Source organism: Vogesella margarita (assembly GCF_028548475.1).
In the GTDB taxonomy this organism is placed as follows: Bacteria; Pseudomonadota; Gammaproteobacteria; order Burkholderiales; family Chromobacteriaceae; genus Vogesella; species Vogesella margarita.
Window position 1 is genome coordinate 1 of record NZ_JAQQLE010000015.1, and the last position, 111284, is coordinate 111284.

The 111284-nt window shown below is 65.7% G+C and carries 103 protein-coding genes, 1 other RNA gene and 1 pseudogene; 53 read left to right on the forward strand and 52 right to left on the reverse strand.

The annotated features are described in order from the left end of the window. The first annotated feature begins 294 nt into the window (after positions 1 to 294). On the forward strand, positions 295 to 1179 hold the full coding sequence (gene yghU / locus PQU96_RS14790; RefSeq protein ID WP_272773176.1) for a glutathione-dependent disulfide-bond oxidoreductase: 885 nt from the start codon (positions 295 to 297) through the stop codon (positions 1177 to 1179). Between the two features lie 59 nt (positions 1180 to 1238). On the opposite strand, the gene PQU96_RS14795 is transcribed toward yghU, so the two are convergent. Next, on the reverse strand, positions 1239 to 2198 hold the full coding sequence (locus PQU96_RS14795; RefSeq protein ID WP_272773177.1) for a LysR substrate-binding domain-containing protein: 960 nt from the start codon (positions 2196 to 2198) through the stop codon (positions 1239 to 1241). A gap of 212 nt (positions 2199 to 2410) precedes the next feature. Here PQU96_RS14795 and PQU96_RS14800 point away from each other — a divergent pair, with 212 nt between their 5' ends. Together PQU96_RS14800 and PQU96_RS14805 are read left to right on the forward strand one after the other, a co-directional pair. Next, positions 2411 to 4699 (forward strand): NADP-dependent malic enzyme, encoded by a 2289-nt coding sequence (locus PQU96_RS14800; RefSeq protein ID WP_272773178.1) that lies wholly within the window; start codon positions 2411 to 2413, stop codon positions 4697 to 4699. A gap of 188 nt (positions 4700 to 4887) precedes the next feature. Beyond that, positions 4888 to 5952: an RNA methyltransferase gene (locus PQU96_RS14805; RefSeq protein WP_272773179.1), complete on the forward strand. Its 1065-nt coding sequence runs from the start codon at positions 4888 to 4890 to the stop codon at positions 5950 to 5952. Positions 5953 to 5990: 38 nt separating this feature from the next. Here the strand turns inward: PQU96_RS14805 and PQU96_RS14810 are convergent, their stop codons facing one another. Continuing rightward, on the reverse strand, positions 5991 to 6932 hold the full coding sequence (locus PQU96_RS14810) for a LysR family transcriptional regulator (RefSeq protein ID WP_272773180.1): 942 nt from the start codon (positions 6930 to 6932) through the stop codon (positions 5991 to 5993). A 97-nt stretch (positions 6933 to 7029) separates the two neighbouring features. Between PQU96_RS14810 and nfsB the strand changes: the two genes are divergently transcribed. Continuing rightward, the gene (gene nfsB / locus PQU96_RS14815; protein WP_272773181.1) at positions 7030 to 7683 is read left to right on the forward strand and encodes an oxygen-insensitive NAD(P)H nitroreductase; all 654 of its coding nucleotides are present in this window, start codon (positions 7030 to 7032) and stop codon (positions 7681 to 7683) included. A gap of 41 nt (positions 7684 to 7724) precedes the next feature. On the opposite strand, the gene PQU96_RS14820 is transcribed toward nfsB, so the two are convergent. From PQU96_RS14820 to PQU96_RS14830, 3 genes are all read right to left on the reverse strand, one after another. Then, the gene (locus tag PQU96_RS14820) at positions 7725 to 11177 is read right to left on the reverse strand and encodes an SbcC/MukB-like Walker B domain-containing protein (RefSeq protein WP_272773182.1); all 3453 of its coding nucleotides are present in this window, start codon (positions 11175 to 11177) and stop codon (positions 7725 to 7727) included. After that, positions 11174 to 12394 carry an exonuclease subunit SbcD gene (gene sbcD / locus PQU96_RS14825; protein WP_272773183.1) on the reverse strand — a complete coding sequence of 407 codons (1221 nt, stop codon included), beginning with the start codon at positions 12392 to 12394 and terminating at the stop codon, positions 11174 to 11176. The genes PQU96_RS14820 and sbcD overlap by 4 nt, the downstream gene beginning before the upstream one ends. A gap of 118 nt (positions 12395 to 12512) precedes the next feature. After that, positions 12513 to 13409: a DMT family transporter gene (locus PQU96_RS14830; RefSeq protein WP_272773184.1), complete on the reverse strand. Its 897-nt coding sequence runs from the start codon at positions 13407 to 13409 to the stop codon at positions 12513 to 12515. A gap of 128 nt (positions 13410 to 13537) precedes the next feature. Between PQU96_RS14830 and PQU96_RS14835 the strand changes: the two genes are divergently transcribed. Continuing rightward, a complete protein-coding gene (locus PQU96_RS14835) occupies positions 13538 to 13978 on the forward strand; it encodes an Lrp/AsnC family transcriptional regulator (RefSeq protein ID WP_272773185.1) in 441 nt (146 codons plus the stop codon). A 40-nt stretch (positions 13979 to 14018) separates the two neighbouring features. Here the strand turns inward: PQU96_RS14835 and PQU96_RS14840 are convergent, their stop codons facing one another. Continuing rightward, on the reverse strand, positions 14019 to 14471 hold the full coding sequence (locus PQU96_RS14840) for an RrF2 family transcriptional regulator (RefSeq protein ID WP_272773186.1): 453 nt from the start codon (positions 14469 to 14471) through the stop codon (positions 14019 to 14021). 262 nt (positions 14472 to 14733) lie between these two features. Between PQU96_RS14840 and norV the strand changes: the two genes are divergently transcribed. From norV to PQU96_RS14855, 3 genes are all read left to right on the forward strand, one after another. Further along, positions 14734 to 16122 (forward strand): anaerobic nitric oxide reductase flavorubredoxin, encoded by a 1389-nt coding sequence (gene norV / locus PQU96_RS14845; RefSeq protein WP_272773187.1) that lies wholly within the window; start codon positions 14734 to 14736, stop codon positions 16120 to 16122. Positions 16123 to 16145: 23 nt separating this feature from the next. Then, positions 16146 to 17273: an FAD-dependent oxidoreductase gene (locus PQU96_RS14850; protein WP_272773188.1), complete on the forward strand. Its 1128-nt coding sequence runs from the start codon at positions 16146 to 16148 to the stop codon at positions 17271 to 17273. Positions 17274 to 17510: 237 nt separating this feature from the next. After that, positions 17511 to 18287, forward strand: coding sequence for a DUF5602 domain-containing protein (locus PQU96_RS14855; protein WP_272773189.1), 777 nt, complete (start codon positions 17511 to 17513; stop codon positions 18285 to 18287). A gap of 153 nt (positions 18288 to 18440) precedes the next feature. Here the strand turns inward: PQU96_RS14855 and PQU96_RS14860 are convergent, their stop codons facing one another. Then, on the reverse strand, positions 18441 to 19001 hold the full coding sequence (locus tag PQU96_RS14860) for a hypothetical protein (protein WP_272773190.1): 561 nt from the start codon (positions 18999 to 19001) through the stop codon (positions 18441 to 18443). A 394-nt stretch (positions 19002 to 19395) separates the two neighbouring features. On the opposite strand from PQU96_RS14860, the gene PQU96_RS14865 reads away from it, so the two are divergent. Further along, positions 19396 to 20589: a GGDEF domain-containing protein gene (locus PQU96_RS14865; RefSeq protein WP_272773191.1), complete on the forward strand. Its 1194-nt coding sequence runs from the start codon at positions 19396 to 19398 to the stop codon at positions 20587 to 20589. A gap of 152 nt (positions 20590 to 20741) precedes the next feature. On the opposite strand, the gene PQU96_RS14870 is transcribed toward PQU96_RS14865, so the two are convergent. Then, positions 20742 to 22079, reverse strand: a complete 1338-nt coding sequence (locus PQU96_RS14870) for a ferredoxin reductase family protein (RefSeq protein ID WP_272773192.1) — start codon at positions 22077 to 22079, stop codon at positions 20742 to 20744. A 129-nt stretch (positions 22080 to 22208) separates the two neighbouring features. On the opposite strand from PQU96_RS14870, the gene PQU96_RS14875 reads away from it, so the two are divergent. Together PQU96_RS14875 and PQU96_RS14880 are read left to right on the forward strand one after the other, a co-directional pair. Further along, positions 22209 to 22679, forward strand: coding sequence for a MarR family winged helix-turn-helix transcriptional regulator (locus PQU96_RS14875; protein WP_272773193.1), 471 nt, complete (start codon positions 22209 to 22211; stop codon positions 22677 to 22679). A gap of 105 nt (positions 22680 to 22784) precedes the next feature. Further along, the gene (locus tag PQU96_RS14880) at positions 22785 to 23123 is read left to right on the forward strand and encodes a TFIIB-type zinc ribbon-containing protein (protein ID WP_272773194.1); all 339 of its coding nucleotides are present in this window, start codon (positions 22785 to 22787) and stop codon (positions 23121 to 23123) included. 220 nt (positions 23124 to 23343) lie between these two features. Here the strand turns inward: PQU96_RS14880 and PQU96_RS14885 are convergent, their stop codons facing one another. The 6 genes from PQU96_RS14885 to kdpA form a co-directional block, all read right to left on the reverse strand. Beyond that, positions 23344 to 24408, reverse strand: a complete 1065-nt coding sequence (locus PQU96_RS14885; protein WP_272773195.1) for a PQQ-dependent sugar dehydrogenase — start codon at positions 24406 to 24408, stop codon at positions 23344 to 23346. Positions 24409 to 24448: 40 nt separating this feature from the next. Continuing rightward, positions 24449 to 25138, reverse strand: a complete 690-nt coding sequence (gene kdpE, locus PQU96_RS14890) for a two-component system response regulator KdpE (protein ID WP_272773196.1) — start codon at positions 25136 to 25138, stop codon at positions 24449 to 24451. Then, complete coding sequence (locus tag PQU96_RS14895; protein WP_308446630.1) at positions 25138 to 27786, reverse strand: DUF4118 domain-containing protein; 2649 nt, start codon at positions 27784 to 27786, stop codon at positions 25138 to 25140. The genes kdpE and PQU96_RS14895 overlap by 1 nt, the downstream gene beginning before the upstream one ends. Before the next feature lie 94 nt (positions 27787 to 27880). Further along, a complete protein-coding gene (gene kdpC, locus PQU96_RS14900; protein WP_272773197.1) occupies positions 27881 to 28507 on the reverse strand; it encodes a potassium-transporting ATPase subunit KdpC in 627 nt (208 codons plus the stop codon). Positions 28508 to 28559: 52 nt separating this feature from the next. Next, a complete protein-coding gene (kdpB, locus tag PQU96_RS14905; protein ID WP_272773198.1) occupies positions 28560 to 30686 on the reverse strand; it encodes a potassium-transporting ATPase subunit KdpB in 2127 nt (708 codons plus the stop codon). 9 nt (positions 30687 to 30695) lie between these two features. Then, positions 30696 to 32387: a potassium-transporting ATPase subunit KdpA gene (kdpA, locus tag PQU96_RS14910; RefSeq protein WP_272773199.1), complete on the reverse strand. Its 1692-nt coding sequence runs from the start codon at positions 32385 to 32387 to the stop codon at positions 30696 to 30698. Between the two features lie 463 nt (positions 32388 to 32850). Between kdpA and PQU96_RS14920 the strand changes: the two genes are divergently transcribed. Continuing rightward, positions 32851 to 33171: a cupin domain-containing protein gene (locus PQU96_RS14920; RefSeq protein WP_272764724.1), complete on the forward strand. Its 321-nt coding sequence runs from the start codon at positions 32851 to 32853 to the stop codon at positions 33169 to 33171. 117 nt (positions 33172 to 33288) lie between these two features. Here PQU96_RS14920 and PQU96_RS14925 read toward each other — a convergent pair whose 3' ends face one another. The 4 genes from PQU96_RS14925 to PQU96_RS14940 all read right to left on the reverse strand — a co-directional run bounded on the left by PQU96_RS14925 (position 33289) and on the right by PQU96_RS14940 (position 37749). Further along, a complete protein-coding gene (locus tag PQU96_RS14925; RefSeq protein WP_272773201.1) occupies positions 33289 to 33660 on the reverse strand; it encodes a group III truncated hemoglobin in 372 nt (123 codons plus the stop codon). Beyond that, positions 33657 to 34415, reverse strand: coding sequence for a ferredoxin--NADP reductase (locus PQU96_RS14930; protein WP_272773202.1), 759 nt, complete (start codon positions 34413 to 34415; stop codon positions 33657 to 33659). The genes PQU96_RS14925 and PQU96_RS14930 overlap by 4 nt, the downstream gene beginning before the upstream one ends. 162 nt (positions 34416 to 34577) lie before the next feature. Then, positions 34578 to 36584 (reverse strand): site-specific recombinase, encoded by a 2007-nt coding sequence (locus PQU96_RS14935; RefSeq protein ID WP_272773203.1) that lies wholly within the window; start codon positions 36582 to 36584, stop codon positions 34578 to 34580. 247 nt (positions 36585 to 36831) lie between these two features. Further along, positions 36832 to 37749: a LysR family transcriptional regulator gene (locus PQU96_RS14940; protein ID WP_272773204.1), complete on the reverse strand. Its 918-nt coding sequence runs from the start codon at positions 37747 to 37749 to the stop codon at positions 36832 to 36834. Positions 37750 to 38038: 289 nt separating this feature from the next. On the opposite strand from PQU96_RS14940, the gene lysA reads away from it, so the two are divergent. Continuing rightward, a complete protein-coding gene (lysA, locus tag PQU96_RS14945) occupies positions 38039 to 39277 on the forward strand; it encodes a diaminopimelate decarboxylase (protein ID WP_272773205.1) in 1239 nt (412 codons plus the stop codon). 73 nt (positions 39278 to 39350) lie between these two features. Here lysA and selD read toward each other — a convergent pair whose 3' ends face one another. After that, positions 39351 to 40391, reverse strand: a complete 1041-nt coding sequence (gene selD / locus PQU96_RS14950; RefSeq protein WP_272773206.1) for a selenide, water dikinase SelD — start codon at positions 40389 to 40391, stop codon at positions 39351 to 39353. Positions 40392 to 40410: 19 nt separating this feature from the next. On the opposite strand from selD, the gene mnmH reads away from it, so the two are divergent. Next, positions 40411 to 41445 carry a tRNA 2-selenouridine(34) synthase MnmH gene (gene mnmH / locus PQU96_RS14955; RefSeq protein WP_272773207.1) on the forward strand — a complete coding sequence of 345 codons (1035 nt, stop codon included), beginning with the start codon at positions 40411 to 40413 and terminating at the stop codon, positions 41443 to 41445. A gap of 136 nt (positions 41446 to 41581) precedes the next feature. Further along, entirely contained in the window at positions 41582 to 42730 is a 1149-nt protein-coding gene (locus tag PQU96_RS14960) for a GGDEF domain-containing protein (protein ID WP_272773208.1), read from the forward strand. Positions 42731 to 42769: 39 nt separating this feature from the next. Here the strand turns inward: PQU96_RS14960 and dmeF are convergent, their stop codons facing one another. Beyond that, positions 42770 to 43789: a CDF family Co(II)/Ni(II) efflux transporter DmeF gene (gene dmeF, locus PQU96_RS14965; RefSeq protein ID WP_272773209.1), complete on the reverse strand. Its 1020-nt coding sequence runs from the start codon at positions 43787 to 43789 to the stop codon at positions 42770 to 42772. Between the two features lie 89 nt (positions 43790 to 43878). On the opposite strand from dmeF, the gene PQU96_RS14970 reads away from it, so the two are divergent. Then, positions 43879 to 44154 carry a metal/formaldehyde-sensitive transcriptional repressor gene (locus tag PQU96_RS14970; RefSeq protein ID WP_272773210.1) on the forward strand — a complete coding sequence of 92 codons (276 nt, stop codon included), beginning with the start codon at positions 43879 to 43881 and terminating at the stop codon, positions 44152 to 44154. Between the two features lie 89 nt (positions 44155 to 44243). Here PQU96_RS14970 and PQU96_RS14975 read toward each other — a convergent pair whose 3' ends face one another. The 6 genes from PQU96_RS14975 to PQU96_RS15000 all read right to left on the reverse strand — a co-directional run bounded on the left by PQU96_RS14975 (position 44244) and on the right by PQU96_RS15000 (position 50159). Next, complete coding sequence (locus tag PQU96_RS14975; RefSeq protein ID WP_189375038.1) at positions 44244 to 44729, reverse strand: YajQ family cyclic di-GMP-binding protein; 486 nt, start codon at positions 44727 to 44729, stop codon at positions 44244 to 44246. A 53-nt stretch (positions 44730 to 44782) separates the two neighbouring features. Next, positions 44783 to 45403 carry a cold shock and DUF1294 domain-containing protein gene (locus PQU96_RS14980; RefSeq protein WP_272773211.1) on the reverse strand — a complete coding sequence of 207 codons (621 nt, stop codon included), beginning with the start codon at positions 45401 to 45403 and terminating at the stop codon, positions 44783 to 44785. After that, a complete protein-coding gene (locus PQU96_RS14985; protein WP_120810039.1) occupies positions 45400 to 45603 on the reverse strand; it encodes a DUF2788 domain-containing protein in 204 nt (67 codons plus the stop codon). Before PQU96_RS14985 ends, PQU96_RS14980 begins: the two co-directional genes overlap by 4 nt. A gap of 103 nt (positions 45604 to 45706) precedes the next feature. Further along, on the reverse strand, positions 45707 to 46927 hold the full coding sequence (locus PQU96_RS14990) for an argininosuccinate synthase (protein ID WP_272773212.1): 1221 nt from the start codon (positions 46925 to 46927) through the stop codon (positions 45707 to 45709). 37 nt (positions 46928 to 46964) lie between these two features. Further along, the gene (gene argF / locus PQU96_RS14995; protein ID WP_272773213.1) at positions 46965 to 47888 is read right to left on the reverse strand and encodes an ornithine carbamoyltransferase; all 924 of its coding nucleotides are present in this window, start codon (positions 47886 to 47888) and stop codon (positions 46965 to 46967) included. A 303-nt stretch (positions 47889 to 48191) separates the two neighbouring features. Continuing rightward, positions 48192 to 50159 carry an aminotransferase class I/II-fold pyridoxal phosphate-dependent enzyme gene (locus tag PQU96_RS15000; protein WP_272773214.1) on the reverse strand — a complete coding sequence of 656 codons (1968 nt, stop codon included), beginning with the start codon at positions 50157 to 50159 and terminating at the stop codon, positions 48192 to 48194. A 133-nt stretch (positions 50160 to 50292) separates the two neighbouring features. Between PQU96_RS15000 and dinG the strand changes: the two genes are divergently transcribed. The 3 genes and pseudogenes from dinG (at position 50293) to map (ending at position 53801) form a co-directional block, all read left to right on the forward strand. Next, positions 50293 to 52425 (forward strand): ATP-dependent DNA helicase DinG, encoded by a 2133-nt coding sequence (dinG, locus tag PQU96_RS15005; protein ID WP_272773215.1) that lies wholly within the window; start codon positions 50293 to 50295, stop codon positions 52423 to 52425. A gap of 172 nt (positions 52426 to 52597) precedes the next feature. After that, positions 52598 to 52885, forward strand: a pseudogene (locus PQU96_RS15010) (DUF3579 domain-containing protein); the annotation flags it as partial. A gap of 118 nt (positions 52886 to 53003) precedes the next feature. Continuing rightward, positions 53004 to 53801, forward strand: a complete 798-nt coding sequence (gene map / locus PQU96_RS15015; RefSeq protein WP_272773216.1) for a type I methionyl aminopeptidase — start codon at positions 53004 to 53006, stop codon at positions 53799 to 53801. Between the two features lie 120 nt (positions 53802 to 53921). On the opposite strand, the gene PQU96_RS15020 is transcribed toward map, so the two are convergent. Further along, entirely contained in the window at positions 53922 to 54287 is a 366-nt protein-coding gene (locus PQU96_RS15020; protein WP_272773217.1) for a hypothetical protein, read from the reverse strand. Between the two features lie 53 nt (positions 54288 to 54340). On the opposite strand from PQU96_RS15020, the gene PQU96_RS15025 reads away from it, so the two are divergent. Then, positions 54341 to 55432, forward strand: coding sequence for a cyclic-di-GMP receptor FimW-related protein (locus PQU96_RS15025; protein ID WP_506016906.1), 1092 nt, complete (start codon positions 54341 to 54343; stop codon positions 55430 to 55432). A 114-nt stretch (positions 55433 to 55546) separates the two neighbouring features. After that, positions 55547 to 57214 carry a SulP family inorganic anion transporter gene (locus tag PQU96_RS15030; RefSeq protein ID WP_272773219.1) on the forward strand — a complete coding sequence of 556 codons (1668 nt, stop codon included), beginning with the start codon at positions 55547 to 55549 and terminating at the stop codon, positions 57212 to 57214. Positions 57215 to 57315: 101 nt separating this feature from the next. On the opposite strand, the gene nagZ is transcribed toward PQU96_RS15030, so the two are convergent. The 16 genes from nagZ to rpoE all read right to left on the reverse strand — a co-directional run bounded on the left by nagZ (position 57316) and on the right by rpoE (position 69655). Further along, positions 57316 to 58404, reverse strand: a complete 1089-nt coding sequence (gene nagZ, locus PQU96_RS15035) for a beta-N-acetylhexosaminidase (RefSeq protein ID WP_272773220.1) — start codon at positions 58402 to 58404, stop codon at positions 57316 to 57318. Positions 58405 to 58417: 13 nt separating this feature from the next. After that, complete coding sequence (acpS, locus tag PQU96_RS15040) at positions 58418 to 58813, reverse strand: holo-ACP synthase (RefSeq protein WP_272773221.1); 396 nt, start codon at positions 58811 to 58813, stop codon at positions 58418 to 58420. Further along, positions 58813 to 59547, reverse strand: coding sequence for a pyridoxine 5'-phosphate synthase (pdxJ, locus tag PQU96_RS15045; protein ID WP_272773222.1), 735 nt, complete (start codon positions 59545 to 59547; stop codon positions 58813 to 58815). Before pdxJ ends, acpS begins: the two co-directional genes overlap by 1 nt. A 25-nt stretch (positions 59548 to 59572) precedes the next feature. Then, complete coding sequence (gene recO, locus PQU96_RS15050) at positions 59573 to 60301, reverse strand: DNA repair protein RecO (protein WP_272773223.1); 729 nt, start codon at positions 60299 to 60301, stop codon at positions 59573 to 59575. Then, positions 60282 to 60638 (reverse strand): antibiotic biosynthesis monooxygenase family protein, encoded by a 357-nt coding sequence (locus PQU96_RS15055; RefSeq protein WP_272773224.1) that lies wholly within the window; start codon positions 60636 to 60638, stop codon positions 60282 to 60284. The genes recO and PQU96_RS15055 overlap by 20 nt, the downstream gene beginning before the upstream one ends. A gap of 22 nt (positions 60639 to 60660) precedes the next feature. Next, positions 60661 to 61551, reverse strand: a complete 891-nt coding sequence (gene era, locus PQU96_RS15060) for a GTPase Era (RefSeq protein ID WP_272773225.1) — start codon at positions 61549 to 61551, stop codon at positions 60661 to 60663. 3 nt (positions 61552 to 61554) lie between these two features. After that, complete coding sequence (gene rnc / locus PQU96_RS15065; RefSeq protein WP_373316301.1) at positions 61555 to 62259, reverse strand: ribonuclease III; 705 nt, start codon at positions 62257 to 62259, stop codon at positions 61555 to 61557. Positions 62260 to 62264: 5 nt separating this feature from the next. Further along, on the reverse strand, positions 62265 to 62633 hold the full coding sequence (locus tag PQU96_RS15070; RefSeq protein ID WP_272773226.1) for a DUF4845 domain-containing protein: 369 nt from the start codon (positions 62631 to 62633) through the stop codon (positions 62265 to 62267). A gap of 20 nt (positions 62634 to 62653) precedes the next feature. Further along, positions 62654 to 63616 (reverse strand): signal peptidase I, encoded by a 963-nt coding sequence (gene lepB, locus PQU96_RS15075; RefSeq protein WP_272773227.1) that lies wholly within the window; start codon positions 63614 to 63616, stop codon positions 62654 to 62656. Then, on the reverse strand, positions 63617 to 65410 hold the full coding sequence (gene lepA, locus PQU96_RS15080; protein WP_272773228.1) for a translation elongation factor 4: 1794 nt from the start codon (positions 65408 to 65410) through the stop codon (positions 63617 to 63619). It lies immediately after the preceding gene. Between the two features lie 63 nt (positions 65411 to 65473). After that, on the reverse strand, positions 65474 to 65728 hold the full coding sequence (locus tag PQU96_RS15085; RefSeq protein WP_272773229.1) for a glutaredoxin family protein: 255 nt from the start codon (positions 65726 to 65728) through the stop codon (positions 65474 to 65476). Continuing rightward, positions 65725 to 67140: a DegQ family serine endoprotease gene (locus PQU96_RS15090; protein ID WP_272773230.1), complete on the reverse strand. Its 1416-nt coding sequence runs from the start codon at positions 67138 to 67140 to the stop codon at positions 65725 to 65727. The genes PQU96_RS15085 and PQU96_RS15090 overlap by 4 nt, the downstream gene beginning before the upstream one ends. Beyond that, entirely contained in the window at positions 67122 to 67595 is a 474-nt protein-coding gene (locus PQU96_RS15095; protein WP_272773231.1) for a SoxR reducing system RseC family protein, read from the reverse strand. Before PQU96_RS15095 ends, PQU96_RS15090 begins: the two co-directional genes overlap by 19 nt. A gap of 2 nt (positions 67596 to 67597) precedes the next feature. Then, complete coding sequence (locus tag PQU96_RS15100) at positions 67598 to 68545, reverse strand: MucB/RseB C-terminal domain-containing protein (RefSeq protein ID WP_272773232.1); 948 nt, start codon at positions 68543 to 68545, stop codon at positions 67598 to 67600. Continuing rightward, positions 68545 to 69048 carry a sigma-E factor negative regulatory protein gene (locus PQU96_RS15105; protein ID WP_272773233.1) on the reverse strand — a complete coding sequence of 168 codons (504 nt, stop codon included), beginning with the start codon at positions 69046 to 69048 and terminating at the stop codon, positions 68545 to 68547. Before PQU96_RS15105 ends, PQU96_RS15100 begins: the two co-directional genes overlap by 1 nt. A gap of 7 nt (positions 69049 to 69055) precedes the next feature. Continuing rightward, the gene (gene rpoE, locus PQU96_RS15110; RefSeq protein ID WP_047966280.1) at positions 69056 to 69655 is read right to left on the reverse strand and encodes an RNA polymerase sigma factor RpoE; all 600 of its coding nucleotides are present in this window, start codon (positions 69653 to 69655) and stop codon (positions 69056 to 69058) included. Positions 69656 to 69922: 267 nt separating this feature from the next. Here rpoE and prpB point away from each other — a divergent pair, with 267 nt between their 5' ends. The 8 genes from prpB to PQU96_RS15150 all read left to right on the forward strand — a co-directional run bounded on the left by prpB (position 69923) and on the right by PQU96_RS15150 (position 78035). Further along, positions 69923 to 70795 carry a methylisocitrate lyase gene (prpB, locus tag PQU96_RS15115; RefSeq protein ID WP_272773234.1) on the forward strand — a complete coding sequence of 291 codons (873 nt, stop codon included), beginning with the start codon at positions 69923 to 69925 and terminating at the stop codon, positions 70793 to 70795. Between the two features lie 32 nt (positions 70796 to 70827). Next, complete coding sequence (locus tag PQU96_RS15120; protein WP_272773235.1) at positions 70828 to 71163, forward strand: cupin domain-containing protein; 336 nt, start codon at positions 70828 to 70830, stop codon at positions 71161 to 71163. 40 nt (positions 71164 to 71203) lie between these two features. Next, positions 71204 to 72355 (forward strand): bifunctional 2-methylcitrate synthase/citrate synthase, encoded by a 1152-nt coding sequence (gene prpC / locus PQU96_RS15125; protein WP_272773236.1) that lies wholly within the window; start codon positions 71204 to 71206, stop codon positions 72353 to 72355. Positions 72356 to 72466: 111 nt separating this feature from the next. Further along, the gene (acnD, locus tag PQU96_RS15130; RefSeq protein ID WP_272773237.1) at positions 72467 to 75067 is read left to right on the forward strand and encodes a Fe/S-dependent 2-methylisocitrate dehydratase AcnD; all 2601 of its coding nucleotides are present in this window, start codon (positions 72467 to 72469) and stop codon (positions 75065 to 75067) included. Between the two features lie 106 nt (positions 75068 to 75173). Then, complete coding sequence (gene prpF / locus PQU96_RS15135) at positions 75174 to 76358, forward strand: 2-methylaconitate cis-trans isomerase PrpF (protein ID WP_272773238.1); 1185 nt, start codon at positions 75174 to 75176, stop codon at positions 76356 to 76358. A gap of 205 nt (positions 76359 to 76563) precedes the next feature. Further along, positions 76564 to 77286 carry a substrate-binding periplasmic protein gene (locus tag PQU96_RS15140; protein ID WP_272773239.1) on the forward strand — a complete coding sequence of 241 codons (723 nt, stop codon included), beginning with the start codon at positions 76564 to 76566 and terminating at the stop codon, positions 77284 to 77286. A gap of 120 nt (positions 77287 to 77406) precedes the next feature. Beyond that, an RNA gene (gene ffs / locus PQU96_RS15145) (signal recognition particle sRNA small type) lies at positions 77407 to 77505 on the forward strand. 203 nt (positions 77506 to 77708) lie between these two features. Further along, positions 77709 to 78035 carry a helix-turn-helix domain-containing protein gene (locus PQU96_RS15150; RefSeq protein WP_047968489.1) on the forward strand — a complete coding sequence of 109 codons (327 nt, stop codon included), beginning with the start codon at positions 77709 to 77711 and terminating at the stop codon, positions 78033 to 78035. A 101-nt stretch (positions 78036 to 78136) separates the two neighbouring features. On the opposite strand, the gene PQU96_RS15155 is transcribed toward PQU96_RS15150, so the two are convergent. Then, entirely contained in the window at positions 78137 to 78586 is a 450-nt protein-coding gene (locus PQU96_RS15155; protein ID WP_272773240.1) for a universal stress protein, read from the reverse strand. A 128-nt stretch (positions 78587 to 78714) separates the two neighbouring features. On the opposite strand from PQU96_RS15155, the gene PQU96_RS15160 reads away from it, so the two are divergent. The 5 genes from PQU96_RS15160 (at position 78715) to PQU96_RS15180 (ending at position 83051) form a co-directional block, all read left to right on the forward strand. Next, positions 78715 to 79161, forward strand: a complete 447-nt coding sequence (locus tag PQU96_RS15160) for an acyl-CoA thioesterase (RefSeq protein WP_272773241.1) — start codon at positions 78715 to 78717, stop codon at positions 79159 to 79161. Further along, on the forward strand, positions 79158 to 79574 hold the full coding sequence (locus tag PQU96_RS15165) for a hypothetical protein (RefSeq protein ID WP_272773242.1): 417 nt from the start codon (positions 79158 to 79160) through the stop codon (positions 79572 to 79574). The genes PQU96_RS15160 and PQU96_RS15165 overlap by 4 nt, the downstream gene beginning before the upstream one ends. Before the next feature lie 115 nt (positions 79575 to 79689). Further along, positions 79690 to 80535 carry an AAA family ATPase gene (locus tag PQU96_RS15170; RefSeq protein ID WP_272773243.1) on the forward strand — a complete coding sequence of 282 codons (846 nt, stop codon included), beginning with the start codon at positions 79690 to 79692 and terminating at the stop codon, positions 80533 to 80535. Further along, on the forward strand, positions 80532 to 81422 hold the full coding sequence (locus tag PQU96_RS15175) for a tyrosine-type recombinase/integrase (protein WP_272773244.1): 891 nt from the start codon (positions 80532 to 80534) through the stop codon (positions 81420 to 81422). Before PQU96_RS15170 ends, PQU96_RS15175 begins: the two co-directional genes overlap by 4 nt. 102 nt (positions 81423 to 81524) lie before the next feature. Continuing rightward, a complete protein-coding gene (locus PQU96_RS15180) occupies positions 81525 to 83051 on the forward strand; it encodes a cyclic-di-GMP receptor FimW-related protein (RefSeq protein WP_272773245.1) in 1527 nt (508 codons plus the stop codon). A 79-nt stretch (positions 83052 to 83130) separates the two neighbouring features. Here the strand turns inward: PQU96_RS15180 and PQU96_RS15185 are convergent, their stop codons facing one another. Beyond that, a complete protein-coding gene (locus PQU96_RS15185) occupies positions 83131 to 83961 on the reverse strand; it encodes an SDR family oxidoreductase (RefSeq protein ID WP_272773246.1) in 831 nt (276 codons plus the stop codon). Positions 83962 to 84132: 171 nt separating this feature from the next. Between PQU96_RS15185 and PQU96_RS15190 the strand changes: the two genes are divergently transcribed. The 4 genes from PQU96_RS15190 to PQU96_RS15205 are packed head-to-tail and all read left to right on the forward strand — an operon-like array spanning position 84133 to position 88450. Next, positions 84133 to 84366 (forward strand): exodeoxyribonuclease VII small subunit, encoded by a 234-nt coding sequence (locus PQU96_RS15190; protein ID WP_047968401.1) that lies wholly within the window; start codon positions 84133 to 84135, stop codon positions 84364 to 84366. Continuing rightward, positions 84356 to 85252 (forward strand): polyprenyl synthetase family protein, encoded by an 897-nt coding sequence (locus PQU96_RS15195; protein ID WP_272773247.1) that lies wholly within the window; start codon positions 84356 to 84358, stop codon positions 85250 to 85252. Before PQU96_RS15190 ends, PQU96_RS15195 begins: the two co-directional genes overlap by 11 nt. Before the next feature lie 24 nt (positions 85253 to 85276). Continuing rightward, positions 85277 to 87130, forward strand: a complete 1854-nt coding sequence (gene dxs, locus PQU96_RS15200) for a 1-deoxy-D-xylulose-5-phosphate synthase (RefSeq protein WP_272773248.1) — start codon at positions 85277 to 85279, stop codon at positions 87128 to 87130. A gap of 24 nt (positions 87131 to 87154) precedes the next feature. Further along, positions 87155 to 88450: an MgtC/SapB family protein gene (locus PQU96_RS15205; RefSeq protein ID WP_272773249.1), complete on the forward strand. Its 1296-nt coding sequence runs from the start codon at positions 87155 to 87157 to the stop codon at positions 88448 to 88450. 156 nt (positions 88451 to 88606) lie between these two features. Here the strand turns inward: PQU96_RS15205 and PQU96_RS15210 are convergent, their stop codons facing one another. Further along, positions 88607 to 89032, reverse strand: coding sequence for an acyl-CoA thioesterase (locus PQU96_RS15210; RefSeq protein ID WP_272773250.1), 426 nt, complete (start codon positions 89030 to 89032; stop codon positions 88607 to 88609). Positions 89033 to 89165: 133 nt separating this feature from the next. On the opposite strand from PQU96_RS15210, the gene PQU96_RS15215 reads away from it, so the two are divergent. Then, positions 89166 to 89717 carry a thymidine kinase gene (locus PQU96_RS15215; RefSeq protein ID WP_272773251.1) on the forward strand — a complete coding sequence of 184 codons (552 nt, stop codon included), beginning with the start codon at positions 89166 to 89168 and terminating at the stop codon, positions 89715 to 89717. A gap of 395 nt (positions 89718 to 90112) precedes the next feature. Continuing rightward, a complete protein-coding gene (locus PQU96_RS15220) occupies positions 90113 to 90937 on the forward strand; it encodes a formate/nitrite transporter family protein (RefSeq protein WP_272773252.1) in 825 nt (274 codons plus the stop codon). Positions 90938 to 91040: 103 nt separating this feature from the next. On the opposite strand, the gene tldD is transcribed toward PQU96_RS15220, so the two are convergent. The 3 genes from tldD to PQU96_RS15235 are packed head-to-tail and all read right to left on the reverse strand — an operon-like array spanning position 91041 to position 97174. Further along, complete coding sequence (gene tldD, locus PQU96_RS15225) at positions 91041 to 92480, reverse strand: metalloprotease TldD (RefSeq protein ID WP_272773253.1); 1440 nt, start codon at positions 92478 to 92480, stop codon at positions 91041 to 91043. An 11-nt stretch (positions 92481 to 92491) separates the two neighbouring features. Continuing rightward, positions 92492 to 93301: a carbon-nitrogen hydrolase family protein gene (locus PQU96_RS15230; RefSeq protein ID WP_272773254.1), complete on the reverse strand. Its 810-nt coding sequence runs from the start codon at positions 93299 to 93301 to the stop codon at positions 92492 to 92494. A gap of 9 nt (positions 93302 to 93310) precedes the next feature. After that, positions 93311 to 97174 carry a YhdP family protein gene (locus tag PQU96_RS15235; RefSeq protein WP_272773255.1) on the reverse strand — a complete coding sequence of 1288 codons (3864 nt, stop codon included), beginning with the start codon at positions 97172 to 97174 and terminating at the stop codon, positions 93311 to 93313. Positions 97175 to 97202: 28 nt separating this feature from the next. Between PQU96_RS15235 and glnE the strand changes: the two genes are divergently transcribed. The 7 genes from glnE (at position 97203) to PQU96_RS15270 (ending at position 103787) form a co-directional block, all read left to right on the forward strand. Further along, on the forward strand, positions 97203 to 99869 hold the full coding sequence (gene glnE / locus PQU96_RS15240) for a bifunctional [glutamate--ammonia ligase]-adenylyl-L-tyrosine phosphorylase/[glutamate--ammonia-ligase] adenylyltransferase (RefSeq protein WP_272773256.1): 2667 nt from the start codon (positions 97203 to 97205) through the stop codon (positions 99867 to 99869). A 70-nt stretch (positions 99870 to 99939) separates the two neighbouring features. Next, the gene (locus tag PQU96_RS15245; protein WP_272773257.1) at positions 99940 to 100863 is read left to right on the forward strand and encodes a branched-chain amino acid transaminase; all 924 of its coding nucleotides are present in this window, start codon (positions 99940 to 99942) and stop codon (positions 100861 to 100863) included. Positions 100864 to 100911: 48 nt separating this feature from the next. Then, positions 100912 to 101115 carry a zinc-finger domain-containing protein gene (locus PQU96_RS15250; RefSeq protein ID WP_189351934.1) on the forward strand — a complete coding sequence of 68 codons (204 nt, stop codon included), beginning with the start codon at positions 100912 to 100914 and terminating at the stop codon, positions 101113 to 101115. A 57-nt stretch (positions 101116 to 101172) separates the two neighbouring features. Further along, complete coding sequence (waaF, locus tag PQU96_RS15255) at positions 101173 to 102225, forward strand: lipopolysaccharide heptosyltransferase II (protein ID WP_272773258.1); 1053 nt, start codon at positions 101173 to 101175, stop codon at positions 102223 to 102225. Next, positions 102226 to 102807, forward strand: a complete 582-nt coding sequence (locus tag PQU96_RS15260; protein ID WP_272773259.1) for a TetR/AcrR family transcriptional regulator — start codon at positions 102226 to 102228, stop codon at positions 102805 to 102807. A 67-nt stretch (positions 102808 to 102874) separates the two neighbouring features. Further along, on the forward strand, positions 102875 to 103288 hold the full coding sequence (locus PQU96_RS15265; protein WP_272773260.1) for a YbaN family protein: 414 nt from the start codon (positions 102875 to 102877) through the stop codon (positions 103286 to 103288). Positions 103289 to 103313: 25 nt separating this feature from the next. After that, positions 103314 to 103787 carry a hypothetical protein gene (locus PQU96_RS15270; RefSeq protein ID WP_272773261.1) on the forward strand — a complete coding sequence of 158 codons (474 nt, stop codon included), beginning with the start codon at positions 103314 to 103316 and terminating at the stop codon, positions 103785 to 103787. A gap of 69 nt (positions 103788 to 103856) precedes the next feature. Here the strand turns inward: PQU96_RS15270 and PQU96_RS15275 are convergent, their stop codons facing one another. Further along, positions 103857 to 104042, reverse strand: a complete 186-nt coding sequence (locus PQU96_RS15275; RefSeq protein WP_272773262.1) for a YjfB family protein — start codon at positions 104040 to 104042, stop codon at positions 103857 to 103859. Positions 104043 to 104165: 123 nt separating this feature from the next. Between PQU96_RS15275 and trxB the strand changes: the two genes are divergently transcribed. The 5 genes from trxB (at position 104166) to PQU96_RS15300 (ending at position 108458) form a co-directional block, all read left to right on the forward strand. Beyond that, the gene (trxB, locus tag PQU96_RS15280; protein ID WP_272773263.1) at positions 104166 to 105113 is read left to right on the forward strand and encodes a thioredoxin-disulfide reductase; all 948 of its coding nucleotides are present in this window, start codon (positions 104166 to 104168) and stop codon (positions 105111 to 105113) included. A gap of 71 nt (positions 105114 to 105184) precedes the next feature. Further along, positions 105185 to 105742, forward strand: coding sequence for a Smr/MutS family protein (locus PQU96_RS15285; protein ID WP_272773264.1), 558 nt, complete (start codon positions 105185 to 105187; stop codon positions 105740 to 105742). Between the two features lie 16 nt (positions 105743 to 105758). After that, positions 105759 to 106205: a peroxiredoxin gene (locus tag PQU96_RS15290; RefSeq protein ID WP_272773265.1), complete on the forward strand. Its 447-nt coding sequence runs from the start codon at positions 105759 to 105761 to the stop codon at positions 106203 to 106205. Between the two features lie 52 nt (positions 106206 to 106257). Next, on the forward strand, positions 106258 to 107661 hold the full coding sequence (locus PQU96_RS15295; RefSeq protein ID WP_272773266.1) for a PhoH family protein: 1404 nt from the start codon (positions 106258 to 106260) through the stop codon (positions 107659 to 107661). Beyond that, positions 107658 to 108458 carry an alpha/beta hydrolase gene (locus tag PQU96_RS15300; protein ID WP_272773267.1) on the forward strand — a complete coding sequence of 267 codons (801 nt, stop codon included), beginning with the start codon at positions 107658 to 107660 and terminating at the stop codon, positions 108456 to 108458. Before PQU96_RS15295 ends, PQU96_RS15300 begins: the two co-directional genes overlap by 4 nt. A gap of 82 nt (positions 108459 to 108540) precedes the next feature. Here PQU96_RS15300 and PQU96_RS15305 read toward each other — a convergent pair whose 3' ends face one another. Both PQU96_RS15305 and PQU96_RS15310 read right to left on the reverse strand, forming a co-directional pair. Further along, positions 108541 to 109041, reverse strand: a complete 501-nt coding sequence (locus PQU96_RS15305) for a GNAT family N-acetyltransferase (protein WP_272773268.1) — start codon at positions 109039 to 109041, stop codon at positions 108541 to 108543. Beyond that, entirely contained in the window at positions 109035 to 110270 is a 1236-nt protein-coding gene (locus PQU96_RS15310; RefSeq protein WP_272773269.1) for a M24 family metallopeptidase, read from the reverse strand. Before PQU96_RS15310 ends, PQU96_RS15305 begins: the two co-directional genes overlap by 7 nt. Before the next feature lie 176 nt (positions 110271 to 110446). On the opposite strand from PQU96_RS15310, the gene PQU96_RS15315 reads away from it, so the two are divergent. Further along, a complete protein-coding gene (locus tag PQU96_RS15315) occupies positions 110447 to 111016 on the forward strand; it encodes a helix-turn-helix domain-containing protein (protein WP_272773270.1) in 570 nt (189 codons plus the stop codon). The last annotated feature ends 268 nt before the right edge of the window (positions 111017 to 111284 follow it).

Consider the following 111284-nt stretch of genomic DNA (forward strand, 5'->3'; position numbering starts at 1 on the left):
GACACCGATTCGGCTAACGTTCATGGTGGACTCCTTCCTTCTGTCTGACTGGTGGTGAACCCTTCCAGTCTGGCACCTGGATGCCGTTGCGGGAGGGAGGAGTCCATCTCATTGGGCTATGGTTTTGGAGACTGCCAACGTTGGCCGCAAGCCCTCCCCTGCACACACTGTTCTGCATCCCGCCGCTGGCGGCGCCTTTAATTGCCGCCACCGACCCCCATCTCATTCGCATGTGGCGGCCGTGGCCGCCTTTCCTTCCTTGCCCTTAGCGGCACACCGACAGGACTTCTGCTCATGAGCGAATCGCGCTACACCCCGCCCCGCGTCTGGACATGGGATCAGGCCAATGGCGGCCAGTTTGCCAACATCAACCGCCCCATCGCCGGGCCGACCCACGAGCAGGCCTTGCCGGTGGGCGAGCATCCGCTGCAGCTGTATTCGCTGGCCACGCCCAATGGCGTGAAGGTGACCATCATGCTGGAGGAGCTGCTGGCGCTGGGCCATCGCGGTGCCGAGTACGATGCATGGCTGATCCGCATCCACGAGGGCGAGCAGTTCGGCAGCGGCTTTGTCGCGCTGAACCCGAATTCCAAGATCCCGGTGCTGCAGGATCGCAGCGGCGCCGAGCCGCAGCGGGTGTTCGAATCCGGCGCCATCCTGCTGTATCTGGCGGAGAAGTTCGGCGCGCTGTTGCCGCAGGATCTGGCGGCGCGCACCGAGTGTCTGTCGTGGCTGTTCTGGCAGATGGGCAGCGCACCGTTCCTGGGCGGCGGTTTCGGCCATTTCTACGTCTACGCGCCGGAGAAGTTCGAATACGCGATCAACCGCTTCGCGATGGAAGCCAAGCGGCAGCTGGACGTGCTGGACCGCCGCCTGGCGGACAAGCGCTGGCTGGCGGGCGACGAGTACAGCATTGCCGATATCGCGGTGTGGCCGTGGTATGGCGAGCTGGTGCGCGGCAACCTGTATGGCGCGGCGGAGTTCCTGCAGGTGCAGGAGTACCCGCACGTGCAGCGCTGGGCAAACGAGATGGCGGCACGGCCGGCGGTACAGCGCGGGCGCATGGTCAACCGCCTGCGCGGCGAGCTATCGGAGCAGCTGCACGAGCGCCACGCCGCCAGCGATTTCGATACCCGCACCCAGGACAAGCTGCAGGCACAGGAAGCCACGCCGGCCTGATCGCAGCCTGATCCCGCTACGCTTGCGGCCAACGTTGGCCGCAAGCACCCCCTCCCCGATTACTGCCCACCCTGGCACTGCTGGCGCAGCGCGGCGGCGAACAGCTGCTCGATCGGGCGCGGCGGGCTGCCGGTGCGGCTGAACAGCGCGATCGGCGGCAGCGTCCATTCGAACGAGTACGGCACGATGGCGACGCCGGCGGTGCGCACCAGCTCTTCGGCGATGTCGGCCGGCACGATGGACACCGCGCGCTCGTTGCCGACGATCATCTCGCCGATCAGCTTCGACGAGTAGCTCTCCACCACCGGCGATGGTGGCGCGATGCCGGCGGCCAGGAACAGGTCGGCCACCTGCTCGCGCATCGGCGTATTGGGCGCGCCAAGAATCCAGTCCAGCCCCACCAGCGCACGCCAGTCCAGCTTGCTGCGCCCCAACTGCGCCGCCAGGCGGCGGCTGGCGATCATGCGCGCCTGCTGCCGGTACAGCACCTCGAACGCCACATCCTGCACGTCCACTGTCGCCGACGCGCGCCCGATCACCAGATCCAGCGTGTGGTCGCGCAATTGCGGCAGCAGCTGGTCGCTGGTGCCCTCGTGGATGGTGACGGTCAGCCTCCCGCCGTCCTGCGGCAGCGTGTGCTGGATGGCGGCCGACAACAGCCGGCCGGGCACGAACGGAATCACGCCGATGTGCAGGTGCGCCACGTGGCCGGCGGCGGCGGTTTCCATGTCCTGCACCAGATGGCCGAGGTCGTGGATCATCGCCTCGGCCCGCGCCAGCACCAGCTTGCCCAGCGCCGTCGGCGCCATGCCGCGCACCGAGCGGTCGAACAGGGTGCCGCCGAACAGGCTTTCCAGCTCGGCCAGCGCATTGGTGATCGCCGGCTGGCTGCTGGCCATCTGCTCGGCCACGCGCGTCAGCGAGCCGTGCTGGCGGATTTGCAGCAGCAGGATCAGGTGACGCATTTTCAGGCGCGCACTCAGTCGGCGCAGCAGTTCGGCGGAGGCATTGGCCGGCATGGCAGCTCACTTCATAAGGTAAATGTTATGGCTGCATAGTAATTCAAAATAATCTGCTTATGTTACGGCGCTAGACTGCTCGCAAGTCAGGTGCGTCGCGGCGAATTGCCCACCACCCGACCCGCATTTCAGGTGGCTGCCCGCCGCGGGCGGCAGGATTTTGATACGGTGCCGGCACCATGCCGCCGGCACCCCGGAACAAGGTACCGACCATGAACAGCACCGATCGCCAAGCCGCGCTGGATTACCACGAATTCCCGACCCCCGGCAAAATCGCCGTCAGCGCCAGCAAGCCGCTGGTCACGCAGCGCGACCTGGCACTGGCCTACACACCGGGCGTGGCCGCCGCCTGCGAGGAAATCGTCGCCGACCCGCTCAACGCCAGCCGCTTTACCGCGCGCTCCAATCTGGTGGGCGTGATCACCAACGGCACCGCGGTACTGGGGCTGGGCAATATCGGCGCGCTGGCCTCCAAGCCGGTGATGGAAGGCAAGGCGGTGCTGTTCAAGAAGTTCGCCGGCGTGGACGTGTTCGACATCGAGATCAACGAGACCGACCCGGACAAACTGGTGGAAATCATCGCCGGGCTGGAGCCGACCTTCGGCGGTATCAACCTGGAAGACATCAAGGCGCCGGAATGCTTTGAAGTCGAGCGCAAGCTGCGCGAACGCATGAAGATCCCGGTGTTCCACGACGACCAGCACGGCACCGCCATCACCGTCGCAGCCGCCTTCATCAACGGCCTGAAGGTGGTCGGCAAGGACATCCGCGAGGTGAAGGTGGTCACCTCCGGCGCCGGCGCCGCCGCGCTGACCTGTCTCGACCTGATGGTGCACCTGGGTCTGCCGCTGGAAAACATCTGGGTCACCGACATCGAGGGCGTGGTCTACCGTGGCCGCCAGGCGCTGATGGACCCGACCAAGGAGCGCTTCGCGCAGCCGACCGACGCCCGCACCCTGGCCGAGGTCATCCGCGGTGCCGACGTGTTCCTCGGTCTGTCAGCCGGCGGCGTGCTGAAGCCGGAGATGGTGGCTGCGATGGCGGCGCGGCCGCTGATCCTGGCGCTGGCCAACCCGGCGCCGGAAATCCTGCCGGAAGAGGCACACGCGGTGCGCGACGACGTGGTGATGGCCACCGGCCGCTCCGACTACCCCAACCAGGTCAACAACGTGCTGTGCTTCCCGTACATCTTCCGCGGCGCGCTGGATGTCGGCGCCACCACCATCAACCGCGAAATGGAAGTGGCGGCGGTGTACGCCATCGCCGGCCTGGCCGAAGAAGAGCAAAACGAAGTAGTAGCCGCCGCCTACGGCAGCTACGACCTGTCCTTCGGCCCGCAGTACCTGATTCCGAAGCCGTTCGACCCGCGCCTGATCGTGCGCATCGCCCCGGCGGTGGCCAAGGCGGCGATGGACAGCGGCGTCGCCACCCGCCCGGTAGCCAATCTGGACGCCTACACCGAACAGCTGCAGCAGTTCGTGTACCACTCCGGCAGCTTCATGAAGCCGCTGTTTGCTGCCGCCAAGAAACAGGTGCGCGAAGGCGGCAAGACCCGCATCGTGTTTACCGAGGGCGAGGACGAGCGCGTGCTGCGCGCGGTGCAGGTGATCGTGGACGAGAAACTGGCGCGGCCGATTCTGGTCGGCCGTCCGGAAGTGCTGCTGGCGCGCATCGAGAAGTTCGGCCTGCGCCTGCGCCTGGGCGAGGACGTGGAAGTCACCAACCCGGAATACGACGAGCGCTTCCACCAGTACTGGACCAGCTACTGGGAGCTGATGTGCCGCGACGGCATCACCAAGGAAATGGCGCGCGTGGAAATGCGCCGCCGCCTGACGCTGATCGGCGCGATGATGGTCAAGCTGGGCGACGCCGACGGCATGATCTGCGGCACGGTGGGCGGCTATAACGACCACCTGCACTACATCGACCAGGTCATCGGCAAGAAGCCGGGCGCGGCCACCTATGCCGCGATGAACATCCTGCTGCTGGACAAGCAGACCGTGGCGCTGGTGGACACCCACGTCAACGACAACCCGAGCGCCGAGCAGATCGCCGAATTCACCGTCGCCGCCGCCGAGGAAATGTCGCTGCTGCACCTGGTGCCGAAAGTGGCGCTGCTGTCACGCTCCAACTTCGGCTCCGGCAGCTCGGCCTCCGGCAGCAAGATGCGCGAGGCACTGCAACGCGTGCGCCAGCTGGCGCCGGACCTGGAGATCGACGGCGAGATGCACGGCGACTGCGCGCTGGACGAGGCGCTGCGCCTGAAGATCCTGCCGATGTCCACGCTCAAGGGCGCGGCCAACCTGCTGGTCTGCCCCAACGTGGACGCCGGCAACATCGCCTACAACCTGCTGAAAACCGCAGCCGGCAGCAATGTGGCGGTCGGCCCCTTCCTGCTGGGCGCCAACGCACCGGTCAACATCCTGACCTCCAGCGCCACCGTGCGCCGCATCATCAACATGGCGGCGCTGACGGTGATGGAAGCCAACCGCCAGGGTTGATCCACGCCCCGCGCCACCGCAACGGCTGTCCCCACAACGGGGGCAGCCGTTTTTGCGTGTGCCTTGTGCGCCCTGCACCTTGCGGCCAACGTTGGCCGCAACGCCGTTTCGTCGCCCGCCCGCTTGCTGTACCCTGTGCGCCTTGCGATCAACCCGGCGGCCCGCGCCGCCCTGCCTGCCCTTTTGCCATGCGTATTCCGGATTTCCACCAAGCCCTCGCCGATCTCGGCGCCCGTCCCTGCCATATCGGCCGCATCAATCGCGCCTGGCTGAAAGGCCAGCCGCTGGACGCCGGCACCCGCCACCAGAAGGGCGAGCACTACTTCCCGCTGGCGGTGCGTAACGGCCTGCCGCCGCTGGCGGCGCAGCTGGACGCGCTGGCGCGCATCGAATCGCAGCACCCGGCTGAGGACGGCTCGCTGCGGCTCTTGGTTCGGCTTAACGACGGCCAGATGGTGGAAAGCGTGCTACTGCCGCGCGACGGGCTGTGCGTATCCAGCCAGGTCGGCTGCGCGGTGGGCTGCACCTTCTGCATGACCGGCAAGAGCGGGCTGCTGCGCCAGCTGGGCAGCGCCGAGATCGTGGCGCAGGTGGCGCTGGCGCGGCGCATCCGTCCGGTGAAGAAGGTGGTGTTCATGGGCATGGGCGAGCCGGCGCACAATATCGACAACGTGCTGGACGCCATCAACCTGCTGGGCACCGACGGCAATATCGGCCACAAGAATCTGGTGTTTTCCACCGTCGGTGATCCGCGCGTGTTCGAGCGCCTGCCACAGCTGCAGGTCAAGCCGGCGCTGGCGCTGTCGCTGCACACTACCGATGCCGGGCTGCGCGCGCAATTGCTGCCGCGCGCACCGCGTTATGAGCCGGCCGAGCTGGTGGCGCTGGGCGAGGACTACGCCCGTCGCGTCGGCTACCCGATCCAGTACCAGTGGACGCTGCTGGCCGGCATCAACGACACGCAGGCAGAAATGGACGCCGCCGTGCAGCTGCTGCGCGGCAAGTACGGCGTGCTCAACCTCATCCCGTACAACAGCGTGGAAGGCGATCACTACCAGCGCCCGTCCGCCGAGCGCATCCAGCAGTTCAAGCGTTACCTGCACGATAACGGCGTGCTGACCAAGGTGCGCGACTCCGCCGGCCAGGACATCGACGGCGGTTGCGGCCAACTGCGCGCCCGCGCCGCCGACGTCATCGACCACAGCCGACTGCTGCGCCGCCAGCAAAGCGCAGCGGGCAACGCCACAGACTGACAGCACGCTGCCGCTCGCAGGTTGGGTGCCGGAGTGCCTTAGGTGGCCTGCCGCTGCGCCGCATCGTCGAGCAGGGCTTGCACCTGCTGCGCCCGCTGTGCCAGCCGCGGCTGCAGGAACGCCCGCAACGTCTGCGCCAGCGTGCCGGAGGCGCGACGGTCGGCACAGATCAGCCATAGCGGCGCCGCCTCGCCCTGCCAGTGGGGACACAGCGGCAACAGCCGGCCGGCAAGCAGGTCGTCGGCCACGTCCAGCATCGACTTGTAGGCGATGCCCGCCCCGGCCAGTGCCCAGCGCCGCACCGCGTCGCCGTCGTCGGCCATGCGCCGGCTGTCCAGCGTCACGCTGTGCAGCAAGCCGTCGCGAACAAACGACCACTGCTGATGCAGGCTGTCGCCCAGCATGTAGCTGAGACAGACATGGCCGTTCAGGTCGGCCGGCGTGCGGGGCGTACCGTGGCGCGCAAGGTAGTCAGGAGCCGCACACAGCACGCGGCGGTTGTCCGGCAGCAGGGGCAAGGCCACCAGCGAGGAATCGGCCGGCGTGCCGTAGCGGATGGCCAGATCCACCGGCTGGCGGTACACGTCGGCCAGCCGGTCACCCATCTGCAGGCGCAGCGACAGTTGCGGATGCTGCGCCAGGAAATCGTCCAGCCACGGCAACAGCACGTTGCGGCCCAGGTCGGAGGGCAGCGACAACTGCAGCAGGCCGCGCAGCGCCGCCTGACCTTGTGCCGCCTGCTGTGCTGACGCCCACAGCGCCAGCATCTGCTGCGCCTGCGGCAGAAACTGTTCGCCCTGCGGGGTGAGCCGCAGATGGCGGGTGGAGCGCACGAACAGGCGCGCGCCCAGCTCCGCCTCCAGCCGTTTCAATGCGGCACTGGCCGCCGCCGGCGTCAGCCCCAGCGCGTGCGCGGCGGCGGTCAGACTGCCGGTTTCGGCGGTACGCACCATGATGTCGAGAGGATGCAGTGCTTTCATATTCAAATTTTATTTGATAGTTATGCAAATATTACGCTGTTTATCAAATATATTTTCACAAGCATGATTGCACGCACACTGACAGCAAGGAGTCATCATGCACATCGCCGATCTGGTCCAAACCCGTTACACCACCAAATCCTTTGATCCGTCATTCCGCCTGACTGCCACGCAGGCCGCCGACATCGAGAGCCTGCTGCGCTTCAGCCCGTCGTCCACCAATGCCCAGCCGTGGCACTTCGTGCTGGCCGACAGCGCCGAGGGCAAGGCGCGTGTCGCCCAGGCGACGCAAGGTTTCTACAGCTTCAATGAAGGCAAGATCCTGAACGCGGCGCGGGTGGTGGTGTTCTGCACCCGTGCCCAGCTGGACGACGCCCATCTGGCCGCCCTGCTGGAGCAGGAGGACCGCGACGGCCGCTTTGCCAATGCCGACATCCGCGCCGGCCAGCACCGCGGCCGCAGCCACTTCGTCAACCTGCACCGCTACGAGCTGCGGGACGCCGCGCACTGGATGGAAAAACAGACCTATCTCGCCGCCGGCACCCTGCTGCTGGGCGCCGCCGCCATGGGGCTGGATGCCTGCCCGATCGAGGGTTTCGATCAAGAGGCGCTGTCCGGGGCGCTGGATCTGCGGGCGCAAGGGCTGGTGCCGTCGCTGATCGTCGCGCTGGGGCGCCGCGCTGCCGACGACTTCAACGCCACGCTGCCCAAGTCGCGGCTGCCGGCAGCGCAGACCATCACCCGCCTGTAAGGCTTTGCGGCCAACCTTGCCGCAAGGTTGGCCGCATTGCCCTAGCCCACCACCTGCAGGCTGGATTGCCCCAACCCGCCGCCCTTCTTCACCACGATCTGCACCGCGATGCGCTCCTGCATGCCCGTCACGTGGCTGATCACGCCGATGGACTTGCCGCTGGCGTTGATGCTGTCCAGCGCGTCCAGCGCCACTTCCAGCGTGTCGCCGTCCAGTGTGCCGAAGCCTTCGTCGAGGAACAGCGAGTCGATGGAGGTCTTGTGGCTGACCAGGTCGGACAGCGCCAGCGCCAGCGCGAGGCTCACCAGAAAACTCTCGCCGCCAGACAGGGTGCGGGTGTCGCGCGCCGCGTCGGCCTGCCAGGTATCGACGATCGCCAGCTCCAGCTCGCCGCCGGCCTTGCGCTGCAGCAGGTAGCGGCCATGCAGGCGCGCCAGATGGCGGTTGGCGAGGTGCATCAGGTGGTCCAGCGTCAGCCCCTGCGCGAACTTGCGGTACTTGTCGCCCTCTTTCGAGCCGATCAGGCTGTTGAGCCGTTGCCAGATGTCGGCATCGGCGGCCTGTTGTTCGATCTGCAAGAACAGCGCCTGCTGCTTGTCGCGGCGCTGCGCGTCGTCGTGCAACAGCGCCTGCAGCGCACCCTGCTGGCCGGACAGCGCATGGCGCTGCGCGTCCAGTGTCACCAGCACCGCATCCAGCTCGGCCAGTGACAGCGGGCTGAGCGCCTGTTGCTGCAGCGATTTCAGCGCGGAGAGCGCGGTCTGCCGCACCGCCAGGCTGCGTTGCAACGCCTGCTCCAGCTGTTGCTGCCGCACCTGTAGCCGCTGGCGCTCCTCCTCCGGCAACAGCGCCTGCAAGAATGCTTCCCGATCGACAAACGGGCTGGCGGCCAGTGCGGCCAACCATGCCTGCTCGGTCTGCTCGTGCTGCCGCTGTTGCGCCTGCAGATCGGCCGCCAGCTGCGCCTGCTGGCCCTGCAGGCCGGCGATCTGCCGCGTCAGCACCTCCACCTGCTCGGCGCAGTGCACCAGTGCCTGCGCGTCGATCGTCAGCTCGTCGATGGCCAGCTCATCACCAGCCGGCTCGTGCCCGACCGCCAGCGCCGCCCAGCGCGCCTGCCACGTCTCTGCCACGCTGGCCGCCTGCTCGCAGCGCGCCTGCTGTTGCAACAGCGCAGCCTGTTGCTGCTGTTGCGCCTGCTGCTGCGCCTGCCAGTGTTGCCAGTCTTGCTGGCGCGCGGCCAGCCAGTCCGCCATGTCATCGTCGCGGCCCAGGCCGGTGGCGTCAAAACCGGCGGCGGCGATGGCCGCGGCCAACGTTTGCCCGGCCTGTTCGATGGCTTGCGCGGTGGCGGCCAGCTGGCGCTGCAGCTCGGCGATGCCGTGCTGCAGGTGCGCGTGCTCCTGCTGCAACAGCGCGCCCTGCTGGGCGAGCTGCTGCAACTGCGCGGCCTGCGCGGCTTCCTGCCTCTGCGCTGCGGCCAACGTTTGCTCGGCGGCTTCGGCCTGCTGCAGGCCGTGTTTCAGGCCGGCCTCCTGCGCCTCGGCCGCCGCCAGATGCTGTTGCAGCATCACCGTCTGCTGCCAGTCGCCGTCATCCAGCGGCAGCTGGCCAGCCAGCTTGCGCCAGTCGGCCACGGCCTGCACGCAGGTCTCGCGCACCGTGTGCAGCGCCTGCTGCTGTTGCTCGCGCGTGGCGGTCAGCGCGGCCAGCCGGTTCCTGGCCTGGTTGCCAGTGTCCTCCAGCTGTTGCAGCGCGGCTTCCTTCTGCTGCAGCGCCTGCGCGGTGGAGGAGACATCGAGCGCCCGGTAGGCCTGTATCGCCGGATGCTGCTGCGAGCCGCACAGCGGGCAGGCCTCGCCCGGCTGCAAGGCGGCGCGGTGCGCGTCCAGGCTCTGGATGCGCTGCTCCTGCGCCAGCAGCTGGCGCTTGTCGGCCACCTGCTCTTTCAGCTGTTTGTAGTCGTGGCGCAGCGTGGCCAGCACGCCGTGCTGGGCTTCCAGCTGCGCATCGCTGTCGGCCAGCGCCTGTTCCAGTTGTGCCTGCTGTGCCGACTGCTGGCGCAGCTGCGCGGCGTGCTGCTGCAGTTGCCGCCACAGCTGCACCCTTTCCTGGCTGTGCAGCCATTGCGTCCGCAGCGCCGGCAGGCTGTGGCCCTGCAGCAGCGCCGCCAGCATGGTGGCGGCCTGTTCGCTGGCGGCGCTGGCCTGCTGCTGCGCGGCCTGTGCCGTTTGCAGCTGCTGTTGCTGCTGTGCCAGCCGGCTGGCAACTGCCGCCAGCGCCTCGGTCTGGCTGAGCGCCTGCGCCTGCTGCTGCCGCTGCGTGTCGTGCAGCTGGCGGATCTGCTGGCAGGTGCCGTGCCAGCCGCTGAGCTGTTCGCCCAGTGCGGCAAAGTGGTCGTGCCGGGCGAGCCAGTGCTGCAACTGCTGCTGCGCGGCCTGTTGCTGCTGCCACTGTTGCCGTTCGCGCTCGGCCAGGGCGGCGGCGATGCGGCGCGCCTGCCAGTGCGCGGCGACCGACTGCTGCCGACTGTCGGCAAGCTGCGTCTGCACCCTGTCCGTGGCGGCGCGGGTCTGTTGCAGCCGCTCCGCCGCCTGCTGCCACGCCTGCTGCAGCGGACGGATCGCCTCCGCCGGCGCGCTCTGTTGCAGGCGCTGCAAGTCTGGCCGCGCCTGTTCGATGGCCTGCTGCGCCGCCTGCTCGGCCAGGGCGGCGGCTTGCTCGGCCTGTTCGGCCTGGCCCAGCTCGTGTCGCCACTGGCGCAGTGCCTGCGTCTGCTGATGTTGCTGCTGCAATGCGGCCAACCGTGGCGTCAGCTCCGCCACCTGCTGCTGCATGGTCAGGCGCTCGGCTTCCGGCAACAGCTCCACGCCGTCGGCGCGCGCCTGCAGCTGTTCCAGCGCCTGGCGGGCGTCGCGCGCCCGTTCGAACACGCGCTGCGAGATCTGGCCGTAGATGTCGCTGCCGGTCAGCTCTTCCAGCAGCTCGGCACGCTCGTTGGCACTGGCATTGAGGAAGGCGGCAAAACCGCCCTGCGCCAGCAGCATCGACTTGGTAAAGCGCGCGAAATCCAGCCCGGTGATCGCCTCGATGCGCTTGAGCTTGTCGTTGATATGGGTGGTGAGGATGGTGCCGGCCGCGTCGGCCAACTCCACCTTCGGCGCCTGCAGCTGGCCGTCTGCCTTGTCGCGGGCGCGGCGCTGGCTCCAGAACGCGCGGTACAGCTGGCCCTTCACCTCGAATTCCACCTCGGCCAGGCAATCGGCAGTATGGCGGCTCATGATCTCGTTGCTGCTGGCGGAGATGGTCTTCAGCCGCGGTGTTTCGTGATACAGCGCGAGGCAGATGGCGTCCAGCAGCGTGGACTTGCCGGCGCCGGTGGGGCCGGTGATGGCGAACAGGCCGTTGTCCTTGAACGGCGGCCGGGTGAAGTCGATCTTCCACTCGCCTTGCAGCGAGTTGAGGTTCTTCAGGCGCAGGGTCAGGATTTTCATGCCTCGCCCTCCTGCAGGCTGGCGACGATGTCGCGGTAGCGCGCCTGCAGCTGCGCGGCCAAGGTTTCGTCCAGCGTTTCCTGCTGCAGCCGCTTGTCGAACACGTCGAACGGCGTCAGTTCGTCCAGTGTCTCGCGCGCTTCTGCCTGTAGCGTGGCGGCGGCATTGCCGCGTTCGCGGCGGATGCGCAGCACCTCGACCGGAAGGTCGGTGGTGATGGCCTGGATGCGCGCCTGCAGATCGGACAGGTAGTCGTCACCCTGCACCAATACCTCCAGCCACACCGGCTGCGCGTCGCTGGCGAGCTTGGCGGCGTCAGCAATGGCTGCGGCCAACGTTGCCAGATCCCCCTTCACCGACACCAGCTGCTGGAAGCGTGGCACCGGCAGCGGCGTCACCCCCAGCAGGCCGATGGCGTCGACATCCACCAGCAGCACCTGTTTCTGCTGGCCGGCCTCGTCGAAGCTCAGCGGGATCGGTGAGCCGCTGTAGCGGACGTGTTCCAGTCCGCCCACCTGCTGCGGGCGGTGGATGTGGCCCAGCGCGATGTAGTCGGCCGGCGGAAAAGCGCTGGTCGGAAACGCCTCCAGCGCGCCGACATAGATTTCGCGCACCGATTCGCTGGCGCTGGCGCCGACGGTGGTGAGGTGGCCGGTGGCGATGATGGGCAGCGGCAGATTCAGCGCGTCGCGCCGGGCGCAGGCCAGCCGGTACAGCGCCTGGTAGTGCTGGTGGATGGCCTCCTGCAGCGTGAGCTGCTTTTCCTCGGCACTCTGTCCGGCCTGACTTTGCATCACATCGCGCGGGCGGATGAATGGGATCGCGCAGACGATGGCGCCGGGCGTGCCGTCGCGCTGCGGCAACACCAGCACCTGCTGCTCAAGGTCGGCCTCCACCGCCGGGATGACACTGGTGCCCAGGCAGCTCAGCAGCGGCCGGCTCTCGCCCAACGTGGCCACCGAGTCGTGGTTGCCACCCAGCACCAGCAGTACCACGTTGGCCGCATGCAGCGCCACCACCAGCCGGTTGTACAGCTCGCGCGCGTAGCTGGGCGGCGCGCCGGTATCGAAGATGTCGCCGGCGATGAGCACCGCGTCTACCGCCTGTTGCTGCACTTGCTGCAGCAGCCAGTCGATGAAGGCCTGGTGCTCGGCCTGGCGGGGCTTGCCCATGAAGTGCTGGCCGAGGTGCCAGTCGGAGGTGTGGAGGATGCGCATGGAGGATACGGGGGCGTTGGCAATGGCGCCGATTGTAGCAAGCCCGCCGTGCCGGCCGCATGGCGGCGGACGGATTGCCCGCCCGCCGCCTATTTATCCAGAATCAGGTTATCCAGACTCAGGCGCCGGCCTTTGCCGCTTGCGGGGCAGCCACGACCGGCACTCGCTGCAGCCCCCACACGTTGGCCGCAACAATCAGTAGCACACCCAGCAGCTGCCAGCCGTCCAGCAGCCGGCCATAGGCGAGATAATCCACCAGCAGCGCCACCACCGGGTAGCTGAACCCCAGCAGGCCGATCCAGTGGGTGGGCAGCTGGCGGAAGGCGGCGTACATGATGATGTACATCAGCGTGGTGTGTACCAGCCCCAGCGTGGCGAGATAACCCCAGTGGCTGCCGGCCACCCACAGGCTGGCGTTGTCCAGCAGCGGCCACAGCAGCAGCACGCCGGTCAGCGTCTGCACGCAGGCAATGTGGGTGGGTGCCAGCGTTTTGGGCAGCTGCTTGCTGATCAGCGTCACCACCGCGTACAGCATGGCGGCGCCCAGCGCCAGCAGGATGCCCAGCAGCGCCCCGCCGCCGCCCTGCCCCGGCTGCACGATCAGCAGCATGCCGGCAAACGCCACCGCCACCGCGGCCAACTTGCGCAGCGTCAGCGCCTCGCCCAGCAGCAGCCGGCTCAGCAGCAGCAGCCAGAACGGCTGGGTGTGATACACCACGGTGGCGATGCCGATCGAGCTGTAGTGATAGGCGTTGAACAGCAGCAGCCAGTTGCCCACCAGCGCCACGCCACCGGCGATGCACCACAGCAGGCTGCTACGGGTAAACGGCCACGTCTGCCACTGTCCGCGCCACCAGGCGTACAGCCCCAGCCCCAGCGAGCCCAGCACGCAGCGCACGAACACCACGTTCCATACCGATTGGCCGGATTGCAGCACGAACCAGCCGATGGTGCCGGACAGCGCCATGGCGGCCAGCATCTGCCATACGCCGGTGCGTAAATTTTGTTGTGTCATGATCAAGCTCTCCTTGCAGGCTAGTGTGCAACAGCATAAGCAAGTCGCACAGCTGGCTGAATGGGCTTTGCAAGGCAAAAGCCAGTTGCTACCTTGCAAATATCGCCAAATCGACAGGATTGCCTGCAATGAAAGACTGGATCGACGTACAGCTGGTGGGGCTGCTGCAACAGGACGCGCGGCAGAGCATTGCCGAGCTGGCACGAAAGCTGAAAATGTCCGGCCCCAGCGTGTCAGAACGGCTGAAGCGGCTGGAGGAACACGGCACCATTCGCGGCTACACGCCGGAGCTGGACTGGCCGCAGTGGGGCTACACCCTGCAGGCCATCGTGCGGCTGCGCCCGCTGCCAGGCCAGCTCAAGACGCTGGAGGCGCGCCTCGTCGCCACACCGCAGTTCACCGAATGTGACAAGGTCACCGGCGAGGATTGCTACATCGCGCGCCTGCTGCTGCGCGACATCGGCCAGCTGGACGAGATACTGGACGGTTTTGCCGAGCTGGCCACCACCGCCACCAGCATCGTCAAGGCCAGCCCGGTGTTGCGCCGGCTGCCGCCGCTGTTGCCCTAGCAGCAAAGCAGCCACGCAAGGTTGGCCGCAGACGTATTGCTCAGTCGGTGACGGGATGGATCTCGATGCCGAGCGCGCGTCCCAGCCCAGCCGGCTGAACCAGCAGATCGGCCAGGGTGTGCTGTGACAGTTCGCCGTAGAAGGCCTCCTGCGCCGCATGCAGCACCCGGTACAGGCGGCAGCAGGCGGCGATGCGGCAGTGCGAGTGCTGCGCGTCAAAACACTCGACCAGCACGTTGTCGGCCTCCGCCGCCCGCACCAGCTGGCCAAGGTTGACCTGCTGCGGCGCGTGCGTCAGGCGCATGCCGCCGCCCTTGCCGCGCACCGTGGTCAGATAGCCCTGCTGCCCCAGAAAATGCACCACCTTGGTCAGGTGGCTGGCGGAAATGTCGTAGGCGTGGGCGATCTCGCCGATGGTCACCAGGCGCTCGCCCGCCAGCGCGCTGTACATCATTACCCGCAGGCAGTAGTCGGTAAAGGCGGTCAATCGCACGGTCGGGGCATCCCATAGAGTTGTTCAACCCGGCAGCTTATGCATCCGGGCTCGGGCCGTCATTCTACCCTGCCGGCCGGCACCCGGTAGCGGCGGTTTGCGCCACGCGGGCCTGCCGTTGCGGTAAAAACCGGCCGGAAACGCCTGTTCTTGATGCGCCTCAAGCGAATGCACTTTGCTTCATAACATTCATTTTTTATGAATGTTATCCGGTATAAGATTCATCTCAGACGAATCTTATACCCCCTCAAGGAGCATCACCATGGCTTTCACCGTCAAGAACAACATCCACTGGGTCGGCAAACAGGACTGGGAGCTGCGCGAATTCCACGGCAGCGAGTACAGCACCCACCGCGGCTCCAGCTACAACAGCTATCTGATCAAGGAAGAGAAGATCGCGCTGATCGACACCGTATGGGCGCCGTACGCCGAAGAGTTCGTCGCCAACCTGGCGAAAGAAGTCGACCTTGGCGCCATCGACTACATCATCGCCAACCACGGCGAGATCGACCACAGCGGCGCTCTGCCGGCGCTGATGGCGCGCATCCCGGACACCCCGATCTACTGCACCGCCAACGGCGCCAAGTCGCTGCGCGGCCACTATCACCAGGACTGGAACTTCAAGATCGTCAAGACCGGCGACAGCCTCGACCTTGGCAACGGCAAGCAACTGGTGTTCGTCGAGATGCCGATGTTGCACTGGCCGGACAGCATGGCCACCTACATGACCGGCGACGCCGTGCTGTTCAGCAACGACGCCTTCGGCCAGCACTACGCCAGCGCGCAGATGTTCAATGACCAGTGCGACCCGGTCGAGCTGCACGAGGAGTGCATCAAGTACTACGCCAACATCCTGACCCCGTTCAGCCCGCTGGTGACCCAGAAGATCCACGAGGTGCTGGCGCTCAACCTGCCGATCGACATGATCGCCACCAGCCACGGCATCATCTGGCGCGACAAGCCGACCCAGATCGTCGAGCAATACCTGAAATGGGCGGACGACTACCAGGAAAACCAGATCACCCTGGTCTACGACACCATGTGGAACGGCACCCGCATGATGGCCGAGGCGATCGCCGAGGGCATCCGCAAGGCCGACAGCGAGGTGGTGATCAAGCTGTTCAACCTGTCTAACAGCGACAAGAACGACGTGCTCACCCACGTATTCAAGTCCAAAGCCATCCTGGTCGGCAGCCCGACCGTCAACAACGTGATGCTGCCGCACGTCGCCGCCCTGCTGGAAGAAATGACCGGCCTGCGCTTCAGGAACAAGGCGGCGGCGGCCTTCGGCACCCACGGCTGGAGCGGCGGCGCGGTGGAACGCATCGCCAAACGCCTGGACGATGCCGGCTTCCGCGTCCTTAACCAGGGCATGGCCGCGGAATGGCGACCGACTGACGACGCGCTCTCGCAGGCGGTGCGCTTTGGCGAGTCCTTCATCGAGCAACTGGGCAAGACCGATACGCCCACCGCCGAGGCGACAAGCAGCTGTAGCGGCAAGATGCGCTGCAAGACTTGCTCGTGGGCCTACGACCCGGAACAGGGTGAAGCGTCGCAAGGCGTGGCCGCCGGCACCGCCTGGCCGGATGTCGCGGAGAGCTTCCTGTGCCCGGTGTGCTTCATGGGCAAGAGTGACTTTGTTCCCGCGTAAACGACCGATCCCGGAGATTCCTGATGAAAAAACCTCTCGTCATCATCGGTAGCGGCCACGCCGGCTACACCCTGGCGCGGGCGTTCCGCCAGCTTGATACCAGCACCCCCGTCATCATCCTGACCCAGGACGGCGGCGAGCAGTATCCCAAGCCGCAGCTCAGCCACGGCTTCGGCCGGCAAATGGCGGCCGAACAGCTGGTGCAGCAGCACGCCACCGCCGTCGCCGCCGAGCTGAAAATCATGGTGCGGCCCAATACGCTCGTCACCGCGATCGACTTCGACGCCAAACTCGTCCACGCCGGCGACGCGCGCATCCCCTACAGCGACCTGGTGCTGGCGGTGGGTGCCGAGCCCTTCGTGCCGGCCATCCGCGGCGACGCGGTGCAGGACATCCTGACCCTGAACAACCTGGAGCAGTACCGCCGCTACTTTACGCAGCTTGAACGCAGCGAACGCGTGCTGGTCATCGGCGGCGGCCTGATCGGCACCGAGATCGCTCACGACATCGCCCGCCACAAGCAGGTAACGCTGGTGGACATCGGCAGCCGGCTGCTGGAGCGGCTGGTGCCCGAGGTGGTCAGCCAGCGCCTGCACCATGCCATGGCGCCAGTGACGATGCGTTTCGGCACCGCGGTGGACCGCATCGACCGTGCGACGACCGGTTACCACGTGAAGCTCAGCAATGGCGAAATCCTTAACGTGGACGCCGTGATCTGCGCGGCGGGGCTGAAGCCGCGGCTGGAACTGGCCGCAGGACTGGCGACTGGATTGGCAACCGGGCGCGGCATCAGCGTCGACCGCTATCTGCGCACCTCGCAGCCCAATGTCTACGCGCTGGGCGACTGCGCCGAGATCGAGGGCCAGATCCTGCCCTACCTGCAGCCGATCACGCTGTCTGCACGGGCGCTGGCCAGCACGCTGGCCGGCAAGCCGGAGCCGGTGCGCTTCGGCCCGCTACCGGTGGCGGTGAAAACGCCGCACTATCCGATCCAGCTGGCGGGCGTCACCCACGGGCAGGCGCTGGACTGGCAGATCAGCGAGGGCGACGACGGCCTCACCGCGCTCGCCCATCGCGACAGCAAGCTGGTCGGCTACGTGACCACCGGCAGTCGCAACGGCTTCAGCCTGCTGCCAGGCCTGGCCTGCTGAAACGGGCGCGCCAGCATCCCTCTCTGCACCGGCTGGCATGCAGCAGCCGGCCTAACCCTCCCCCGGCCAGCGACAAAAGGTTGGCCGCAACGGCGCAACGGCCCGCCGCCACTGTCGCGCGGCGCACGCTCTACACCCGGCACTGGCAAAAGCAGACCCATTCACTAAGATGCAAACACACCAGCTTCTGGTGACACGCTCCGCATTCCTCTCACCCACCAGCAAGAGGCACGCACTATGAAAACACTGCAAGCATCCGCCAGGCCGGCCACGCGGGCCTGGCTGGCCGTCGTGGCGATGGCCGCCAGCCCGCTACTGGCCAGCGCCGGCGACCTGTCCGCCACCTATCGTGGCAAGCCGGTTACCTTCGGCCAAGGCCAGGCGCATACCGAAGTACGCACCGACAACGCAGGCAAAGTGGCCGCCATCAGCATCGTGCTGAGCGAGCAGGCACTCACCGGGCTTCCGGCCGCCAAAATGGCGCCGGCCTACCTGCTGCGCATGCCGGCCAAGGGACCGCGCACGGTGGTGGACCACGTGGTCATCAACTGGGAAGCGGCCGGCCATCCGCCACCCAAGATCTACGACGTGCCGCATTTCGACTTTCACTTCTATATGGTGAAACGGGCGGAGACGATGAAGGTGCGCTTCAACAGCGACGCCGAATCGGCCGACCCGGGCCAGCAGCCACCGGCCGAGCTGCTGCCCGCCGGCTACATCCTGCCTCCGGGCACCGCCGTTCCGAAAATGGGCGTGCACGCCATCAACACCAAGGCGCCGGAATTCCAGCAGCAGCCGTTCACCGCCACCCTGATCTACGGCTACTACAACAAGCGGCAGACCTTTATCGAACCGATGGTGGCGCTGTCTTTCCTGCAGTCCAAACCGGCCTTCAGCGCGCCAATGGAGCGTCCGGCCAGCTACAGCAAGGCGGGCAGCTACCCGTCCAGCTACAGCGTGAGCTACCACCCGGACAGCAAATCCTACGAGATAGCCCTGAACGGCTTTCAATGAGTGAGCCGCCGCCCGTCACTTGCAACGGCGCGGGCGGTTTCAACGCAAATGCGGCCAACCCTGGCCGCATTTTTCATGCACGAGCGCAGTACATCGCGCACACAAACACGCGACCGCCGGCTTAGGCACGGCGGTCGCGGCATGACGGGTGGACTACTTCACCGGGATCATCAGGTGCTGGTAGGGTGTGCCCGGCCACATCACGTACGGCACCGCGGTGTTGGGCGTCGCATCCTTGGGATACATGTCGTAGAACGCCGGCTCCGCGCCGACGATCATCACGTGCGCCCCGGTCTTCACCCAGTGGTTGCCGGGCTCCGGCTTCGCCGCGTACGGATCGGTATTGCTGGCGTCGGTGCCACCCTCCAGCATGTACATGAAGCCGATCTGGCCGACAACCGGTGTGGTGTGGCCGATCCAGGCCATCGCCCACGCCATCGCCGCCTTGTCCATGCACATCGGGTCCGGCCCAGGGGTGGCCGGGTTGTCAGGCATGCAGGTGAAGCCGTTGCTGCCCTCGCGCAGGGTGCGCATCGTGCCGTCGGCGGTCATGGTGACGATGCTTGCCTTGGCCGCGACTTTTTTCGGGGCGGCACTCATCGCGCTCTTGATCATCTGCGCATCGCTGGCGGCCATTACGGCCGGCGCATGGCCGATGGTGGCAAACGCCATGACGACAAGCAGCCAGCGGGGTATCAGGGTCGAAGTCGACATGATTACTCCTTCTTGCATTTCAACGGGTGCATACCCGACTGCCGCAACCACGACGCATGACCCCTGAATTGTCCGAAGAACAGGCGCTGATGCCGCCGTTACCCGCTGGCAGTCTGAAACGGGCAAACGCAAAACGCGGCAGCACGGCCGGTGTGCCCTAAGTGTAGGAAACGGCCCGGCAAGCGCAACCGCCAGCCAGCCGGCTGCCCGCACCCACTGCGCTGGCACAATCATTGCACCGCAGCATGGATCGCGCCTTGCAGTACCACATATGCAAATCGTATTGTTTGACCCAAACCAAAATGACGTTGATTAAGGCCGTGCCAGCACAATGCCGATGCTATGCTAGGTGGCTGTTTGTTCGCCCTCACCGCTTTGCCAGGAACCCCCGCACGTGCACAGTCCCACGCTAGTCGCCATTGCCGCAATCCTCATGGTCGTGATGACCCTGATGCTGGCCGCTGCCTGGCGCTTCAACCCGCGCATTGCCGGGCTGGGCGCCTGGACGCTGTCCTATTTCTTCGGGCTGCTGGTCTGCGTCAACCTGCTGCTGCGCGCGGTGGCGCCGGAGCTATTGCTGGTGCTGCTGACGCAGCTGTCGGCCTTCCTGATGGCGTGGCTGAACTGGGTGGGCACCCGTGCCTATGTCGGCGCCGCGCCGGTGCCACGGCGCTACGGCGTACTGGGCGCCGTCTTGCTGCTGGCAACCGCGGCCTGGTTTACCGTGGTGCAACCGGAGCAGACGATACGCTTCACGCTGATGAGCCTGGTGGTGGGCACGTTGTTCCTGCTGTGCGCGCGCACCATCGCCCAGGGCCGGCTGCAGGATCACCCGGCCCGCTACCTGTATGCGCTGGCCAGCGGCGGGCACGGGCTGTTCCTGCTGCTGCGACCGTGGCTGTTCCGCGTCGGCAACCACGGCCTGTTCGACGCGCAGCACGCCATCGTGGTATCGCATCTGGTGGTGGTGGAATCCATCGCCGCCATCGTGCTGATGGCGTTCGGCATCGTGATGCTGGCCAACGAGCAGGTGACGCTGGAGTTGCGCCGCATCGCCGACCGCGACCCGCTGACCGGCGTGTTCAACCGCCGCGCCTTCCTCGCCCTGCTGGACAAGGGCAGCCACTACGCCGAGCGCATGGCGTTTCCGCTGTCGGTGCTGCTGGTCGATCTGGACCACTTCAAGAAGGTCAACGACAACTGGGGTCACCAGCTCGGCGACCGCGCGCTGCACCATTTCGTGACGGTGGCGCAAGCCTGCCTGCGCGATGGCGACGTGATCGGCCGCCTCGGCGGCGAGGAGTTTGCGATCTTCCTGCCCAACGCCCGGCTGGCACAGGCCGAAGCCATCGCCAGCCGCCTGCGCGGCGCACTGGAGATGCAGCCGCTGCGCCACGGTGAGGCGGCCATCGCGCTGACAGCCAGCATCGGCGTGGCACAACGCCAGCCACAGGAAGCACCGCAAGCGCTGCTGCATCGCGCGGACGAGGCGATGTATCTGGCCAAACACAATGGCCGCAACCGCATCGAACTGGCGGCGAGCAGCCCGTCACCTGCCGACGGCACCGCGACACCGGCACTGCCGTGAACCCTTGCCGCCTGCGGCCAACGTTGGCCGCAAGCCCGCCCCACCATCGGACAAGACCCTGCTGTTGCAGGGCCTTTTTGTTGTTACCAGTCGCCGGCTGGCCGGCATCCCGCGTCCGCCAGAACACAGGACAGGGGTTGGGCTAGCGACGCTTAGCGCATGTCGAACAGTTCCTGGTGAAAGCGCGCCGCCGGCAGGCCGAGGGCGAGCAGGCGTTCGCGCAGCTGGCGGCCAAATGCGGCCGGTCCGCAGAACCAGATGTCGGCATCGCGCCACTCCGGCACGCTGCGGGTCAACCGCTCTGCATCCAGATAACCGTCGCGCGGCTGCCACAGCAGGTGCAGATCCACCCCGGCGGCAGCGGCGTCCTGGCTCAGCCGCTGCATCACGCTGGCGTCGTAGTCGCTGGTGGCGTGGAAGAAGTCGATGGTCTGCCCCGCCGGCGCGGCGGCCAGTGCCTGCATCCGCGCCACGAACGGCGTCACGCCGATGCCGCCACTGATCCAGATCTGGTGCGGCCGCGCGCTGTCGAAGGTAAAGCAGCCGTACGGGCCTTCCAGCTGGATGCGGTCACCCGTTTTTAGCCGCGCCGGCAGCGCGGCGGTGTAGTCGCCCAGCGCCTTGATCAGCAGCCGCACGCGGCCGTCGCCCTGCCACGCGGAGGCCAGCGTGAACGGATGCGCGCCCTCGCCGGGGTGAAAGGTGACAAAGGCGAACTGGCCGGCCTTGTGCCCCGGCCACGCCGGGTCCAGCTGCACGTCCACCGCCAGCACCTTCAGCGCCGGCTGGTAGTCCAGTGCCACGATGCGGCCATCTGTGCGCGGCTGACCGCCATGGCGGCGGCACAGCGACAGGATGGCGGCGACGCTGCCACCGGCCATCAGCAGCGCCAGCAACCAGCCGCCAGGCGTGGCCCAGTTGTCGAACTTGAGCAGCAGCACCGAGTGGAAGACCAGCGCCAGATAGGCCAGCGGCAACAGGCGATGCAGCTGGACAAAGCGGCGGTACGGCAGCCGCTTCAACAGCGCCAGCACCATCAGCACGGCGGCGACGTAGAACGCCCACTCGCCGACCCCTTCCGCGGTATGGCGCAGGCTGATGAAGGTTTGCTGCAGGCTGCCCTCCGGCAGCGGCAACGGCGCGCGACGCGGGCGGCCGCCGCTGAGCAGGCCCAGCGCCGACAGCCATTTCGGCGCCTGCGCCAGCAGCCAGTGGCTGAGCGACAGCACCAGCGCGGCGATGCCCAGCCATTTGTGCAGCCGGTACATCTTGTCCAGCCCGCCCAGCGGGCGTTCTGCCGGGGTTGGCCGCATCGCCAGCAGCATGGCCACACTCATCACCGCCATGCCCAGCACGCCACTGTACTGGGTCAGCACATTGCGCCAGGCAATGAAATTGGGCTGCCCGGCCAGCACCGCCGGGTTGCTGGCCAGCCACAGCAACGACAACAAGGCGAGGCCGCTCCAGAAGTACCACGTAATCTTGCGCATCGGTGTCACCTTGCGAGTTCGGATTCAGATACAACCAGCGTAAACGGCACATATCTTTCTCGCAAGATAACTACACATCCGTTAACATCTTGCCGTAATCGTTAACAACTCGTCGCCAGAAAGCCCGCCATGCGCATCAAGAACCGGATGGACAGCCATCAATGGGACAGCAGCTTCGACCCGCAAACGGTGCAGCTGTTTTTGCAGCTGCAGTGGGCACAGGCGCAGTCGCTGCACACCATGCGCCCGATGCTGGAAAAATTCGCGCTCAGCGCGGTGGAGTTCGACGTGCTGGCCACGCTGCGCAACGCGCCGGCGCCGCACCAGATGACGCCGTCGATGATTCAGGACGCGGTGGTGATCAGCTCCGGCGGGCTGACCAAGGTGCTGCTGCAGCTGGAAACGCGCGCCCTGGTGACGCGCCGCCAGCTGGCCGACGACCTGCGCATCAAGCCGGTGTGCCTCACCGCCGCCGGCGCGGCGCTGGTGGAACAGGCGATGGCCGAAACGGTGGCCGATACCGGGCACTGGCTGCGCCAGCGGCTGGATGCCGTGGAAATCGGTCAGCTCACCGTGCTGCTGACCAAGCTGGCGCAGTAGTACGGCGGCCAAGGTTGGCCGCAGCGGAACCATGAGCCGCCGGCAGCGGTCTGTGACACACCGGCACCGAGGTGGTGGCCGGCACCATCGACAAGGAGAACAGTCATGCAGTGCCCGGTTTGCAAGGATACGACGCTGGTGATGAGCGAACGCCAGGGGATCGAGATCGACTACTGCCCGCAGTGCCGCGGGGTGTGGCTGGACCGTGGCGAGCTGGACAAGATCATCCAGCATTCGCTGGGTCACATGGCCGCCGCCAATGCCGAGCCGCAAGCTGCCGCACCGCAGGCCGCACAGCCCGGCTACCCGCCACGCCAGCCGCAGCAACAGCCCTACCCGCAACAGCAGCCTTACCAGCAGCAGCCGTATCCGCAGCACGACAAGTACGGCGACAACCGCCACTACAAGCGCAAGAAGAGCTTCTGGGAAGACCTGTTCGATTAAGCGCAGCTCCCCCCTGATCCTGCGTTGCGCCGCCTTGCCGTACGATTTGTACTGCCTGCGTCGGCGCGCCCTGGCTCCGGTGCGCTGCGCGGTTTTGTTCGCGGCGCTAAAAGCGGACACGGAAAACGATGGCGGCCAACCTTTGCAGGTTGGCCGCCTTGTTTTGAGGGCCTGCCTCAGCCCGGCAACAGCCGCAGCAGCTGGCCGTCGTCCTCGTCGGTCAGCAGGTAGACGAACCGTCCGGCCCTTCGCGCACGTCGCGCACGCGCTGGCCAAGGCCGGTGAGCAGTATTTCCTCACGCACCACGCGCGTGCCGTCCAGCTCCAGCCGCATCAGGTGACGGAATTTCAGCGAGCCCAGCAGCAGGCTGCCCTGCCACGCCTTGCCGTAGCGCGTACCGCGCACGAAGGCCATGCCGGACGGCGCGATCGACGGCGTCCACTGCCACAGCGGCTGCTCCATCCCCGCCTTGCGGGTGAGGCCGGCGCCGACCGGGCCGCCGCCGTAGTTCTCGCCGTAGGTGATCACCGGCCAGCCGTAGTTCTTGCCGGCCTCCAGGCGGTTCAGCTCGTCGCCGCCCTGCGGCCCGTGCTCGTGCGTCCACAACCGGCCGTCCGGCCCCAGCGCGGCGCCCTGCACATTGCGGTGACCGAGGCTCCAGATTTCCGGCCGCGCGCCGGCGCGGCCGACGAAGGGGTTGTCCGCTGGAATGCCGCCATCCTTGCGCACGCGCACCACCTTGCCGTGGTGGTTGTCCAGCGTCTGCGCGTCGGCCATGCGCTGAAAACGGTCGCCCAGCGTCAGGAACAGCGTGCCACCGGCCTCGACGATGCGGCAGCCGAAGTGGGCGCGGCTGCTGAACTTCGGCTGCTGGCTGAACAGCACCTTCACCTGCTCCAGTCGGCTGGCGTCGTCCGACAGCCGCGCGCTGGCCAGCGCGGTGGAGTTGCCGTAGCCGCTGGCCGCCGGCTCGGCGTAGCAGAAGTACAGCGTGCGGTTGCGGGCGAAACCGCTATCCGTGACCAGGTCCAGCAGGCCGCCCTGCCCGCCGGCGTCGATGCGCGGCAGCCCGGCCAGCGGCTTGCCCAGCTGGCCGTTGGCGCTGACCAGGCGCAGGCGGCCGGGGCGCTCGGTGACCAGCATGCGCCCGCCGTCGATGAAGGCCACCGCCCACGGGTGCTCCAGTCCGCGGGCGACCACCTCCGTTCGCGGCGCGGCCTGCGCCGGGCTGGCCAGCACCAGCAGCGCCAGCGGCCACGCCAGCCATCGTGTCTGCTTGTCCATATTCGTCCCCTCCACGTTGGCCGCGCGCTGCGGTGGCCAGTTACAGCAGGCGGTAGCCGACGCCGGTTTCGGTGCGCAAAAAGCGCGGCTGCGCCGGATCAGCCTCCAGCTTTTGCCGCAGGTGGGCCATATAGATGCGCAGATAGTGGCTGTGTTCCACGTAGCCCGGCCCCCACACCTCCTGCAGCAGCTGGCGGTGGGTCAGCACCTTGCCGCGATGGGCCAGCAGCGTGGCCAGCAGCCGGTATTCCAGCTGCGTCAGGTGCAGCGGCTCGCCGTCGCGGCTCACGCTGCGGTTGGCCAGATCCACCGTCACCGTATCGCCGAGGCGGACGAGGCTGCCGTTGCCCTCGCCGGCGTCGCCGCCGCGCCGCCGCTGCAGCGCGCGCACCCGCGCCTGCAGCTCGCCGACGCCGAACGGCTTGGTCAGGTAGTCGTCGGCGCCGGCGTCCAGCGCCGCGATCTTGTCGACCTCGTCCACCCGTGCCGACAGCACGATCACCGGCACCTTGCTCCAGCTGCGCAGGTCCGGCAACAGGCTGAGACCGTCGCCATCGGGCAGGCCGAGGTCCAGCACCACGATGTCCGGCTTGCGGGTGCCGGCCTCGATCAGGCCGCGCGCCACGGTGTCGGCCTCGAATACGCGGTAGCCCTCGTCTTCCAGCGCGCTTTTGACGAAGCGGCGGATGGCGGCTTCGTCCTCGATGATCAGTGCCGTCAGGGCGTGCATCAGGGCAGGTTCTCCGGGTCAAAATCCAGTGCCGGCGGCGGGCGCAGCGGCAGGGACAGGGTGAAACAGGCGCCACCGTCATGGCGGTTGGCCGCGCTCAGGCGCGCGCCGTGGACATCGGCAATGGTACGGCAAATCGCCAGCCCCAGCCCGACGCCGCTGATCGCCGACTCGCGCTCGCCGCGGCTGAAGGCGTCGAACAGCCGCGCCGGATCGCCCGGCGGCAGGCCGGGGCCGCGGTCGGCGACGCGCAGCAGGATGCGGCCGTCCTCGGCGGCGGCGCTGACGCGGATAGGGCTGCCGGGCGGGCTGTACTTGGCCGCGTTCTCCAGCAGGTTGACCAGCAGCCGCTCCAGCAGGATGGCGTCGCCATACAGCATCGGGCAGGCCGGATCGACGTCCAGCTGCAGCGGATGCGCGTCCAGCATGCTGCCCAGCGCCGCGATGGCGCTGCCGATCACCTCGTCCGCCGGCAGCCAGTCCTGGTGCAGGGTGACGCCGCCGGCCTGCAGCCGCGCCATCTCCAGCAGATTGGTCACCAGCCGCGTGATCCGCTGCGACTGCGCCAGCAGCAGCGCCGCCTGCTCCTGCTCGGCGCGGCCCGCGCGCTGCAGGGCCAGCAGCAGGGTCTCGGCATTGCCGGACAGCGCGGTCAGCGGCGTGCGCAGGTCGTGCGACAGCGCCGCCAGGAGCGAATGGCGCAGCCGTTCCGACTCCATCGACAGCAGCGTCTGCTGCGCCACCTCAATATAGTGCAGCCGCTCCAGCGTCTGCGCCGCCAGCGCCGCCACCGCCTCGCACAGGCGGCGGTTGTCCGGGTCGGCCAGCGCCAGCGCGTCCGGCACCGCCACCACCAGCACGCCACGGGTGCGCATCGGCGCCTGCAGCGGCAGGTACAGCTGCGCCGCGTCCGGCAGCGTGTGCGTGCCCTGCCCGGCCGCCTGCTGGTGGTCGAAGCTCCAGCGCACCAGCGCCGCGTCCACCGTGAGCGGCGTGTCCGGCAGCGCCTCCAGCTGTTCCTCGGCGTCCGGCAGCCACAGGCTGATCTGCGCGTTGAGGCTGGCCTGCAGGAAGCGGCCGGTGATCTCGCCGACCTGCTCCGGCATCAGCGCGCTGCCCAGCTCGCGCGCCATCTCGTACAGGTAGCGGGTGTGCGCCTCGCGCCGGCCGGCCTGCGCCGCCGACTGCCGCTGGCTGGCCACCAGCTGGCCGGCGACCAGGCCCACGGTCAGCATCACGGCGAAGGTGATCAGGTACTGGATGTCCGACACCGCGAACGACCAGTGCGGCGCAACAAAGAAGAAATCGAACAGCGCCACCGACAGCACCGCCGCCCACGCCGCCGGCGCGCGGCCGTAGCGCACCGCCGCCAGCAGCACCAGCAGCAGGTACAGCATCACCAGGTTGGCCGCATCCAGCACGCCGCGCAGCGGCAGCATGGCCGCGGTGAGCGCGAGGCTGGCCAGCGTGGTTTGCCACCAGCCGCCGGCCTCTGCCCGCGGCCAGCGCCAGCCGGCGGTGCCCCCCTTGGCGCGCTCGCCGGCAGCCAGGATCAGGCAGTTCAGCTCCGGCGCGCGTTGTGCCAGCTGCTGCTGCAGGCTGGCGCCCAGCCAGCGCGGCCGGTTGCCGCGCTGGCTCAGTGCCAGCAGCGACAGGTTGTGGCGCCGCGCGTAGTCGGCGATCAGGCTGGCCGGTGCCGGCCCGGCCAGCACCAGCGTGTGCGCGCCCTGTTCCGCCGCCTGCGCCAGCGCCGTCAGCACGCTACTGCGCGCTGCCGCGCCGGCATGGCCGCGATCGACCCACACCGCGTGCCACGGTGCCGACAGCGCGCGCGCCAGCCGCGCCGCCTGGCGCACCGCGCTGTCCTCGTCGCCGTGGCCCAGCACCAGCAGCACGCCAAGCGAGGTCGCCCACACCGGCGCGCGGCTTTGCACCTCGCGCTGCGCGCGCATCTGGCCATCCACGCGGTCGGCCAGCCGGCGCAGCGCCAGCTCGCGCAGCGCGATCAGGTTGCCCTTGCGGAAAAAATGGCCGGCGGCGCGCTCCGCCACTTCCGGCAGGTAGACCTTGCCGGCGGCCAGGCGCAGCAGCAGGTCGTCCGGCGGCAGGTCCACCAGCCGCACTTCGCTGGCGCGGTCGAACACGTGGTCCGGCACCGTCTCCGCCACCGCCACGCCGGTCACGCCGCTGACCACGTCGTTGAGGCTGTCCAGGTGCTGCACGTTCATCGCGCTGTACACGTCGATGCCGGCACTGAGCAGCTCGTCCACGTCCTGCCAGCGCTTGGGGTGGCGGCTGCCCGGCGCGTTGCTGTGCGGCAGCTCGTCCACCACCACCAGCGCCGGCCGCCGCGCCAGCACCGCGTCGAGGTCGAATTCCGCCACCTGCTTGCCGCGGTAGGCGATCTGCTTGCGCGGCAGCACCTCCAGCCCGACCAGCAGCGCCTCGGTTTCGGCGCGGCCGTGGGTATCGACCCAGCCCACCACCACGTCCAGCCCGGCGGCGCGCTTTTCCTGCGCCTCGGCCAGCATCGCGTAGGTCTTGCCCACCCCCGGCGCGGCGCCGAAGAACAGCTTCAGCTTGCCGCGCGGCGCCGGCAGCGCCGCCAGCAGTGCGTCCGGATCGGGCCGCAAATCGTCATCCATCATTCATCGTCCACCGTGCCACAAGGTTGGCCGCAACGATTGCGGCCAACCTTGTGGCTGTCAATAGGATTATGGCCGCCAGCCAGCGGCCACGGCATCAGCCTGCCGCCAGCCGGCGCAGCGCCAGATTCAGCTGTAGCACATTGACGCGCGCCTGCTGCGCGTTGCCGAACCAGCCCTGCTCGCGCTGCGCGGCGATCAGGGCCTCGACCTGAGGCAGCGGACGCTTCAGTTCACGCGCCACGCGCGGGGCCTGGTACAGCGCGGCCGCCAGGCTGATGTGCGGATCCAGCCCGCTGGCCGAGGCGGTGACCAGATCCAGCGGCACCGGGCCGCGCTGTTCGGGGTGGGCGGCGCGCAGCGCGGCGATGCGCTCAGCCACCACCTTGGTCAGCGCAGGATTCGACGGCCCCAGGTTGCTGCCGCCGGAAGCGCCACCGTTGTAGGCGCTGCCGGCGGTGGCCGACGGCCGGCTCCAGAACTCACCGCGGCTGTGGAAGGCCTGGCCGATCAGCGCCGAGCCGATCACCCGGCCGTGATTGTCGCGCAGCAGCGAACCGTTGGCCTGCGCCGGCAGCAGTAGCTGCGCAAGGCCGGTGACCGCCAGCGGATAGAGCAGCCCCAGCACGAGGATGAGAAACAGCAGCAGAGTCAGCGCCGGGCGCAGCACCGCCGCGCGCGGCAGGCTGAGCGCGCTTGCCGGATGATAGGTAGTCATGGCCATGATGGCACTCCTTGTTTGGTGCGCCGGGCGCGGCGGGCGCCCGGCGGCGGGGTCAGACCAGTCCCAGCAGGGACAACAGCATGTCGATCAGCTTGATGCCGGCGAACGGCAGCAACAGACCGCCGACGCCGTACAGCAGCAGGTTGCGGCGCAGCAGCTCGGCCGCGCCCAGCGCGCGGTAGCGCACGCCCTTCAGCGCCAGCGGGATCAGCGCGATGATGATCAGCGCGTTGAAGATCACCGCCGACAGCAGCGCCGAGGCCGGGCTGGCCAGCTGCATCACGTTAAGCAGCCCCAGCTGCGGATAGGTGACGGCGAACGCGGCCGGGATGATGGCGAAGTACTTGGCCACGTCGTTGGCCAGGCTGAAGGTGGTCAGCGCGCCGCGCGTCATCAGCATCTGCTTGCCGATCTCCACCACCTCGATCAGCTTGGTGGGGCTGGAGTCGAGGTCGACCATATTGGCCGCCTCGCGCGCCGCCTGGGTGCCGCTGTTCATCGCCACCGCCACGTCGGCCTGCGCCAGCGCCGGTGCGTCGTTGGTGCCGTCGCCGGTCATCGCCACCAACTGGCCGCGCGACTGGTAGTCGCGGATCATCGCCAGCTTGTTCTCCGGCGTCGCCTCGGCCAGGAAGTCGTCCACCCCGGCCTCGGCGGCGATGGCGGCGGCGGTCAGGCGGTTGTCGCCGGTGATCATCACCGTCTTGATGCCCATCTGCCGCAGCTGGGCAAAGCGCTGGCGGATGCCGGGCTTGACCACGTCCTTCAGCTCGATCACCCCCAGCACCTGCGCGCCCTCGGCCACCACCAGCGGCGTGCTGCCGCGACTGGAGATGGTGTCGACCTGTTGCAGCAGGCTGCGCGGCAGGCTGCCGCCCAGCGCCTCGACGTGGCGGCGGATCGCGTCGGCGGCGCCCTTGCGGATCTGGCGGCCGTCGAGGTTGATGCCGGACATGCGCGATTGCGCGGTGAACGGCACGAAGCTCGCACCGGCAGGGGTCAGCCCGGCGTGCAGGTCGGCCAGCGCCGTGCGGCCAACCTTGCCGTCATCGAGATGCCCGCCGGCGCCCTCGGTCAGCCGCTGCGCCAGCACCACGATGCTCTTGCCTTCCGGCGTGTCGTCGGCCAGCGAGGCCAGCCACGCCGCCTCGGCAAGCTGCGCCTGGCTGACGCCGCTGGCAGGAACCAGCGTGCTGGCCTGGCGGTTGCCGAAGGTGATGGTGCCGGTCTTGTCCAGCAGCAGCACGTCCACGTCGCCGGCGGCCTCCACCGCGCGGCCGGAGGTGGCGATCACGTTGGCCGCCATCAGCCGGCTCATGCCGGCGACACCGATGGCCGACAGCAGGCCGCCGATGGTGGTCGGGATCAGGCACACCAGGAGCGCGATCAGCACCGGCAGCGATACCACTTCGCCGCTGCCGGCCGCGTTCACGCTGTAGGCGGAAAACGGTAGCAGGGTGACGGTCACCAGCAGGAAGATCAGCGTCAGTGCCAAGAGCAGGATGGTCAGCGCGATCTCGTTCGGCGTCTTGCGGCGCTTGGCACCCTCCACCATCGCGATCATGCGGTCGATGAAGGTTTCGCCGGGGTTGACGGTGATGCGCACCACGATCCAGTCCGACAGCACGCGGGTGCCGCCGGTGACCGAGCTGAAATCGCCGCCGGATTCGCGGATCACAGGCGCCGATTCGCCGGTGATCGCCGACTCGTCCACGCTGGCGATGCCCTCGATCACCTCGCCGTCGCAGGGGATCACGTCGCCGTGCTGCACCAGCACCACGTCGTCGCGACGCAGGTCGAAGGACTCCACCATGGCGAATTCGGCACCGTAGCGCTGCGGCGCGGCCAGTTTCTTCGCCCACGTCGACTTCTGCAGGCCCTTGAGGCTGGCCGCCTGCGCCTTGCTGCGGCCCTCCGCCAGCGCCTCGGCAAAGTTGGCGAACAGCACGGTGAACCACAGCCACACCGCGATGCTGCCGGCCAGCCACGCCGGCGCCTGGCCCTGCCCCAGCAGCGCCTGCACCCACAGCACGCTGCACAGGATGCTGCCGAGGTAGACCACGAACATCACCGGGTTTTTCAGCTGCGCACGCAGCCCGAGCTTGAGAAAGGTGTCGCGCAGCGCCGGGCGCAGCAGTGCGGCGTCCAGCAGCGGCAAGACCATTTTTTTATGGGACATATTGTTCTCCTAGTGGGTCGCCCAGATCGCCAGATGCTCGACCACCGGCCCCAGCGCCAGCGCCGGCAGGTAGGTCAGTGCACCGACCAGCAGCACGCTGCCGATCAAGAGGCCGATGAACAGCCCGTCGTGGGTCGGCATCGAGCCCAGGGTCGGGGTGAGGCGTTTTTTCGCCGCCAGCGAGCCGGCCAGCGCCAGCACCGGCACGATTACCGCGAAGCGGCCAAACCACATCGCGATGCCCAGCATGGCGTTATAGAACGGGGTATTGGCCGACAGCCCGGCGAAGGCGCTGCCATTGTTGTTGGCCGCCGACGAAAACGCGTACAGCACCTCGGAAAAACCGTGCGCGCCCGGATTGGCGAGGCCAGCCAGCCCCGGTGCCACCACCACCGCCACGGCGGTACCGGCCAGCACCAGCAGCGGGGTGACCAGGATGGTCAGCGCTACCATTTTCATGTCGAACGGTTCGATCTTCTTGCCCAGGTATTCCGGGGTGCGGCCAACCATCAGCCCGGCGACGAACACCGCCAGCACCGCGAACACCAGCATGCCGTACAGGCCGGAGCCGACACCGCCGAACACCACCTCGCCCAGCTGCATCAGCAGCATCGGCACCAGGCCGCCCAGCGCGGTGAAGGAATCGTGCATCGCGTTGACCGCGCCGCAGCTGGCGGCGGTGGTAACGGCGGCAAACAGGCTGCTGCCGGCGATACCGAAGCGCATGTCCTTGCCTTCCAGGTTGCCGCTGCCACCGTCGGCGCCCAGTGCGCTCAGCAGCGGATTGCCCTGCGCCTCGAACCAGGCGATGGCACTGGCGGCGACGACGAACAGCACGCTCATCGCGATATAGATCGCCCAGCCCTGGCGGCGGTCGCCGACCACGCGGCCGAAGGCATGGCACAGCCCGGCCGGGATCAGGAAGATGGCCAGCATCTGCAGCAGGTTGGACAGCTCGGTCGGGTTCTCGAACGGGTGCGAGGAGTTGGCATTGAAGAAGCCGCCACCGTTGGTGCCCAGCATCTTGATCGCCTCCTGCGACGCCACCGGCCCCATCGCCAGCGTCTGCCCGTGGCCGGCCAGCGCGGTGTAGCCCAGATAGCCGGACAGGTTCTGCAGCACGCCCTGGCTGACCAGCAGCAGCGCCAGCACGACGGACAGCGGCAGCAGCAAATACAGCGCGATGCGCAGCACGTCGGCCCAGAAGTTGCCGATATCGCCGCTCTCGCGCCGCGCAAAGCCGCGTATCAGCGCAAACGCCACCGCGATGCCGGTGGCTGCGGACAGGAAGTTCTGTACCGCGAGGCCGGCCATCTGCGTGAGATAGCTCATGGTCGTTTCGCCGGCATAGCCCTGCCAGTTGGTATTGCTGACAAAGCTCACCGCGGTATTGAACGCCGAACCGGCCTCCACCGCGCCCAGCGCCGCCGGATTCAGCGGCAAGTCACCCTGCAGCCGCTGCAGCGCGTACAGCAGCACCGCGCCCAGCACGTTGAACACCAGCAGCGCCAGCGTGTAGTCGCGCCAGCCCATACCTGCATCGTTCAGCCCCAGCCGGCGCAACAAGGCGGCGTCGAACGCGCGCCAGCGGCCGGGCAGCGTACCGCTGGCCAGCGGCGCCAGCCAGGCGCCCATCGGCCGCACGCTCAGCGTCAGCAGCAGCATGAACAGCGCCAGCATCCAGAAAAAAGCGGTCATCATCACATCTCCTCCGCGTGCAACAGCGCGTACAGCAGCCACAGCGCCAGCAGCAACGCCACCAGCCCACACAAACCGGACAGCACGTTCATCGCGCCCCTCCTTGCGACTTGGTCGCATACAGCAGCAGCAGGCCGCGCACTGCCAGATACAGTGCGGCCAACCCTGCCAGCCAGATCAGGTCTTGCATCACATTCCCCTTGTCAGTAACAGACACTGCCACTGTAGGTTTTACGGTGCAAAAAAGCGGTTAAAAGGCCGGGCGGCGGTATAAACGGGATATAAAAATGTGATGCTTCTGGCGTAGAAGGCGTCGTGACGGGGGGAGAGATGGCCAGCGCGCGGCGAGGACCTGTGGCAATTCATCTCGGCCGGATCGGTCCGCATCCTGTCGCAGCCAGCCAGTGGCAAGCGCCATGACCGCGCGGACAATGGCGGCATTCGTCAGCCAGCACAGGAGAGCACCATGAACACGCAGCACATCCGCCCCGCCAGCTTTACCGCCGAGCGCGCTTGGGGCGCGCGCACCATCGCCTGCATGAACGGCATCAGCACCCGCCTGCACTGGACCGACCAGCCCTACCGCTGGCATGTCAACGACGGCGAGGAAGTGTTCGTGCTGCTGGACGGTGCGGTGGACATGCACGTGCGCGACGCGGACGGCAGCGTGCGGGTGATCGCGCTGCAGTGCGGCGACATCTTCTACGCCGGCGCCGGCTGCGAGCACGTCGCCCATCCGCACGGCGAGGCACGCATGCTGGTGATCGAACAGGAAGGCAGTATCTAGACGTGGCGGTGTGGCGGGCGCAGGGTTTGACACCCGGCCGCCATGCTCACACGGCGAACGGGCTTGCGGCCAAGGTTGGCCGCAAGCCCGTTTCAGTCACCGGTTTCGGTCACCAGTTCAGTCCAGCGGCGTGTTCATCAGCGCGATCGATTGCCCGATCATGCGCGCCTTGCGCAGCCACTCGTCGGCGTCCGGCGAGGCGACATGGCGGCGCACGATGGGCTCGAACAGCGCCAGCCATTCGTCGACCAGCGCCGGGGTGACGCCGATGTCGAGGTGCTTGCGCGCCACGTTGTACTGGGTGTCGAGGTAGGCGTCGCCGCCGAGCATCGTCCACCAGAAGTGGCTGATGTGCGCCTCGTGCTGCGGCCAGTCGTGCACCACGGCGAAGATCGGCGCCAGCCGCGGGTGGACGCGGATCTGCGCGTAAAACTGGCGGCTGACGGTGTCGATCAGCTCGCGGCCGAGGCGCTGGGCGATGCTGCTCATGGCGTCGCCTTCTGCCAGTAGTTTTCGAACAGCATGTTGCCGCTCAGGCCGCGCCGGCACGGGGTGAAGCCGCGCTCGTTGAGCAGCGCGCGCATGTCGGCGGTGAAATCCGGGTTGCCGCACACCATCACCCGGTCGCGTTGCGGATCGAGCGGCGTCATCGCCAGATGCTGTTCCAGCGCGGCGCTGCGCAACAGTGTCGGGATACGCTCGTGCAGGCCGCCCGCCACCTCGCCGCGCGTCACCACCGGCACGTAGTGGCAGTGCGGGTGCGCTGCCGCCCAGGCGCGGCATTCGGCGTCGTAGGCCAGATCCGCCGCCTCGCGCACGCTGCACACCAGGTTGACGCGGGCAAAACGCTGCAGAACCGTCTGCTGGCGCAGCATCGACAGGTAGGGGCCGATGCCGGTGCCGGTGGCCAGCAGCCACAGCACCTCGCCGTCAGCCAGGCTATCGGGCAGGAAAAAGCCCATCGCCGCCTTGGCCATCAGCACCGTGTCGCCCTGCTGCAGCGCGCCCAGATGCGGCGACAGCGCGCCGCCGGGGATCACGGTAAAGAAGTATTCCAGCCACGGCTCGTGCGGCGCCGAGACGATGGAATAGGCGCGCCACACCGGCTCGGCCAGTGCCGGCACCGACAGCCGCGCATAGTGCCCGGCCTGGAAGGCAAAGCCCTCCGGCTTGCTGGTCAGCAGGGTGACGCCGCGCGCGGAGCAGTGCTGCACGCGGATCACTTCCGTTTCTACGATGTTCATCTTGATTTCCCGTCACGGCCGGCTAATTGAAGATGTTTAAAATATACACTTTAACCATCACAATAAAAACGCTGACACGAGCAGGGACAAGCAGCCACCGGCAGCAAAACGCCCCGCGCAAGGCGGGGCGTAATGGCAAACGTGGCATCAACCGGCAAAGGCTCAGGCCGGTGGTGCGGCCTCCTCCACCTCCTCCACCCGCTCCCGCGGCGGAATGAAGAACGCCTTCGGCCCGCGCAGGAAGCGCTTGAGCACCGCCGGCAGCAGCGGCAAGGCGTCGCTGCCGCGCAGCTTGCGCGAACGCAGCGCCACCCACAGCGCCAGGCTGAAACTGACCAGCAGGTTGGTCATGCCGATCAGCGCCACCCCGGCCACCGACCACAGCACCGTCGAGAGCGGCAGCGCGTAATCGTAGGTGACCGCCGCGTAGGACAGGTAGGCCGACGAGAAGGTGATGTGGCGGATGTCCAGCGGCAGGCCCAGCAGGAAGCCGATGGTGCCGGTGACGCCGAGGAACATGCCGAAGTAGAAATTGCCGGCCAGGCCGCCGAGGTTGTGCTCGACATAGTGGGCAAAGCGGCGGGTGCGCGCCTCGCCCAGCAGCCGGTTCAGCCACGGCACCGCGGCCAGCCGCTGCGGGATCTGGCGGTAGATCGCCTTGTTGTCGTAGTAGCCGGCGATCAGGCCGGACAGGAACAGGTAGACGCCAGCGATGGCGGCGTGGAACAGCGCCAGGCTGCCGACCGGATCGAGATCGTGCAGCAGGTGCGCTGCCTTGGCCTCGTCGATCACCGGCGTGCCGGCCAGCCACAGCCAGGCCTCGGCGATCGCCCATGCCACCGGAATCGCCAGCAGCACGTTGCCGAGAATGGCCACGAACTGGGTGCGCATCACCTTCACCACCAGCTCGGCCAGCTGCGCCATGTCGGCCTTGCCGCCGGCCTCGTGGATGGCGGCGGCGATGCGCGCCGCCGTCATCGCCGGCTGCTTGGTGGCGATGGTGTAGTGCAGCACGTGTACCAGCATGAAGCCCAGCGAGTAGTTGAGGCCGAAGGCCAGCGCCTCCCAGATCAGCGGCAGGTGCAGCGTGGCGATCAGTAGCTTGAACAGCGCCATGAAGCCGACGATGACGCCGGCGCCCATCGCCGCCTTGCCCATCGCCAGCCACTGGCTGCGGTTTTCCGCGATGTAGTGCTCGCCGTGACGGCCGGCGTGTTCGGTGACCTGTCGCGCCAGCAGCTCGGTATTGCTGGCAAACACGTCGCGCAGGCTGTACTTGCGGTTTTCCGCGCGCACCAGCTCGGCCAACAGGTGAAACAGCGTGGCATCGCGCGCCGGGCTGCGCTCCGGGTCCAGCAATGCCAGCAGCGTGCGCAGGCGCTGGATGTGCTGGCGCAGGCGGGTGACGTGGTAGGTCAGGCTCACCGACACGCCACGGTTGGCTGCCGCCTTGCGCAGGCGGGCGATCACGTCCTCGCACTGCTCCAGCAGCACCAGCATCTGGCGGTCGTCCTCGTCCGGGCAGGTCTCGTCCACCATCGCCGCACGCGCCGATTCGACGTAGCGCTGCGCCTCGGCGGACAGGTGCAGGAACGGCGACTCGAAGCGCTCGATGTCGGGATAGGTCTTCACCAGCTCCGGCTCCAGCCCGATGGCGGTGATGCGCGCGGTCAGCACCTGTACCGCCTCCAGCAGCTGCAGCCGGGTCGGGTTGGCTACCATCTGCCGCTCCTCGTCCCACGCCAGCGCCTGCCACAGCTCCTGCCACACTTCCTGCGACAGCGCGGCCACCCAGCGGTAGTCCTCGCGCTGGCAGAAGATCACGCCGAACTGGTCGGACAGGTGGCTGGCGGAGCGTGCCGGCGGCAGCAGGCGCTCGCCGATGCGACGGCGCAGCGCCTGGGAAAAGGTCTCGTTGGACAGGGTGCCGGTGTCGGTATACAGCTGCACCTGGCGGGTGGAGCCGAGCAGGTCGATCAGCGCCTGGCGCAGGCCGGCGCGGTAGCGGGCGTGGCGCGACAGCAGATAGGTCAGCGCGCGCAGATTGCTGGTGGCCTGCACGAAATCGCCGGCGTCGTCGGGGCGGACCTGCGCCACCAGCCGCGCCAGGTACGGCACCGGCGGCGCGTCACTGTGGCGGTCGGCCAGTTGGGAAAGTATTTGATCCATAAGTCATCCGTTGGACAGTTTGCGTCACGTTTGACACGTTGCGATGGGAGCGTGCCGCGGCAGGTAATGGCGGCACGAACAGCAGATATAACAGCGTCTGACCGTGCCTTGTGCCAAAAAATTCCGGCTGGATAGCGGACGGGTGGCTGGCCGCCGTGACCATAATTTCTGTTTTTTCTTTTTAATCAGTAAGATACGGAGAAAAGTCGTTTTTTGCGATGCAGCAAAATTGCCGCACCCGGCAGGGTCAAGCCAGCGCCTGCTCCAGCGCGACGGTGGCGTGCGCCAGCTCGGCGACCACCGCGTCGGCAAAGGCGCCGGTCAACGGCGTCGACGGGCGGAACTCCGGCAGCACCAGGCTGACGCGGAACGGCACCGACACCGCGAAGCGGCGCAGCTGCACCCCCTGCCCGGCCAGCGACAAGGCGGTCAGCGGGTTGACGATGGCCACCCCCAGCCCGGCGGCCACCATCGCGCACACCGCCACCGCGCTGTGCGTCTCCAGCAGCATCTGCCGCGCCACGCCGGCATCGGCAAACACGCGGTCCAGCTGCACGCGGTAGGGGTCGTCCGGCGACAGGCTGACAAAGTCCTGTCCGGCAAAGTCCTGCGGCACCAGCACCGTGCGTGCCAGCAGCGGATGGCCGTCGGGCAGCACGCACACCTCGTCGGCCAGCCATTGCGCCTGCAGCCGGGTGCCCGGCGGCGCGGCCTCGCGCTCGGTGAGGCCAAGATCGTAGCGCTGCGCCGACAGCCACTCTTCCAGCAGCGGCGACTCCTGCGGCGTGATGGCGATGCCGACGCCGTGGTGGCCGGCGGCAAAGCGGCGGCACACCGCCGGCAGCAGCGCGTGCGCGAACGCCGGCAGGCACAGCAGCGACAGCTGCCCGCGATCCTGCCTCCCAAGGTTGGCCGCAACGTCGGCGATGCGCTCCAGCCCGATATAGGAGCGCTGCACCTCGTCGAACAGCGCCAGCGCCGGCGCCGTCGGCTGCAACCGGCCACGCTGGCGCTCGAACAGCGCAAAGCCCAGCAGCTGCTCCAGCCGCGCCAGCTCGCGGCTGACCGTCGGCTGCGAGGTGTACAGCAGGCTGGCGGCGCCGGTGACACTGCCGCTGGTCATCACCGCGCGGAACACTTCGATGTGACGGTGGCTGATACTCACGGCGCACTCCATATCAAAAATGAATTACCAGCCAAAATATTAGCATTTTACTGAATCACCCACCAAGGGCATGATGCCGGCTACGGCGGAGCACGCAGCGCGGCACAGACCGCAACCGCGCTCCCTTGCGGCCAACCCTGGCGCAAGCGAACAGGCCGCAAAACGCCGACGAGACAGAAGGCACCCTCAGCCTGGCGGGGCGCACCCATAGTTTGTCCCCGCCAGGCACCCGACACCGCCGCCCCGCACCGCACGGGCCGGCCACCATGACGACCAAGGACTCACCGAGATGCAGACCCCCGACACCGCCCGCCTCGCCGCCCTCGCCCAGCACTACGGCACCCCGCTGTGGGTGTACGACGCCGACACCATCCGCCAGCGCATCGCCGCGCTGCGCCGGTTCGACACCATCCGTTTTGCGCAGAAGGCGTGCAGCAACACCCACATCCTGCGCCTGATGCGCGAACAGGGCGTGAAGGTGGACGCGGTGTCGCGCGGCGAGATCCTGCGCGCGCTGGCCGCCGGCTATGACGCCGCCGGCGAGCCGTCCGGCATCGTATTCACCGCCGACCTGATCGACCGCGACACGCTGGCGACGGTGACCGAGCACCGCATCCCGGTCAACGCCGGCTCCATCGACATGCTGCACCAGCTGGGCCAGGCCTCGCCCGGCCACCGCGTGTGGCTGCGCATCAACCCCGGCTTTGGCCACGGCCACAGCAACAAGACCAATACCGGCGGCGAGCACAGCAAGCACGGCATCTGGCACAGCGACCTGCCGGCGGCGCTGGACGCGATCCGCCAGCACGGCCTCAGCCTGGTCGGCCTGCACATGCACATCGGCTCCGGCGTCGACTACAGCCACCTGCAGCAGGTGTGCGGCACCATGGTCGAGCTGGTGCAGCAGGTGAAAGCCCACGGTCACGACCTGCACGCGATCTCCGCCGGCGGCGGGTTGTCCATCCCTTACCGCGAAGGCGACGCCAGCATCGACACCGAGCACTACTTCACACTGTGGGATGCCGCGCGCCAGCAAGCCGCGGCCGTGATCGGCCATCCGCTGGCGCTGGAGATCGAGCCGGGCCGCTACCTGGTGGCCGAATCCGGCAACCTGCTGGCCGAGGTGCGCGCCGCCAAGGACGCCGGCAGCAACCACTTCGTGCTGGTCGACGCCGGCTTCAACGAGCTGATGCGCCCGTCGATGTACGGCAGCTACCACCACATCACCGTGGTGCCGCAGGACGGCGTGCAGAAGCCCGAAAAAGACACCGTGGTCGGCGGCCCGCTGTGCGAATCCGGCGACGTGTTCACCCAGGGTGACGGTGGCGTGGTGCTGCCGCGCCCGCTGCCGGCAGCACGGGTGGGTGACCTGCTGGTGTTCCACGACACCGGCGCCTACGGCGCGTCGATGTCCAGCAACTACAACACCCGCCCGCTGATCGCCGAGGTGCTGGTGGACGGCGAGTCCGACCGCCTGATCCGCCGCCGCCAGACGGTGGAGGAACTGCTGGCGCTGGAACAGCTGTAAGCCCGACAGAAGCAAAATAAAAAGGTTGGCCGCAGATATGCGGCCAACCTTTTTTCATTCCGGACACTGTCGCTCAGCGCACGTGGATCTTCGCCTCGCCCTGCTCTAGCGTGCCGATGATGCTGGCGTAGCCGAAGCCCGCGGCATGGAACTGCGCCAGCACGCTGTCGGCCGCCTCCGGCGCGACCGCCACCAGCAGGCCGCCGCTGGTCTGCGCATCGGCCAGCACCCGTAGCTGCCAGTCGGCCACGCAGTCGGCGCAGTGTACGTCCTCGCCAAAGCTCGCCAGGTTGCGCTCGATGGCGCCGGGGCCGTAGCCCTTCTCCGCCCACGCCTGCGCCTCGCGGATCACCGGCACCTGCGCCATGTCCAGATGCGCGGCCAGTTGCGAGCCGCGGCAGATTTCCAGCAGGTGGCCGAGCAGGCCGAAGCCGGTGACGTCGGTCAGCGCGTGCACCTCGGGCATGGCCGCCAGCTGGCTGCCGACCTTGTTCAGCTGCGTGGTGGAGGCGATCAGCGCCTGATAGCCGGCGACGTCCAGCTCGCCCTTCTTCATCGCCTGCGCCAGGATGCCGACGCCCAGACCCTTGCCGAGGATCAGCACGTCGCCGTCTTTTGCGTCACAGTTGCGCTTGATCTGCTCCGGATGCATCAGCCCCATCACCACCAGGCCGTAGATCGGCTCCGGCGCGTCGATGGAATGGCCGCCGGCAATCGGGATACCGGCCTCGCGGCACACCGATTCGCCACCCTGCAGGATGTCGCGGATGGTTTCCACCGGCAGCGTGTTCACCGGCATGCCGACGATGGCTAGCGCCATGATGGGCGTGGCACCCATCGCGTAGATGTCGGAGATGGCGTTGGTGGCGGCGATGCGGCCGAAGTCGCGCGCGTCATCGACGATGGGCAGGAAGAAGTCGGTGGTCGCCACCAGCGCCTGGCTGTCGTTGAGACGGTACACCGCCGCGTCGTCGCTGGTTTCGGCGCCGACCAGCAGTTCGGGGTACGGCAGTTTGTCGCGGGCGCCGGACAGGATCGCCTGCAATACCGACGGTGCAATTTTGCAGCCACATCCGCCACCGTGCGACAATTGCGTCAATCTGATTCCTGTCATGGCCCACGCCTTCCTATCTATGTTTTTCAAGCTCGCGACCGTAGCACAGCGCCACCAATTTGACGAGATCATCGACGTGCGCACCCCGGCAGAATTTGCCGAAGACCACATACCCGGCGCCATCAACTGCCCGGTAATGAGCGACGAGGAGCGCGTGCGCGTCGGCACCCTGTACAAGCAGGTGTCGCCGTTCGAGGCGCGCAAGGTCGGCGCCGCCATCGCCGCTCGCAATATCGCGCGCCACCTCGACGAGCAGTTCGCGCGCCACCCCAAGTCGTGGCGACCGCTGGTGTACTGCTGGCGCGGCGGCCAGCGCTCCGGCTCGATGGCCATTATCCTGGCCCAGATCGGCTGGGCGGCACACCAGTTGGAAGGCGGCTACAAGGCCTATCGCCACCAGGTGCTGGCAGACCTCGCCACCCTGCCGCAGCAGTTCCGTTTCCGCGTGATCAGCGGCCCCACCGGCAGCGGCAAGAGCCGGCTGCTGGCGGCGCTGGCGGCACAGGGCGCACAGGTGCTGGATCTGGAAGGCCTCGCCGCGCACCGCGGCTCGGTGCTGGGGCGGCTGCCGGACGTGACACAGCCGTCGCAAAAGCGCTTCGACAGCCTGCTCGATGTCGCGCTGCAGGCTTTCGACCCGACGCGGCCGGTGTTCGTGGAAGCGGAAAGCAAGAAAATCGGCTTCGTGTCGCTGCCGGACGCGCTGTACAGCCGCATGCACGACAGCGAGTGCCTGCAGCTGGAGGTGCCGCTGGCGGCGCGGGTGGAGTTCCTCAAGCGCGACTACGACTTCTACCTCAGCGAGCCGGAACGGCTGGTGACCCAGCTGGGCTTCCTGCGCAATGTGCACGGCAAGGCGCAACTGGAGGCGTGGGCGGCGCTGGCGCGCGGCGGCGATTTCGACACCCTGGTCGGCGAGCTGCTGACCGGCCACTACGATCCGCTCTACCTGCGCTCGCAGGGCAAGCACTACACGCAGGCAGTGCAGCCGCTGGCGGTACCGGCACTGGACGACGCCACGCTGCAGCAGGTGGCAAGCCAGCTGGCCGGCTGAGGCCGCCCCCAACCACAAGGTTGGCCGCATCGCATCAAGCCTGCGGCCAACCTTGGCAAGCTGCCGGCCATGAGCACCCACTGCTCGCCGGCGCCCTCCCTGACCACCACCCGACCCCGCCCTGGCAAACGGCCACATGAAACTCGATCTTTACACCCTGTACGTCGGACACGTCACCACTTTTGTACTGATGACCACCATCCTGCTGCTGATCGGCCTGCGCTACCGTCAGGAGCAGGCGCTGCGCATCTGGGGCGTGGCCGGCGTGCTGGCCTGCGCCGGCATCGCGCTGATCGCGTTGCGGCCCTACCTGCCGCTGTGGCTGGGTGTCGGCCTCGCCAACTGCCTGCTGTTTTTCTCGCTGATGCTGACCTGGGTTGGCGGCGTGGCGCTGGATCACGCGCGTCTGCCGTGGCGGCCGGGGCTGCTGCTGGCGGGTGCGGTCAGCGGCGTGTTCCTGCTGCTGCCGTTCGGGCCCGAGGCGTTCGCCTGGCGCATCCTGCTGTTCAGCGCCGCCTACCTGCTGTTTCACGCGCTGTTGTGGCGCAGCCTGCGCCGCAGCCCGCACCAGGCGCGGCTGGGCTACCGCCTCGGCCGGCTGATCGTGCTGCTGCTGATGCTGACCTACAGCGTGCGCCTGCTGTATTCCAGCGCCGTCAGTAGCGGCTGGCTGGCCAATTCGGCGCTGTTCGCCTACCTCGACTACCAGGCGATGTGGCTGGAGTACGCCAAGCTGCTGTGCTTCATCTTCATCTGCTTCGAGCGGCTGGAAATCCGCCTCTACCAACAGGCGATGCTGGACAGCCTGACCGGGCTCGCCAACCGGCGCGCCTTTCACGAGCAGGCCGAACAGCGGCTGGCGGCCAACCCCGATGCGCCCGTGGCACTGCTGGTGATGGATCTGGACTGGTTCAAACGTGTCAACGACAGCCACGGCCACCTCGCCGGCGACGAGGTGCTGGTGCACTTTGCCACGCTGCTGGACCGCCACTTCGGCCACTTCGACGCGGTGTACGGCCGCAACGGCGGCGAGGAGTTCTCGGTGCTGCTCAGCGGCAGCGCGGTGCCGCACGCGCCGGCACTGGCGGAAACGCTGCGCCACACCCTGGCCGCCGAGCCGATCGCCACCAGCGACGGCAACACGCTGCAGCAGACGGTAAGCACCGGACTGGTGGTCGCGCCCCGCGGCCACACTCCGCTACGCGAGCTGTTCCGGCAGGCCGACCTGCAGCTGTACGCGGCCAAGGAACAGGGCCGCAACCGGGTCTGCGTCGGCGCGTTGTGACCACGCCAGCCTGGCCGCAAGGCAAGCCAGCCCGCGCGCCTAGCGCAGCGACCGGGCTGGCGCGGCGACGCGCCGGAAACGGTTGTAACGCGGCGGCGGATTGACCTCTACCGTGACATGCACCAGCTGCGGGCAGGCGGCCAGCAGGCGGCGGAAGTCATCCGCCGTCGCCTTGCCCTCGCAATCCAGCGCCACGATGCAGGCGTAGCGCCCCTTGCCCACCCGCCACAGGTGCAGGTCGGTGATGCTGACCGGCCACGGCCCGGCGTCTAGCAGCGCGCGCACCTGCGCCGGCAGCGGGGTATCCATATCCGCGTCCAGCAGTACGCGCCCGGTCTGTTGCAGCAGTCCCTTGGCCCACACCGCCACCAGCACCGCGCCGATCACGCCCATCAGCGGGTCCAGCCACACCGCGCCCCACAGCTTGCCGGCAAACAGCGCGATGATGGCCAGCACCGACGTGGCGGCATCGGCCAGCACGTGCAGGTAGGCCGAGCGAAGGTTGAGGTCGGCATGCGCCGCGTGATCATGATGATGATGACCGTGGTGGTGATGGTGGCCGTGATCGTGGTGATGATGGCCATGGTGATGCGCCGCGCCATGGTGATGACTGTCGTTCAGCAACCAGGCGCACACCAGGTTGACCAGCAGGCCGAGCAAGGCGACCACGATGGCCTGGTCGTAGTGGATGGGCATCGGCGACAGCAGGCGTTCCACCGACTGGAACAGCATCAGCGCCGCCACCGCCAGCAGCAGCAAGGCACTGCTGAAACCGCCGAGGATCTCGATCTTCCAGGTGCCGAAGCTGAAGCGCGGATCGTGCGCGTAGCGCCGCGCGGCGGCGTAGGCCAGCACCGCCAGCCCCAGGGCCAGCGCGTGCGAGCTCATGTGCCAGCCATCGGCCAGCAACGCCATCGAGTTGAACCACCAGCCGCCGACGATTTCCGCAACCATCATGCTGGCGGTCAGCAGCACCGTCCAGCGGGTGTTGCGCTCCGCCAGCGGATTGCCTTCGTCAAAAACATGGTGGTGCTGGCGCGGGTGAGGCTGGGGTGGCATGGTGGCATTCCGTGGTCTGGTTTATACTCCCCCATAGTATATTCATGACTATAAATATACTACCCCCTAGTACCAACAAAGGATTGCGCATGTCCCACCTGCTCCGCAACAACAAGCCGCTGCTCAGCCGCGTGCGCCGCATCAAGGGCCAGGCCGAGGCGCTGGAACGGGCTCTGGAGGGCGATGCCGACTGCAGTGCCGTGCTGCAACAGATTGCCGCCATCCGCGGTGCGGTCAACGGTCTGATGGCCGGCGTGCTGGAAGACCATATCCGCGAGCACATCGGCGCCGCCGACATCAGCGCCGAGGCCCGCAACGCCGAGATCGACCAGCTGGTCGGCATCCTGCGCTCCTACCTCAAGTAAGCGCGCAAGGTTGGCCGCAAGCGGCAGGCACGTACCATGAAAAAAGGCTGCCCGTATCTGGCAGCCTTTTTGGAGACAACGCGCGGCAATCAGTCGCGGAAGTTATTGAATTGCAGCGGGAAGTCGGTGACTTCCTTGCGCAGCAGCGCCATCACCGCCTGCAGGTCGTCGCGCTTGGCGCCGGTCACGCGCACTGCTTCGCCCTGGATGCTGGCCTGCACCTTGAGCTTGGCATCCTTGATCAGCTTGACGATCTTCTTCGCCAGTTCGGTCTCGATGCCTTCCTTGACGGTCACGGTCTGGGTGGCCTTGTTGCCGCCGACCTGCTTCACGTCGCCGTACTCCAGGCAACGCACGTCGATGCCACGCTTGGCCAGCTTGCCCAGCAGGATGTCCAGAATCTGCTGGATCTGGAATTCGGCGTCACCGTGCAGGGTAATCACTTTTTCCTTCAGCTCCAGGCTGGCGCTGGTGCCCTTGAAATCGTAGCGGGTCGCCACTTCCTTGCTGGTCTGGTCGACCGCGTTGCGAACTTCAACGGTATCCACTTCGGAAACGGTATCAAATGACGGCATCACATCTTCCTTATCAAAATTGCCGCTTATTCTAGCGCCGCGCCCGGCAATTGTCAGCGCAGCAACGCCAGCAGCCGCTCGCCCTGGTACAGGCCGTAGCCCAGCAGCGCGCCATTGCCCAGCACCGTCACCCAGAACCAGCGGCGGAAGGCCGGCTTGGTCGACTTGTGACGGAACCAGTACTGCGCCAGCATCGCGCCCGGCCAGCCGCCCAGCAGCGCCAGCCAGTGCAGCGTGCGCTCCGACGTACGCCAGCGATTGCGCAGCGCCGCCGCCTTGTCGCGGTGGTAGACCAGCACCGTCAGCACGCTGATCAGCGCGTACAGCATCAGCACGTCGCGCGGCAGCAGTCCGCGCACGTACAGCGCACACAGCGCGATCACGAACAGCACCGCCAGCCACGGCCGCGGCGTGTTGTCCGGTAGCGCCCGCGCCGTCACCGCCTGCTGTGGCACGGTGGCGAACGCGGCCCAGCTGGCGCGCGGCTTGCCCTTGCCGTCCCGCGCGCGCAGGAAGTACACCGCGTCCCCCACCGCCGGCCGCCGTGGCGTGGCGGCAAAGGCGCTGACGTGCACGAACAGCGTCGCTCCCTGCTCCGGCTGGATGAAGCCGAAGCCGCGCACGTCCTGCCAGCGGCTGATGACGCCCTTTTCCTGGCGCGCGCCGCCGCTCACTTCATCACCAGGAACTCGACCAGGATATTCTTGAACACGAAACCCATCACGCCGAAGCCCAGCACCACGAACAGCGCGATCATGCCGGTCTTGCCGGCACCGGATTTCTTGCCCAGATCCCAGATGATGAAGCCCATGAAAATGATCAGACCGGTGAGCAGGATGCCCATCGACCAGTTGGTGAATTCTTCTTCGCTCATGATTTCCTGCAAACGGATCGGTAAGGTTGGCCGCCGATTATAAGAGCGGCAATAAAAAACCGCACCCGATGAGGTGCGGTTTCATGAGCCAGATCAGTCCGGCTTACTTGTTCAGGCGACCGGCGATGCGCATGCGCAGCGCGTTCAGCTTGATGAAGCCACCGGCATCGACCTGGTTGTAGGCACCACCGTCGTCGTCGAAGGTCGCGATGTTCATGTCGAACAGCGAGTCGGTCTTCGAGTCGCGGCTGACCACGATCACATTGCCCTTGTACAGCTTCAGGCGTACCCAGCCGTTCACGGTCTGCTGGGTGTAGTCGATCAGGGTCTGCAGCGCCTTGCGCTCCGGCGCCCACCAGTAGCCGTTGTAGATCATGCTTGCGTAGCGGGCCATCAGGTCGTCCTTCAGGTGCGCCACTTCGCGGTCCAGGGTGATGGACTCGATCGCGCGGTGCGCCTTCAGGATGATGGTGCCGCCCGGAGTTTCGTAGCAGCCGCGGGACTTCATGCCCACGTAGCGGTTTTCCACCAGGTCCAGACGACCGATGCCGTGCTTGCCGCCGAGCTCGTTCAGCTTGGCCAGCACCTCATGCGCCTTCAGACGCACTCCGTTCAGTGCCACGATATCGCCGCCCTCGAACTCGACATCCAGGTATTCCGGCGCATCCGGTGCCGCTTCCGGCGACACGGTCCAGCGCCACATGGCTTCCTCGGCTTCAGCCGACGGATTCTCCAGGTGACGGCCTTCGTAGGAGATGTGCAGCAGGTTGGCGTCCATGGAGTACGGTGCGCCACCGCCCTTGTGCTTGGCTTCGACCGGGATGCCGTGCTTCTCGGCATAGGCCAAAAGCTTCTCGCGGGACAGCAGGTCCCACTCGCGCCACGGGGCGATCACTTTCACATCCGGCTTCAGACCGTAGTAGCCGAGCTCGAAGCGCACTTGGTCGTTACCCTTGCCAGTCGCACCGTGCGATACCGCGTCGGCACCGGTCAGGTTGGCGATCTCGATCTGGCGCTTGGCGATCAGCGGACGGGCGATGGAGGTACCCAGCAGGTACTCGCCTTCGTACACGGTGTTGGCGCGGAACATCGGGAACACGAAGTCGCGCACGAACTCTTCGCGCAGGTCGTCGATGAAGATGTTTTCCGGCTTGATGCCGAACTGCAGCGCCTTCTGGCGTGCCGGTTCCAGTTCTTCGCCCTGGCCCAGGTCGGCGGTGAAGGTCACCACTTCGCACTGGTAGGTGTCTTGCAGCCACTTCAGGATCACCGAAGTATCGAGGCCGCCGGAATAGGCAAGTACGACTTTGTTGATATCAGACATCGTTTTCTCTTTCAGATACGCTTGGGTTGGCGCCGGATCAGTCGTCAATACGACCCAGCATCAAGTATTCAATCAGGGCTTTTTGTGCGTGCATGCGGTTTTCCGCCTCATCCCATACTACGCTTTGCGGGCCGTCAATGACAGCAGCAGCCACTTCTTCGCCACGGTGCGCCGGCAGGCAGTGCATGAACAGCGCGTCAGGGTTGGCCGCAGCCATCAGCTCGCTGGTGACCATGAAACCGTCGAAGGCCTGACGGCGCGCCTCGGCTTCTCCCTCGTAGCCCATGCTGGTGAACACGTCGGTGGTCACCAGATCGGCGCCGTGCGCGGCGGCCATCGGGTCGTTCGACGCGGCAAAGCAGTCCGCGCCGTAGTTCTGGCCGTCCAGCACCGTCAGCTCGTAGCCGACCGGGGTGGCGATCTGCAGCTTGAAGCCCAGCAGCTTGGCCGCCTGCAGCCAGGTACGGCTCATATTGTTGCCATCGCCGATCCAGGCCACGGTCTTGCCGCGGATGTCACCGCGGTGTTCGATATAGGTCAGGATGTCGGCCAGAATCTGGCACGGATGGTATTCGTTGGTCAGGCCGTTGATCACCGGCACGCGCGAGTTGGCGGCCAGCGTTTCCACCATGCTCTGCTCGAAGGTGCGGATCATGATGATGTCGCTCATGCGCGACAGCACGCGCGCGGTGTCTTCCACCGGCTCGCCACGGCCGATCTGCGAGCTCTTGCCGTCCAGGAACATGGCGTGGCCGCCCAGCTGCGACATGCCGGCCTCGAACGACACGCGGGTGCGCGTGGAGTTCTTCTCGAAAATCATGGTCATGACCTTGCCCAGCAGCGGACGGTACAGCTCGCCAGAGACATGTCGTCGCTTCAGAACCTGCGCTCGGTGGAAGATGTGCTGGCACTCTTCGGCTGTCAGGTCACTGAATTGTAAAAAATGTCTGGTTTTGGTCATGTTGAATTCCGGAAAAAATGAATGCCACGGCAGCGTGAAAACGTGGCGTTTTCATGCGCGGTGGCACATTACTACACGCAAACTGGCGTTGCCTGGCTCGGATTGTCGCAACATCTGCCCATGTCTATTTCATGTTTTACAGAATTGCGACATGGTTATATGTATCCGAAATCCAATCTGGTGACAAGTCCGCGTGGCGTTTACGCACCAGCGTTCGCGCGCCACCTCTCAAAAAAACCGATACGAATCAGCAAGCTAGGCGAATTTCAGTGTTTAGCATAATCAACACCGACGCGCCGGCACTCATTCCTGCGTCACCACGTCGGGCTGCCCCGGCAACGCCGCCAGTTCCGCCACCGTCAGCACCCGCACCCGGTACTCGCCGCCCTCCTCGTCCAGGCCGTGCATCTCGATACGCTTCTGCGTTTTCAGCAGCCGCGCCAGGTAGGCGATGATGCCGTCGTCTATCACCTGCCCCGGCACCAGCACCGGAATGCCTGGCGGATAGGGCACGATCTGGTCGCAGCAGACGCGGCCGCTCAGCTGCGGGTTGGCGCGCCCCTCGTCGTCGAACAACGGCAGGCGCTCGCCCGTTTCGTAGAAGGCATCGCGCGGCAGGCAAGCCAGGCGGGTAAAACCTGGGATCTCCGGCATCCGCCCCAGCAGCCGCGGTGGGCGCTGCTCCTTGGCCAGCCGCAGCAGCGCATCGAACAGCCGCGACACCTTGCTGCGCGTGGTGCCCACCGTCAGCAGCAGGGTGATGGTATTGAAGGTGGACTTCTCGAACTGGATGTTGAAGCGCTCGAACAGTGCGCGCTGCAATTCGTCGGCGCTGTAGCCGGCTTGCGAGATGTCCACCGTCAGCTTGGTCGGGTCGAGGCGGACGCCGTCATCGCGCACGCTGTCCGGCAGCAGGTCGCCCAGCTCGAGCACGCGAAAGGCGCCGGTGGCGTCGATCTTCTGCCGCAATTCCTGCGCCAGCTTCAGCGCGCGGTCGAGCAGGCGAAAACCTTCGGTCACCGCCTGCTTGCGCGCCACGTCGAGGCTGGCGATCAGGTTGTACTGCGGGCTGGTGGAGGCGTGCATGTTGAAGTTTTCGCGGAACAGGTGCTCGTCGAAGGCCGGGTCGTTGACGTGGATCATGCTGGCCTGCGAGAACGCCGACAGCACCTTGTGCGTGCTTTGCGTGACGTAGTCCGCGCCGGATTCCAGCGCCGTTGGCCGCAACGCATGGTGGAAACGGGCGTGGCCGTACCAGGCCTCGTCGACCACCACCTTGATGCCGGCGGCGTGGGCGGCGGCGATGATGGGCGGCAGGTCGTAGCGTAGGCCGTCGTAGGTGCAGGAGGTCAGGATCAGCGCCCGTGCGTCGGGGTTGGCCGCAATGGCGTCGAAGATCACCGCCTTGGGCACCGGCCCGAAGATGCCGTAGTGACGGTTGACCGAGGAATCCAAGTACACCGGCAGCGCGCCGGACAGGATCACGCCGTGGTGCACCGACTTGTGACAGTTGCGGTCCAGCAGCAGCTTGTCGCCCGGCGCCAGCAGCGTCTGGAAGATCACCTTGTTGGAGGTGGAGGTGCCGTTGGTGGCGAAATAGGTCTTGCGCGCGCCGAACGCCTTTGCGGCCAACGTTTGCGCGTCGGCGATCACCCCGGTCGGGTGCAGCAGCGAGTCCAGCATCGGCACCGACACCGACAGGTCGGCGCGCAGCATTTCCTCGCCGACGAAATCGTAGAAATCGCCCACCCACGGGCTGTTCTTGAACGAGTCGCCGCCGGAATGACCGGGGGTGTGCCACGAGTCCTTGGCCATGCTGACGTACAGCTTGAGGCGGTCGTAGAACGGCGTCGCCGACTTCTCCGCCAGCTCGGCGGCGAGGATGCGGAACCAGCCGTGAAAATCCTGCTCATCGCGATAGAAATAGCCATCCACCGCGTGGCTGGCCAGCGTTTCCATCAGCACCTTCTCGTCGTCGTCCTGCAGCAGGATGTACAGCGACAGCTCCGGCCGCAGCGCGGAGATCTGGTTGGCCAGCTCCACCGCCGGCTGCGTCTGCCCCTGCTCCTTCATTCCCTTGTCCAGCAGCACGAACTGCAGCTCACCGTCGTGCGCCACCTGCCCCAGCGCGTCGCGGCTGCTGGCGACGCCGGCAAAACACAGACCCAGCGGATTGTGCAGCTTGGCGGCGGCCGCATTCAGTCCCGCCAGCACGCTGGCCTGCCAGCGTGCGTCGTTGCTGACGATCAAGACCCGGCTTACTGGTGTCATGCTTGCCTCCTGCGGCGCCGGCCGTGTTCCCAGTCTAGCCGCCCCGATGACAGGCTGCTAAGCGGCGTTGCGAGACGAACCCGGCCGGCGACGCGGCAAAGCAGGCGGACGGTCAATCCGCTACAATGCGCGGATGCTGACCGACGCCGAAAAAGATTCCCTGCGCGAGTACTATCGCGCCATTGCCGACAACCTGCCGGGCTTCCGCCCGCGCGCCGCGCAACGCCAGATGCTGGCCACCGTCGCCAACGCCTTCGGCAACACCCTGAGCAAGGCCGAGGACAGCGACGAGGCGCCGGAGCGCAACGGCGAGAGCATCGCCGTGATAGAAGGCCCGACCGGCGTCGGCAAGAGTCTGGCCTACCTGCTGGCCGGCGGCGTGATGGCCAAGTCGCGCGGCAAGAAGCTGGTGGTCACCAGCGCCACCATCGCGCTGCAGGAACAGCTGGTCAACCGCGACCTGCCGTTCGCCATCGAAAAAAGCGGCTTGCCGGCCACCTTCGCGCTGGCCAAGGGCCGCGGTCGTTACCTGTGCCCGTACCGCCTGTACCAGCTCACCGCCGACAACGCGCAGGGCGAGCTGATCGCGCAGGACCCGGCACTGGCGCTGTGGGAGCGCAAGCCGGAACAGGGCGAGATCGAGGCGCTGCGCCAGCTAGCCGACGCGTTTTACTATCGCAAGTGGAATGGCGACCGCGACAGCTGGCCGGAAATGATCAACGACGAACTGTGGCGCCGCGTCACCAACGACCGCCACGGCTGCCTGAAAGCCGGCTGCCCCAACCGTCCCGAGTGCCCGTTCTACCTGGCGCGCGAAACGCTGGAAACCGTCGACATCGTGGTCGCCAACCACGACCTGATGCTGGCCGACGTGGCGATGGGCGGCGGCGTGATCCTGCCGGCGCCGGAGAACAGCTTCTACTGCATCGACGAGGCGCATCACCTGGCCAAGAAGGCGGTCAACCAGTTCGCCGCCGAACACAGCCTCGCGCAGGCGATGGCGTGGCTGGACAAGGTCACGCCGCTGGCCACCCGCGTCGAAAGCCTGATCGACAAGCCGGAGCTGGCCAGCAACGCCTGCGAGGCGGCGGCGGCCTGCATGGAAAGCCTCACCGAGTGGCTGTGGCTGCTGCAGACCGAGCCGTCGCTGGAAGCCAGCAGCGACAATCTGGAGCCGTCGTGGCTGGTCGAGGACGGCGTGCTGCCGGAGTCGATGAAGATCCCTGCGGCCAACATGGCGCTGTCGGCGCGCATGCTGTACAAAAACCTGACCGGCATGAGCGACGGCCTGGCCCAGCTGCGCAAGGACAAGCAGCAGGAGACGCTGCTGATCGACAAGACCAGCTCCGATGTCGGCTTCATGGTCGGCAAGTGCGAACAGCTGATGGCGCTGTGGGATCTGTTCGAGAAGGAGCCGGAAGAAAACGCGCCGCCGATCGCCAAGTGGGTGACCCGCCGCGCCGACGGCAAGGGCGACTACCTGTTCTCCGCCTCGCCGGTGAGCGCCGCCGGCAGCCTCGCCGCCACGCTGTGGCGCCGTGCCGCCGGTGCGGTGCTGACCTCGGCCACGCTGCGCTCGCTGGGCAGCTTCGAGTTGCTGCTGTCTCAGACCGGCCTCAAGTGGCTGGAGCAGGTACAGACGGTGGCGCTGGATTCGCCGTTCAACTTCAGCGAACAGGGCGAGCTGTACGTGCCGCCGCTGCTCAGCACCCCGAAAGACCCGGCCGGCCACACCCGCGAAATCATCGACTGGCTGCCCAAGCTGGTCGACCTCAACGAGGCGGTCGGCACGCTGGTGCTGTTCACCTCGCGCAAGCAGATGCAGGAGGTGGCGGAAGGGCTTGCGGCCAACCTGCGCGAACGGGTGCAGATGCAGGGCGAGCTACCCAAGGCGGTGCTGCTGCAGAACCACCGCGACGCGCTGCAGGCCGGCCTTGCCAGCGTACTGTTCGGGCTGGACTCGTTCTCCGAGGGGCTGGACCTGCCGGGCGAAGCCTGCGTGCACGTGATCATCGCCAAGCTGCCGTTCGCGATGCCGGACGACCCGGTCGGCCGCACCCTTTCACGCTGGATCGAGAAACGCGGCGGCAACCCGTTCGTGGAGCTGACGGTGCCGGAGGCGTCGATCAAGCTGATCCAGGCCGTCGGCCGCCTGATCCGCACCGAACAGGACTATGGCCGCGTCACCATTCTGGACACCCGCATCGTGCGCCAGAACTATGGGAAACGCATGCTGGCCGCACTGCCACCATTCCGCCGGATTTGATATTGGGGAAAGCCGTCATCCTGCCACCTCCGCGCAGGATGATGCCCACCCGGATTTACGGTAGAATGCAGGGTAAACCCGAAAACCGTGACCGAGCATCGCGGAGCAGTTAGCCCTGCCAAATAACTATCCAGCACAGGGCAAGAGACCTCACCCACTCAAGAACGCGCCCATGATCTGTAATCCATACGAAATCGTTATCCAAGGCCTGACCTCCGAAGGCCGCACTTTCCGTCCCAGCGACTGGGCCGAACGCCTTGCCGGCATCCTGTCGTCGTTTGGCGACGACCAGAAACTCGCCTATCACCAGTTTGTCCGCCCGATGATGCTGGACAACGTCCGCTGCGTCGCGGTGGACAAGAAGCTGGAAAAAAACCAGCCGCAGGTATTCCGCTTCCTGATGGACTTTGCCAAGGATAACGATCTGCGCATCGTGGATTGCCGCACCCTGATCGACGAAATCTACCCGAACCAGTTTCTGGCCTGACATGCTGGCGGCACGCAGGCAGACGGCGCGGGTCGTCCGCTAACGTGATGTTTGCTATCATGGCGGCTTGAACCCATCAAGCGATGAACGCATGTCCACACTGATCAAAAGCCAGCAAGATATCGAAAAAATGCGCGTTGCCGGACGGCTCGCTGCGGAAGTGCTCGACTACATCACGCCCTTCGTCAAACCCGGCGTTACCACCAACGAACTGAACCAGCTCTGCCACGACTACATGGTCAATGTGCAGGGCACCATCCCGGCGCCGCTGAACTACGCACCGGATGGCGGCATTCCGTATCCGAAATCGATCTGCACCTCGATCAACCACGTGATCTGCCACGGCATCCCCGACGACAAACCGCTGAAAAGCGGCGACATCCTCAACATGGACATCACCGTGATCAAAGACGGCTACCACGGCGACAACAGCCGCATGTACTACGTCGGCCAGGTCAGCGATTTTGCCCGCCGCCTGTGCAAGGTCACCTACGAGTGCATGTGGAAAGGCATCGAGAAGGTCAAGCCGGGCGCCCGCCTCGGTGACATCGGCAACGCCATCCAGCGCCATGCGGAGGCCGCCGGCTACAGCGTGGTGCAGGAATTCTGCGGCCACGGCATCGGCACCAAGTTCCACGAAGAGCCGCAGGTGCTGCACTACGGCCAGCCGGGCACCGGCATGGAGCTGAAGGCCGGCATGATCTTCACCATCGAGCCGATGATCAACCAGGGCAAGCGCCACCTGCGCCTGCTGGCGGACGGCTGGACCGTGGTCACCAAGGATCGCAGCCTGTCGGCGCAGTGGGAACACACCGTGCTGGTGACCGAAACCGGCTACGAAATCATGACCACCTCCGACGGCACCCCGCCGAAACCAGTGTGGAAATAAGCCGCAGCAGCGTTGACGAGGCCGGACTGAATGTCCGGCCTTTTGCGTGAATATGCACACTCCGGCCAAAAAGCGGCCAACACCCCTTTTCTTCCGCCACTAAGCAGGCACAATGCCCTGCTACCGGCGCGCGCTGAGCCCGCCATCTTCCTCATTTTCCAAGCTGGCGTCTTGAATGTGCTGACCCTCGTCATGGCCATCGATCTGGCCGAAGCAGTCGAATTTGCCGACCTGATGCGCGCGAGCGGCGAACAGGCAGGCGAGCACGGTGCGCGCCAGACCCTTTCCGCTGCCGAGACCCTGTTGCGCGAGCTGCACGCCGCATTGAGCGGCAGCAACACCCCCCTTCTGCCGGCACAACGCGCCCAGGCCGACCGTCTGCTGCCGACATTGCTGGAACTGGCCCGCCGCTTGGACACCTCGCAGCCGCAGCAGGCGCTGTTCGCCATGGTGCTGGCCCAGGCGCTGGCCGCCGGCCGACTGCACCAGGCAAAACAGGCCTTGGCCGCAACGGCTTTTTCAGCAGCAACAAAGGCAAGATCGAGGCCTGCGCCGACTGTCTGGCCTGCGCCATCGAGGTGTTACGCACCCATGCCCTCGGCTACAGCAACCTGCCATCCGGCTTCTGGCTCGATTGCCACCGCCTGTACCGCTACGTGCAGGATGGCGGCTGGGATGGCAAAACCGCCACCGGCAAGAACGACACCCTCGGCGCGCTGTACCGCCAGCTGCTGCTGCTCGGCGTCGCCGCTGGCAACCGGCTGGACCCGGCGCGCATCGAGTGCCTGGTACGACTGGTGCGGGAAGGCGGCAAGCACGCGCAGCTGCTACCACTGGCATCGGCCGTGGTCGACAACGGTTTCATCGTCAACCTGGAGCGTGATGCCGCCCCGCGACACAGCAGCATCCGTGGCAAACCGGGGGCGGAACATGCCCAGCTGCTACTGGGCGTACACCGCGTGCTGCAGAGCTGGGAAGAAAAAAGCCAGGCCACCGCGCAGCTGGATGCCGCGGCACAGCTGGAGCAGCAGCTGATCCTGAAACTGCGCCAAGAGCTGGTCTACCCGCCACAGCGGCGCTACCTGCGCCTGCACAGCAAGCACGAAGAGTTCGTACAGCTGCATGTCACCCTCGATCACTGCTGGCAAGCCCTGCAAACCACCGAAGACGACAAGTCGCCACCTGCGGCCAACATGCGGGTGTGCAATATGAGTGCCACTGGCTACCTGCTGCGCGGCCAACTGCCGCTCATGCCGCTGCGCAGCGGCGAGCTGGTGCTGATCCGCCGCCCCGGACGTGATCATTTCCTTGGCGTGGTGCGCTGGATCAACCGCTACAGCCCGTGCGGCGATACCGAGTGTGGTATCGAGATCATCGGCAAGAACCCCGAGGCCACCCGGGTAACGCCGGTGGTGACCCACGCCACCGAGCCGGCGCAAAACGCGATCCGGCTGGCCGCCAATGCCCGCCTCAACCCGCAGGACGTGCTGGTGATGTACGGCAAGCCGTACCAGGCGCTGCGCCAATTCGAGGTCCACCAATCGCAGGGCGTGCTGCCGGTCAAGGCTACCCGCCTGCTGCTGCAGACCGCCTACTACCAGCTGATCAACGTCCGTGCCGAGCGCCACTGAGTCATTCCACTGGCAAGCTCTTGTCACTTCCGGTGCCGCACCTGCATAAAACCCTTGAGCGGCAATGGGGATTTTACTAGTCTGTAGCTCTCCAACTGCCGTCCAGAGCGCCCCATGGCCACCGCCCGCTTTCACCCCGCCCTGCTGCACACCCTGCGCCACTACGACAAGGCCACCCTGCGCCAGGACCTGATGGCCGGCATCACCGTCGGCATCGTCGCGCTACCGCTGGCGATGGCGTTTGCCATTGCCAGCGGCGTGCCGCCACAGGCCGGCATCTTTACCGCCGTCATCGCGGGCTTCCTGACCTCGTTGCTCGGCGGCAGCAAGACCTCGGTCAGCGGCCCGACCGGCGCCTTCATCGTCATCATCTACGGCATCGTGGTCAAATACGGCCTCGCCAACCTGATCATCTGCACCTTCATGGCCGACGCGATGCTGGTGCTGATGGGACTGCTGCGCCTGGGACAGGTGATCAAGTTTTTCCCGATGCCACTGATTACCGGCTTCACCAACGGCATTGCGGTACTGATCCTGCTCACCCAGCTGAAGGATTTCTTCGGTCTGCCCATCGGCAGCATGCCCAGCGGCTTCTTCGCCGTTGTCGACCTCCTGCGCCACACCCTTCACCAGTTCGACCCGCTGACGCTGGCCGTCTCCGCCGCCTCGCTGCTGCTGATCTTGCTGTGGCCGAAGACACTGAACCGGAAGCTGCCGGGGCCGTTTGTGGCGCTGGTGCTGGCCACGCTGACCACCAGCCTGCTCTCGCTACCACTGGCCACCATCGGCAGCAAGTTCGGCGGCATCCCGCAAGGCCTGCCCGAGCTGCACGGCCTGGCCTTCGATCCGGAACACCTGTCCGACCTGCTGGCCCCGGCCTTTACCATCGCGCTGCTCGGCGCCATCGAATCGCTGCTCTGCGCCGTGGTCGCCGACAAGCTTACCGGCGACAAGCACGACGCCAACCAGGAGCTGATCGCTCAGGGCATCGCCAACATGGTGGTGCCGTTCTTCGGTGGCATCCCGGCGACCGGCGCCATCGCCCGCACCGCCACCAACATCAACAACGGCGGCAAGACACCGGTCTCCGGCATCGCGCACGCGCTGTTCCTGCTGCTGGTGATCCTGATCGCGGCACCGCTGGCCGCCTACATCCCGCTGGCGGTGCTGGCCGCCATCCTGATCGCGGTCGCCATCAAGATGGGCGACTGGGACATCCGCAAGGCGGCGCAGTTTCCCAAGCGCGACACACTGGTACTGGTGGTGACCTTCGCGCTGACGGTCATCTTCGACCTCACCATCGCGGTGCAGATCGGGCTGATGATGGCGGCGGTGTTCTTCATCCAGCGCATGGCCGGCAGCACCAGCGTGCAGGAGCTGAAAGCCGAACATCAGCAGCTGTACGAACGCCACTCCATCGCCGGCAAGCACATCCCCGACGGCTGCATCGCCTACCGCATCGAGGGCGCGCTGTTCTTCGGCGCCACCGACCGCATTGAGGCCATCGCCAACGCCCATCCCGAGGCGCGGGTCATCATCCTGCAACTGCACCGGCTGGTGATGCTGGACACCACCGGCCTGCTGGCGCTGTCGGCGCTGAACCGGCACCTGAAGGCGCAGGGGCGCACCCTGATCCTGTGCGGCGCCGGCACCGAGGTGATGCAGATGCTGAAACAGGCACGCCTCGCCCGCGAGATGGGCAACCGCAACATCCAGCCCGACCTGACCACCGCGCTGCAGCACGCAGAAGAAGTCCTCACCGCCGGCGTGGTATGGGCCTGAGGCCGCGACGGCCGTGAGTCTTGCGGTACGAACATGAAAAAGGGCAGCCAGCCGGCTGCCCTTTTTTCTTGCTGCGGACGTGCTGAGCACGTCCACACCTTTTAGCAGGCCTCGCCCACCGCGGGCCCAGCCAGCGCATCCTTGGGCATGCTCAGCTGCTGCACCGCCGCGCGCGCCTGCGCGAAGCTGTCGGTGGCCAGCAGTGCCTGCCAGTCCGCCTGCGCACCCCGCCCGGCCATCTTCTGCAGCCGTGCGGCCAACCCTGGCAGTTGTGGATCGGCCAGTTCGGCCAGCAACTGGTCGGCCAGATCCGGGCGATTGCACACCAGCGCCATGTCACAGCCGGCGTCGAAGGCGGCACGGGCACGCTCGACGATATTGCCGACACCGGCGGCGCCTTCCATGGTCAGGTCGTCGGAGAAGATCACGCCGTCAAAGCCCAGCTCGCCGCGCAGGATGTCCTGCAACCAAACCTTGGAAAAGCCGGCCGGTTGCGCGTCCACCGCCGGATACACCACGTGCGCGGGCATCACAGAGGCCATGCCGGCCGCCGCCAGCTGCGCAAACGGCTGCAGGTCGTCGGCCTGCAATTGTGCCAGCGTTCGCTCATCGACCGGGATCACGTGATGGCTGTCGCCCTCGACAAAACCGTGACCGGGGAAGTGCTTGCCGCAGGTGGCCATGCCGCCACCGGCCAAGCCCTGCTGCAGCGCCAGCGCCAGCGCGGACACCGCTTGCGGATCGCGGTGGAAGCTGCGGTTGCCGATCACCGCGCACTGCCCCCAATCCAGATCCAGCACCGGTGTGAAGCTGAGGTCGATGCCGCAGGCACGCAGCTCGGCGGCCAGCACGTAGCCGACCTGGCGCGTCAGTTCCGCCGCCTTGTCGGCGTTGACATCCCACGCCTCGCCCAGCACCTGCATCGGCGGCAGGCGGGTGAAGCCATCAATGAAGCGCTGCACGCGGCCGCCTTCGTGATCGACGGCGATCAGCAACTGCGGCTCGCGCAGAGCGCGAATCTCGGCGGTCAGCGCCTGCAGTTGTTCGATGTTCTGGAAATTGCGGCGGAACAGGATCACGCCGCCGACCAGCGGGTGGGACAGTCGCTCGCGCTCGGCATCGGTCAGGGTAAAGACCGCGACGTCGATCATCACCGGGCCACGCGGCAGTTGCAGGGGAAGCTTGTTCATGGAGTTAACGCTATCAAGGGTTGGCCGCAAGCGCGCTCTCGCAGACCACGAAAGCGAACGCGTGTTGTTGTTCATCGCTGATCGACAAGTGTACCGCGCAGATGCCGCGCTGGTGCAGGAAGTCCTGCAGCGGATCGGAAAAGGCAAACATCGGCTTGCCCAGCGCATCGTGCACCACGGCAATCGCGGTCAGCAGCACCGGCGCACGCACGCCGGTACCCAGCGCCTTGCCCAGCGCCTCCTTGGCGGCGAAGCGCTTGGCGAGAAAGCGCGCCGGCTGTTTCGCCAGCGCCAGCTCAGCCCGCTCAGATTCGGCCAGCAAACGTTGGCCGCAACGCAGACCGTGACGTGCCAGCAACGCGTCGAAGCGCTCGATGCGCGCCATGTCGGTGCCGATGCCGTAAATCATTACAGCCCCTGACGACCTTCGATCATCAGCGCCTTCATCTGCCGCACCGCCTCGGCAAAGCCGACAAACAGCGCGTGGCTGACCAGCGCGTGACCGATGTTCAGCTCGGCGATCTCCGCAATCGCGGCGATCGGTTTCACGTTGTGGTAGTTGAGGCCGTGACCGGCGTTGACCACCATGCCGAGATGGCTGCCGAACACCGCCGCCTCGCGGATGCGCGCAAGCTCGACCTGCTGCTCGTCATGCTTGAAATCGGCGTGGGCGTAGGCGCCGGTGTGCAGCTCGATCACGCGGGCGCCGGCGTCGAACGCGGCCTGGATCTGCTCACGATCCGGGTCGATGAAGATCGACACCCGGCTGCCCGCCGCCGTCAGCTGGCGGGTGAAGTCGCGCACCTGGTCGAAGTAGCGGATCACGTCGAGGCCACCCTCGGTGGTCACTTCCTCGCGTTTTTCCGGCACCAGGCACACGTCTTCCGGCTGCACGCGCAGCGCGTTGGCCAGCATCTCGTCGGTCAGCGCCATTTCCAGGTTCATGCGCGTCTTGATCACGCGGCGCATGGTGTCGACATCGTGGTCCTGGATATGGCGGCGGTCTTCACGCAGATGCAGCGTGATCAGGTCGGCGCCGCTGGATTCGGCCACCAGTGCCGCCTCGATCGGGCTGGGGAAACGGGTACCGCGCGCCTGGCGCAGCGTCGCCACATGATCGATGTTTACACCTAGCAATATCATTCTGTATCTCCGGCAAGGCGCGCCGTCAGTCGGACAGCGCGTAGAGGGTAGTCAGCAGTTCGCGCGAAGCCAGCGGCTCCGGCCCCAGCAACTCGTCCAGCAACAGCCGCAACAGCAGGCGCGCTTCGCGCCGGGTCTGCGGCTGCTCGAAATCGGCGGCGGCCAGCGCCAGCAAGGTGGCGCCACTGACGTTGGCCGTGCCGCGCGGTGCCTGCTCGCTGTCGGTCGGCTCTGGCGCGGCGCCGAAGCGGCACAGGTAGCGTGCCTGCGGCACGATGGGCTGCGCCAGGTGATCCTGTGTCAGCGCTGGCGCATAACCCAGCTCTTCCAGTAGCGCCAGCTCAAAGCGGCGCAGCACGGTGGCAGTCAGCGCATGGTCGACCAGGCTGCGCACCGCGCGATCGTACAGCTTGAACAGCGATGGCGACGGGTCGTCGCGGGCCGCCAGGCGCAGCACCAGTTCGTTGAGATAGAAACCGGTCACCAGCCGCGCACCGGCAAACTGCGGCACGCCGCCGCGCCAGTCGGCGCTGTGCAGGGTGCGCAATTCGCCCTTGCCGAACCAGGCCAGCTGCAAGGGCTGGAACGGCAGCAACAGCCCGCGCAGGTCGGAACGCGGCCGCCGTGCGCCGCGCGCCACCAGCGTGAAACGCCCGTGGTCGCGGGTCAGCACTTCCACCAGCAGGCTGGTCTCGCGGTAGGGCTGGGTGTGCAGCACGTAGGCCGGCTGGCGATCAACCTTGCCCTGCTGCATCCGTCCCTGCCTGCGGCTTGCGCCAGCCGTGTACGCGGCCAACCTCTGCCACGCGCAGCTCGAAGCCTGCATACCACTGCGCAAAGCCCTGCCGCTGCGCCAGCTGGTGCTCGCTATTGGCCTTCCACGCCGCGATGGCCGCTTCGCTGTCCCAGTACGACACGGTGATGCCGAAACCGTCGGCATCGCGCACGCTTTCCACACCGAGAAAACCGGGCTGCCCGGCCGCCAGCTCGACCATGCGCTGACCCATGTCGGCGTAGCCCTCATCGACAACGCTGCGCTGGCTGCTGAAAATCACCGCCCAGTACGGCGGCTCGGGAGTGTTCGCAAACATGCGGCCAACCTTTTGTTCAGGCTCAGTTGAGGCCGAAATCGCGCAGGAAGCGTACGTCGTCGGCCCAGCCGGACTTCACCTTCACCCACACCTCGAGGAACACCTTGCAGTCGAACAGCTGCTCCATATCGAGACGGGCTTCGGTGGAAATCTTTTTCAGTTTCTCGCCGCCACGGCCGATCACGATCGGCTTCTGCCCTTCCTTGTCCACCAAGATGGCGACGTGGATGCGGAACATGTGGCCATCGACCTCGAAAGCCTCGACCTCCACGTTCATCTCGTACGGCAGCTCTTCACCCAGGTAGCGGAACAGCTTCTCGCGCACGATCTCGGCAGCGAGGAAACGCTGGCTCTTGTCAGTGATCATGTCTTCCGGGTACAGCGGCATCGAGACTGGCAGGTGCGGGCGCACCTTGTCCAGCAGCTCGCCCAGACGCTGGCCGTGCTTGGCGCTGACCACTTCGGCGTCGGTGAACTCGAACTCGGCGCGGACCTGGTCGATGAACATGCTCAGCATCAGGCTGTCCTTGGCCTTGTCGACCTTGTTCAGCACCAGGATCACCGGCGTATTCTTCGGCAGCAGCGCCATCACTTCGCGGTCGGCGTTGGACAGACGCATCGCTTCCAGCACGAACAGCACGCAATCGACGCTACCCAGGGTGTCCTTCACCGACTGGTTCAGCGTGGCATTGAGCGCGCCCTTGTGGAAGGTCTGGAAGCCCGGGGTATCGACGAACACGAACTGCGCGTTCGGCTCGGTATGGATGCCGTTGACGCGGTGGCGCGTGGTCTGCGCCTTTTTCGAGGTAATGCTGATTTTCTGGCCGATGAGATGGTTCATCAGCGTGGATTTGCCCACATTGGGGCGGCCAACGATGGCGACAAAGCCACAGCGGAAATCGGTATCGGTCATGGCTTATTTCTTGCCTGCGGCAAAGTGTTGTTCAAGCAGCAGCAGCGCGGCGTCGGCCGCCTGCTGCTCTGCCCCGCGACGGCTGACGCCGTCGCCGGTGGTGATGATGCCCAGCTCGGCCAGATCGCACTGCACGCGGAAGCTCTGCTCGTGCGCTTCGCCGCTCTGCGACAGGATGCTGTAACGCGGCAGGGACAGCCGGCGCGCCTGCAATGCCTCCTGCAGCCGGGTCTTGGCGTCCTTGGCGTGCTTGCTGGGGTCGATGGCGACCACGCGCTCCTGGTACAGGCGGCGCACCACACGCTCCGCCGCCATGAAGTCGCTATCGAAGCTGATGGCGGCAAAGATGGCCTCCACCGCATCGGCCAGGATCGACGGCCGGTTGAAACCGCCGCTCTTCAGCTCGCCCTCGCCCAAGTACAGGTAATCGCCCAGCTTCAGCTGCTGCGCGATCTCGGCCAGCGTGCTCTGGTTCACCAGGTTGGCGCGCAGGCGCGACAGCTCGCCTTCCGACAGTTTCGGAAAGTGATCGAACAGCATCCTGGCGACGGTGTAGTTGAGAATGCTGTCGCCAACGAACTCGAAACGTTCGTTGTTCGGCGCGCCAAAGCTGCGATGGGTTACTGCCTGGCGCAGCAATTCGAAGCGGCTAAAAGAATAATCCAGCGCCGTGCACAGGCGCCGGAAACGTTGATCAGGCTGATTCACTATGTTTAGGGATTCGATTCCAGGACAGGGGTACCTGCCTCATGTTCAAAAGAAAGGATCAGGCCGATATGGTCGACCAGGGGCACTTCGCGGCGATAGCGCACGCCGATGCCGACCGTATTCGGCGTCGTCAGGATGTGCAGGTCTTCCGGCTTGATCGAGACGATGCCGTGCACCGTGGTGCGGTCCCTGAATTCGCGACGCAACTCGCCATCAGTTTTCCCTGGGGTCGCCGCCATTTCGTCGATGGTCTTCTTGATCGCGAAATACTCGGTGTACACCGGCAAGAGCTTGAAGAAGCCCAGCAACACGACCGACAACACGATGGCCAGTGCCAGCACCACCAACAGGGAAAAACCACGTTGCTGCTTCATATCATGCTCCTGCACCCGGATTAATGGATGGATTTGCCAATACGCGAGAAGTCACCCAGGTTCAGCCAGATCAGGAACGCCTTGCCTACCAGCAGACGATCCTCGACAAAGCCCCAGTAGCGGCTGTCTTCGCTGTTGTCGCGATTGTCACCCATCATGAAATAGTGTCCCTGCGGCACCTTGCAGCTGAAGCCGTCGTCGCGGTATTCGCAGTTTTCACGCAACGCAAAGGAGCGCACACCGGCCGGGTTGTAAACCGGCGCCTCCGGAATCACCAGCGTATCGTAGCTGACCTTGCCCAAGGTTTCGGTATAGCGCTGGTTCTGCACCAGCATCAAGCCCTGTTCCAGGTAGCTGTGCTCGCCGGCGCTCAGGCGCGGCAGCAGCTTGCCGTTTACCGACAGCTGCTTGTTGCGGTATTCCACCGTGTCCCCCGGCAGGCCGATGGCACGCTTGATGAAGCTGACCTTCTCGTTTTCCGGATAGGCAAACACCACCACGTCGCCATGCTCGACCTTGCCGACCGGCACAAACACCTTGTTCAGCACCGGCACGCGCAGGCCGTAGCCGAACTTGTTGACCAGAATGAAGTCGCCGACCACCAGTCCCGGGCGCATCGAGCTGGAAGGAATCTGGAACGGCTCCACCACGAAGGCGCGTAGCAGGAACACCACCGCAATCACAGGGAAGAAGCCGCGCGGGAAGTCGATATAGTGCGGCACCACCACGCCCGGTTGCCGGCGCTTGGCCAGCACCAGCTTGTCGAACAGCCAGACGCCACCGGTCACCACCACCACGAGCAGCATCACCGCGGTGAAGCTCATGTGGTCGGACAGCAGGCCGAAGGCCCCGCCCAGAACCGCCAGATAGCCCCACTCGATGGATGCAGCGTGGGTACCGTCTTCCCGCTTGCCGCCAAACGCGATCAGCATCACGCCGACCGCCAGCAGCACCATCCACGCCCAGAACAGGTTTGCCCCCATTTACTTGTCCCCAACTTGCAAGATCGCGAGGAAGGCTTCCTGTGGAATCTCCACGTTGCCTACCTGCTTCATTCGCTTCTTACCGGCCTTCTGCTTTTCCAGCAGCTTTTTCTTACGGGTGATGTCGCCACCGTAGCACTTGGCCAGCACGTTCTTGCGCAGCGCCTTCACCGTTTCACGGGCGATGATGTGGCCGCCGATCGCTGCCTGCACCGCGATGTCGAACATCTGGCGCGGAATCAGCTCGCGCATCTTCGACACCAGCTCGCGACCGCGATACACGCTGGTGGCGCGGTGCACGATCAGGCTCAGCGCATCGACCTTCTCGCTGTTGACCAGCACGTCCAGCTTCACCAGATCGGCGGACTGGAATTCCTTGAACTCGTAGTCCAGCGACGCATAACCGCGACTGGTGGACTTGAGTCGATCGAAGAAGTCCATCACCACTTCGTTCATCGGCAGATCGTAGGTCAGCATCACTTGGCGACCCATGTACTGCATATTGCGCTGCACGCCGCGCTTGTTATTGCACAGCGTCATCACCGAACCGACGTAGTCCTGCGGCACCAGAATGGTGGCGGTAATGATGGGTTCGCGCAGCTCTTCGTACTTGCCCGCTTCCGGCATCTTCGACGGGTTGGACACCACTTCCACCGTGCCGTCCTTCATCACCACTTCGTAGTTCACCGTCGGTGCAGTGGTGATCAGGTCCATGTCGAACTCGCGCTCGAGACGTTCCTGCACGATTTCCAGGTGCAAGAGGCCGAGGAAACCGCAGCGGAAGCCGAAGCCCAGCGCCTGCGACACTTCCGGCTCGTACTTGAGCGAGGCGTCGTTCAGCTGCAGCTTTTCCAGCGCATCGCGCAGCGCTTCGTAGTCATGGCTTTCCACCGGGTACAGGCCGGCAAACACCTGCGACTGCACCTCCTTGAAGCCTGGCAACGGCTCGGTCGCTGGTTTGCTCATCAGGGTGATGGTGTCGCCGACCTTGGCCGATTTCAATTCCTTGATACCGGCGATGACAAAACCCACCTCACCGGCGTTCAGACTCTGACGCTGTACCGACTTCGGCGTGAACACGCCGACCTGTTCGCACAGGTGCTCGGCCTGGGTGGCCATGAACTTGATCTTGTCCTTCGGCTTCAGCTGACCGTCGATCACGCGCACCAGCATCACCACACCGACGTAGTTGTCGAACCACGAGTCAATGATCAGCGCCTTCAGCGGACCGTCCGGATTACCTTCCGGCGGCGGAATCTTGCTGACCACGGTTTCGAGGATGTCCTCGATGCCGATGCCGGACTTGGCCGAGGCACGCACGGCGTCCACCGCCTCGATGCCGATGATGTCCTCGATTTCCTGTGCGATGCGGTCGGGATCGGCCGCCGGCAGGTCGATCTTGTTCAGTACCGGCACCACTTCCACACCCAGTTCGATGGCGGTGTAGCAGTTGGCCACGGTCTGCGCCTCGACACCCTGCGAGGCATCCACCACCAGCAGTGCACCTTCGCAGGCGGACAGCGAGCGCGACACTTCGTAGGAGAAGTCGACGTGCCCCGGGGTGTCGATCAGGTTCAGGTTGTAGACCTGACCGTCACGGGCCTTGTAGGTCAGCGCAGCGGTCTGCGCCTTGATGGTGATGCCGCGCTCTTTTTCGATGTCCATCGAATCGAGCACTTGCGCGCTCATTTCGCGCATTTCCAGGCCACCGCAGAACTGGATAAAACGGTCAGCCAGGGTCGATTTGCCATGGTCAATATGGGCAATGATCGAGAAATTTCGGATATTTTTCATCAGAATCCAGCAAAAATTAAGGGCACTGGTTTGTGCCCCTGATAACTCACACTGGCGCGGATTTTAGCCGATTTCGCCTGGCTGTGCAGCCAATCGTGCAAGCAGCCGCGGCAGGTCGAGATGCCAGTGGCAGATTTCGGTCGCCCCTTCCATCAACACCGGCACCAGCTCGTTGTATTTTTCTTCCAGCAACGGGTCGGCATCGACATCGACGATGTCCAGCGCAAAGCCGTACTGCTGCTGCAGCGGCTGCAGCTGTGCCAGCATGTCGTGGCACAGGCTGCAGTATTCGCGGAAATAGAGTGTCAGCTGCCTCATTGCGCTTTTTTCTCCGGCACCAGCGCCACAAACAGCGGATTACCCTGTCGCAACAGGCGCATCGGCAGAGCCTGCCCCGCCGGCGTCGCCGCGATGGCATCCTGCAGCTGCTTGACGCTGGTCAGCTCGGCACTGGCAACACCGATGATCACGTCACCGACCACGATGCCGGCCCGTTGCGCCGGCCCATCCACCCCGCGCACCTGCAGCCCGAATTTGACACCCAGCTGCTGCGCCAGCTGCGGCGCCAGCAACTGCACCGACAGGCCGGAGCGGTTCATCGCATCGCCGTCCTGCTGCTGGTGACCGTGATAGGCACGATCGGCCGTACTCGGATCCTCTTCCTGCAGCGCGACGGTCAGCACCGTCACACGCGACAGCGCGCGGTTGCGCCACACACCCAGCTCAACACGCGAACCCGGCTTGATCGCGCCAAGCAGACGCGGCAGATCGGCCGACGTTTGCACACTGTCGCGATTGACACTCAGCACCACGTCACCGGCGCGCAACCCGGCGCGCTCGGCCGGACCACCCTTCTCCACCGAGTTGATCAGCGCACCCTGCGGCTCTTTCAGACCGAATGACGCGGCCAGTTCGCGCGTCAGCTCCTGGATGCTGACCCCAAGGCGGCTGCGATTGACCTTGCCGTCCTTTTTCAGCTGCTCGGCGATATTCAGCGCGACATCGATAGGGATGGCGAAGGAAATACCCATGAAACCGCCGGAGCGGCTGTAGATCTGCGAATTGATGCCGACCACCTCGCCGTCCATATTGAACAGCGGGCCGCCGGAGTTGCCGGGATTGATCGCGGCGTCGGTCTGGATGAACGGCACATAGCTTTCATCCGGCAACTGTCGCCCCTTGGCCGAGACGATGCCGGAGGTCACCGTGCTCTCGAAGCCGAACGGCGAGCCGATCGCCAGCACCCATTCGCCGACCTTCAGCTTGTCCGACTTGCCAAGCTTCACCGTCGGCAGGTTGGCCGCATCGACCTTCAGCAATGCGACGTCGGTGCGCGCGTCGGAGCCGATCAGGCGCGCCTTCAGCTCGCGCTTGTCATTGAGGGTAACGATCATCTCGTCCGCCTCGGCCACCACGTGGGCATTGGTCAGGATGTAGCCATCCGCAGACAGGATGAAGCCGGAGCCGAGGCCGCCGGTGCGGTATTCACGCAGTTGCGGCGGGGCAAAGCGGCGGAAGAACTCGGCAAAAGGATCGTTCTGCATTCCTTCCGGAATCTGGCGCACCATTTCACGCACTGTCTGCACGGTACGGATGTTCACCACCGCGCGCCCCTGCTGCTCGACCAGCTGGGTAAAGTCCGGCAATACCTGCGGTGCCGCCAGTGCGGGCACCGAGGCGCCCAGTGCGGCCAACATGGCAGAACACAGGATCAGTTTCTTGAACGGCATGTTTCTCTTTTCTCCTGAATGATCAGAGACGGATCGACCCGGCGCACGATAGTGGGCATGAAGAAGTGCCGGGAGGTCACGACTGAGGCATAGCGTTTGACCCACCACAAAGTCAGGGCAAACAGGGAAAAAGCCAAGAGCACCGACGGCAACTCGCCGAGCGTCCGCCCCAGCACCGCCCCTACCAGCAGCGCCAGCAAGGGCAGGCAGTACAGCAGGCCGGTCGACACCAGCAGTGCGCGCTCGTGCACGGCGACGATCACCTTATCGCCAATGCCGGCCGCGGCCGGATTTCGCACGCGGAACAGCGGCTCGCGCAGCACGAACATCCGTGCCAGCGACAGCGAACGGCAACCGTGCTGCGGATCGCACTGTCCACACGGCGAGTGCGGCGTTGGCCGCACCATGGCTTCGCCACCCTGACAGGACACCACCTGGGCTTCGGTTTCCAGCATGCTTATTTCTTGATCACGCGCACGGTGTTGATCACGTTTTCCAGCCCCTGCTCCGGCAGATCACCGACCACGGTCAGCACCTGGCTGCCGATCCGGCGCGATACCAGCCCCAGCCCGCCGGGGCCGATCACCGCAGGATGCGAATCCACCTCGCCCTTGCCGGCCTCGACAAACAGCGATAGTTTGGCCAGGCCATCGGTATAGACGAAGTGCGACACCGGCGTATCATGCCCCGGCAACTGGCGCGACGCGTAACGCAACAGACGGAAGCCGCTAGGCATGCCGCGGATTTCGAAATCGGCCGGCACCACTTCCTGCGGCGCGCTGACCGCCGCGCCCAGTGCCAGGCTGTGCTTGAAGCGCGGTCGCAACAGGGCTCGGTCTTTCGGGTTGCCCAGCGTCAGATCGCTAAAAGCGAACTGCTCGATCACCGCACCCTTGGCGTCGTGCGTCACCGTTTTCAGCGGCAAGGCGCTGACCGGGTCCACGCACACTTTCAGGCCGTAGCGCAGGTTGGCCTCTTTCGGCGTCAGCGACAGCCACTGGCAGTCGCGGCGCGCAACACGATCCAGCTTGCCGCGACTCAGCACGTAGGCTGACTTCAGGTCTTGCGAACGCTCCGGCAGGATGGCCGGAAACAGCTTGATGGCATTGACCTTGGCCGCATTCAGCGCCTTGGTGTCCGGCGCGTAGCAGGTCAGCTCATTGTCGTCGCGCACCAGCTCGCGCGGCATGCCGTCCATCGACTCGCGCCGCTCGCGCACCACGCCCCCATCCTGTGCGCGATACAGGCGGAAGGTTTCCAGCTCATCATCGACGTTATGGGTGTAGCTGCCACTCAGCGCCTGGTGACGCCCCGCCTGCGCGGCTTTTTGCAACAGATCCCAATCCGACTCCGCGGCCGCCAACAATGGAATGCCCAGCAACAGATAACCGGCAAACTTGACCATCAGCGCGCCACCCCCGACACCGGCTCTGCCAGATTGACACGCTCCAGCCCTTCGGCGGCCATCATGTCGCGGTGGGCCTGCAGGTAGGAATTGCGCGAAGACACCTGTTCAGCGGACACCTGTACCGCGCCGCCCTGCGGCGTCGACACAGCCTGCGCCATCAGCCCCGGCACCGGTTCCGGCTGGCTCTGCCACACCGCCCAGCCGACCACCCCCGCCAGCGCGAAGGACGCCGCCATCGCGTAACGCATCAGACCCGACGCCGACCCGCGCTTGGGCTTGGGCTTGGGCGCCAGCACCGTCGGCTCCTGCTGCAGCGCCTGTCCGACTTCGGCGCGCACATCGACCGTCAACAACGCAGAGCCGCGAATTGCATCACCAATCAGATGGTATTCATTCCATGCCGCTTTCAACTCCGGATCAGTATCCAGCGCACGAATACACTGAGTGGAAGCCGCATCGTCCAGCTCCCCATCCATCAAGGAAGAAAGGTTTTGTTTCATAATCGGTTCACCATCTTTTGTTTTTTGCCGTATCCAGCAAGGGACGCAACTCTGCCGCGATCGCTTCGCGGGCGCGGAAGATCCGCGACCGCACGGTACCGATAGGACAGTTCATGGCACTGGCAATTTCGTCGTAGCTGAGACCTTCCATCTCACGCAGCGAAATGGCCGTGCGCAATTCTTCCGGCAGCCGTTCCACCGCGGCATTGACCGCGGCGAGGATCTGCTGGTTCATCATCTCGGCTTCCGGCGTGTGGTAATCCGGCACCTGCGAGGCCATGTCCAGGCTTTCGCCGTCCTCGTCCTCGAACTCGGCGCTGATTACCGGCCGGCGGCCGGCGGAAGTCAAAAAATTCTTGGCCGTATTGATGCCAATACGATATAGCCAGGTATAAAACGCACTTTCACCGCGAAACGAAGGCAGTGCACGATAGGCCTTTACAAACGCTTCTTGTGTCACGTCCTCGATATCCGCCGAATCGCGGATAAAGCGTGACAACAGGCGGGAAAGCCGTCGCTGGTACTTTGCCACCAACAGATCGAACGCGCGTTTTTCACCACGCTGCGCACGCTCGACCAATTGCTGATCGATATCACGATCACTCATCGTTACCGTTATCTCCCTGATTCGTCCTGCTTGTTTTTGTTGTGGCCAACGCTGGGCCAGCACAGGACAAAAACTGTGACCTGCCTTGCTCGGGATAAGTTCACCGCACAAGCCGTTGCACTTATAACAAAGGTGTCCGCATCCGGCAAAGAAAGCGCACAGAAATTCGTTTACCAATTTACCAAGCACTTGCTAGAATATAAACAAGTACTCCAGAATACAAAACAGCAGAACCTAACACTCGATTCCAAAAACAGGAGAAACCCGATGACGACACCCGGCCAACGTTTCCGCGATGCAGTTGCCCAAGAAAAACCCCTGCAGGTCGTCGGCGCGGTCAATGCCTACGCCGCCCGTCTGGCCGAACATAGCGGCTTCAAGGCGCTGTACCTGTCCGGCGGCGGTGTCGCCGCCTGCTCCTGCGGCATTCCGGATCTTGGCATCACCACCCTGGAAGACGTGCTGATCGACGTGCGCCGCATCACCGACGTCACCGAGTTGCCGCTGCTGGTGGACATCGACACCGGCTGGGGAGGCGCCTTCAACATCGCCCGCGCGGTACGCAATCTGGAAAAAGCCGGTGCCGCCGCGGTGCACATCGAAGACCAAGTGCAGCAGAAACGCTGTGGCCACCGCCCGAACAAGGCCATCGTCAGCCAGGAAGAAATGGTCGACCGCGTGAAGGCGGCGGTGGACGCACGCAAACACGGCATGGTGATCATGGCGCGCACCGACGCGCTGGCGGTCGAAGGACTGGAAGCGGCGATCGAACGCGCGGTCGCCTGCGTCGAAGCCGGCGCCGACATGATCTTCCCGGAAGCAATCACCGATCTGGCGATGTACAAGCAGTTCGCCGAGGCGGTGAAGGTGCCGGTGCTGGCCAACATCACCGAATTCGGCGCAACCCCGCTGTACACCACCGAACAGCTGGGCGCCAACGGCGTCGGCCTGGTGCTGTACCCGCTGTCGGCGTTCCGCGCGATGAGCCAGGCGGCACTCAACGTCTACGGCGCCATCCGCCGCGACGGCACGCAGCAAAACGTAGTCGACACCATGCAGACCCGCATGGACCTGTACGAGCACCTCGATTACCACGCCTACGAGCAAAAGCTGGACGCGCTGTTCAGCCAAGGCAAGTAAGCGGCCAGGCAGGCGGCGCGACGGTGTACACCATGACCAATCTGTTCGCGGACATCCCGCCCGACCTGCCGCAAGAGCTGTTCCAGACGCTGCTTTCCGGCAGCGCCGGTTTTCGCGTGGAACGCATCGTGTCGCGCGGGCACGCCTCGCCCGAGGACTTCTGGTACGACCAGGACGAACACGAGTGGGTGCTGTTACTGGCTGGCGCCGCAGAACTGGCGTACGCCGACCCGCCCCGCCGACAGCAGCTGGCGCCCGGCGATGCGGTGCTGATCCCGGCCCATTGCCGGCACCGCGTGGCCTGGACCACATCGGAACAGGATAGCGTCTGGCTGGCCGTTTTTTTTTCGCGACAAATAATCCGATAACGCACAACCCAGTCCATACCAGCAGCAGGAGAAGGAAGAAATGACCGAATCACTCCAAGTGCTTCCCAAAGCCAAGAAATCCGTAGCCCTGTCCGGCGTCGCCGCCGGCAATACCGAGCTGTGCACCGTTGGCCGCAGTGGCAACGACCTGCACTACCGCGGCTACGACATCCTGGATCTGGCCGCCGAGACCGAATTCGAGGAAGTGGCCTACCTGCTGGTGCACGGCAAGCTGCCGAACCGGGCTGAGCTGACCGGCTACAAGAAAAAACTGAAATCGCTGCGCGGCCTGCCGGCGTCGGTGAAAGCGGTGCTGGAAGCGCTACCGGCCGCCTCGCACCCGATGGACGTGATGCGCAGCGGCGTGTCCGCTCTGGGCTGCACCCTGCCGGAAAAGGACGACCACAACACCCCGGGTGCCCGCGACATTGCCGACCGCCTGATGGCCTCGCTAGGCTCCATGCTGCTGTACTGGTACCACTTCAGCCATAACGGCAAGCGCATCGACGTGGAAACCGACGACGACTCCATCGGCGGCCACTTCCTGCACCTGCTGCACGGCCAGAAACCGTCCGAACAGTGGGTTCGCTCGATGCACACCTCGCTGAACCTGTACGCTGAGCACGAATTCAACGCCTCCACCTTCACCGCCCGCGTCATTGCCGGTACCGGCTCCGACATGTACAGCGCCATCACCGGCGCCATCGGCGCGTTGCGCGGTCCGAAACACGGCGGCGCCAACGAGGTCGCGTTCGAAGTGCAGAAGCGCTACGAGACTCCGGACGAAGCCGAGGCCGACATCAAGGCCCGCGTGGAGCGCAAGGAAGTGGTGATCGGCTTCGGCCACCCGGTGTACACCATCAGCGACCCGCGCAACAAGGTGATCAAGGAAGTGGCGCGCGAGCTGTCGCAAGCGGCCGGCGATAGCAAGATGTTCGACATCGCCGAGCGTCTGGAAAGCGTGATGTGGGACATCAAGAAGATGTTCCCGAACCTGGACTGGTTCAGCGCGGTGAGCTATCACATGATGGGCGTGCCGACCGCGATGTTCACCCCGCTGTTCGTGATCGCCCGTACCAGCGGCTGGAGCGCGCACGTGATCGAACAGCGCATCGACGGCAAGATCATCCGCCCGAGCGCCAACTACATCGGCCCGGAAGACCAGCCCTTCGTGCCGCTGGCACAGCGCTGATGTGTCACGCCCTGCCGGCCACGCCGGCAGGATCACAATAAAACCGGAACGGCGCCCTGCGGCCAACGTTGGCCGCACGGTGATCTCCAACTTCACCCCCGTGCCCACGCCATGAACAGCCAATACCGCAAGCCGCTACCCGGCACCCGCCTCGACTACTTTGACACCCGCGCCGCGGTGGATGCCATCCAGCCCGGCGCCTACGCCACCCTGCCCTACGTCTCCCGCGTGCTGGCCGAACAGCTGGTGCGCCGCTGCGAACCGGCGCTGCTGACCGACGCGCTGACACAACTGATAGCACGCCGCCAGGACCTGGACTTCCCGTGGTATCCGGCCCGCGTGGTGTGCCACGACATTCTCGGCCAGACCGCGCTGGTGGATCTGGCCGGCCTGCGCGACGCCATCGCCGACAAGGGCGGCGACCCGTCGCAAGTCAACCCGGTGGTGCCGACGCAGCTGATCGTCGACCACTCGCTGGCAGTGGAGTGCGGCGGCTACGACCCGGAAGCCTTCGAGAAGAACCGCGCCATCGAGGACCGCCGCAACGAGGACCGTTTCCACTTCATCAACTGGACGCGCACCGCGTTCAAAAACGTGGACGTAATCCCGGCCGGCAACGGCATCATGCACCAGATCAACCTGGAGAAAATGTCGCCGGTGATCCAGTCGCGTGACGGCGTCGCCTTCCCCGACACCTGCGTCGGCACCGACAGCCACACCCCGCACGTGGACGCGCTGGGCGTGATCGCCATCGGCGTCGGCGGCCTGGAAGCCGAAACCGTCATGCTGGGCCACCCGTCGATGATGCGCCTGCCGGACATCGTCGGCGTGAAGCTGACCGGCCAGCGCCAGAGCGGCATCACCGCCACCGACATCGTGCTGGCACTGACCGAATTCCTGCGCAAGGAACGCGTGGTCGGTGCGTGGGTGGAGTTCTTTGGCGAAGGCGCCGACAGCCTGTCGATCGGCGACCGCGCCACCATCTCCAATATGTGCCCGGAGTATGGCGCCACCGCCGCCATGTTCTACATCGACGACCAGACCATCGCCTACCTGAAGCTCACCGGTCGCGAGCCGGAGCAGGTGGCGCTGGTGGAAAACTACGCCCGCCACACCGGCCTGTGGGCCAGCGATCTGGCCTGCGCGCAGTACCCGCGCGTGCTGGAGTTCGATCTCTCCACCGTGGTGCGCAACATGGCCGGCCCGTCCAATCCGCACAAGCGCCTGCCGACCTCGGCACTGGCCGAGCGCGGCATTGCGGCCAACCTTGCCGCGGCGCGCGAACAGGAAGCGCAAGGCCTGCTGCCGGACGGCGCGGTGATCATCGCCGCCATCACCAGCTGCACCAACACCAGCAACCCGCGCAACGTGGTCGCCGCCGCGCTGCTGGCCAAGAAGGCCAATGCACTGGGGCTGACGCGCAAGCCGTGGGTGAAGACCTCGTTCGCCCCCGGCTCCAAGGTAGCCAAGCTGTACCTGGAAGACGCCGGCCTGCTGCCGGAGCTGGAGAAACTCGGCTTCGGCATCGTCGCCTACGCCTGCACCACCTGTAACGGCATGTCCGGCGCGCTGGACCCGAAAATCCAGCAGGAAATCATCGACCGCGACCTGTACGCCACCGCCGTGCTGTCCGGCAACCGCAACTTCGACGGTCGCATCCACCCCTACGCCAAGCAGGCCTTCCTCGCCTCGCCGCCGCTGGTGGTGGCCTACGCCATCGCCGGCACCATGCGCTTCGACATTGAGCGCGACGTGCTGGGCGTGGTCGACGGCCGCGAAATCCGCCTGAAGGACCTGTGGCCAAGCGACGAGGAAATCGACGCCATCGTCGACGCCAGCGTGAAGCCGGAGCAGTTCAAGCAGATCTACATCCCGATGTTCGACCTGGGCACCGCCGAGCAGGCCAAGAGCCCGCTGTACGACTGGCGCCCGCAGTCCACCTACATCCGCCGTCCGCCGTACTGGGAAGGCGCGCTGGCCGGCGAGCGCACACTGAAAGGCATGCGCCCGCTGGCACTGCTGCCGGACAACATCACCACCGACCACCTGTCGCCGTCCAACGCCATCCTGGCCAACAGCGCCGCCGGCGAATACCTGGCGAAAATGGGCCTGCCGGAAGAGGACTTCAACTCCTACGCCACCCACCGCGGTGACCACCTCACCGCGCAGCGCGCCACCTTCGCCAACCCGCAGCTGGTGAACGAGATGGCGGTGGCGGACGGCGAGGTGAAGAAGGGTTCGCTGGCCCGCGTCGAGCCGGACGGCCAGGTGATGCGCATGTGGGAGGCGATCGAGACCTATATGCAGCGCAAGCAGCCGCTGATCATCGTCGCCGGTGCCGACTACGGCCAGGGCAGCTCGCGTGACTGGGCGGCCAAGGGCGTGCGTCTGGCCGGGGTGGAAGCGATCGCCGCCGAGGGCTTCGAGCGCATCCACCGCACCAATCTGGTGGGCATGGGCGTGCTGCCGCTGGAGTTCAAGCCCGGCATCAACCGCAAGACGCTGGCACTGGACGGGACCGAAACCTACGACGTCGAGGGCGATATCGCGCCGCGCGGCGACCTGACGCTGGTGATCCACCGCCAGAACGGCGAGCGCGTGGCGGTGCCGATGACCTGCCGACTGGACACCGCCGCCGAGGTGCGCGTCTACCGGGCCGGCGGTGTGCTGCAGCGCTTCGCTCAGGACTTCCTGGAAAGCGCGACTGCCTAAACCCTGCGGCCAACCTTGTCCACCAAGGTTGGCCGCCATTCTTCTTTAAGCGATGGACGACGCCACACGGTGCCCATCCGCTGCAAGCCCTGATCAGGACAAGTTTATGGCCCACCTTCCCCAAATCCGCATTCCGGCCACCTACATCCGTGGCGGCACCAGCAAGGGTGTGTTCTTCCGCCTGCAGGACCTGCCCGCCAGCTGCCAGCAGCCCGGCGCAGCGCGCGACAAACTGTTCATGCGCGTGATCGGCAGCCCGGATCCCTACTCCGCCCACATCGACGGCATGGGCGGCGCCACCTCCAGCACCAGCAAGTGCGTGATCCTGTCGAAAAGCACGCAGCCAGACCACGACGTCGACTACCTGTACGGCCAGGTCGCCATCGACAAGGCTTTCGTCGACTGGAGCGGCAACTGCGGCAACCTGTCCACCGCCGCCGGCGCCTTCGCCATTCACGCCGGTCTGGTGGACCCGGCGCGCATTCCGGACAACGGCGTGTGCGTGGTACGCATCTGGCAAGCCAACATCCGGAAAACCATCATTGCCCACGTGCCGGTGACCAAGGGCCAGGTGCAGGAAACCGGCGATTTCGAGCTGGACGGCGTTACCTTCCCCGCAGCCGAGATCGTGCTGGAATTCATGGACCCATCGGATGACGGCGACGATGGCAGCATGTTCCCCACCGGCAATCTGGTGGACGACCTGGAAGTGCCGGGCATCGGTACCTTCAAGGCCACCATGATCAGCGCCGGCATCCCCACCGTGTTCGTCAATGCGGCCGACATCGGCTACACCGGCACCGAGCTGCGCGAAGCCATCAACAGCGACCCGGCGGCACTGGCCCGCTTCGAAGCCATCCGCGTGGCCGGCGCACTGCGCATGGGACTGATCAAGACCCCGGAAGAAGCCGCCACCCGCCAGCACACCCCCAAGATCGCCTTCGTAGCGCCACCGGCCGACTACACCGCCTCCAGCGGCAAGCCAATCAAGGCAACCGACATCGACCTCTTGGTACGCGCGCTGTCCATGGGCAAGCTACACCACGCGATGATGGGCACCTGCGCGGTGGCCATCGGCACCGCCGCCGCCATCCCCGGCACACTGGTGAACCTGGCCGCCGGCGGCGGCGAACGCCAGGCGGTACGCTTCGGCCACCCGTCCGGCACCCTGCGCGTGGGCGCAGAAGCGGTACAGGAAAACGGGCAATGGAAAGTGACCAAGGCCATCATGAGCCGCAGCGCGCGCATCCTGATGGAAGGCTGGGTGCGCGTACCCGGCGACATCCTGTAACAATCCGGCTCTGCTGCAAAACCCGGCCCGCACCGTTGCGGCCAACCTTGCCGCCAACGGCACGAGACAGGCCGGCTCGCCCACAGGTGAGCCGGCCTTCGTCTTGTCCGCTGCGACCACGGGCAGACGCTGCGCCGACAGCATTCTCGCGCCCGTCCGGGCGTGTTAGATTCGGCACCTCAGTGCACAACCGCAGCGATTACCCATGAAAAAATGCCTACTGATGGCCGGCTGGCTGTTGGCTGCACCACTGGCACAGTCCAGTCCGGGCAAGCTGCTGATCCTGGTGGACGACAGCACCGAAATGCCGCTGGCCGAGCTGCAGGACAACACCCTGCTGGCCGGCATTCATTTTGACCTGGGCCAGGCACTGGCCAAGGAGCTCGGCCAACAGGCCAGCTTTCGAGTCGTGCCGCGCAAGCGGGTCGGCCCCAGCCTGCAAAACGGTGAGGCCGACCTGATCTGCCTGTACCAGCGGGAGTGGTTGCCCGGTCCGTTCCGCTGGTCCAGACCCTTCCTCGTCAATGCCGACGTCGTGGTCACCCATCGCGACCAGCCGCGCCCCACCAGCATCGCCGCACTGGCCGGACAAAGCATCGGCACCATTCTCGGCTTTCGCTACCCGGAGCTGGAGACCCGCCTCGGCAGCGCACTGGTGCGCGACGATGCGCCCAACTCCACCAGCAACCTGAGAAAACTGGAAGCCGGACGCATCCACCACGCGGTGGTCAATCAGCTTTACCTGAACTATCAGCAAAAACTGGGACAACTTCCGCTCGCCCTGCACCCGCCGCTGCTGCTCAACAACTACCAGGCCGGCTGCGCCTTGTCCCGGCACAGCCGCATCGGCCTGCCACAACTCAATCGCGCCATCGGCAAGCTGCTTGACAACCATACCCTGCCGCACATCCTGTCAAAGTACCGCTGACGCCGGCTGCTACCCGTTGGCAGACTACGGCAGCAGCCGGCAAACCCCGCCACGGCAGGCATTGCCGGTAAACTTCCCTTGTCACGACAAGGTTTTTTCTGTAGAATGTTTTTCCTCAACGGCGGGTCTCCCCGCATTGTGCGATGGTCAACCTGGTCAGGTCCGGAAGGAAGCAGCCACAACCGTTTAGCGCAAGTGCCGGGGGTCGGGCTCGCCACCCCAATTTACCCCGTTGCCGACAACTTACCGCCGGCAACGGGCGTTTCGCATAAATTCCGCTGTCCTTTTTCTCGCAATCCTGCTATCATACTGATGCAAGTCAAATAAGGCTGGGCAAAGACTCGGCCATATGTTTTATTTTTTGCAAAAGTCACGCGGACACTACCCCGTCCATGATACAGAACTCATATGCGAGGAACGCCATGAAATTGTTTGATAAAATCCCCAATCCACGCGAAATCCGCCGCAAGCTTGGCTTGAACCAGCAGGAATTCTGGAGCCGTATCGGCGTCACCCAGTCCGGCGGTTCGCGCTACGAAAGCGGTCGCAACATGCCAAAGCCGGTACGCGAGTTACTCCGTCTGGTGCATGTGGAGCAGATCGACTTGGCAAAAGTCCGTCGTGAAGACTTCGAGATCGTTGAATATCTCAAGGAAACCCACCCGGACCTGTACAAGAGCCTGCGCAAAGCGGTTCGCGCCCGTCTTGACACCCAAGGCGAAGCAGAAGGCACCGTTGCCGAAGCCTGAACAGGCGGTTGACGCAACCATAAAAAAGCGCCCCGGCTTACCGGGGCGCTTTTCTTTGCCTTGAGCACGACAGGATCGCATCCCACGTGCCTCGACACCACTCAGTCTCCGGTGTTGCGCACCAGCAGCACGGGCACATCGGCGATCTTCAGCACCCCTTCGGCAACACTCCCCAACAGAAGGTGCATCAAACCGCCGATACCGTGGGTCCCCATTACCAGCAGGTCCGCCCCCCATTTGCCGGCATCTTCCATAATAACGCTGGCAATACGGTCGCCCCAGCTTTCGATGATGGCGACTTCAGGCACCACGCCCAGTGCCTCGGCGCGCACCTTAGCCTGCGACAACACCTGCTCGCCCGCCTCGCGAATCGAGCCCTGCAACTCCGCAGCATCCAGAAACTCGGCGCCACCCCAGCCAAACTGCGCCAGATCGACCACATGCACCATCCTTACCGCGGCACCGACTTCCTTGGCCAGCTTGCACGCTTCAGCCAGGGCCAGGGCCGATGTTTCGCTATCATCAACCGGCACAAAAATACGCTGATACATGGTGACCTCCCGTCTCGACTTACGATTGAATTGTTGTACCCATAATAGGATACCGCCGCCGAGGAAAGTATTGATAAAGATTAACGGCGAGTGCAGTATGACAAAAAACCCTCGCGACAGGTTAACGCATGGCACGCCTCACCTTGCCGGAAATCGACCATCCGGTATTCGACTGTCAGCTCGACATCCGCATCAGCGACATCAACTACGGCGGCCATCTGGGTAACGATGCCGCCCTGCGCCTCGCCCACGAGGTTCGCCTGCGCTTCCTGCAAAGCCTTGACTGCACCGAGATGGACGTTTACGGTGCCGGCATCATCATCAGCGACGCGGCGGTGATCTATCGCAACGAAGCCTTTCATGGCGATACGCTGGCGTTCAGCCTCGGCATCACCGACTTCAGCCGTTGCGGCTGCGACTTCATTTACCAGGCCCGGCGCTTGAGCGACAATGCCGCAATATTGCATATCAAGACCGGCATTGTCTTCTTTGACTACCAGCAGCGGAAAGCAACCCCCGTACCAACCGCCTTTGCCGCGCAATTCAGACAGCAACAAGAAGGAGTCGCGACATGAAAAACTACCCCATGAACAGTCCGGAAGCCATTGCCCGCATCCTTGCCATGTTCATGATCACCGATGGTGAAATGGCCACGCGCGAAATCGAGTCCATGGAAAGCCTGAACGTCTATGAAATCATCGGCCTGTCGCGCAAGCGCTTCATCGAGGTACTGGCCAAGTACTGCGACGACATCTCCGACGATGCCGAAAACGACGGCACCATCCACCTGCTGTCGCCGGAGCGCGTCAACGAGGTGCTGGACGTGATCACCGACCGCAGCAAGCGCCTGCTGTGCTGCGCCATCGCGCTGGACATCTGCAAGGCCGACAATGCCATCAGCGACCCGGAAATGCTGCTGCTACGCTACATGATGCAGCACTGGCAGCTGTCGCTGGAAGACCTGGAAAACGAATTCATCCGCCAGTAACACCCTGGCGCGCCCTGTAGCTGAACCATAATCAGCGCAGGCACTACCGCATCGAAACGGCCACCCTGAGTGGCCGCTTTCATTCGGCAACCATCATCCAACACGAGCCCACCCCATGAAACAGCAGTTCAGCGGCAGCGAGCAGTACATTGCCACCCCCGATCTGATGACCGCCGTCAACGCGGCCATCACCCTGGAACGCCCATTATTGGTCAAAGGCGAACCCGGCACCGGCAAGACCATGCTCGCCGAGCAACTGGCCAAGGCGCTGGGCAAGCAGCTGATCGTGTGGCCGATCAAATCCACCACCAAGGCGCAGCACGGCCTGTACGAGTACGATGCGGTATCGCGGTTGCGCGACTCGCAACTGGGCAGCGAGCGCGTGCACCACATCGGCAACTACATCGTCAAGGGCAAGCTGTGGCAGGCGTTCGAGGCCAGCGAGGCGCCGGTGCTACTGATCGACGAGATCGACAAGGCCGACATCGAATTCCCCAACGACCTGCTGCGCGAACTGGACCAGATGGAGTTCTTCGTGCACGAAACGCAACAGCAGATCAAGGCCCACCAGCGCCCCATCATCGTCATCACCTCCAACAATGAAAAAGAGCTGCCCGACGCCTTCCTGCGCCGCTGCTTCTTCCACTACATCCGGTTCCCGGACCAGGACACCCTGCAGCGCATCGTCCACGCCCACTTCCCGAGCCTGCGCGACAGCCTGCTGCGCCATGCACTGGAAAGCTTCCTCGCCATCCGCGAGCTGCCCGGCATCAAGAAAAAACCGTCAACCTCGGAGCTGCTGGACTGGCTGCGTCTGCTAGAAGCCGACGGCACCCCGGACAGTGCGATCCACAACGGCGGCGTGCCGCCGTTTGCCGGCGCCCTGCTGAAGAACGAGCAGGACATGTCGCTGCTGGAACGCATCCTCAACGCCACCCGTGCACGGCGCAACGGATCATGAACACCGCCTGGACCACAACACTCCAGCAGTTCGACCAGCAGCTGCAACTGGCCGCCAGGAGCGAGCACACGCGCGAGGCCTACGCGCGCGATATCGCCTATCTCGCCAACCTGACCCGCCTGGAACTGCCGGAACAGGTCAACACCCTCGCCGTTCAGCGCGCACTGGCGCAGCTGCGCCACCAGGGACTGTCACCGCGCTCGCTGGCGCGCATCCTGTCCAGCTGGCGCAACCTGTTCCAGTGGTTGATCCGGCAGGAACGGGTTGCGGCCAACCCTTGCGCCGGCCTGCGCCCGCCACGCGCGCCGCAACGCCTGCCCAAGGCGCTCAGCGTCGACGCCACCATGCAGCTGCTGGACCAGCCCAGCGAGGGGCGACTGCAATGGCGCGACCACGCCATGTTTGAATTGATGTACTCCTCCGGACTGCGCCTGAGCGAGACCACCTCGCTCAATGTCGCCGACCTCGACCTGTCGCAGCAGCTGGTCAAGGTCAGCGGCAAGGGCAAACGCGAACGGTTGCTGCCAGTTGGCCGCAGTGCCGCCGACGCGCTGCGCCGCTGGCTGGAGGTGCGCGGCAACACCCTGGACGACGCGTTGTTCGTGTCGGAGCAGGGCACGCGGCTGTCGTCACGACAACTGGCACGGCGGCTGGAAAAATGGCGGCTGCAAAGCGACTGCGAGCAGCATGTGCACCCGCACATGCTGCGCCACTCGTTTGCCAGCCACATCCTGCAATCGTCCGGCGACCTGCGTGCGGTACAGGAAATGCTGGGCCACGCCAACCTGGCCACAACCCAGATCTATACCAGCCTCGACTTCCAGCATCTGGCCAAGGTCTACGACGGCGCCCACCCGCGCGCCAAGAAAACTCCGGACAACTCGTAACGCCGCTGCAACGACTCTTTCTGTTATTGGTCCGAGATACGATAATATAGCGGGATAATTACCTTACCCTGGCCCTCAACCTCGCCGAGCCATCTCCAAGTAATGATCGATAACATCAAAACCATACTGGGATCCCTGGTCGGGAAGCACAAACCCAGCGACAGCACCGTCTCTGCCACCCAGCTGGTGAAAAACCTGCCGAGTGACGAGTACTACACGGCGTTGATCGAGGTCATCAAGGCGGTCAGCAAGATCAACAAGGATGCCACGGTCACCCTCAAGGACCGCATCAGCACCCTGCTTTACGTCGACAGCCAGTCCGTAGGCATGCACAGCAAGCTGTGCAGCGAATTCCTGCGCGGCTCGCCGCGTTCGAAATCCTTCCTGCCCAGCATCCTGTCGTACTGGACCGAATTGTCCAACGGCTACCAGTTGTGCCTGCGCCAGATGCACAGCGCCAAGAATTTTGTTGTCGACGGCAATATCGAGCTGGCCACCGCCCGTGCGCTGCACCACCAGCTGAGCCTGGTGAAATGGAGCGCGCTGCGCTACATCGCGGCCGAGGGCAATACCTGGCAGCAGGCCTATCACCTGTACCAGTTTGCCGAGCAGGAGAAGTTCCACACCAAGCGTATTGCGCTGTACGACCGGCTCAACAGCAGCATTTCTCCGGAAGAACTGCTGATCCAGGCGGCGATGCTGCACCTGGCACAAACCGACAACCTGCTGCCGCAGGAAATCGAGGCCATCCACCTGCTGCTGGAAAGACTGGTGGAAGGCGTGCAGCTGGAGCTGCAGGCCACGCAAAGCGAATTCCAGTACGTGATCAATCTCGACATGCCGGCCGCGCCGCAGCTGCTGCGCCGCGGCGTGCTGGGCAAGGGCTGCCGTTACTGGTCCGGCGACCACGTCGTCAACCGCCTCGCCGACCTGATTCTCGATTTCGACCAAGGCATCCCGGAGGCCTTTGCCCGGGCGTTGCCGGACATGAGCCTGGACTTGTGGCGCGACATGCTGCAAAAGCTGTCGACGCGCTGGTCGCAGGATGGCGGCAAGTCGATGCGCCGTCACGAACGGCTGTCCTCGACCGGGCAGGCACGGGTGGAGGTCGGTTTCGAGCGCATCGCCCACCACCTGAAAGTCAACCGCGCCATGGCACTGGGCGAAGACAACCTGATGCCGGAATGGCGGGTCAACGATACCAGCGAGGTCGGCATGGGGCTGATCTACATCGGCCGCGCGGTGGAAAGCCTGATCATCGGCCGCAGCATCTGGGTATCGCAAAAAGACCGCCCCCACCAGCTTGGTATCATCCGCCGCGTGCAGCGCCTCCCGGAAGGAGGCACCCGCATCGGTGTCGAGCTGCTCGGCAGCCTGCCGCTGCCGGTGATCCTCAGCGAGAACGAGCGCGAAGCCGTCTCCAACCACAACGGCCTGTACATCACGCAGACCAATGCCCAGAAAGGCAAGCGCGTCTTCATCGTGCCCAAATCCTTCGCCAAGCCGGGCAAGCTGCTCAACTTCCTCGCCAACGGCAAGTCCTACCAGATCCGCATCAGCAGCGTGATCAGCCAGTTCGAAGATTGTCACCAGGTTGAATTCGAAACCCTGGAACGGCTCGGCAGCTGAAACTGCCGCGTAACCGGCACATAAAAAGGCGGTCACCTGCGTGACCGCCTTTTTCATTTGCGCCTGGCTGCCCCGCCGCTCACGCCACCCGCGCCAGCACTGCGTCCAGCCAGCGCGTCGGCAGCAGGCGCTTCAGCCACCAGAACAGGTGCGTCGGGAAGGTGACCCGGTAGCGCGCCGCCGGCCGCGCAGCCAGCAAGGCCCGCTCCACCTTGGCCAGCACCGCCGTCGCCGGCAAGGTGAACGGTGCGGCGTGGCCTTCCTTCTTCAGCCGCTGCAGCTGTTTTTCGTAAGAGGCGCGATGCGCGCTGTGCGCGATGTCGATGTTGGCCAGAAACCTGGCCAGCGCATTGGGACGGAAGCGGCTCTCGATCGGCCCCGGCTCGATCAGGCTGACATGGATGCCGCTGCCGGCCAGCTCCAGCCGCAGGGTGTCACACAGCCCTTCCATCGCGTATTTGCTGGCGTTGTAGGCGCCGCGGTACTTCATCGCGGCAAAACCCAGCACCGAGCTGTTGAACAGCACGCGGCCGTGACCCTGGCGCCGCATCACCGGCAGCACCGCATTCAGCAGCTCCCAGGCGCCGAACAGATTGGTCTCGAACTGCGCCCGCATCGCGTGGCGCGGCACGTCCTCGGCGGCGCCGGGCTGGCCGTAACCGGCATTGTTGAACAGCGCGTCCAGCGTGCCGCCGGTGCGGCGCAGCACCTCGGCCACCGCGGCGTGGATGCTGGCGCTGTCGTCCACGTCCAGCGGCAGCGCCTCCAGCCCCAGCTGCTGCAGGCGGCTGACGTCCTCCGCCTTGCGCGCGCTGGCAAACACGCGCCAGCCCTTTGCGGCCAACCCTTGCGCCACCGCGAGGCCGATGCCGGACGAACAACCGGTAATCAAGATGCTTTTGGCCGCCACGCTGCCATCCTTTCGTCTATCGTTGAGGCCGCCACGATAAACAGCCACCCGCCGGGGGTCAAACACAACAGGACGGCTGCCCCGCGGTAAACACAGGCGCCACTTTGTGCGGGCGCAGAAAACACCTACAATGGCGACCGGTAAACCGAACAATGCACGAGGAATAAGGTAATGGCCAAATCCGCCAAGGCGCCGGCAAGCTTTGAAAGCTCGCTTGCACAACTGGAAGACATCATCCAGGCAATGGAAAGCGGCGACATGCCGCTGGATGCGGCGCTCGCCTCCTACAAGCAGGGCATCGAACTGATGAAGTTCTGCCAGGCCAAGCTGGCCGATGCCGAACAACAACTGCGGGTGCTGGAAAACGGCGAACTCAAACCACTGGACATCAGCCATGAGCAATGAAAACCTTGTCGGCTGGATGACCGCCACCCAGCAATACGTCGAAAACGCGCTGGAAGCGGCGCTGCCGGACGAACAGCGCGCGCCGCAGCAACTGCACCAGGCGATGCGCTACAGCACGCTGCAGGGCGGCAAGCGCGTGCGCCCGCTGCTGGCCTTCGCCGCCGGCGAGCTGGTTGCCGCCGATGCGGCCAACCTTGGTCGCGTCGCCTGTGCAGTGGAGATGATTCACGCCTACTCGCTGGTGCACGACGACATGCCGTGCATGGACGACGACGTACTGCGCCGTGGCAAGCCCACCTGTCACGTCGCCTACGACGAGGCCACCGCGCTGCTGGTCGGCGACGCCTTGCAGACACTGGCCTTCGAGCTGATCGCCACCCCGCTTCCAGGCGTGGATGCAGCGCAGCAGCTGGCCATGGTGAGGCTGCTGGCACAGGCCTCCGGCCACGCCGGCATGGCTGGCGGTCAGGCCATCGACCTCGCCAGCGTTGGCCGCAGCCTGAACCAGACCGAACTGGAATTCATGCACCTGATGAAAACCGGCGCGCTGATCCGCGCCGCGGTGCTTCTGGGCGCCATGTGCGGCCAACCTTTGAGCGCCGAACATACCGACAGCCTCGACCATTTCGCCAAGCGCATGGGACTCGCGTTCCAGGTGGTCGACGACGTGCTGGATGTCGAAGCCGACACCGCCACCCTCGGCAAGACCGCCGGCAAGGACGAGGCCAACGACAAGCCGACCTACGTCAGCCTGATGGGCCTGCAACAGGCCAAGCAGTTTGCCCGCGAACTCTACAACGACGCGCTGGCCGCGCTGGCACCGTTTGGTGACAAGGCCGCGCGTCTGAAACAGCTGGCCGACTACATCGTCGCCCGCTCGTTCTGAACGACAACACAACACAACAACAATATGACCACACTGCTCGACACCATCCACAGCCCGGCAGACCTGCGCCAGCTGAAACGCGGCGACCTGCCGCAGCTTGCGCGCGAGCTGCGCGAATTCATCGTCGAATCGGTGAGCAAGACCGGCGGCCACTTCGCCTCCAACCTCGGCAGCGTGGAGCTGACCGTCGCCCTGCACTACGTGTTCAACACCCCGGACGACCGTCTGGTGTGGGACGTCGGCCACCAGACCTACCCGCACAAGATCCTCACCGGCCGGCGCGAGCGCATGCACACCATGCGCCAGCAGGGCGGCCTTGCCGGCTTTCCCAAGCGTGACGAATCCGAGTACGACACCTTCGGCGTCGGCCATTCGTCCACCTCCATCGGCGCCGCGCTGGGCATGGCGGTCGCGGCGCAGCTGCAGGGCATCGAACGTCACTGCGTCGCCATCATCGGCGACGGCTCGATGACCGCCGGCCAGGCCTTCGAGGCGTTGAACAACGCCGGCGCGATGGACACCAACCTGCTGGTGATCCTCAACGACAACGACATGTCGATCTCGCCCAATGTCGGCGCGCTGAACAATTACCTGGCCAAGCTGATGTCCGGCCGCTTCTACGCGGCGATGAAACAGGGCAGCAACAAGGTGCTGGGCGGCATCGCCCCGCCGCTGCGCGACATCGCCAGCAAGGTGGAAGAACACGTGAAGGGCTTTTTCACCCCCGGCACGCTGTTCGAGGAGTTCGGTTTCAACTACATCGGCCCGATCGACGGCCACGATGTCGACGTGCTGACCGACACCCTCAACAACATCAAGAGCCTGAAAGGCCCGCAGTTCCTGCACATCGTCACCAAGAAGGGCCAGGGCTACAAGCTGGCCGAGAACGACCCGGTGAAATACCACGGCGTGACCAAGTTCGACCCGGCCAACGGCCTCTCCGGCAGCAAGAGCGGCGGCAAGCCGCAGTACACCCAGGTGTTCGGCGACTGGATCTGCGACATGGCCAAGCTGGACTCGCGCCTGGTCGGCATCACCCCGGCGATGCGCGAAGGCTCCGGCCTGGTGCGCTTCGAGAAGGAGCACCCGGACCGCTACTTCGACGTCGCCATTGCCGAGCAGCACGCGGTCACCTTTGCCGCCGGCCTCGCCTGTGACGGCCTGAAGCCGGTGGTGGCGATCTACTCCACCTTCCTGCAGCGCGCCTACGACCAGCTGATCCACGACGTGGCGCTGCAAAACCTGCCGGTGGTGTTCGCCATCGACCGCGCCGGTCTGGTCGGCGCCGATGGCCCAACCCACGCCGGCTCTTTCGACCTGTCCTTCCTGCGCTGCATCCCGAACATGACGGTGATGGCGCCGTCGGACGAGAACGAATGCCGCCAGATGCTGTACACCGCGTTCACGCTGGATACGCCCAGCGCGGTGCGCTACCCGCGCGGCACCGGCCCCGGCGCTGCCATCGTGCACGAGATGTCGGCGCTGCCGATCGGCAAGGGCCACATCCGCCGCCAGGGCGCCGGCAAGGTGGCCATCCTCGCCTTCGGCAGCATGGTGACGCCGGCGCTGCAGGCGGCCGAGGCCTTCGACGCCACCGTCGCCGACATGCGCTTCGTCAAGCCGCTGGACGCCGAGCTGGTGCGCCAGCTGGCCGCCAGCCACGAGCTGATTGTCACCGTCGAGGAAAACGCCATCATGGGCGGCGCAGGCTCTGCCTGCGGCGAAGTGCTGGCTGCGGCCAACGTTCAGGTGCCGCTGCTGCATCTGGGCCTGCCGGACGACTACGTCGAGCACGGCGACCCCGCCATCCTGCTGGCCGGCTGCGGCCTTGACGCCGCCGGCATCGAAGCCAGCATCGCTGCCCGCTTGGGGCGCTAACCCGCATCGCCGGAGGGCGCGCGCATGAGCAATTGGGATCTGGGCAGCTGGCTGTCACTGGCCGATTCGCCGTATGCCGCGCTGCCGGCCATCGTCACCAGCCTCGGCATCGGCCTGCTGATGGGGGTGGAGCGCGAGCGCAAAAAGCGCACGCTGGCCGGCATCCGCACCTTCCCGATGACCGCGGTGTTCGGCTGCCTGCTGGCGGTGCTGTCGCAGCACGGCAGCCCGAACTGGCTGCTGCCGGCACTGGGTCTGCTGGTGATCGCCAGCCTCGGCTTCCTGCCGCTGGGCCGCGAGGCGGAGGAAAACGAGCCGCGCACCACCACCGTGGTGGCGCTGGTCGTGGCCTATGGCCTCGGCCTGCTCTCCGCCAGTGGGCTGGAAGAACTCGCCGTCGCCGTCGCCATCATCGTCACCAGCCTGCTGTACCTGAAGCCGGAGCTGAGCGGCATGAGCCAGCGGCTGGACCGCCGCGACCTGCTGGCGCTGCTGCAGTTCGCCGCCCTCACCTTCATCGTGCTGCCGGTGCTGCCCAATCAGGGCTTCGGCCCCTACACCGCCTTCAACCCGTACCGGGTGTGGCTGATGGTGGTACTGATCGTCGGCGTCGGCCTCGCCGGCTACTTCGCGGTGCGCATGCTCGGCGAGCGCGTCGGCACCCCGGTACTGGGCATCCTCGGCGGCCTGGTGTCCACCACCGCCACCAGCCTGGTCTATGCCCGCGCCGCGCGCGACAACCCGGCCTCGGTGGCGCTGTCGGCGCGGGTGATCCTGCTCGCCAACCTGGTGCTGTTCGTGCGGCTGGCGCTGATCACCGTGGCGGTGACACCGGCGGCGCTGAAGGGCGCCGTGCTGCTGATGGCGCCGCCGCTGCTGCTTGGCCTGTTGACGGTAATGCTGCGCCCGCGCCATGCCGCCAACGGCCAGCACGAGACGCCGGCACTGCAGCTGAGCAACCCGGCCGAGCTGAAGCTGGCGCTCAGCTTCGCGCTGGTGTTCGCCATCGTGCTGGTATGCAGCGCGTGGCTGAACGACCTGTTCGGCCAGCGCGGCGTGTACGTGATCGCGCTGATCTCCGGCCTCAACGATGTCGACGCCATCACCCTGACCGCACTGGAAATGCTGGGCAAGCAGCAGCTGGCGCTGATGCCGACCCTGCTGGCGATCAGCATCGCCATCGCCAGCAACACCCTGTTCAAGTTCGGGCTGATCTCCAGCTTCGGCGGCCGCCTGCTGGCACTGCGCTGCCTGCCAACCTTCGTGGTGATGCTGCTGGGGCTGGCCATCGGGCTGTGGCTCAACCTGATCGCCGGCTGAGCCTCCCCGGCGCTCAGAATCTGTTCAAAGTCTCGCGAGCTAGAGCGAGACAAGGCGAAAACGGCTGAGGAAGCGGAGTTGACATAGAGTCAATGAGCATTCCGAAGGCGTTTTCAACGCGGTATCGCCGAAGCGCAGCAGACATTGAACAGGTTCTCAGGCGTCGGCGCCGACGGCGCGCAAGCGCTCGCGGATCGGCTCCGGAATCGACACCGTCTTGCCGGCCTGGTAATCGACCCACACCAGCGTCGCCTCCCCCACCGCGTACACGGTATCCGGGTCGCCCTCGACCCTGAAATGGTGACGCAGCTTCAGGCTGCTGCGGCCAACCTTTTCCACCTCGATGCTGATCAACACCGTCGCCGGATAGGTCATCTCGCGTTTGTAGACGCAGCTGGTGCTGCCCAGCACCGGGCCGATGCCCTGCGGGTCGATCGGGTAGCCGATGTCGTCCAGCCATTCGACGCGAATCTGCTCCATGTAGCGGAAGTAGCAGGTGTTGTTGAGGTGACCGACCGCGTCCATATCGCCCCAGCGCATGCTGATGCGGCGGGTGTCGAGCAGTGGCAGGGTTTTTTCCATTGAGGGCTCCGGTGTCTGGTTGCATTGCAGCATACGATCATAGCGCGCCACTGACGTTAACGTCAGTACACCGCCGCGCAACACAGTGTTCAGCCTGCGCTAGAATGGCCGGCTTACCCGCATCCCGCTCATCATGGCCAAACTCTTCTTCCGCTACGCCGCAATGAACAGCGGCAAAAGCACGCAACTGCTGCAGATCGCCAACAACTACGAATCGATGGCCAAGACGGTACGGCTGTACACCGCCGCCATCGACGACCGCTTCGGCATCGGCAAGATCACCTCGCGCCTCAACATCCAGCGCGACGCGCTGACCTACGACGACCGTCTCGACTTTCTGGCCGAGGACTACAGCGGCATCGCCTGCGTGCTGATCGACGAGGCGCAGTTCCTTAGCCCGCAGCAGGTACAGCAGCTGCACCGGCTGGCGCACACCCGCCACGTGCCGGTGATCTGCTTCGGCCTGCGCAGCGACTTTCGCGGCGAGCCCTTCCCCGGCGCCGCCTGGCTGCTGGCGCTGGCGGAAGACATCGAGGAGATCAAAACCATCTGCCACTGCGGCCGCAAGGCCACCATGCACATCCGCCGCGACGGTGACGGCCGGCGCATCAAGGAAGGACCGCAAGTGGAGATCGGCGACGAGGCCCGCTACCACGCGGTGTGCGCCAAGTGCTTCTACGCCTGAGCGGCAACACCGCACTCCCCCGACAAAAACGCCAGCGTCCCGCGCTGGCGTTTTTTCTGGCCGCTACCTTGCGGCCAACCTTGTCCTCCCCGCACGCCATTTCCTGAGCGCGCCGCAGTCTCGCCTTTCCGTGGCGCCGGCCTTGGCACTATAAAGAACTGCCAACTCGTTCCCCGTCACAAGGAGCGCCTCATGTTGCCAACCGGTCGTCAGGATGCGGTCGACAGTTTCTATCGCCTGCACGGCGAGGCCCCGGCCGCGCTGCCCTGCCAGGGGCTAGCCTGCTGGCAAACCGGCTGACCTCCGGCGTGCGCGACCGGCTGGCGCACGCGCCGGAATACAAGCTGACCGCGTTGCGGGTGGAAAAGGCGACGGACTGAATCAGGGGAACGACCATGGCGCTGTACGGTTTTGATGCCTTCTCGCCGGCGCAGATCGCCGAGAAGATCGAGCAGGTCGGCGTCAGCAAGGCGCGGCTGCCGCTATTGCAGATGGTGCTGCTGGGCATGCTGGCCGGCGCCTTCATCTCGCTGGGGGCGCTGTACTTCGTGCTGGTTGCGAGCGATGCCACGCTGGGCTTTGCCGCCAGCCGCGTGCTGGGCGGCGTGGTGTTTTCCTTGGGGCTGTTGCTGGTGGTAGTGGCCGGCGCCGAGCTGTTCACCGGCAACAACCTGCTGATGATGGCCTGGGCCGACGGCCGCATCAGCAGCCACGCACTGCTGCGCAACTGGGTGGTGGTGTGTGCGGCCAACTTTGCCGGCGCCGCCGGTATGGCGCTGCTGGTGTGGCTGTCCGGCCACCCGGCGATGAACGATGGCCGCGTGGCGGCGCTGGTGGTGACGCTGGCCAGTGCCAAGTGCGCGGCACCGTTGGCCGCACTGTTCTGGAAGGGGGTGCTGTGCAACATCCTGGTGTGCCTGGCGGTGTGGATGGCGATGGCCGGGCGCAGCGTCACCGACAAGTTCGTCGCCATCGTGTTTCCGATTTCGGCCTTTGTCGCCGCCGGCTTCGAGCACAGCATCGCCAATATGTACCTGATCCCGCTGGCGATGCTGCTGCAGGACAGCGTGCCGCCGGCGCTGGTCTCGCCGGCGCTGGGCGTGGCTGGTCTCCTGCGCAATCTGGCGGTGGTGATCGCCGGCAACATCCTCGGTGGCAGCGTGCTGGTGGCGCTGGTCTACCACCTGATCTACCGCCGCGGCCTGCCGCCGGCAGCGTAGTGCGCCGGCAGGCGTTGCCCTGAATACCCCCGCTACAAAAGAAAAACGCCATCGCAGTGCGATGGCGTTTTGACTGCGTGCCGCACGCTTGCGGCCAACCTTGTCAGGCGGTGCCGCCGACGGTGAGGCCGCCGTCGATGCGCAGCGTCGGCTGGCCGACGCCGACCGGCACGCTCTGGCCTTCCTTGCCGCAGACACCGACGCCCTCGTCCAGCGCCAGGTCGTTGCCTATCATCGACACGTAGCCGAGCACGTCCGGTCCGTTGCCGATCAGGGTGGCGCCCTTCACCGGGTAGGTCAGCTTGCCGTTCTCGATGCGCCACGCCTCGGAGGCGGAGAACACGAACTTGCCGCTGGTGATGTCGACCTGGCCGCCGCCGAAATTGGCGGCGTAGATGCCGTCCTTGACCGAGGCGATGATCTCTTCCGGCGCCTTGTCCCCGCCCAGCATGTAGGTGTTGGTCATGCGCGGCATCGGGATGTGGGCGTAGGACTCGCGGCGACCGTTGCCGGTCGGCGCCACGCCCATCAGCCGCGAATTCATCGCGTCCTGCATATAGCCCTTCAGGATGCCGTCCTCGATCAGCACGGTGCGGTTGGTGGCATTGCCTTCGTCGTCGATCGACAGCGAACCGCGGCGTGCCGACAGCGTGCCGTCATCGACCACGGTGACGCCGGCGGCAGCCACGCGCTGGCCGATCATGCCGGAGAACGCCGAGGTGCCCTTGCGGTTGAAGTCGCCCTCCAGGCCGTGACCGATGGCCTCGTGTAGCAGCACCCCTGGCCAGCCGGAACCAAGCACCACCGTCATCTGGCCGGCCGGTGCCGGCCGCGCCTCCAGGTTGACCAGCGCCTGCTGCACCGCCTTCTGCGCGTGGTGCTCGATCACCGCGTCGGTGAACTGCGTCAGGTCGTAACGGCCACCGCCGCCACTGCTGCCCATCTCGCGACGGCCGTCCTGCTCGGCGATCACCGTCACCGAGATGCGCACCAGCGGGCGCACGTCGGCGGCGCGCACGCCGTCATGACGCGCGACGTAGACCACGTCGTACTCTGCGGCCAACCCTGCCATCACCTGGATCACGCGCGGGTCGATGGCGCGTGCCAGCCGCTCGATACGCTCCAGGATCGACACCTTGGCCTCGGCCGGCAGGCTGCCGACCGGGTCGATCGCCGGATACAGGCCGCTGCCGCGGCGCAGTGCCACCGCGCCGGCATTGCCGTGGCCGCCGACGGCACCGATGGCGCGCACCGCGTCGGCGGCCTCGCCCAGCGCGAAGGCGCTGATGTCGTCGGAGTAGGCGAACGCAGTCTTGTCACCGGATACCGCACGCACGCCGACACCCTGGTCGATGCTGAAGCTGCCGGCCTTGACGATGCCTTCTTCCAGGCTCCAGCCCTCGCTGCGCGTGTACTGGAAATACAGGTCGGCGTAGTCGACCTGATGCTGCAGCATGCGGCCGAGGGTGGCCTCGATCACCTGTTCATTGACGCCGTACGGCGCCAGCAGCAGGCTGTCTGCGATGGAAATGGCGTTGCTCATGACTTTTGCTTTCAGGAAAAAACGCGGTGCGCCAGTGCCGGCAGCCGGCTGCGCACCGAGTGGATGATTTCGGGGTCGATCTCGGCGATCACCACGCCCTCGCCCTTGTCCAGCTGGGCGACGATGCGCCCCCACGGATCGATGATGAGGCTCTGGCCGTGCGTCTTGCGGCCGTTTTCGTGACTACCGCCCTGCGCCGAGGCCAGCACATAGCACTGGTTCTCGATGGCGCGGGCGCGCAGCAGCACCTCCCAGTGCGCTTCGCCGGTCTGCGCGGTAAACGCCGCCGGCAATATCAGCAGATCGAACGGCGTCATGCGGCGGAACAGCTCGGGGAAACGCAGGTCGTAGCAGATACCGAAGGCAATGTCGGCCAGCAGGGTTTCCGCACGCAGCGGCTGGCTGCCGGCGACGATGCTGTCCGATTCGCAGTAGCGCTCGCCGTTGCCGGTAAAGCCGAACAGGTGGATCTTGTCGTAGCGGCTGTGCACGCTGCCGTCCGGCGCGTACAGCAGCAGGCTGTTCAACACCTTGTTGTCGTCGTCGCAGGCCAGCGGCAGCGTGCCGCCCACCAGCCACACGTTGTTGTCGCGCGCCATCGCCGCCAGCTGCTGCTGGATCGGCCCGTCGCCGAAGGTTTCGCGGATGCGCACCTTGTCGCCTTCCTCGCGCCCCATCAGGCAGAAATACTCCGGCAGCACCACCAGTTGCGCGCCGTCACGGGCCGCCTGCGCCACCAGGCGGGCGGCGGTGTCGAGGTTCTGCTGCAAGCGGGTGGTGGACACCATCTGGATGGCGGCGACCTTGAAAGCTGTCTTCATCTGTGGTCCTCAGGGAGTCTTGGGCGGCGCGGGGTCGACATTCTCCCCCACCTTGCTGACCTGCGGATCGGTCAGGCTACCGCTGATCTGGTATTCAAAGGAAAATACCTGATTAATCGGGTCTTGCAATATTTTTTGCGTCAGCAGCGTCGCCGCGCCCAGCGCCGGATTGATCAGCGCGGCGCCGGCCAGCAGCGAAACGCTCTCGGAAACGTGCGGCGTGATGCGGGCACGCACGTTCTGCTGGTTGCGCGGCAGGTCGGCCTCGCCGCGCAGGGTGACCTGCGCCGCCGGCCCGCTCATGCGCACATCGTCAGAGGCAAACACCCCGTCGCGGATGGCGGCGGTGCCGGTGATCGCGTCAAAGGCGAAGCCGCTGCTGAACACGTCGGTGAAATCCAGCCGGATGCGGCGCGACAGCGACTGCAGGCTGAGGATGCCCAGCAGGCGCGCAACGCCAGGGTTGACCTGGGCAAAGCGGCCGTTGCGCACGTCCAGCCGCAGCTGGCCGCCGAGGCGCGCCAGTTCGAAGTCGTGCAGGCGGCCCGGCCACGCCAGCTGGCCGTCCAGCCGGCCACGGCCGCCGTACAGCGCGTCCGCGATGCCGAAGCGCGTCAACAGTCCGCCGGCGTCCTCGGTATCGAAGGCGAGATCGACCCGCGTCTGCGGCTGGCGGCTGCCCTCGCGCGGCGCCACGCCATTGAGCTGCAGGCGACCTTCCGGCATCTGCAGCGTGACCTTGTCCAGCTGCCACTGCTCGCCGCGCGGCTGCGCCAGCAGCGTCAGCTGGCCAAGCTGGTAGCGCTCCCAGAACAGCTGTGCTACCGCCACGTCCAGCGCCGGCACGCTGACATCGGTCAGCAACGACTCGGCACCAGCGTCGCCGGCCGCCGACGCCTCTTCCGGCAACGGCAGGGTCAGTCGCGACAGCTTCGCCTCGACCCGCCCGTCGCCGTCCGCGCTGTAGTGCAACTGGCCGGCTGCCTCGCGGCTGTCCAGCTGCAGCTGCAGCGGAGCCTCGCTACTTGGCCAGTCGAGGCACCCATCCACGTCGTGCAGCCGGTAATTGGCCAGCTGCAACAGCGGCGTCGCCAGCTGCAATTGCAGCGGCAGGGCTGCGCCCTCCGTCGTGCCGGCTGTGCCGGCCAGCTGCCGCACCACGCCCAGCCACGGCAACAGGTCCAGTTGCGGCTGGCGGATGGCGATGCCGATCTGCTGCGGGCTGGCCGGCACCTCGGTGCCGACGCCGACCCCGACGCCACGCAGATTGCCGTGGCTATCCAGCGTCACCGTGCCCTGCGCCCTATCCTGCTGCTGCCAGGCCAGTTGCCAGCCCTGCAAGGTTGGCCGCAGGCGCAGCTGCAGCGGCCATTCGGCGTCGGCCGGCTTGGCCAGCGGTGCCGGCGCCTGGATGGTCACGCCTTGCAGGCTCAGCAGCAGCTGCAGGTCATCCAGATTGTTGCTGATGTCAAAATTGGCCTGGTACGGCGTGCGGCCGGACACCAGCGGCGACAGCAGCGGCACGTACCGCTGCAACACCGGGGTGATGGCGGCGTCGCCCTGCACCGCAAACTGCATCACGTCGTCGCGGCGCTGGGTCGCCGTCAGCCGTCCCTGCCCGCCGAAGGCGGCAAAGCCGATGCCCGGCGAGCTCACGCCGCGCTCGTTGAACAGCAGCACGCCGCGCACTTCCTGCAACGGCGGCAGCGGCAGCTGGCGGAACTGCAGACTATTGCCGGGCAGGCTCACCTCGCCGCGCACCTTGCTCTGCAGCAGCGCCGACAGCGGAATGTCCAGTCCCAGCTTCAGCGCGGCCTCGCCCTGGCTGTCGATGGTCGACAGGAAACCGCCCAGCCAGCCGTCCACCGGGCTGCTGCGGGTATAGGCCAGCATCTGCGGCAGCGCGCCGCGCGCCTGGCCGTCGATCAGCAGGTGCGCCGGCTGCGTCATCAGGTCCGGCAGGCGCACCTTGACCGCCTGCAGCGCCACGCCGGCAGTGCGCGCCGTGGTGGCGTCGACCAGCACGTGGTCGTTGCGCATCGCGAACTTGCCGTCGATGGCGGTGAGGTCCGGCCACGCGCGGTCGAAGCGCAACACGCCGCCGACCACCTCGGCGTCGACATCGAAACGGCCGCCGGCGTCGTTGCCGAACGGGAAGCGGCTGAAGTCGCCCTCCACCCGCGCCGTCACATTGCGCGCCGTGCCGCCGACCAGCGCCATGTCCAGCCAGTCCAGCGTGCTGCGGCCGATCACCGCCGGCAGGTAGCGGCTGACGCGGGCGACCGCCACCTGCGGCACGCTGATGTCCAGCCGGCCCTGCGGCGCGCCCTGCGCCGGCAGCAGCCCCTGTCCGCTCAGCTCCGCCTTCAGATCGGGGGTTTGCAGGCGCAGGGCCGGCAGCGTGAACTGCCAGCCCTGGACCTGGCCCTGCCGCTGCCAGCGCAGCTGGCCGGCCAGTTGCTGCAAAGCCAGCGGCTCGGCCAGTTGCTGCGGCCATGCCAGTGTCAGCCCCTGCCCCGACAGCGACAGCTCGCCGCCGTCGCGCGCCAGCTTCAATTCGCCGTCGACGCCGCCCTGCAAGGCCGGGCTGGCGTCCAGGGTTGGCCGCAACTGGCGGAAGGCCGTGCTCAGCCGGTAGTCACGCGGCGTCCGCCACGGCCCCTGCCACTGCCAGCTGGTCTTGGCCAGCTCGCCGTCCAGCGCCGACAGCGGCAGCTCGCGCAGCACCGCGATGCGTTGCTGCAGCACGGGCCACAGCCCCGCCAGCGACACCCCGGACAACTGCACGCGGCCGCCGCGCTGCTCGTGCCACTTGGCGTCGACCGTCGCGTCGCGCAGCAGCGGGCCGAACTCGCCGGACAGCGTCAAATGGCTGGCCTGCAGCTGGTGCTCGCCTGCCGCCGCGCTGCGGTAATCCACTTCGCCCGCCAGGCGCGGCAAGGGCAGATCACGCCGCTGCAGCGCCAGCGACACGTCATCCACTTGCCAGCGCCCCTGCAGCGCGGTGATGCGGCCCTCGGCAAACGCGGCCGTCAGCCGCGAGCTGGCACGACCCTGGCCGGCAAACGGCGCCGTCGGCCAGTAGCGCTTGAGTAGCGACAGCTCGCCGCTGCCGGCGGCGAGCGTCAGTTCGCCCTGCCATTGCCGCCAGTCGGCGACGGCACCGCCCTGCCAGCCGGCATCCAGCAGCAGGCCAGGCAGCAGCGGGCTGTCCGGACGGCCGTGCAGTTGCAGTCGGTGGCCGCGCCAGTTGTCCTGCAGCTGCAGGGTCAGCCCCTCCAGCCGCAGCACCGGCAAGGCCAGCAACTGGTCGTGCCAGCTCAGCTGTTTCAGGCTCAGCGTGATGCTGTCCTGGCGCAGCAGCCAGTCCAGCAAGCGGTTGTCGCCCTGGCCGCCGGACAGCGCGATGCCGTTCAGGCTAAGCCGCCCGTGGGGGTCGCGCTGCAGCGCCAGTTGCAAATCGTCCAGCTGCAGGCTGGCCAGCCGCGGTTCGAGATAGAGCCAGCTCTTCCATGCCGGAATCACCTCCACCCGCGACAGGCGGATGGCGCTGGCGCGCGATACCGGCCGCACCCGGACGTCATGCAGGGTCAGCACCGGTGCCCACCACAGCCACTCGCCGTCGATGCGGCCAACCTTGATCGCCATGCCGCTGGCCTCGCCCAGCGACTGTTCAAGATACGGGCGCAAACGGTCCAGATTCGGCAGCAGGACAAAACGGAAACTCAGGAAGGAAACGGCCAGCAGCAACAGTACCGCGGCCAGTAGCCAGGCAGCGGCACGCAGGATGCGACGGGCAACCCGCAGGATGCGCCAGCTGCGGTCAGGCGGCGTTACATCGGACGGGGAAGTGGGGGTAGAATGGTCAGTCACGATTTCGTCATAGCGTTGAAAGCGCATTATGCCAGCAAATACCGCCGCCATCGCCTCTGCGCGCGCATTCAGTTATTACCTCGACCGCCTGCTTGGCGCCCGTCCCGAACAATTCGAAAGGTTGGCCGCAAGGCTGGATCACTGTTTTGACTTGGCGGAGATGACGGCGTTCGCCGACTGGCCGGCTTTCGACAGCATCGACGCGCTGATGCCGGCGCTACGCCAGCTGCGCGCCGCGGTGATGGCACGGCTGATCACCCGCGATCACGCTGGCCTCGCCGACCTGCACGAAGTCGTCACCACCATCAGCGCGCTGGCCGATTTTGCCGTGCAGCAGGCATTGCCGGTGGCACGGCGCAGCCTGGCGCAGTTCGGCGACCCGATCGGCGAGGAAAGCGGCGAGATGCAGCAGCTGATCGTGATCGGCATGGGCAAGCTCGGCGGCTTCGAGCTGAACGTGTCCTCCGACATCGACCTGATCTTCATCTATCCGGAAGACGGCGACACCAACGGTCAGCGCAAGACCTCCAACCACGAATACTTCACCCGCCTCGGCAAGGAGCTGATCCGCGCCATCAACGACCTCACCTACGATGGTCAGGTGTTCCGCGTCGACATGCGCCTGCGCCCGTACGGCGACTCTGGCCCACTGGTGATGAGCCTAGCGGCGCTGGAAAACTACCTGCTGAGCCAGGGTCGCGAGTGGGAACGCTACGCCTGGATCAAGGCGCGGGTGATGTGCGGCGACGACAGCTACCTGTCGCAGCTGGTGCGCCCCTTCGTGTACCGCAAGTACATGGACTACGGCGCCTACGGCGCGATGCGCGAGCTGCACGCGCAGATCCGCCGCGAGGTGGCACGCCGCGACATGGCGGAAAACATCAAGCTGGGGCCGGGCGGCATCCGCGAGGTGGAGTTCATCGCCCAGGTGTTCCAGCTGATCCGCGGCGGCCGCGAGCGCCGCCTGCAGCTGAAGAGCACGCGCGACACCTACGCCGTGCTGGCCGAATTGCGCCTGCTGGAGCCGGAAACGGTCAGCGAGCTGCTGGAGGCCTACACCTTCCTGCGCAATCTGGAGCACCGCCTGCAGTACCTCGACGACCAGCAGACGCAAAACCTGCCGACTGGCGAGGAGAACCGCCAGCGCATCGCCGCCAGCATGGGCTTTGCCGACTGGCACGGCTTCCTCGACGTACTCAACCAGCACCGCCGCCGCGTCACCCGTCACTTCGAGCAGGTTTTCTTCCTGCCGACCGAAGGCGCCGCTGCCCACCCGCTGCAGGCGCTGTGGCAGGAGCTGGCCGATAACGACATCAGCGCCACGCTGCAGCAGCTGGGTTACCACAACGCCGCCGACGTGCAGCGCCAGCTACGCAGCCTTGCCGCCAGCCAGCGCTACCAGCAGATGCCGGACAGCAGCCGCAAGAAACTGGACGCGCTGATCCCGCCGCTGATCGAGGTCGCCGCCGGTTTCGACAACCCGGACCTGACGCTGTCGCGCATCCTGACCCTGCTGGAAACCATCAGCCGCCGCGCCTCCTACCTGTCGCTGCTGCAGGAGTATCCGCAGACGCTGCAGCGGCTGGCGTCGCTGTACTCGGCCAGTGCCTGGGTGTCGGCCTACCTCAACCGCCACCCCATCCTGCTCGACGAGCTGCTGGACGCGCGCGTACTGTACGCCAGCCCGGACTGGCCGCAGCTGGCGGCGCAGCTGGAACAGCAGCTAGCCGACTGCCAGGGCGATGTCGAGGCGCAGATGGACACCCTGCGCCATTTCCAGCACGCGCAGACCTTCCGCCTGGTGGCGCAGGATCTGGCCGGGATGTGGACGCTGGAGGCGCTGTCCGACGAACTGTCGGCACTGGCCGACATGGTGCTGGACGCCACCTTGCGCCACGCCTGGCTGGACCTGCCCAAGCGCCACTGCGAGGTGCCGCGCTTCAGCATCATCGGTTACGGCAAACTGGGCGGCAAGGAGCTGGGCTACGCCTCCGATCTCGACGTGATCTTCCTCTACGACGATGACCACCCGGACGCCCCCGAGCTGTACTCGCGACTGGCGCGCAAGCTGACCACTTGGCTGACCAGCGTCACCGCCGCCGGTTCGCTGTACGACATCGATCTGCGCCTGCGCCCCAACGGCACCAGCGGCCTCCTGGTCAGCACTGTGGACGCCTTCCGCCAGTACCAGCAGAAGGACGCCTGGCTGTGGGAGCACCAGGCACTGACCCGTGCCCGCTTCGTCTGCGGCGACGCGGCGATCGGCCAGCAGTTCGAGGCCATCCGCCACCAGGTACTGACCCAGCCGCGCGACATCGGCCCGCTGCGCGACGAGGTACTGGGGATGCGCAACAAGATGCTGGAAAGCCACCCGCCCCGCGACGCCGACGTCAAGCATGCGCGCGGCGGCATCGTCGATGTCGAGTTCATCACCCAGTTCCTGATCCTGGCGCACGCCAGCCAGCACCCGGAGCTGACCCGCAACAGCGGCAACATCGCCCTGCTCGGCGCTGCGGCCAACGTTGGCCTGATTCCGGCCGAGCTGGCCAGCCAGGGACAGAGCGCCTATCGCCACTACCGGCGGCTGCAGCACGCGGCGCGGCTCAACGACAGCCAGACCACCGACGACATCCCGCAGGAAGACTACCGCCACGTGCGCGAGCTGTGGCGGTGCGTGATGCAGGATGAAGCTTGAAAACACAAGCGCAACACTCGGCGCTATAATTGCGCCACATTAAAAACAGGACTACAGCGGAGAATTCACCATGTCGATGGCAGATCGCGACGGTTTTATCTGGTACGACGGACAACTGGTTGACTGGCGCAACGCCACCACCCACGTGCTGACCCACACCCTGCACTACGGCATGGGCGTGTTCGAAGGCGTGCGCGCCTACGAGACACCGAAGGGCCCGGCCATCTTCCGTCTGCAGGACCATACCGACCGCCTGTTCCGCTCCGCCAAGATCCTCGGCATGGACCTGCCGTTCAGCAAGGAACAGATCAACCAGGCGCACATCGACGTGGTGCGCGCCAACCAGCTCAAGTCCTGCTACTTCCGCCCGATGGCGTTCTACGGCTCCGGCAAGCTCGGCATCGCGCCGAAAAAGGACGACGTGCAGGTGATCGTCGCCGCCTGGCCGTGGGGCGCCTATCTCGGCGAGGAAGGCCTGGAACAAGGCATCCGCGTCAAGACCAGCTCGTTCACCCGCCACCACGTCAACATCACCATGTGCAAGGCGAAGGCGAACGGCAACTACATGAATTCCATCCTCGCTAACAACGAGGCGACGGCAGATGGCTACGACGAGGCGCTGCTGCTGGATGTGGACGGCTTCGTGGCCGAAGGCTCCGGCGAGAACATCTTCATCGTCCGCAAGGGCAAGCTGTACACCCCGGACCTGACCTCCGCACTGGAAGGCATCACCCGCGACACCGTGGTGCAACTGGCGCAGGAGATGGGGCTGCAGATCATCGAAAAACGCATTACCCGCGACGAAGTCTATACCGCCGACGAAGCATTCTTCACCGGCACCGCCGCCGAAGTGACTCCGATCCGCGAGCTGGATCGCCGCAGCATCGGCGAAGGCAAGCGCGGCCCGATCACCACCGAAATCCAGAAGCGCTACTTCGATTGCGTCAAGGGTCTGGACGCCGGCAAGCAAGACTGGCTCACCTACATCGATTAACCCATTGGCTAGCCGCCCCGACCAGGGGCACACAAGAAAGTACGAAACATGGCAGAACTGAAAGAAAACACCGCTCGCTTTATCGAAGTCACGGCAAAAGACCTGCCGCTGCACTGCCCGACACCGGACATGCTGAAGTGGAACTCGCACCCGCGCGTGTTCCTGCCTATCGTGAAAAACGGCGGCGAGGCCCTGTGCCCGTACTGCGGCACCCACTACAAGCTGACCGGCCCGGTTAGCGGCCACCACTAAGCCTTCCTGCCCAATGGACAAAGGTGCGGCTTGCGCTGCACCTTTTTTGCTTGATACATGATCAAAAAGCTACTGGTAATCGGCCCTTCCTGGGTGGGTGACGGCGTGATGGCGCAGCCGCTGTACCGCCGCCTGCACGAGCGTCACCCAGGACTGGAGCTGCACGTGTTCGCCCCCGCCTGGACCCTGCCGCTGCTGGCTCGGATGCCGGAGGTGGCCAAGGCGCACCTCAACCCATTCGGGCACGGTCAGCTGCGCCTGCGCGAGCGTTGGCGCGTGGCGCGCTCCCTCCACCGCGAAGGTTTCGACCAGGTGGTGGTGCTGCCCAATTCGCTCAAGGCGGCGCTGATCCCCTTCCTGGCCGGCATTCCGCTGCGCACCGGCTTCACCGGCGAACTGCGCTACGGCCTGCTCAACGACACCCGCGAGCTGGACGAACACGAGCTGCCGACCATGGTCGAGCGCTTCTGCATCTTGGCCGAGGAGCCGCGCCACGCGCTGCACCGCCCGATCCCGCACCCCAGCCTCAGCTCGCAGGCGGCCGCCCAGCAGGCTGTCGCCGTACGCCTCGGCCTGTCGCTGGACAAACCGGTGGTCGCGATGTGCCCCGGTGCCGAATACGGTCCGGCCAAACGTTGGCCGCCGCGCCACTTCGCCGCACTGGCGGCGGCGCTGGACAGCCGCGGCTACCAGGTATGGCTGTTCGGTTCGGCCAAGGATCAGGACATCGGCGAGGAAATCAGCCGGCTGGCCCAAGGCAAGGCACTCAACCTGTGCGGCAAGACCGGCCTCGACGAAGCCATCGACCTGATGGGGCTGGCCAAGCTGGCGGTATGCAACGACTCCGGCCTGATGCACGTTGCCGCCGCGCTGCACATTCCGCTGGTGGCGCTGTACGGCTCGTCCAGTCCGGACTTCACGCCGCCACTCAGCGACCGCGCCGAAATCGTCAACCTCAACCTGGACTGCAGCCCCTGTTTCGAGCGCACCTGCCCGTACCAGCACATGCGCTGCTTGGAAGACATGCTGCCGGAGCGGGTACTGCAGGCCTGCCTGAAGCAGCTGGATATCCGGCCATCCTGCCCCTCACAAGAAACGGCGACACCCTAAATGAGCAAAGAAAACGCCACCGAAGACAACAGCCGCCGCATGGAGCTGGTGCGCGCCGCCGCCCGCCTGTTCCGCGACCAGGGCTACGAGCGCACCACCGTGCGCGACCTGGGCAATGCCGTCGGCCTGCAATCCGGCAGCCTGTTCTACCACTTCCGCACTAAGGAAGAGATTCTGGTCGCGGTCATGGCGCTGGGCATCACCGCCACCACCGAACAGTTGGCCGCAGCGCTGTCCCGTGCCAAAACGCCGCGCGACAAGCTGGCGGCGCTGTTCCACGTCCACCTGCACTCGCTGCTGGGCGACAACCAGGCGGCACTGGAGGTGATGTTGTACGAATGGCGCAGCGTGTCCGCCACCGCCAAGCCCGGCCTGATCGTGCTGCGCGACCGCTACGAAGCGCTGTGGCAGGAAACGCTGGACGAAGCCGCCGCCGCCGGTCTGGTCAAACCGGACACCCGGCTGCTGCGCCGCACCCTGCTGGGCAGCCTGCACTGGACGGTACAGTGGTACCACGGCAACGGCGAGCTGTCCGTCGCCGAACTGGCCGACCGCATGCTGGAGCTGACCCTCATCGCCTGACCCCACCCACTTGCAAAGTGGGTGGGCATGGCATTGAATCAAGGCAGGAGCCCTACGGGATCGCCACATGAAACTGCGCTTGCAAAGAATGTTGTGGCTGACAGCCGGCTGGCTGTGCCTGCTGCTGGCGCTGGTCGGTGCGCTGCTGCCGGTCATGCCGACCACCGTCTTCGTGCTGATGGCTGCCGCCTGCTTCGGCCGCAGTAGCCCGGCGCTGCTGCACTGGCTGCATCACCATCCACACCTGGGGCCACCGCTGCTGCGCTGGCAACGCTATCGCGGCATGACCGCCAGAACCAAGGCCATCGCACTCGGCAGTATCGCCCTGTCCTTCAGTTACAGCATCTACGCCACGCTGCACTACCCCTGGCTTACCGCCCTGCTGTTACTGGTATGGTCAGCACTTAGCCTGTGGATGTGGCGGCTGCCGACAATTCCAGCAACATCAGCATGTTGTGCTATGCTTGACGGCAAATCATAACCTTTTGTCGTGACGGAGACCCCGCATGGATGCCATCAATTCCGCCGCATCAGCCAGCAGCAGCGTAAGCCTACTGCGCGAGGCTGCGGAACAGCGCCGCCTGCAGCAGGAGCAGCAACAGGAAAGCCGGCTGGCACCCGAGCCGGCCGCCGAAGCCGTTGCCACCAGCACGCTGCCCGTCGCCCGCCCCAGCGAGGCCGTCAGCAATACCGAGCAGGCACTCCAGGCCCAGCTCATCGACTCGCGCCGCGTCAACCAGGCGGAACCGAACACCACCCTTGCCGCCAGCGAACGCAGCCCGGCCAACCGGCTGAACGAGCCGCAAGCGCGCCGCGACGCTACAGAACAGCCCGCACCCAACGCCAGCACCGAGCGCACGCTACCGGCAGAGGCCCGCGTTCCGGTCAACGCCTCGCAGCAGGCCATCACCCAATACCAGGTCAGCCAGTCCCTGCTGCAGGATGCCGGCAGCAGCACCCGCATCCGTACCGAAGCCTGAACAAAGCGACAACATGAACGAAAACGGGAGCCAAGGCTCCCGTTCTCGTTTGTTGCATCATCCGAAGCATCAGGCACGCACGTCGATGCGCTGCCCCAGATGCGGCGGATTGTTGCCTTGTGGCGCGGTGTTATCCGTTGCCGTCGCCAGCAAGGCCAGCGCCGCACTCTCGCCGATTTCCATCGTTTTCTTCAGCATCAGGATTTGCGCCGCTTGCGCCACCTGATTGTCTGCCGCCGCCGAAACTGCCGCCATCGCCATCCTCCGGGCACCGATTACCGTAAACTATCCGCCGCGTTGAAACACTCAATCAGAATTGTCACCCATTCCTGATAGAATACGCACCATTAGTTTCTGCCAGACAGGAAAAAGACAAACATGAGCCAAATCCGTCACTGCCCTCTGCTTATCCTTGGTTCCGGCCCTGCCGGCTACACCGCTGCGGTTTATGCCGCGCGCGCCAACCTGAAACCGGTACTGATCACCGGCATGGCCCAGGGCGGCCAGCTGATGACCACGACCGACGTGGACAACTGGCCCGCCGACGTGGCGGGCGTGCAGGGCCCGGAGCTGATGCAGCGCTTTCAGCAGCACGCCGAGCGCTTCGGCACCGAAATGATCTTCGACCACATCCACACCGCCAAGCTGGATGAAAGACCGTTCCGTCTGATCGGCGACTCCGGCGAATACACCTGCGACGCGCTGATCATCTCCACTGGTGCCTCGGCCAAGTACCTCGGCCTGCCATCGGAACAGACCTTCTCCGGCAAGGGCGTGTCTGCCTGCGCTACCTGCGACGGTTTCTTCTACCGCAACCAGGACGTGGCCGTGGTGGGCGGTGGCGATACCGCCGTGGAAGAAGCGCTGTACCTGGCCAACATCGCCAAGCACGTAACCCTGATCCACCGCCGCGACACTTTCCGTGCCGAAAAGATCATGGTCGACAAGCTGAACGCGCGCGTGGCCGAAGGCAAGATCACCCTGAAGCTGAACGCCAACCTGGACGAAGTACTGGGTGACGACAGCGGCGTGACCGGCGCCCGCCTGAAGTTCAACGACGGCAGCAGCGAAGACATCCAGGTGATGGGCGTCTTCATCGCCATCGGCCACAAGCCGAACACCGACATCTTCCAGGGCCAGCTGGAACTGGATGAAACCGGCTACATCGTGACCCGTGGCGGCCGCGACGGCAACGCCACCGCCACCAGCATCCCGGGCGTGTTTGCTGCCGGTGACGTGCAGGATCACATCTACCGCCAGGCGATCACCAGCGCCGCATCCGGCTGCCAGGCGGCTCTGGACGCCGAGCGCTTCCTGGATCACTGAGCACGGCTGCATTGAAGTCGCTCAAGGAGCAACTCAAGCCCGCCAAAGCACAGGCAAGACCCGCAAGGGTCTTGCCTGTTGCCGTTGCGGCCAACCCCGAGCCAGAGCCGGACTTCCGCCAGCTGATGCAGGACGTGCGCCCGCTCAGGCCGGACGGTCGCGTCTGCCACGCTACGCCACAGCCCAAGCCGCGTCCGCTGCCACAACATCGCGCCAGCCAGACGCCCCTGACGCCGCAGGCGGAACAGGCACTATTCGCCCGGATGATAGGCTGGTTCGAACCGGCGCAGACCGATAGCCAGCACCGCAGCCCCGGCACGCCGAGCAATACCCTGAAGAAACTGCGCGCCGGACACTGGCCGGTTTGCGCCGAGCTGGACCTGCACGGGCTGGACCGTTTTGCCGCGCACGAACAGCTGACCGTCTTCCTGCATCGCGCCCGCCACCTGGGCCAGTGCGTGCGGGTGATACACGGCAAGGGACTCAGCTCGCCGGGTGAACCGGTGCTGCCGAAAATGGTCCGAGCCTGGCTGACCCACCATCCGGATGTACTGGCTTTCTGCGAGACCCGCATCGAACAAGGCGGCAGCGGCGCGGTACTGGCCCTGCTGCGCCGCCCGCACGGCTAACCCCGAGGACCCCATCATGGACACCACCCGCATCACCCCCTTTACCGCCGCCGCCACCAGCGGCGAGAGCGCCACCCTGCCGCAAGGGCTGACCGTGCTGTACTTCTACCCGAAGGACAACACCCCCGGCTGCACCAACGAGGCGATGGCCTTCCGTGACCTGCATCCGCAATTCCTGGCCGCCGACGCCCGCATCCTCGGCGTATCGCGCGATAGCCTGAAATCGCACGAGAATTTCCGGGCCAAGCACGAATTGCCATTTGAATTGATCAGCGATCCGGACGAAACTGTATGTAACCTGTTCGGTGTCATGAAACTGAAAAACATGTACGGCAAACAGGTGAGAGGGATAGAACGCAGCACTTTTGTCATCAATAGCGATGGCGACATCCTGCGCGAATGGCGCGGACTGAAAGTCCCCGGACACGCCGAAGAAGTGCTGACGTTCGTCAAGTCGCTTTAAGCGCCAGGTCCGGCACCCTGCCGGACCCCGCTTCAACAAGGGGGTCTTTCTCATGGCAAGCCACAGCAAGAGCAACGTCTGCAAACTGTTCGTCCTCGACACCAACGTCCTGCTGCATGACCCGACCTGCCTGTTCCGCTTCGAAGAGCACGACGTGTTCATCCCCATCATCACCCTCGAAGAGCTGGACACCCACAAGAAGGGCATGTCGGAAGTGGCGCGCAACGCCCGGCAAGCCAGCCGCTTTCTTGACGAGATCGTCAGCAGCAGCGCCGACGACATCGAGGACGGCATTTCGCTGAAAGGCCCCAGCCGCGACGCTGCCAGTGGCAAGCTCTACCTGCAGACCGAAGCGTTGCACGCATCGCTACCCTCCTCGCTGCCGGTCGGCAAGGCCGACAACCAGATCCTCGGCATCGTGATGGCGCTGAAGCAGGCCGACGGCCAGCATCCTGCCATCCTGGTGTCCAAAGACATCAACATGCGCATCAAGGCGCGCGCGCTGGGGCTGGACGCCGAAGACTACTTCAACGACAAGGTGCTGGAAGACACCGACCTGCTGTACGGCGGCACCCGCGAGATTGACAGCGACTTCTGGGATCGCAACGGACGAGATCTGAAATCGTGGCAGGAAGCTGGCCGCACCTACTACCGGATCAAGGGTCCCGACGCCCCCAAACTGCTCTTGAACCAGCTGCTGTGGCAGGAAGGCGAGCAGCCGATGCAGGCACGCGTGCTGCGTATCGACGGCAAGGAAGCGGTACTGGAGACACTGAAGGACTACAGCCACCAGAAGAACAATGTCTGGGGCATCGTCGCACGCAACCGCGAGCAGAATTTCGCACTGAACCTGCTGATGAATCCGGACATCGACTTCGTCACCCTGCTCGGCCAGGCCGGTACCGGCAAGACTCTGCTAACGTTGGCCGCAGGCCTCGCGCTGACGCTGGAGCAGAAGCTGTACAGCGAGATCATCATGACCCGCGTCACCGTGCCGGTCGGCGAGGACATCGGCTTCTTGCCCGGCACCGAAGAGGAAAAGATGCTGCCGTGGATGGGCGCGCTGGAAGACAACCTCGACGTGCTCAACAAGAGCGAGGACGACGGTGGCGACTGGGGGCGTGCCGCCACCCGCGACCTGATCCGCTCACGCATCAAGGTCAAGTCGCTCAACTTCATGCGCGGCCGCACCTTCCTCAACAAATACCTGATCATCGACGAGGCGCAGAACCTGACGCCGAAGCAGATGAAAACGCTGATCACCCGCGCCGGCCCCGGCACCAAGGTGGTCTGCCTCGGCAACATCAGTCAGATCGACACCCCGTATCTGACCGAAGGCAGCTCCGGCATCAGCTACGTCGTTGATCGTTTCAAAGGCTGGGAGCACTCCGGCCACATTACCCTGCAGCGCGGCGAACGCTCGCGCCTGGCAGACCACGCAGCGGAAGTCCTTTGACCATCAAACTTGAACTGATCCACACCCCGGCCGCAGGGGCGGCATCGACGATGCCCCCCCTGCTTTTTGTTCACGGTGCCTTCAGCAGTGCCAGCTGCTGGCAGCAGCACTTCATGCCCTGGTTCAGCGCACACGGTTACGACTGCTGGGCGCTGAGTTTCGAGGGCCACGGTGCCAGCGACGGCCACGACTACCTGGCCGCCATCAGCATCGATGACTATGTCGGCAACCTGCAGCAGGCGATCCGGCAACTGCCGCAACCACCAATCGTGATCGCCCACTCCATGGGTGGCTTTGTGCTGCAGCAATACCTGACCCGCCACGACCTGCCCGGCGCCGTGCTGCTAGCCTCGGTGCCACCAAGCGGCCTCGCCGGCTCCAGCATGCGGCTGATGACCCAGGCACCGGAGCTGTTCATGCAACTGAACCTGTTCCAGCAGGGTAACTACCAGCCGGAACTCAACGAACTGCGACACATGCTGTTTTCCGACGATGCCGACCTCGCCGCAGTGGACTGGGTGGCGCACCACAGCCAGACCGAAAGCCAGCGCGCGATCATGGACATGACCCTGGTGCCGCCCTTCCTGCAGCGCCGCATCGCCCCGCTGCCCAACCTGGTGCTGGGCGCGGCGGAGGACCAGCTGATCTCGCCACAGGACGTCGCCGAGACCGCGGCACGTTTCGGCAGCACACCAGAAATTTTGCCGCACACCGGCCACATGATGATGCTGGACAACCGCTGGGAGCAGTGCGCGCAACGCATCGCGACCTGGCTGGCCGGCACCGCGCTGCAATGACAAAAGGTTGGCCGCAGTGCGGCCAACCTTTTCGGTTTCCATCCGGGCCATCCCGCTTCAGAAAGACAGCTCCACTACGCGCTCAGGCGTACAGCAACTTGACTGCCTGCGCCTCGCCGAAGAACAGCTCACCCTCGTGACGCAGGCCGATCGCCTCCAGCACCCGGATCGACCCATTGTTGGCCGCATCGACAATGGCGGTGATGCGCGGCAGACGCAGCACGTTGCGCCCGTAGTCGAGGCTGGCTTGCGCCGCTTCGCGCGCATAACCCTGGCCGCGGTACTGCGGCAGGAAGGTGTAACCGACATCCGGATCCGGCAGGCCCTCGCGGCGGATGATGCCGCACAGTCCCATCAGCGCGCCATCGGACTTGCGCACCACGCACCACAGCGCATGGCCATGCTGCGCGTAGGCCGCCAGCGGCCCCTCCTGCAGGTAGCGGCGGGCGTCGTCCAGCGTGCGCACACCGCGATCGATCACCTTGCGCACGAAGTCGGGGTCATTCAGCGCCGCCAGCACGAAGGCGGCATCCTCCAGCGTCAGCTCGCGCAGCTGCAGCCGCGCCGTCTCTGCGATCAGCATGCGACCGCCAGACCGAACGGGTCGTCGATACTGTGGCTGGGCTGGGTAAACCAGCGCGGCCCCTGCTCCGTCATGTAGAAATGGTCCTCCAGCCGCACGCCGAATTCACCGGGGATGCAGATCATCGGCTCGTTGCTGAAGCACATGCCGACCTCCAGCGGCGTGCGATCGCTGGACACCAGGTACGGCCACTCGTGGATGTCCATGCCGATGCCGTGGCCGGTACGGTGCGGCAGACCCGGCAGCGCATAGCCGGGGCCGAAACCGTCGGTCTGCAATTGCCGGCGTGCGGCCAGATCGACGTCGCCGCACGGCGTGCCTAACTGCGCCGCTGCGAAAGCCGCCGCCTGCGCCGCCTTCTCCGCCTGCCACACCTGGTGCTGACGCGCATCCGGCTCGCCAAACACATAGGTACGGGTGATGTCGGAAATATAGCCGTGCAGGGTGCAGCCGGTATCGATCAGCACCATGTCGCCCTGTTTCAGCACCTGCGGGTTCTTCACCCCATGCGGATAGGCGGTCGCCTCGCCGAATAGCACGATGCAGAAATAGGAGCCGGCGGCACCGACACGGCGGTGCGCCTCGGCGATGAAGGCCTCGACCTCCGTCGTGGTGATGCCTTCGTGCAGCATGCTGGCCGTGGCCTGCTGCACCGCCAGTGTCATGTCCTTGGCGCGCTGCATCAGTGCGATTTCCTGCGGCGACTTGCGCATGCGGCAGTGCGCGGTGACCTCGCGTCCGTTGACCAGCCGGTAACCGTCGGCGCACTGGCGGATGCCGTCGGCGATGAAGAAGGCCGCGCTTTCGTCGATGCCGATGCGTGGAGGCTGCTCAAGGTTGGCCGCAATGCCCAGCTTTGCCAGCGTCGCCACAAACAGCGCATACGGGCTCTCGTGTTCGTGCCAGGCGTTCACCTCGCCCTGCAGCTGCATGTAGTCGTGCAGCGTGCCGACCTCGAACCAGGGGGCGATGAACTCCAGCGCGCCGTGGGCCGGCAGGATCGCCCCCACCATGCGCTCGCTGGCGTACCACTTCAGGCCGGTAAAGTAGTTGAGGCTGGTGCCGGCGTTCAGGTACAGCGCCGCGATGCCATTGGCCTGCATGTACGTCTGCGCCTTGGCCAGCCGTACGCGATACTCGTCCAGCCCGATCGGCTGCGCACCCTGCGTCATATCCTGCAAGCCAGCCAGCGCCTGCTCCTTGCTCACCCCACCCACGCCTATCGTCATCGTCTGCTCCCGCTCCGGTTCTTCACTGCCGGCCTGCAGCCAGCCCACACCAAAGCAGCAATTTATGACCGCGCCCACCACAGGGTCAAGCATTTTTTAGTCACACTAAAATTTTGCCATTCAACAAGGCAATGATTCTCACGTACAATCAGCACTCTTCATCCGGAATCCACCCCATGTCAGAGGAAACACTCGGCCAGCGCCTGCGTCGCTACCGGCGCGCCAGCGGCAAGACCCTGGTCCAGGTCGCCAGGGAGGCCGGACTATCCGCCGGCTTCCTGTCGCAGGCAGAGCGCGACATCACCGGCTTGTCGCTGTCGTCCCTGGCCAACATCGCCCACGCCGTCGGCGTCGCGGTGAGCGAGCTGTTCGAATCACCTCGTCAGGATGCACCCGACTCGCACGCAGGCCAACGCCAGAGCTATACCGTCGCCAACATGCCGCAGCGCTACGAACGGCTGACCACCACCTACAGCGGCAGCGTGCTGAACGCCGTCAAGCTGACACTCCCCCCCGGCTACCACTCGGAAGTGGTCGCCCACAGCGGTGACGAGTTTGTCTATGTACTGAGCGGCAGCGTCACCTATCAGGTCAACGGTCGTGACTACGTGCTGGCCACCGGCGACTCGCTGCACTTCGACCCACAGCAGAAACACGCCATCCACAATGACAGCGACAGCAACACCGAGGTGATCTCGGTTGGCACCTTGCAACTGTTTGACGATGACGACAAGCACCGAGACTAAACCAGCGCAGGAGCACACTCAGCACAGCCTGATCTAGGAATACACTTGAGTGGAAGCTTGCACGGAAACGAGGCAATCAGCAGGCCACAGGGTTCGCTGCCACAGGCCAGAGGGAGGAAGCTTGAATGGCGGCGGCAAGGCTCGGTGCCTTTACGCTCACAAAGCACAAAGCCCAGCTCGATTGAGCTGGGCTTCGTAAGGGGCGTCTGGCGGTGTCCTACTTTCACACAGGTATCTGCACTATCATCGGCGCTAAGGCGTTTCACGG

Bases quoted from the DNA above. Each gene is read 5' to 3' on its own strand.
- PQU96_RS15210 (WP_272773250.1), bottom strand. From the start codon at position 89,032: ATGGAAAAAACCCTGCCACTGCTCGACACCCGCCGCATCAGCATGCGC.
- PQU96_RS14835 (WP_272773185.1), top strand. From the start codon at position 13,538: ATGAAAGACTGGATCGACGTACAGCTGGTGGGGCTGCTGCAACAGGAC.
- PQU96_RS15260 (WP_272773259.1), top strand. From the start codon at position 102,226: ATGAGCAAAGAAAACGCCACCGAAGACAACAGCCGCCGCATGGAGCTG.
- lysA (WP_272773205.1), top strand. From the start codon at position 38,039: ATGCAGACCCCCGACACCGCCCGCCTCGCCGCCCTCGCCCAGCACTAC.
- PQU96_RS14830 (WP_272773184.1), bottom strand. From the start codon at position 13,409: ATGACACAACAAAATTTACGCACCGGCGTATGGCAGATGCTGGCCGCC.
- kdpB (WP_272773198.1), bottom strand. From the start codon at position 30,686: ATGTCCCATAAAAAAATGGTCTTGCCGCTGCTGGACGCCGCACTGCTG.
- PQU96_RS14860 (WP_272773190.1), bottom strand. From the start codon at position 19,001: ATGTCGACTTCGACCCTGATACCCCGCTGGCTGCTTGTCGTCATGGCG.
- waaF (WP_272773258.1), top strand. From the start codon at position 101,173: ATGATCAAAAAGCTACTGGTAATCGGCCCTTCCTGGGTGGGTGACGGC.
- argF (WP_272773213.1), bottom strand. From the start codon at position 47,888: ATGACCAAAACCAGACATTTTTTACAATTCAGTGACCTGACAGCCGAA.
- PQU96_RS15140 (WP_272773239.1), top strand. From the start codon at position 76,564: ATGAAAAAATGCCTACTGATGGCCGGCTGGCTGTTGGCTGCACCACTG.
- PQU96_RS14880 (WP_272773194.1), top strand. From the start codon at position 22,785: ATGCAGTGCCCGGTTTGCAAGGATACGACGCTGGTGATGAGCGAACGC.
- kdpE (WP_272773196.1), bottom strand. From the start codon at position 25,138: ATGCACGCCCTGACGGCACTGATCATCGAGGACGAAGCCGCCATCCGC.
- map (WP_272773216.1), top strand. From the start codon at position 53,004: ATGTCCACACTGATCAAAAGCCAGCAAGATATCGAAAAAATGCGCGTT.
- acpS (WP_272773221.1), bottom strand. From the start codon at position 58,813: ATGATTTACGGCATCGGCACCGACATGGCGCGCATCGAGCGCTTCGAC.
- PQU96_RS15095 (WP_272773231.1), bottom strand. From the start codon at position 67,595: ATGCTGGAAACCGAAGCCCAGGTGGTGTCCTGTCAGGGTGGCGAAGCC.
- era (WP_272773225.1), bottom strand. From the start codon at position 61,551: ATGACCGATACCGATTTCCGCTGTGGCTTTGTCGCCATCGTTGGCCGC.
- recO (WP_272773223.1), bottom strand. From the start codon at position 60,301: ATGCAGCAGGGCAAGGTTGATCGCCAGCCGGCCTACGTGCTGCACACC.
- prpC (WP_272773236.1), top strand. From the start codon at position 71,204: ATGACCGAATCACTCCAAGTGCTTCCCAAAGCCAAGAAATCCGTAGCC.
- mnmH (WP_272773207.1), top strand. From the start codon at position 40,411: ATGTTTTTCAAGCTCGCGACCGTAGCACAGCGCCACCAATTTGACGAG.
- PQU96_RS14935 (WP_272773203.1), bottom strand. From the start codon at position 36,584: ATGGATCAAATACTTTCCCAACTGGCCGACCGCCACAGTGACGCGCCG.
- PQU96_RS15190 (WP_047968401.1), top strand. From the start codon at position 84,133: ATGGCCAAATCCGCCAAGGCGCCGGCAAGCTTTGAAAGCTCGCTTGCA.
- PQU96_RS14805 (WP_272773179.1), top strand. From the start codon at position 4,888: ATGCGTATTCCGGATTTCCACCAAGCCCTCGCCGATCTCGGCGCCCGT.
- prpB (WP_272773234.1), top strand. From the start codon at position 69,923: ATGACGACACCCGGCCAACGTTTCCGCGATGCAGTTGCCCAAGAAAAA.
- PQU96_RS14810 (WP_272773180.1), bottom strand. From the start codon at position 6,932: ATGAAAGCACTGCATCCTCTCGACATCATGGTGCGTACCGCCGAAACC.
- PQU96_RS15165 (WP_272773242.1), top strand. From the start codon at position 79,158: ATGAAAAACTACCCCATGAACAGTCCGGAAGCCATTGCCCGCATCCTT.
- pdxJ (WP_272773222.1), bottom strand. From the start codon at position 59,547: ATGATATTGCTAGGTGTAAACATCGATCATGTGGCGACGCTGCGCCAG.
- prpF (WP_272773238.1), top strand. From the start codon at position 75,174: ATGGCCCACCTTCCCCAAATCCGCATTCCGGCCACCTACATCCGTGGC.
- PQU96_RS14795 (WP_272773177.1), bottom strand. From the start codon at position 2,198: ATGCCGGCCAATGCCTCCGCCGAACTGCTGCGCCGACTGAGTGCGCGC.
- PQU96_RS15085 (WP_272773229.1), bottom strand. From the start codon at position 65,728: ATGAGGCAGCTGACACTCTATTTCCGCGAATACTGCAGCCTGTGCCAC.
- PQU96_RS15070 (WP_272773226.1), bottom strand. From the start codon at position 62,633: ATGAAGCAGCAACGTGGTTTTTCCCTGTTGGTGGTGCTGGCACTGGCC.
- PQU96_RS15170 (WP_272773243.1), top strand. From the start codon at position 79,690: ATGAAACAGCAGTTCAGCGGCAGCGAGCAGTACATTGCCACCCCCGAT.
- PQU96_RS15265 (WP_272773260.1), top strand. From the start codon at position 102,875: ATGAAACTGCGCTTGCAAAGAATGTTGTGGCTGACAGCCGGCTGGCTG.
- dmeF (WP_272773209.1), bottom strand. From the start codon at position 43,789: ATGCCACCCCAGCCTCACCCGCGCCAGCACCACCATGTTTTTGACGAA.
- PQU96_RS15295 (WP_272773266.1), top strand. From the start codon at position 106,258: ATGGCAAGCCACAGCAAGAGCAACGTCTGCAAACTGTTCGTCCTCGAC.
- PQU96_RS14985 (WP_120810039.1), bottom strand. From the start codon at position 45,603: ATGAGCGAAGAAGAATTCACCAACTGGTCGATGGGCATCCTGCTCACC.
- PQU96_RS15310 (WP_272773269.1), bottom strand. From the start codon at position 110,270: ATGACGATAGGCGTGGGTGGGGTGAGCAAGGAGCAGGCGCTGGCTGGC.
- selD (WP_272773206.1), bottom strand. From the start codon at position 40,391: ATGACAGGAATCAGATTGACGCAATTGTCGCACGGTGGCGGATGTGGC.
- PQU96_RS15215 (WP_272773251.1), top strand. From the start codon at position 89,166: ATGGCCAAACTCTTCTTCCGCTACGCCGCAATGAACAGCGGCAAAAGC.
- PQU96_RS15250 (WP_189351934.1), top strand. From the start codon at position 100,912: ATGGCAGAACTGAAAGAAAACACCGCTCGCTTTATCGAAGTCACGGCA.
- PQU96_RS15100 (WP_272773232.1), bottom strand. From the start codon at position 68,545: ATGGTCAAGTTTGCCGGTTATCTGTTGCTGGGCATTCCATTGTTGGCG.
- dinG (WP_272773215.1), top strand. From the start codon at position 50,293: ATGCTGACCGACGCCGAAAAAGATTCCCTGCGCGAGTACTATCGCGCC.
- lepB (WP_272773227.1), bottom strand. From the start codon at position 63,616: ATGGGGGCAAACCTGTTCTGGGCGTGGATGGTGCTGCTGGCGGTCGGC.
- lepA (WP_272773228.1), bottom strand. From the start codon at position 65,410: ATGAAAAATATCCGAAATTTCTCGATCATTGCCCATATTGACCATGGC.
- PQU96_RS14895 (WP_308446630.1), bottom strand. From the start codon at position 27,786: ATGATGGATGACGATTTGCGGCCCGATCCGGACGCACTGCTGGCGGCG.
- PQU96_RS15205 (WP_272773249.1), top strand. From the start codon at position 87,155: ATGAGCAATTGGGATCTGGGCAGCTGGCTGTCACTGGCCGATTCGCCG.
- PQU96_RS14800 (WP_272773178.1), top strand. From the start codon at position 2,411: ATGAACAGCACCGATCGCCAAGCCGCGCTGGATTACCACGAATTCCCG.
- norV (WP_272773187.1), top strand. From the start codon at position 14,734: ATGGCTTTCACCGTCAAGAACAACATCCACTGGGTCGGCAAACAGGAC.
- PQU96_RS15150 (WP_047968489.1), top strand. From the start codon at position 77,709: ATGAAATTGTTTGATAAAATCCCCAATCCACGCGAAATCCGCCGCAAG.
- glnE (WP_272773256.1), top strand. From the start codon at position 97,203: ATGCCAGCAAATACCGCCGCCATCGCCTCTGCGCGCGCATTCAGTTAT.
- PQU96_RS14870 (WP_272773192.1), bottom strand. From the start codon at position 22,079: ATGCGCAAGATTACGTGGTACTTCTGGAGCGGCCTCGCCTTGTTGTCG.
- acnD (WP_272773237.1), top strand. From the start codon at position 72,467: ATGAACAGCCAATACCGCAAGCCGCTACCCGGCACCCGCCTCGACTAC.
- PQU96_RS15175 (WP_272773244.1), top strand. From the start codon at position 80,532: ATGAACACCGCCTGGACCACAACACTCCAGCAGTTCGACCAGCAGCTG.
- PQU96_RS15120 (WP_272773235.1), top strand. From the start codon at position 70,828: ATGACCAATCTGTTCGCGGACATCCCGCCCGACCTGCCGCAAGAGCTG.
- PQU96_RS15000 (WP_272773214.1), bottom strand. From the start codon at position 50,159: ATGACACCAGTAAGCCGGGTCTTGATCGTCAGCAACGACGCACGCTGG.
- PQU96_RS14820 (WP_272773182.1), bottom strand. From the start codon at position 11,177: ATGAAAATCCTGACCCTGCGCCTGAAGAACCTCAACTCGCTGCAAGGC.
- PQU96_RS14875 (WP_272773193.1), top strand. From the start codon at position 22,209: ATGCGCATCAAGAACCGGATGGACAGCCATCAATGGGACAGCAGCTTC.
- rpoE (WP_047966280.1), bottom strand. From the start codon at position 69,655: ATGAGTGATCGTGATATCGATCAGCAATTGGTCGAGCGTGCGCAGCGT.
- PQU96_RS14960 (WP_272773208.1), top strand. From the start codon at position 41,582: ATGAAACTCGATCTTTACACCCTGTACGTCGGACACGTCACCACTTTT.
- PQU96_RS15270 (WP_272773261.1), top strand. From the start codon at position 103,314: ATGGATGCCATCAATTCCGCCGCATCAGCCAGCAGCAGCGTAAGCCTA.
- PQU96_RS15290 (WP_272773265.1), top strand. From the start codon at position 105,759: ATGGACACCACCCGCATCACCCCCTTTACCGCCGCCGCCACCAGCGGC.
- PQU96_RS15055 (WP_272773224.1), bottom strand. From the start codon at position 60,638: ATGTTTGCGAACACTCCCGAGCCGCCGTACTGGGCGGTGATTTTCAGC.
- PQU96_RS14920 (WP_272764724.1), top strand. From the start codon at position 32,851: ATGAACACGCAGCACATCCGCCCCGCCAGCTTTACCGCCGAGCGCGCT.
- PQU96_RS14970 (WP_272773210.1), top strand. From the start codon at position 43,879: ATGTCCCACCTGCTCCGCAACAACAAGCCGCTGCTCAGCCGCGTGCGC.
- nfsB (WP_272773181.1), top strand. From the start codon at position 7,030: ATGCACATCGCCGATCTGGTCCAAACCCGTTACACCACCAAATCCTTT.
- kdpC (WP_272773197.1), bottom strand. From the start codon at position 28,507: ATGGCCATGACTACCTATCATCCGGCAAGCGCGCTCAGCCTGCCGCGC.
- dxs (WP_272773248.1), top strand. From the start codon at position 85,277: ATGACCACACTGCTCGACACCATCCACAGCCCGGCAGACCTGCGCCAG.
- PQU96_RS15230 (WP_272773254.1), bottom strand. From the start codon at position 93,301: ATGAAGACAGCTTTCAAGGTCGCCGCCATCCAGATGGTGTCCACCACC.
- PQU96_RS15220 (WP_272773252.1), top strand. From the start codon at position 90,113: ATGGCGCTGTACGGTTTTGATGCCTTCTCGCCGGCGCAGATCGCCGAG.
- PQU96_RS14930 (WP_272773202.1), bottom strand. From the start codon at position 34,415: ATGAACATCGTAGAAACGGAAGTGATCCGCGTGCAGCACTGCTCCGCG.
- PQU96_RS14855 (WP_272773189.1), top strand. From the start codon at position 17,511: ATGAAAACACTGCAAGCATCCGCCAGGCCGGCCACGCGGGCCTGGCTG.
- kdpA (WP_272773199.1), bottom strand. From the start codon at position 32,387: ATGATGACCGCTTTTTTCTGGATGCTGGCGCTGTTCATGCTGCTGCTG.
- PQU96_RS15105 (WP_272773233.1), bottom strand. From the start codon at position 69,048: ATGAAACAAAACCTTTCTTCCTTGATGGATGGGGAGCTGGACGATGCG.
- tldD (WP_272773253.1), bottom strand. From the start codon at position 92,480: ATGAGCAACGCCATTTCCATCGCAGACAGCCTGCTGCTGGCGCCGTAC.
- PQU96_RS15180 (WP_272773245.1), top strand. From the start codon at position 81,525: ATGATCGATAACATCAAAACCATACTGGGATCCCTGGTCGGGAAGCAC.
- PQU96_RS15030 (WP_272773219.1), top strand. From the start codon at position 55,547: ATGGCCACCGCCCGCTTTCACCCCGCCCTGCTGCACACCCTGCGCCAC.
- PQU96_RS14850 (WP_272773188.1), top strand. From the start codon at position 16,146: ATGAAAAAACCTCTCGTCATCATCGGTAGCGGCCACGCCGGCTACACC.
- PQU96_RS14975 (WP_189375038.1), bottom strand. From the start codon at position 44,729: ATGCCGTCATTTGATACCGTTTCCGAAGTGGATACCGTTGAAGTTCGC.
- PQU96_RS15155 (WP_272773240.1), bottom strand. From the start codon at position 78,586: ATGTATCAGCGTATTTTTGTGCCGGTTGATGATAGCGAAACATCGGCC.
- PQU96_RS15305 (WP_272773268.1), bottom strand. From the start codon at position 109,041: ATGCTGATCGCAGAGACGGCGCGGCTGCAGCTGCGCGAGCTGACGCTG.
- PQU96_RS15315 (WP_272773270.1), top strand. From the start codon at position 110,447: ATGTCAGAGGAAACACTCGGCCAGCGCCTGCGTCGCTACCGGCGCGCC.
- yghU (WP_272773176.1), top strand. From the start codon at position 295: ATGAGCGAATCGCGCTACACCCCGCCCCGCGTCTGGACATGGGATCAG.
- PQU96_RS15275 (WP_272773262.1), bottom strand. From the start codon at position 104,042: ATGGCGGCAGTTTCGGCGGCGGCAGACAATCAGGTGGCGCAAGCGGCG.
- PQU96_RS15090 (WP_272773230.1), bottom strand. From the start codon at position 67,140: ATGCCGTTCAAGAAACTGATCCTGTGTTCTGCCATGTTGGCCGCACTG.
- trxB (WP_272773263.1), top strand. From the start codon at position 104,166: ATGAGCCAAATCCGTCACTGCCCTCTGCTTATCCTTGGTTCCGGCCCT.
- nagZ (WP_272773220.1), bottom strand. From the start codon at position 58,404: ATGAACAAGCTTCCCCTGCAACTGCCGCGTGGCCCGGTGATGATCGAC.
- sbcD (WP_272773183.1), bottom strand. From the start codon at position 12,394: ATGCGCATCCTCCACACCTCCGACTGGCACCTCGGCCAGCACTTCATG.
- PQU96_RS14925 (WP_272773201.1), bottom strand. From the start codon at position 33,660: ATGAGCAGCATCGCCCAGCGCCTCGGCCGCGAGCTGATCGACACCGTC.
- PQU96_RS14885 (WP_272773195.1), bottom strand. From the start codon at position 24,408: ATGGACAAGCAGACACGATGGCTGGCGTGGCCGCTGGCGCTGCTGGTG.
- PQU96_RS15160 (WP_272773241.1), top strand. From the start codon at position 78,715: ATGGCACGCCTCACCTTGCCGGAAATCGACCATCCGGTATTCGACTGT.
- PQU96_RS14990 (WP_272773212.1), bottom strand. From the start codon at position 46,927: ATGTCTGATATCAACAAAGTCGTACTTGCCTATTCCGGCGGCCTCGAT.
- PQU96_RS15195 (WP_272773247.1), top strand. From the start codon at position 84,356: ATGAGCAATGAAAACCTTGTCGGCTGGATGACCGCCACCCAGCAATAC.
- PQU96_RS15245 (WP_272773257.1), top strand. From the start codon at position 99,940: ATGTCGATGGCAGATCGCGACGGTTTTATCTGGTACGACGGACAACTG.